This window comes from Nitrospiraceae bacterium, assembly GCA_020632595.1.
Classification (GTDB): Bacteria; Nitrospirota; Nitrospiria; order Nitrospirales; family UBA8639; genus Nitrospira_E.
Map to the genome: position 1 here is coordinate 980,144 of JACKFF010000001.1, position 115,343 is coordinate 1,095,486.

General features: G+C 51.2%; 107 protein-coding genes and 2 tRNA genes (2 of these 109 running past the window's edge). 65 read left to right on the plus strand and 44 right to left on the minus strand.

The features are described from left to right. Positions 1-2: a 2-nt sliver of a hypothetical protein gene (locus H6750_04500; protein ID MCB9773567.1), read on the plus strand. The gene continues 169 nt to the left of window position 1, outside the view; only 2 of the gene's 171 nt are visible here; the start codon falls outside the window, past its left edge; its stop codon straddles the left edge of the window (only 2 of its three bases are visible, at positions 1-2). 502 nt (positions 3-504) lie between these two features. Beyond that, complete coding sequence (locus tag H6750_04505) at positions 505-1,398, plus strand: IS110 family transposase (protein MCB9773568.1); 894 nt, start codon at positions 505-507, stop codon at positions 1,396-1,398. A 709-nt stretch (positions 1,399-2,107) separates the two neighbouring features. On the opposite strand, the gene H6750_04510 is transcribed toward H6750_04505, so the two are convergent. Next, positions 2,108-2,305 (minus strand): hypothetical protein, encoded by a 198-nt coding sequence (locus H6750_04510; protein ID MCB9773569.1) that lies wholly within the window; start codon positions 2,303-2,305, stop codon positions 2,108-2,110. Between the two features lie 212 nt (positions 2,306-2,517). On the opposite strand from H6750_04510, the gene H6750_04515 reads away from it, so the two are divergent. Next, a complete protein-coding gene (locus tag H6750_04515) occupies positions 2,518-3,147 on the plus strand; it encodes an acyloxyacyl hydrolase (GenBank protein ID MCB9773570.1) in 630 nt (209 codons plus the stop codon). A 363-nt stretch (positions 3,148-3,510) separates the two neighbouring features. Here H6750_04515 and H6750_04520 read toward each other — a convergent pair whose 3' ends face one another. Next, positions 3,511-4,950: a VCBS repeat-containing protein gene (locus H6750_04520; protein ID MCB9773571.1), complete on the minus strand. Its 1,440-nt coding sequence runs from the start codon at positions 4,948-4,950 to the stop codon at positions 3,511-3,513. Positions 4,951-5,995: 1,045 nt separating this feature from the next. Further along, positions 5,996-8,584: a VCBS repeat-containing protein gene (locus H6750_04525; GenBank protein MCB9773572.1), complete on the minus strand. Its 2,589-nt coding sequence runs from the start codon at positions 8,582-8,584 to the stop codon at positions 5,996-5,998. A gap of 1,105 nt (positions 8,585-9,689) precedes the next feature. Here H6750_04525 and H6750_04530 point away from each other — a divergent pair. Further along, on the plus strand, positions 9,690-11,255 hold the full coding sequence (locus H6750_04530) for a glucan biosynthesis protein (GenBank protein MCB9773573.1): 1,566 nt from the start codon (positions 9,690-9,692) through the stop codon (positions 11,253-11,255). A 569-nt stretch (positions 11,256-11,824) separates the two neighbouring features. Here the strand turns inward: H6750_04530 and H6750_04535 are convergent. The 8 genes from H6750_04535 to H6750_04570 form a co-directional block, all read right to left on the minus strand. Continuing rightward, complete coding sequence (locus tag H6750_04535; protein MCB9773574.1) at positions 11,825-12,700, minus strand: aldo/keto reductase; 876 nt, start codon at positions 12,698-12,700, stop codon at positions 11,825-11,827. 119 nt (positions 12,701-12,819) lie between these two features. Further along, positions 12,820-13,377, minus strand: a complete 558-nt coding sequence (locus H6750_04540) for a DUF427 domain-containing protein (GenBank protein MCB9773575.1) — start codon at positions 13,375-13,377, stop codon at positions 12,820-12,822. Positions 13,378-13,664: 287 nt separating this feature from the next. Then, positions 13,665-14,354: a hypothetical protein gene (locus tag H6750_04545; protein MCB9773576.1), complete on the minus strand. Its 690-nt coding sequence runs from the start codon at positions 14,352-14,354 to the stop codon at positions 13,665-13,667. A gap of 348 nt (positions 14,355-14,702) precedes the next feature. Continuing rightward, on the minus strand, positions 14,703-15,311 hold the full coding sequence (locus tag H6750_04550) for a glutathione peroxidase (GenBank protein ID MCB9773577.1): 609 nt from the start codon (positions 15,309-15,311) through the stop codon (positions 14,703-14,705). A gap of 728 nt (positions 15,312-16,039) precedes the next feature. After that, on the minus strand, positions 16,040-16,372 hold the full coding sequence (locus H6750_04555) for a P-II family nitrogen regulator (GenBank protein MCB9773578.1): 333 nt from the start codon (positions 16,370-16,372) through the stop codon (positions 16,040-16,042). A gap of 27 nt (positions 16,373-16,399) precedes the next feature. Then, positions 16,400-19,651, minus strand: coding sequence for a DUF2309 domain-containing protein (locus H6750_04560; protein ID MCB9773579.1), 3,252 nt, complete (start codon positions 19,649-19,651; stop codon positions 16,400-16,402). A 42-nt stretch (positions 19,652-19,693) separates the two neighbouring features. After that, positions 19,694-20,878: a hypothetical protein gene (locus tag H6750_04565; GenBank protein MCB9773580.1), complete on the minus strand. Its 1,185-nt coding sequence runs from the start codon at positions 20,876-20,878 to the stop codon at positions 19,694-19,696. A 70-nt stretch (positions 20,879-20,948) separates the two neighbouring features. After that, positions 20,949-22,643 (minus strand): NADH-quinone oxidoreductase subunit L, encoded by a 1,695-nt coding sequence (locus H6750_04570; GenBank protein ID MCB9773581.1) that lies wholly within the window; start codon positions 22,641-22,643, stop codon positions 20,949-20,951. A gap of 554 nt (positions 22,644-23,197) precedes the next feature. On the opposite strand from H6750_04570, the gene H6750_04575 reads away from it, so the two are divergent. After that, the gene (locus tag H6750_04575) at positions 23,198-24,130 is read left to right on the plus strand and encodes a hypothetical protein (protein ID MCB9773582.1); all 933 of its coding nucleotides are present in this window, start codon (positions 23,198-23,200) and stop codon (positions 24,128-24,130) included. A gap of 309 nt (positions 24,131-24,439) precedes the next feature. Here H6750_04575 and H6750_04580 read toward each other — a convergent pair whose 3' ends face one another. Both H6750_04580 and H6750_04585 read right to left on the minus strand, forming a co-directional pair. Continuing rightward, on the minus strand, positions 24,440-25,054 hold the full coding sequence (locus tag H6750_04580; GenBank protein ID MCB9773583.1) for a mobile mystery protein B: 615 nt from the start codon (positions 25,052-25,054) through the stop codon (positions 24,440-24,442). Continuing rightward, positions 25,051-25,515, minus strand: coding sequence for a mobile mystery protein A (locus H6750_04585; protein MCB9773584.1), 465 nt, complete (start codon positions 25,513-25,515; stop codon positions 25,051-25,053). Before H6750_04585 ends, H6750_04580 begins: the two co-directional genes overlap by 4 nt. A gap of 508 nt (positions 25,516-26,023) precedes the next feature. On the opposite strand from H6750_04585, the gene H6750_04590 reads away from it, so the two are divergent. From H6750_04590 to H6750_04635, 10 genes are all read left to right on the plus strand, one after another. Further along, complete coding sequence (locus tag H6750_04590; GenBank protein ID MCB9773585.1) at positions 26,024-27,124, plus strand: hypothetical protein; 1,101 nt, start codon at positions 26,024-26,026, stop codon at positions 27,122-27,124. A gap of 349 nt (positions 27,125-27,473) precedes the next feature. Then, positions 27,474-28,454: a hypothetical protein gene (locus H6750_04595; GenBank protein ID MCB9773586.1), complete on the plus strand. Its 981-nt coding sequence runs from the start codon at positions 27,474-27,476 to the stop codon at positions 28,452-28,454. A 124-nt stretch (positions 28,455-28,578) separates the two neighbouring features. Further along, positions 28,579-28,797 (plus strand): helix-turn-helix domain-containing protein, encoded by a 219-nt coding sequence (locus tag H6750_04600; protein MCB9773587.1) that lies wholly within the window; start codon positions 28,579-28,581, stop codon positions 28,795-28,797. Positions 28,798-28,848: 51 nt separating this feature from the next. After that, positions 28,849-29,526, plus strand: coding sequence for a hypothetical protein (locus H6750_04605; GenBank protein ID MCB9773588.1), 678 nt, complete (start codon positions 28,849-28,851; stop codon positions 29,524-29,526). A gap of 46 nt (positions 29,527-29,572) precedes the next feature. After that, complete coding sequence (locus H6750_04610; protein ID MCB9773589.1) at positions 29,573-30,133, plus strand: hypothetical protein; 561 nt, start codon at positions 29,573-29,575, stop codon at positions 30,131-30,133. A 49-nt stretch (positions 30,134-30,182) separates the two neighbouring features. Then, the gene (locus tag H6750_04615) at positions 30,183-30,431 is read left to right on the plus strand and encodes a hypothetical protein (GenBank protein MCB9773590.1); all 249 of its coding nucleotides are present in this window, start codon (positions 30,183-30,185) and stop codon (positions 30,429-30,431) included. A 155-nt stretch (positions 30,432-30,586) separates the two neighbouring features. Then, complete coding sequence (locus tag H6750_04620) at positions 30,587-31,066, plus strand: hypothetical protein (protein MCB9773591.1); 480 nt, start codon at positions 30,587-30,589, stop codon at positions 31,064-31,066. Positions 31,067-31,386: 320 nt separating this feature from the next. Then, positions 31,387-31,878 (plus strand): hypothetical protein, encoded by a 492-nt coding sequence (locus tag H6750_04625; protein ID MCB9773592.1) that lies wholly within the window; start codon positions 31,387-31,389, stop codon positions 31,876-31,878. 228 nt (positions 31,879-32,106) lie between these two features. Next, entirely contained in the window at positions 32,107-32,628 is a 522-nt protein-coding gene (locus H6750_04630; GenBank protein ID MCB9773593.1) for a hypothetical protein, read from the plus strand. After that, positions 32,621-33,034 (plus strand): C40 family peptidase, encoded by a 414-nt coding sequence (locus tag H6750_04635; GenBank protein MCB9773594.1) that lies wholly within the window; start codon positions 32,621-32,623, stop codon positions 33,032-33,034. Before H6750_04630 ends, H6750_04635 begins: the two co-directional genes overlap by 8 nt. A 16-nt stretch (positions 33,035-33,050) precedes the next feature. Here H6750_04635 and H6750_04640 read toward each other — a convergent pair whose 3' ends face one another. After that, positions 33,051-33,224 (minus strand): hypothetical protein, encoded by a 174-nt coding sequence (locus H6750_04640; GenBank protein ID MCB9773595.1) that lies wholly within the window; start codon positions 33,222-33,224, stop codon positions 33,051-33,053. A 107-nt stretch (positions 33,225-33,331) separates the two neighbouring features. Here H6750_04640 and H6750_04645 point away from each other — a divergent pair, with 107 nt between their 5' ends. The 6 genes from H6750_04645 to H6750_04670 all read left to right on the plus strand — a co-directional run bounded on the left by H6750_04645 (position 33,332) and on the right by H6750_04670 (position 36,005). Then, positions 33,332-33,484 carry a hypothetical protein gene (locus tag H6750_04645; GenBank protein ID MCB9773596.1) on the plus strand — a complete coding sequence of 51 codons (153 nt, stop codon included), beginning with the start codon at positions 33,332-33,334 and terminating at the stop codon, positions 33,482-33,484. A gap of 9 nt (positions 33,485-33,493) precedes the next feature. Then, complete coding sequence (locus H6750_04650) at positions 33,494-33,757, plus strand: hypothetical protein (GenBank protein ID MCB9773597.1); 264 nt, start codon at positions 33,494-33,496, stop codon at positions 33,755-33,757. 25 nt (positions 33,758-33,782) lie between these two features. Next, a complete protein-coding gene (locus tag H6750_04655; protein ID MCB9773598.1) occupies positions 33,783-34,004 on the plus strand; it encodes a hypothetical protein in 222 nt (73 codons plus the stop codon). 31 nt (positions 34,005-34,035) lie between these two features. Further along, a complete protein-coding gene (locus H6750_04660) occupies positions 34,036-34,287 on the plus strand; it encodes a hypothetical protein (GenBank protein MCB9773599.1) in 252 nt (83 codons plus the stop codon). 74 nt (positions 34,288-34,361) lie between these two features. Beyond that, positions 34,362-34,694 carry a hypothetical protein gene (locus H6750_04665; GenBank protein ID MCB9773600.1) on the plus strand — a complete coding sequence of 111 codons (333 nt, stop codon included), beginning with the start codon at positions 34,362-34,364 and terminating at the stop codon, positions 34,692-34,694. A 3-nt stretch (positions 34,695-34,697) separates the two neighbouring features. Further along, positions 34,698-36,005, plus strand: a complete 1,308-nt coding sequence (locus H6750_04670; protein ID MCB9773601.1) for a site-specific integrase — start codon at positions 34,698-34,700, stop codon at positions 36,003-36,005. Here H6750_04670 and H6750_04675 read toward each other — a convergent pair. Next, positions 35,994-36,070: transfer RNA gene (locus H6750_04675), tRNA-His, on the minus strand. The genes H6750_04670 and H6750_04675 overlap by 12 nt on opposite strands. Positions 36,071-36,306: 236 nt before the next feature. On the opposite strand from H6750_04675, the gene rpsT reads away from it, so the two are divergent. Further along, entirely contained in the window at positions 36,307-36,579 is a 273-nt protein-coding gene (rpsT, locus tag H6750_04680; protein MCB9773602.1) for a 30S ribosomal protein S20, read from the plus strand. 23 nt (positions 36,580-36,602) lie between these two features. On the opposite strand, the gene holA is transcribed toward rpsT, so the two are convergent. The 6 genes from holA to H6750_04710 form a co-directional block, all read right to left on the minus strand. Continuing rightward, positions 36,603-37,694, minus strand: coding sequence for a DNA polymerase III subunit delta (gene holA, locus H6750_04685; protein MCB9773603.1), 1,092 nt, complete (start codon positions 37,692-37,694; stop codon positions 36,603-36,605). A gap of 49 nt (positions 37,695-37,743) precedes the next feature. Further along, a complete protein-coding gene (locus H6750_04690) occupies positions 37,744-38,427 on the minus strand; it encodes a hypothetical protein (GenBank protein MCB9773604.1) in 684 nt (227 codons plus the stop codon). A 31-nt stretch (positions 38,428-38,458) separates the two neighbouring features. Then, entirely contained in the window at positions 38,459-41,089 is a 2,631-nt protein-coding gene (locus H6750_04695) for a leucine--tRNA ligase (protein MCB9773605.1), read from the minus strand. Between the two features lie 312 nt (positions 41,090-41,401). Further along, a complete protein-coding gene (locus H6750_04700) occupies positions 41,402-41,650 on the minus strand; it encodes a hypothetical protein (GenBank protein MCB9773606.1) in 249 nt (82 codons plus the stop codon). 559 nt (positions 41,651-42,209) lie between these two features. Next, positions 42,210-43,955: an excinuclease ABC subunit UvrC gene (uvrC, locus tag H6750_04705; protein ID MCB9773607.1), complete on the minus strand. Its 1,746-nt coding sequence runs from the start codon at positions 43,953-43,955 to the stop codon at positions 42,210-42,212. Positions 43,956-43,977: 22 nt separating this feature from the next. Next, on the minus strand, positions 43,978-44,376 hold the full coding sequence (locus tag H6750_04710) for a VOC family protein (GenBank protein ID MCB9773608.1): 399 nt from the start codon (positions 44,374-44,376) through the stop codon (positions 43,978-43,980). A 289-nt stretch (positions 44,377-44,665) separates the two neighbouring features. Here H6750_04710 and H6750_04715 point away from each other — a divergent pair, with 289 nt between their 5' ends. Both H6750_04715 and H6750_04720 read left to right on the plus strand, forming a co-directional pair. Further along, on the plus strand, positions 44,666-45,979 hold the full coding sequence (locus H6750_04715; protein ID MCB9773609.1) for an outer membrane protein transport protein: 1,314 nt from the start codon (positions 44,666-44,668) through the stop codon (positions 45,977-45,979). Positions 45,980-46,072: 93 nt separating this feature from the next. Then, a complete protein-coding gene (locus H6750_04720; GenBank protein ID MCB9773610.1) occupies positions 46,073-48,433 on the plus strand; it encodes a GAF domain-containing sensor histidine kinase in 2,361 nt (786 codons plus the stop codon). Here the strand turns inward: H6750_04720 and H6750_04725 are convergent. After that, complete coding sequence (locus H6750_04725; protein MCB9773611.1) at positions 48,430-48,642, minus strand: hypothetical protein; 213 nt, start codon at positions 48,640-48,642, stop codon at positions 48,430-48,432. The genes H6750_04720 and H6750_04725 overlap by 4 nt on opposite strands. A gap of 429 nt (positions 48,643-49,071) precedes the next feature. On the opposite strand from H6750_04725, the gene H6750_04730 reads away from it, so the two are divergent. The 14 genes from H6750_04730 to H6750_04795 all read left to right on the plus strand — a co-directional run bounded on the left by H6750_04730 (position 49,072) and on the right by H6750_04795 (position 61,422). Continuing rightward, complete coding sequence (locus H6750_04730; protein ID MCB9773612.1) at positions 49,072-49,926, plus strand: shikimate dehydrogenase; 855 nt, start codon at positions 49,072-49,074, stop codon at positions 49,924-49,926. Between the two features lie 242 nt (positions 49,927-50,168). Beyond that, on the plus strand, positions 50,169-50,675 hold the full coding sequence (locus H6750_04735; protein MCB9773613.1) for a shikimate kinase: 507 nt from the start codon (positions 50,169-50,171) through the stop codon (positions 50,673-50,675). A 520-nt stretch (positions 50,676-51,195) separates the two neighbouring features. Next, positions 51,196-51,393: a hypothetical protein gene (locus tag H6750_04740; protein MCB9773614.1), complete on the plus strand. Its 198-nt coding sequence runs from the start codon at positions 51,196-51,198 to the stop codon at positions 51,391-51,393. 272 nt (positions 51,394-51,665) lie between these two features. Beyond that, on the plus strand, positions 51,666-52,139 hold the full coding sequence (locus H6750_04745) for an MEKHLA domain-containing protein (protein ID MCB9773615.1): 474 nt from the start codon (positions 51,666-51,668) through the stop codon (positions 52,137-52,139). A 167-nt stretch (positions 52,140-52,306) separates the two neighbouring features. Beyond that, positions 52,307-53,368, plus strand: coding sequence for a glucokinase (gene glk / locus H6750_04750; GenBank protein ID MCB9773616.1), 1,062 nt, complete (start codon positions 52,307-52,309; stop codon positions 53,366-53,368). A gap of 253 nt (positions 53,369-53,621) precedes the next feature. Further along, complete coding sequence (gene rpiA / locus H6750_04755) at positions 53,622-54,302, plus strand: ribose-5-phosphate isomerase RpiA (protein ID MCB9773617.1); 681 nt, start codon at positions 53,622-53,624, stop codon at positions 54,300-54,302. A 162-nt stretch (positions 54,303-54,464) separates the two neighbouring features. Continuing rightward, on the plus strand, positions 54,465-56,021 hold the full coding sequence (locus H6750_04760) for a DegQ family serine endoprotease (protein MCB9773618.1): 1,557 nt from the start codon (positions 54,465-54,467) through the stop codon (positions 56,019-56,021). Positions 56,022-56,077: 56 nt separating this feature from the next. Continuing rightward, complete coding sequence (locus H6750_04765) at positions 56,078-56,482, plus strand: cupredoxin domain-containing protein (GenBank protein MCB9773619.1); 405 nt, start codon at positions 56,078-56,080, stop codon at positions 56,480-56,482. A 181-nt stretch (positions 56,483-56,663) separates the two neighbouring features. Next, a tRNA-Glu gene (locus H6750_04770) sits at positions 56,664-56,741 on the plus strand. Positions 56,742-56,859: 118 nt separating this feature from the next. Then, complete coding sequence (locus H6750_04775; protein MCB9773620.1) at positions 56,860-57,954, plus strand: deoxyhypusine synthase family protein; 1,095 nt, start codon at positions 56,860-56,862, stop codon at positions 57,952-57,954. A gap of 83 nt (positions 57,955-58,037) precedes the next feature. Next, positions 58,038-58,742, plus strand: coding sequence for a DsbA family protein (locus tag H6750_04780; GenBank protein MCB9773621.1), 705 nt, complete (start codon positions 58,038-58,040; stop codon positions 58,740-58,742). A gap of 117 nt (positions 58,743-58,859) precedes the next feature. Then, positions 58,860-59,120 carry a hypothetical protein gene (locus H6750_04785; protein ID MCB9773622.1) on the plus strand — a complete coding sequence of 87 codons (261 nt, stop codon included), beginning with the start codon at positions 58,860-58,862 and terminating at the stop codon, positions 59,118-59,120. Between the two features lie 38 nt (positions 59,121-59,158). Continuing rightward, positions 59,159-60,586 (plus strand): aldehyde dehydrogenase family protein, encoded by a 1,428-nt coding sequence (locus H6750_04790; GenBank protein MCB9773623.1) that lies wholly within the window; start codon positions 59,159-59,161, stop codon positions 60,584-60,586. A 245-nt stretch (positions 60,587-60,831) separates the two neighbouring features. Then, positions 60,832-61,422, plus strand: coding sequence for an arginine decarboxylase, pyruvoyl-dependent (locus H6750_04795; protein ID MCB9773624.1), 591 nt, complete (start codon positions 60,832-60,834; stop codon positions 61,420-61,422). 258 nt (positions 61,423-61,680) lie between these two features. Here H6750_04795 and xth read toward each other — a convergent pair whose 3' ends face one another. After that, a complete protein-coding gene (gene xth / locus H6750_04800) occupies positions 61,681-62,457 on the minus strand; it encodes an exodeoxyribonuclease III (protein ID MCB9773625.1) in 777 nt (258 codons plus the stop codon). A gap of 108 nt (positions 62,458-62,565) precedes the next feature. Between xth and H6750_04805 the strand changes: the two genes are divergently transcribed. Further along, positions 62,566-63,186 (plus strand): hypothetical protein, encoded by a 621-nt coding sequence (locus H6750_04805; GenBank protein ID MCB9773626.1) that lies wholly within the window; start codon positions 62,566-62,568, stop codon positions 63,184-63,186. A gap of 218 nt (positions 63,187-63,404) precedes the next feature. Here the strand turns inward: H6750_04805 and H6750_04810 are convergent, their stop codons facing one another. The 3 genes from H6750_04810 to H6750_04820 all read right to left on the minus strand — a co-directional run bounded on the left by H6750_04810 (position 63,405) and on the right by H6750_04820 (position 65,555). Beyond that, entirely contained in the window at positions 63,405-63,935 is a 531-nt protein-coding gene (locus H6750_04810) for a DUF2726 domain-containing protein (protein MCB9773627.1), read from the minus strand. Positions 63,936-63,989: 54 nt separating this feature from the next. Beyond that, positions 63,990-65,150, minus strand: coding sequence for an anhydro-N-acetylmuramic acid kinase (locus tag H6750_04815; protein MCB9773628.1), 1,161 nt, complete (start codon positions 65,148-65,150; stop codon positions 63,990-63,992). 78 nt (positions 65,151-65,228) lie between these two features. Then, entirely contained in the window at positions 65,229-65,555 is a 327-nt protein-coding gene (locus H6750_04820; GenBank protein MCB9773629.1) for a GNAT family N-acetyltransferase, read from the minus strand. Positions 65,556-65,579: 24 nt separating this feature from the next. On the opposite strand from H6750_04820, the gene H6750_04825 reads away from it, so the two are divergent. The 6 genes from H6750_04825 (at position 65,580) to H6750_04850 (ending at position 69,612) form a co-directional block, all read left to right on the plus strand. After that, a complete protein-coding gene (locus H6750_04825) occupies positions 65,580-65,915 on the plus strand; it encodes a hypothetical protein (GenBank protein MCB9773630.1) in 336 nt (111 codons plus the stop codon). A gap of 106 nt (positions 65,916-66,021) precedes the next feature. Beyond that, positions 66,022-66,747: a hypothetical protein gene (locus H6750_04830; protein ID MCB9773631.1), complete on the plus strand. Its 726-nt coding sequence runs from the start codon at positions 66,022-66,024 to the stop codon at positions 66,745-66,747. Positions 66,748-67,028: 281 nt separating this feature from the next. Further along, a complete protein-coding gene (locus H6750_04835) occupies positions 67,029-67,277 on the plus strand; it encodes a BolA family transcriptional regulator (protein ID MCB9773632.1) in 249 nt (82 codons plus the stop codon). A gap of 4 nt (positions 67,278-67,281) precedes the next feature. Then, positions 67,282-67,614, plus strand: a complete 333-nt coding sequence (locus H6750_04840; protein MCB9773633.1) for a glutaredoxin — start codon at positions 67,282-67,284, stop codon at positions 67,612-67,614. A gap of 506 nt (positions 67,615-68,120) precedes the next feature. Further along, the gene (locus H6750_04845) at positions 68,121-68,795 is read left to right on the plus strand and encodes a tetratricopeptide repeat protein (protein MCB9773634.1); all 675 of its coding nucleotides are present in this window, start codon (positions 68,121-68,123) and stop codon (positions 68,793-68,795) included. Between the two features lie 133 nt (positions 68,796-68,928). Continuing rightward, a complete protein-coding gene (locus H6750_04850; GenBank protein ID MCB9773635.1) occupies positions 68,929-69,612 on the plus strand; it encodes a prepilin-type N-terminal cleavage/methylation domain-containing protein in 684 nt (227 codons plus the stop codon). Between the two features lie 97 nt (positions 69,613-69,709). On the opposite strand, the gene H6750_04855 is transcribed toward H6750_04850, so the two are convergent. Continuing rightward, positions 69,710-69,913, minus strand: a complete 204-nt coding sequence (locus H6750_04855; GenBank protein ID MCB9773636.1) for a hypothetical protein — start codon at positions 69,911-69,913, stop codon at positions 69,710-69,712. Positions 69,914-69,937: 24 nt separating this feature from the next. Between H6750_04855 and tadA the strand changes: the two genes are divergently transcribed. From tadA to H6750_04920, 13 genes are all read left to right on the plus strand, one after another. Beyond that, positions 69,938-71,626 carry a Flp pilus assembly complex ATPase component TadA gene (gene tadA / locus H6750_04860; protein MCB9773637.1) on the plus strand — a complete coding sequence of 563 codons (1,689 nt, stop codon included), beginning with the start codon at positions 69,938-69,940 and terminating at the stop codon, positions 71,624-71,626. After that, entirely contained in the window at positions 71,619-72,830 is a 1,212-nt protein-coding gene (locus H6750_04865) for a type II secretion system F family protein (GenBank protein ID MCB9773638.1), read from the plus strand. The genes tadA and H6750_04865 overlap by 8 nt, the downstream gene beginning before the upstream one ends. 286 nt (positions 72,831-73,116) lie before the next feature. After that, positions 73,117-73,635: a hypothetical protein gene (locus tag H6750_04870; protein MCB9773639.1), complete on the plus strand. Its 519-nt coding sequence runs from the start codon at positions 73,117-73,119 to the stop codon at positions 73,633-73,635. A gap of 268 nt (positions 73,636-73,903) precedes the next feature. Next, on the plus strand, positions 73,904-74,824 hold the full coding sequence (locus H6750_04875; protein ID MCB9773640.1) for a type II secretion system protein: 921 nt from the start codon (positions 73,904-73,906) through the stop codon (positions 74,822-74,824). Positions 74,825-74,915: 91 nt separating this feature from the next. Then, positions 74,916-76,310: a hypothetical protein gene (locus H6750_04880; GenBank protein ID MCB9773641.1), complete on the plus strand. Its 1,395-nt coding sequence runs from the start codon at positions 74,916-74,918 to the stop codon at positions 76,308-76,310. Continuing rightward, a complete protein-coding gene (locus tag H6750_04885; protein MCB9773642.1) occupies positions 76,307-76,894 on the plus strand; it encodes a hypothetical protein in 588 nt (195 codons plus the stop codon). The genes H6750_04880 and H6750_04885 overlap by 4 nt, the downstream gene beginning before the upstream one ends. Further along, the gene (locus H6750_04890) at positions 76,861-77,379 is read left to right on the plus strand and encodes a hypothetical protein (protein MCB9773643.1); all 519 of its coding nucleotides are present in this window, start codon (positions 76,861-76,863) and stop codon (positions 77,377-77,379) included. The genes H6750_04885 and H6750_04890 overlap by 34 nt, the downstream gene beginning before the upstream one ends. A 28-nt stretch (positions 77,380-77,407) precedes the next feature. Then, positions 77,408-79,006, plus strand: a complete 1,599-nt coding sequence (locus H6750_04895) for a secretin N-terminal domain-containing protein (protein ID MCB9773644.1) — start codon at positions 77,408-77,410, stop codon at positions 79,004-79,006. A gap of 2 nt (positions 79,007-79,008) precedes the next feature. Next, complete coding sequence (locus tag H6750_04900; GenBank protein ID MCB9773645.1) at positions 79,009-79,833, plus strand: AAA family ATPase; 825 nt, start codon at positions 79,009-79,011, stop codon at positions 79,831-79,833. A gap of 28 nt (positions 79,834-79,861) precedes the next feature. Further along, positions 79,862-81,211, plus strand: a complete 1,350-nt coding sequence (locus H6750_04905) for a tetratricopeptide repeat protein (GenBank protein MCB9773646.1) — start codon at positions 79,862-79,864, stop codon at positions 81,209-81,211. Between the two features lie 262 nt (positions 81,212-81,473). Further along, positions 81,474-81,665, plus strand: coding sequence for an Hpt domain-containing protein (locus H6750_04910; protein MCB9773647.1), 192 nt, complete (start codon positions 81,474-81,476; stop codon positions 81,663-81,665). 393 nt (positions 81,666-82,058) lie between these two features. Next, positions 82,059-83,162: a response regulator gene (locus H6750_04915; protein ID MCB9773648.1), complete on the plus strand. Its 1,104-nt coding sequence runs from the start codon at positions 82,059-82,061 to the stop codon at positions 83,160-83,162. Positions 83,163-83,673: 511 nt separating this feature from the next. Continuing rightward, positions 83,674-85,053, plus strand: coding sequence for a DUF3391 domain-containing protein (locus H6750_04920; GenBank protein MCB9773649.1), 1,380 nt, complete (start codon positions 83,674-83,676; stop codon positions 85,051-85,053). 69 nt (positions 85,054-85,122) lie between these two features. On the opposite strand, the gene H6750_04925 is transcribed toward H6750_04920, so the two are convergent. Together H6750_04925 and H6750_04930 are read right to left on the minus strand one after the other, a co-directional pair. Beyond that, entirely contained in the window at positions 85,123-85,491 is a 369-nt protein-coding gene (locus H6750_04925; protein MCB9773650.1) for a hypothetical protein, read from the minus strand. Positions 85,492-85,567: 76 nt separating this feature from the next. Next, positions 85,568-85,780 carry a hypothetical protein gene (locus H6750_04930; protein ID MCB9773651.1) on the minus strand — a complete coding sequence of 71 codons (213 nt, stop codon included), beginning with the start codon at positions 85,778-85,780 and terminating at the stop codon, positions 85,568-85,570. 8 nt (positions 85,781-85,788) lie between these two features. Here H6750_04930 and H6750_04935 point away from each other — a divergent pair, with 8 nt between their 5' ends. From H6750_04935 to nhaB, 3 genes are all read left to right on the plus strand, one after another. Next, entirely contained in the window at positions 85,789-87,510 is a 1,722-nt protein-coding gene (locus tag H6750_04935) for a GAF domain-containing protein (protein MCB9773652.1), read from the plus strand. 123 nt (positions 87,511-87,633) lie between these two features. Further along, positions 87,634-89,343 (plus strand): SulP family inorganic anion transporter, encoded by a 1,710-nt coding sequence (locus H6750_04940; GenBank protein MCB9773653.1) that lies wholly within the window; start codon positions 87,634-87,636, stop codon positions 89,341-89,343. A 200-nt stretch (positions 89,344-89,543) separates the two neighbouring features. Continuing rightward, positions 89,544-91,136, plus strand: coding sequence for a sodium/proton antiporter NhaB (gene nhaB / locus H6750_04945; GenBank protein ID MCB9773654.1), 1,593 nt, complete (start codon positions 89,544-89,546; stop codon positions 91,134-91,136). Between the two features lie 138 nt (positions 91,137-91,274). Here nhaB and H6750_04950 read toward each other — a convergent pair whose 3' ends face one another. The 11 genes from H6750_04950 to H6750_05000 all read right to left on the minus strand — a co-directional run bounded on the left by H6750_04950 (position 91,275) and on the right by H6750_05000 (position 103,981). Then, the gene (locus H6750_04950; protein ID MCB9773655.1) at positions 91,275-92,354 is read right to left on the minus strand and encodes an OmpA family protein; all 1,080 of its coding nucleotides are present in this window, start codon (positions 92,352-92,354) and stop codon (positions 91,275-91,277) included. Positions 92,355-92,824: 470 nt separating this feature from the next. After that, positions 92,825-94,333: an NADH-quinone oxidoreductase subunit M gene (locus H6750_04955; GenBank protein MCB9773656.1), complete on the minus strand. Its 1,509-nt coding sequence runs from the start codon at positions 94,331-94,333 to the stop codon at positions 92,825-92,827. 135 nt (positions 94,334-94,468) lie between these two features. Beyond that, positions 94,469-96,646, minus strand: a complete 2,178-nt coding sequence (locus H6750_04960; protein ID MCB9773657.1) for an NADH-quinone oxidoreductase subunit L — start codon at positions 96,644-96,646, stop codon at positions 94,469-94,471. A gap of 30 nt (positions 96,647-96,676) precedes the next feature. Then, the gene (locus H6750_04965) at positions 96,677-98,146 is read right to left on the minus strand and encodes a hydrogenase 4 subunit B (GenBank protein ID MCB9773658.1); all 1,470 of its coding nucleotides are present in this window, start codon (positions 98,144-98,146) and stop codon (positions 96,677-96,679) included. Beyond that, on the minus strand, positions 98,143-98,520 hold the full coding sequence (locus H6750_04970; GenBank protein MCB9773659.1) for a cation:proton antiporter subunit C: 378 nt from the start codon (positions 98,518-98,520) through the stop codon (positions 98,143-98,145). The genes H6750_04965 and H6750_04970 overlap by 4 nt, the downstream gene beginning before the upstream one ends. Further along, the gene (locus H6750_04975; protein ID MCB9773660.1) at positions 98,513-98,962 is read right to left on the minus strand and encodes a cation:proton antiporter; all 450 of its coding nucleotides are present in this window, start codon (positions 98,960-98,962) and stop codon (positions 98,513-98,515) included. Before H6750_04975 ends, H6750_04970 begins: the two co-directional genes overlap by 8 nt. Next, on the minus strand, positions 98,959-99,492 hold the full coding sequence (locus H6750_04980; protein ID MCB9773661.1) for a DUF4040 domain-containing protein: 534 nt from the start codon (positions 99,490-99,492) through the stop codon (positions 98,959-98,961). The genes H6750_04975 and H6750_04980 overlap by 4 nt, the downstream gene beginning before the upstream one ends. After that, positions 99,489-99,788 carry a monovalent cation/H(+) antiporter subunit G gene (locus H6750_04985; GenBank protein MCB9773662.1) on the minus strand — a complete coding sequence of 100 codons (300 nt, stop codon included), beginning with the start codon at positions 99,786-99,788 and terminating at the stop codon, positions 99,489-99,491. Before H6750_04985 ends, H6750_04980 begins: the two co-directional genes overlap by 4 nt. Then, complete coding sequence (locus H6750_04990) at positions 99,789-100,055, minus strand: pH regulation protein F (protein ID MCB9773663.1); 267 nt, start codon at positions 100,053-100,055, stop codon at positions 99,789-99,791. Then, entirely contained in the window at positions 100,055-100,546 is a 492-nt protein-coding gene (locus tag H6750_04995; GenBank protein MCB9773664.1) for a Na+/H+ antiporter subunit E, read from the minus strand. Before H6750_04995 ends, H6750_04990 begins: the two co-directional genes overlap by 1 nt. A 408-nt stretch (positions 100,547-100,954) precedes the next feature. Next, positions 100,955-103,981 (minus strand): DUF2309 domain-containing protein, encoded by a 3,027-nt coding sequence (locus tag H6750_05000; protein ID MCB9773665.1) that lies wholly within the window; start codon positions 103,979-103,981, stop codon positions 100,955-100,957. A 563-nt stretch (positions 103,982-104,544) separates the two neighbouring features. Between H6750_05000 and H6750_05005 the strand changes: the two genes are divergently transcribed. Next, the gene (locus H6750_05005; protein ID MCB9773666.1) at positions 104,545-104,841 is read left to right on the plus strand and encodes a DUF2294 family protein; all 297 of its coding nucleotides are present in this window, start codon (positions 104,545-104,547) and stop codon (positions 104,839-104,841) included. Between the two features lie 215 nt (positions 104,842-105,056). Continuing rightward, positions 105,057-105,725, plus strand: a complete 669-nt coding sequence (locus H6750_05010; GenBank protein ID MCB9773667.1) for a hypothetical protein — start codon at positions 105,057-105,059, stop codon at positions 105,723-105,725. A gap of 338 nt (positions 105,726-106,063) precedes the next feature. Here the strand turns inward: H6750_05010 and H6750_05015 are convergent, their stop codons facing one another. Further along, on the minus strand, positions 106,064-107,605 hold the full coding sequence (locus tag H6750_05015) for a thiol oxidoreductase-like protein (GenBank protein MCB9773668.1): 1,542 nt from the start codon (positions 107,603-107,605) through the stop codon (positions 106,064-106,066). Positions 107,606-108,081: 476 nt separating this feature from the next. On the opposite strand from H6750_05015, the gene H6750_05020 reads away from it, so the two are divergent. Both H6750_05020 and H6750_05025 read left to right on the plus strand, forming a co-directional pair. Continuing rightward, entirely contained in the window at positions 108,082-108,888 is an 807-nt protein-coding gene (locus H6750_05020; GenBank protein ID MCB9773669.1) for a right-handed parallel beta-helix repeat-containing protein, read from the plus strand. A 111-nt stretch (positions 108,889-108,999) separates the two neighbouring features. Next, positions 109,000-109,440 (plus strand): hypothetical protein, encoded by a 441-nt coding sequence (locus tag H6750_05025; protein ID MCB9773670.1) that lies wholly within the window; start codon positions 109,000-109,002, stop codon positions 109,438-109,440. Between the two features lie 24 nt (positions 109,441-109,464). Here the strand turns inward: H6750_05025 and priA are convergent, their stop codons facing one another. The 3 genes from priA to H6750_05040 form a co-directional block, all read right to left on the minus strand. After that, positions 109,465-111,780 carry a primosomal protein N' gene (gene priA, locus H6750_05030; protein ID MCB9773671.1) on the minus strand — a complete coding sequence of 772 codons (2,316 nt, stop codon included), beginning with the start codon at positions 111,778-111,780 and terminating at the stop codon, positions 109,465-109,467. 637 nt (positions 111,781-112,417) lie between these two features. After that, positions 112,418-113,806 (minus strand): sigma-54-dependent Fis family transcriptional regulator, encoded by a 1,389-nt coding sequence (locus H6750_05035; GenBank protein MCB9773672.1) that lies wholly within the window; start codon positions 113,804-113,806, stop codon positions 112,418-112,420. Between the two features lie 3 nt (positions 113,807-113,809). Next, positions 113,810-115,343, minus strand: partial view of a CHASE3 domain-containing protein gene (locus H6750_05040; protein MCB9773673.1) — the 3' portion only. The gene runs 392 nt beyond the window's last position; only the last 1,534 of its 1,926 coding nucleotides appear in the window; its start codon lies beyond the right edge, outside the window; it ends in the stop codon at positions 113,810-113,812.

A 115,343-nucleotide genomic window follows, 5' to 3' on the forward strand; every position in this document is an offset into this window, starting at 1 on the left:
AGCCTCAAACTGAACGCTGGCCAAGGCAACCGGAATGGTAAGCCAGGGGACGGCATCGATCATTTCAACTCCCCTCATTAATCCCTCCATCCTTCTTGTCCGGTAATGCCGGGGAATCATTAGCAAGCATCGTTCAACTCTGTCATTCATCCCACCAAATTACAAAGGGGGAGTGTTGAAAAATGCCGCCAACGGCGTTCTCGCCCCTAGGCCGTGCTCAGGTGCTCCTCTGTACACTCCGCTCGTTCAAGCGGCTGCGCCTTTCCTTCGAGCAGCCTAGGACTGGACTGGACCGGCCTTTTGGACACTCCACCATTTTTCTCGGGTGAGCGTCAGTGATTCAGAAGCGGATGAAAAAGCATAATTCTTACAATATTCAGGTGGTATAAAGCAGAGGCTGAAGTAGACATGCTGATCAAAAAAAGGGACACCCTCCCTGAGTCCCGCAATCGTGATGATTATCCGAGGTCGTCACTCGACGCCTCCCACTCAAGGAGGACACCCATGAACTCCTGTGGCATTGATTTGGCAAGCGAAGCCAGTGCGGTGTGTATCGTGAACGAACAAGGCACCCGCGTCCGCGAACAGATGGTCGCGACCGAAGGCCGTGAGTTGGGCAAGGCGTTGACGGGGTTGGGCCGCTTACGATGTGTGGTGGAAGCGGCGCCCTTAGCGGCATGGGTCGCGCAGCAGTTGGAGACGCAGGGGCATGAGGTGATCCTCATTGATCCACGGCGAGCCAAGGCGGTGATTCAGACCAAGAACAAGACGGACAAGTTGGATGCGCGGAATCTGGCGAAACTGGCGCAGGTTGGGTGGTACACAGCGGTGCATCGGAAAACCCCTGCGGCCCGTCTGCAACGGGCCCACCTGCAAGCCCGCAATGGGCTCGTCGAGACAGCCCAAGCCGCTCGGATTCGGGGCTTGTTGCGGGCGCATGGGGTCAAAGTCGGCGCGGTGTCTGCGGGGCAGTTCGTCGCCACCGTGCAGGCCTTGGTGGCGGAGCCGGTTCCGGCTCTGACCACGGCCCTGGAGCCCTTACTTCTGGTTTATCACCAGGCGCAGGAGGGTGCCAAGACGTTGGCCCGTCATGTCACCAAGCAGGTGCAGCAGGATCCGATCTGTCAGCGCTTGAGGCCAGTGCCGGGCGTGGGGCCCTTGGTGGCGGGGACGTCTGTGGCCACGCTCGAGGATCCCACCCGGTTTCGCACCTCGACGCAAGTGGCTGCCTATCTGGGGTTGGTGCCTCGGGTCTATCAGTCCGGGGCCGCCAACTATCACGGACGGATCAGTAAAGAAGGGGGACAAGCTGCGGCGCTGGCTGTTCGTCGAAGCGGCCCATGTCTTGCTGACCCGGACGAAAGGGAGCTGTACGCTCAAACGGTGGGGGGGAAGTGAGCCAAGAAGCGGGGACAGGGCAAGGCGAATGTGGCCGTGGCCCGTAAATTGGCCATCCTGCTCCATCGCCTCTGGATGACCGAAGCGGCGTTTACGCCAGAACCAGGGTGAGCGGGGCTCACCGAATCGACGATCGCCCACGCTCGGGGCAAGCGTGCGTGGAGGCAGGGGTTCGGGGCGGGTGACCTCGTGGACTGTTTGAGGCTCTCGGGTCTCGCGTTTCAGCTTGAGGTCCCGACTCCGACACCATTGTGTGGCGCACAGCGACCACGGAGAGAAGCATGAACTCCGAATCCGACTCACGCAGAAGAAAAATGAACAGGGAGGAGTTGACTCTGCTTTAGAGAAACAGACCCAATGGCGATTCAGTTTCATAAAACGAGCCATCCACTTGAAGTGAAGCGGGAACGAATCCCTGTCTGCAGCCAGCCCAAGCATCTATTCGGCCGCCCGGCAAAATGCCCCTCTGAGTTTATCTGACTCAGGAACCTCAAGACTCACAAGCCATTGGAATCCATTTAAAGCCCGGCTCTCTCTTCGTCCCCGGGAACAATGGCCAGGTGTCTCGGAAAACCGTTTGAGTTGCATAGATTGTTGTTGGGAAATTTCACAGCGTGATCACTGTAAAAAATAAAAATTCTTTTTGGTAGAGGAAAGAAACAGATTTTAAGAGGCTTGAGGAAAATTGCTGTCACTAAATCGATCGGCGTCAGGGCTTCTGGGGTGGCACGGACGGCTCAGACTGGTTTGAGTTGTCCATAGGGAGGGCTTGCTCTGAGAGATGGGCCAGTTGATTGGCCCGGTTGATGAGTTGATCTAACTCGCGGACGGCCAAAGACAGCCTCGCAAGGGGATCTTTCACAACTTTCTTGGATGGCGTATTCAAAGATAAAGGTGAAGATTCCATTTTTTGACCTCAATAGTCCTAAGATTGTAACCCTTTAGAATAAAAAGTTCATTGAATTGTTTGTTCCAATTATGAGAAATTCCTGCTCATTATTTGAATTTCATGAAATGCCCGCAAGGGAGTTGTCGATACCGGAAGCCGAATGACGCTTAACTTGCAAATTTCCCAACTGATTCATCGGCATGATTTTTAGACAAACAAAAGGAATTTACATGTTCAAGGGATTCAAAAGGGAACAATTCATCATCGAAATGATCGCCGTGCTGTTGATGCTTCTTATGATTGGAACGACTTGGGGGGCAGATGTTGATGCGAGAAATCGTGTAACCAAGGGCACCCTCGAATTCGGATTTCTCACCGGGTATTGGCAAGGGAATAACGCCTTCGGGAATGAACCGTCAGCGAATCGCAGTGCTGTCTATTTCCTACCTCAATTGGGACTGGTGTTGACGGATGAGATTGGCTCAGGTTTGACCTCGGGTAATGTCGAAGTGTTAATTGAACCGTTGGCTGCCCACTATTACCAACCGTTTAGCGCCTCAGCGTTCGGAGGCTCATTAATGGTGAAATATAATTTCCTCGACTTTGGACGGTGGATGCCATTTTGGGATGGTGGAGCAGGCATGTTGTGGACGGACCTGGGGCCCCGGATTCCCGAACAAAGCACGCAATTTAATTTCGTGCTCCAAACGGGTCCGGGTGTCTCGTATTTTGTGACAGAGAACACGTCGGTGACCGTCGGTATTCGCTTCCATCATATTTCCAACGCAGGGATTGGTGATCGAAATATTGGATTGAATGGCTGTCTCTTCAACGTCGGCATATCCTTTTTTTCCCCTTGAGATATTGTCATCAAGATTCCGTAATTCTTGGGTACTCGCCTGCTGATGCCCACACTCTAAAACAGTCTGCCTTAACCCTTTCCGTGGTTGTCGCCTTTAGAGCAATACAGGACCTTTTTGAACACGTGAAATTGAGCGCAACCCGGTGAAAAGGGAAATCAATTTCTTGGAGGGGAAAAACGCCAGCATGATGAGTCTCTCACTCTAGCGGGGCTTTGGCTATCCAAAGCATGCAGAGCAGGATTCAAAGAATCGGATTTGCCCATTTTCAATGGGCGAATTGAGCGGGGGGACAAAGAAACGATCTTTCATAGAGGCGCTTATCGGACGAAAGTTCTGAAAACATCTTCTGTAACAGCATACTTAGGTGCTGCCGGGAAATTCTGTCGAGGACAAGGTCAGGCCATCCATGAGCCAGACCGCCACCTGTCCTGTACTGCGATTATGCCAGATCACATCGGCATTCCCATCTCCATTTGCGTCACCAACCTGCGCAATACGCCACCCCGAGTGCATACCCGGCAAAAAGCCGGATTCCTCAATCATTCCTCCGTTCATCAACCAGATCCCCACCTTCCCGGTACCGGTATGACGCCAGACCATGTCCGTCATCCCATCCCCGTTCAGATCACCAAAGCCTGCTTTCTCCCACTCTGGTGTGGTCCCTCCAAGGAATCCCACCGAGGTAATCGTTGCCTCATCCATCACCCACACGGCAGATACCCCTCCGCTATGGCGCCAAATGATGTCCGCCAGACCATCCGCATTCACATCACCGATCCCGACGATCTGCCACGCTAAAGGCACACCGGGCAGTGAACGGAATCTGCTAATTGAGGGCCCATCCATGAGCCAGACCGCAACAGCGCCGTTTTGCTTATTGTGCCAGATGAGATCGGCACTTCCATTGCCGTCCATATCGCCCACTCCCTTAATCACCCAATCCAACGAAGCGCTCCCGGGAAAACTAGCTGATGTGATCGTCAACCCGTTCAAATACCATACAGCCACGGCGCCACTAAGAGTGTTGCGCCAGACAATATCAGCCATTCCGTCATTACTTACATCACCCACTCCAACGATCTGCCAATCGGATGAGACCCCACCCAGGAGACCGGACGAACCAATCAAACCACCATTCATTAACCACACCGCCACTTCACCGGTTCTCACATTGCGCCAGACAATATCCGCCTTACCATCTCCATTGAGATCGGAACTGACAGGGGCACGGGGCGCCGGTTCCTCAAAAGGAGGTTGAAGGCCGAGAAACACCCCAGATTCTGAGGTAAAACTCACGCCCTTGGGAAGGATCAATCGGATAGTCGCACTTGGATCGCTGACATCAATGAGGTTATTCATCTCGACCCTGGCCGATAAAAACGCTTCAATCGGTAGCTCCTGCCCATCAACAACGGTGACCCTGACCTCCAACTCCTTTGGCTCAGGTAAAGGAAGGCCAAGAGCCTGATCACTCACCTCTCCCAAACGAATGATGGCATTGGTAAAGCAATTGGAAGACAAATCCCGACAAGAGGGAAACCCATCAACCCTCATTGAAAATCTGATGTTGGCACTGGCCACACCGGGATCCAGCGAAAACCTCAACCGGTCATTGATTTGAATGGAGGCCAATCCCATGCCCTCCTGCGAACTTTGATCGGGAGTCGTCGAGGTCACTTTAAGCGCGAGGGTTCCCGTGGCTAAATTAGCTGTGGCATAGGCAGAGCCGGCTTCACCGTCCGGGCCGATTACCGTACCCGTGTCTAATTGGATTTCCGTACGTCCATTTTCCTCGGTCACTGAATCCCCCCCAATCGGGCCTGAAACACCAATCTCGATTTTATACCCGAAGCTCCGTGACGGGACGGACAGACAAACCATTCCAACCAAAATGAGAGATATGATGGTCCGGGCCAGACCGGGTACGTGGGGTGTTGCGTGATTCGACATCAATTGATTTGACATAAAAGATTACATAAGCAAGGTTGACTAACCTTATCGGATAGACAATTCCATTCTTAAAAAACAGCCACCACATTCCGGATCTTTCCTCACTCGCCATTTCTTTATTTTCTTCCCGGACTCATCAAAAACGTTGGAAATTCTCACTCATGGAGAACACCCAAAGAGTCATTCCTTCCTTATATTTCAAGGGCCATTTCCCTTTGAAGTCATCAATTTCAAAAATCACCGATAGAACTCGATCATTCTCTAGTTTCAGACTTCTTTTAAAACTCAACCTGAAATTACGGAGAATCCTGATTGAAAAAAGAAAGGAGACGAATGGCGGTTCGTCTCTTCGATCGGAAGAAAAGCAACCAGGTTTGGGTGAAAATGTCGGGCGTCTTCCTACTGGGAAAAGTTCGATTTCGAAGCAGGGCGCATGAACCAGACGAACACGTTTTTATCAATCAGCCGGAGAGGACAAACCATTTACGCAGAAGAGAAAACGCAACCGCAATGAAACCAAGGGATTTGTCCTGAGAAGCAAAATCGGCGAGATGCGTTGACATGCCACAGAGGATCAATGAGAGCCCCTCCCTATAAGCTGGAAAACGTCTCTTACCGTATTCCCAAGAGAGCAAAATAAAACCTGAGGAAAAGTTTTCGATGAAAAAAGCCTCACACCCGAAGATGTGAGGCTTTCATAGAGAGCCAAAGTTTTGTTCTACCGTTTATACCGTAGGTTTCGCGTTCTGACGAAACTGCCGGACTGACAGGCCGGCTCACCTTGAGGTGAGAAAAACGAGCGGCTCCGGCAGCGCTACGATGAAATTACCATTCCCCAGTTTGCCTTTCCAGTTTGGCATTCAACATTAAGCCGGGCTCAATTATGAGACCATCCTTATTGAATCTCCCAGTCAGTAGAGGTGCCGCTCGGGAATTTGGTATCCATGACGTCTTTCCCGTTCATTAACCACAGCGCCACCGCTCCGCTAGCGCGGTTTTGCCAAATAACGTCATCCTGACCATCGGCGTTCACGTCACCCAACCCCGTGATCTGCCAGTCCAGGGGCACTCCACCAGGAAATCCGACAAAAGCCACCGTGGGCCCGTTCATAATCCAGATGGCCACCGAACCATTTAACTTATTGTGCCAGACGATATCGGCCGTTCCGTTGCCATCCACATCCCCGATTTCCTTAATGACATAACTGAGAGGGGCACTCCCTGGAAATCCTGTCGAGGTGTGGGTCAAGCCATTCATGAACCACACCGCCACCGCCCCGGTCGTCGTGTTCCGCCAAATCACATCGGCTTTTTCATCGGCATTCACATCACCGACACCGGCGACTTCCCATTGCACAGGCGCACTGCCAGGGAACCCAAATTTGGTAATGGTCGACCCGTTCATAAGCCAGACAGCCAAGCCCCCGCTGACGCTATTGTGCCAGATAAGATCCGCGGTTCCGTTGCCATCCACATCACCAATTCCTTTGATGGCATATTTGAGCGACGCGCTCCCCGGAAATCCCGTCGACGTGTGAGTCAAGCCGTTCATAAACCACACCGCTACAACCCCGGTCGTCGTATTTCGCCAAATCACGTCGGCCTGGCCGTCGGCATTCACATCGCCCGTACCCATGATCTGCCAATTCGATGGAACACCACCCAATACACCGGTATTGGTCACCGCAGCATCGTTCATGAGCCAGCCCACCACAAGCCCATTGAGGCTATTTCGCCAAAGAAGGTCTGCGGTTCCGTCAGCGTTCAAATCGTTTGATAATTTTCTTGCACCCAGATTGTTCGCAGTAATGGTCAAATCTGAACTACGTAAGAACTCACCATCTGTCGCAGACAACCGCAATACATAGGTGCCCGCTTGACTGAAACTAGCCGTGGTACTCAGGGCCGACGCATTACCAAAGGTAACCGTACCCGGCCCGCTCACTTTAGTCCAGGTACTAGAAACCGTCCCTGGTGTGGCCGGGAGGCCATCATCCGTCACCGTACCGTTCAGCGCAGCCGTATTCGGTAACGCAATGGTGATTGAGGGACCAGCAATTACCTTAGGCGGTTGATTACCTGGATTCTGAGTAAAGGTGGCCGTGACGGTGCGCGCGGCCGTCATGCTCACCGTGCAGGTGCCCGTGCCCGTGCCCTCACACCCGCTACCACTCCAACCTATGAACGTCGATCCCGCACTCGCCACGGCCGTGAGCGTCACCGACGTCCCATTGGCATATGCCTCGCTGCAGTCATTCCCACAGGAGATGCCCCCGGGATTACTGCTGACTGTCCCACTGCCCGTCCCGGCTTTCGTCACCGTCAGGGTCTGCTGCACGGTCGTAAACGTGGCGGTCACCGCGTGCGCCGCTGTCATGGTCACGATACAATGGCCCGTGCCCGAACAGCCGCTGCCGCTCCACCCCGCAAACGTCGAGCCGGCATTCGCCACCCCCGTCAGCGTCACCGACGTCCCATTGGCATAGCCCTCGGTACAGTCGTTCCCGCAAGAGATGCCGCCGGGCGCACTGGTCACCGTCCCACTACCCGTCCCGGTTTTCGTCACCGTCAGCGTCCGTTGCACCGTCGTAAACGTGGCGGTCACCGACCACGCAGCCGTCATACTCACCGTGCACGTGCCGGTGCCCGAACAGCCGCTGCCGCTCCACCCCGCAAACGTCGAACCGGCACTCGCCACGGCCGTCAGCGTCACCGAGGTTCCATTGGCATAGCTCTCGGTACAGTCGTTCCCACAGGAGATGCCGCCGGGCGCACTGGTCACCGTCCCACTGCCCGTCCCGGCTTTCGTTACCGTCAATGTCCGTTGCACAAGAGTAAATGTTGCAGTCACCGTCCGTGCCGCCGACATACTCACCGTACAGGTGCCCGTGCCTGAACACCCAGCGCCGCTCCAACCAGTAAAGGTTGATAGGGACGCCCCCAAACCAGTCGGAGTGGCTGTGAGAGTGACAGAAGATGGTGGCTGAACAAGATCATAGGGAATTGTTGCACTATTAAATACAGTGAAAGGTGCTGTTCCCGCCCCACTTCCAGCAACCTGTCCCGTTCCAGTTCCTGCAAAATTGAGAGTAAGATTGACTGGAGGGGTCACCGGGGGAGTGACCGTGGCGAGGTTAAAGGTCACGGTCACCGTCTTGACAGCATCCATAACCACGGTGCACTGATTTCCAGATGTGTTAGCACAACCAGCCCAGCTACTGAAGATTGACTCCGTTGCCCCAATCCCCGTCGGAGTCGCGGTAAGCGTGACAGAAGAATTTTGATCATAGTCTAGCGTGTTACTCGAAAAAATATTCAACGTGTCTGTCCCTGGCGAATTTGCTTCAACCCTTCCAGTGCCTGATCCGGAAAAGTTGATGGTGAGGCCAACGGCCTGAGCCATGGACGGAAACACTCCACCCAGCAATATCAGGACAAAAACGATAGCCCCTAAAGGCAAGACCTTCTCGTGAGCTTTCCGCATTGTGCGTCCTTTCTCATTCCGTTTCATCAATATTCTCTAGAGTGTCTATCGCCTCTACATAGTTTCAGGCTGGCTGGTAAAAAATGACAATGTTGTCCACCGTACATGGCATTTCTTTTAATTTTCAAGGCGTCGTGATCCGGATCAGAGAAGCCATGATCCGGAAGAGTATATAAAAATAGTTTGGGAATGGCCTTGATCAGGCAGGTAGGCATGTCAGGAAAGGACGTTGGGGGCATGACACTATCCTGGTCCACGATAACTCAGCTTAATTATAAAGGTTTCGTAGTTTATATCAATCTACATATTAATGGAACAGAAAAAGTGTGCCCTGAGAGATCTTCCGAATGATTCAACCATTCATGACATTCGAAGACCATATAGGAATTATTATGAAAAAATGCGCGTTCCTCTCTATTCACGCGCAAACTACGGGCCCAGGCAAGTCATACAGATAACCCAATCAAGAAGAGAACGAGGAAATGGGATGGCAATGAGAATGGCAACAATGAACATTTGAATACTTTATATTAGTTCTTCGTGTGACAGATCAGGGTAGTTCTTTCCAGTCCCCCTCAAAATTATCACTAAAATTCCCACGCACATGAGTTTTTTACGCGTATTTCCCTCCGATCCCCGGCCCTCGCCGATTGACCCTCCGATGGGTTCTTTGGTATTTATCTGATCCTCCCAAAATCCCGTTTTAATATTCTTATCACCAAACGTCGAACCGAGGATCAGAATCGGAATACCTCAACGGAGTCCAAAATATGACTGTGGGTGGTCGTTTTCTCAAGAGTCCCCCTACTTTGGGGTTACACTTCAATGCCCCGCAAAATTTGGGGGGAAAACCTATAGTACCGGCACTAGAATATCCTCCTTCGCAAAGGTCAAGCTCTCGGTCCTCACGCAAGGTAGCCATTGCAGGAGCCGGAGCCAAGAGACTTCGTCCAGCACATCCGGTTTTTCCGGCAATGCCTGAATTCCCTGGTGACCGGCTTATTATCACAGCAAGCCCATCCCCACAATGGCGTTCCACACAAAGGAACCAGCCACAAGAGACCACCTTTCAGTTGAATCTCCTCACCTATGTGGTGGCCAGGATATGTTGAATCGCCGACAGTTCCTCTTGGTGATGGGCGCTATCGGTGCCTTGGCTGGACTCCCAAAGTCGCGAAGTAGAGCCGGGACCTCCGGAATCCAGTTCGGTACGGCCAAACCATTCTCATTTGATGAGCTGAAGCGGCGCGCGAAGACGATGGCCACCAGGCCCTATGAGGAGCCGCTGGTCCGTCATGACGAGGTCTTGGAATCGATCGACTACGACGCCTTTCAGCAGATTGTCTTTAAACGCGAACGGGGCCTGGGCGAGGACGGTAGCGTGAATTTTCCGGCTCAATTCTTCCATCTCGGCCGTTATTTCAAAGTGCCGGTCAAGGTTCATGCGCTTGAGGATGGCCAGTCCAGAGAAATTCTCTACCGTTCCGAGTACTTCAACTTCGGCGGAACCAGTCTCGGCAAAATCTTTCCGGATGATCTTGGATTCTCCGGCTTTCGCCTCCAAGATGGACCAGGAGCGACCACCGATTGGATGGCGTTTCTTGGTGCCTCCTATTTCCGCAGCTCCGGGGAACTCAATCAATACGGCCTTTCGGCGAGAGGGGTGGCGATCGACCCGGCCCTCCCCACCCCGGAGGAATTCCCACGATTCACCGAATTCTGGTTGGAACCAGGAGCCCCGGACAGCAAGGAATATGTGATCTATGCCCTGCTGGACGGGCCGAGTGTGACTGGTGCTTTTCGCATGGTCTGCATTAAGAACCAGCAGATTGTCATGGATATCGACGCCAATCTCTATGCACGCCAGGACATCAAACGCCTGGGGGTCGCGCCGCTGACCAGCATGTTCTGGTATGCCGAGAACAATCGCCATCAGATCAGAGACTGGCGGCCAGAAATTCATGACAACGACGGTCTGGCGATGTGGACGGGCGCAGGCGAACGGATTTGGCGCCCCCTCAACAACCCGTCATCGGTCATGACCAACAGCTTCGTCGACACGAACCCCAGGGGTTTTGGGCTGCTGCAGAGGGATCGGGCCTTTTACCATTATGAGGATGACGGTGTATTCTATGACCGGAGACCCAGCGTCTGGGTCGAGCCGGTAGGTGAGTGGCACGAAGGCGCAATCCAATTGATCGAAATTCCGACTGACGACGAAATCCATGACAATATCGTCATCTACTGGCTGCCGAAGGAACCAGTTAAGGCCGGCTCCGAGTGGCACTACGCCTATCGGCTCCACTGGGTGGCGACCGAGCCCTATCTGTCCAAAGCCGTCGCCCGGGTCATCCATACCCGGCTCGGCAATGCCGGCATTCCCGGTCAGCCGCGTCCAAAAGGCGGCCGGAAGTTCGTGATCGACTTCGAGGGTGGGCCGCTCAACGAGGTCGAAAAGCTGGACAAGGTTCAACCGGTCATCAACACGTCCAAGGGACGAATCGACAACGAATATGCGCTGCAGATAGTCGGCACCAAGAACTGGCGAGCGTTTTTCGATCTCTATGTCGAAGGCAAGGAGCCGGTCAATCTCCGCCTTTTCCTCAAACTTGGAGATCGAACTCTGACCGAAACCTGGCTCTACCAATACCTGCCCTTTAGCTATGAGTAGGAGCCTGTCGGACTTCGGAAGAATCGGCTGAAAAAGTGTTTAAGCAGCCTAAATTTCCCCGATTCCTTGGCTCATAGCCCCACAGGCCGTCAAATTCTACCCTCGCTCAACCACATTCTCGCTATCGATTCCCAAAGTCCGACAGACTCACAGCAGGTAAAGTTTTTCTATTTAAACGTTTCCTGCAGAGATATTTCTCTATCCAAGATTACGTACAAACAGATACTAGATTTGAGGGTGTGGCATCAAAAACCTACCTACACAAACGGGTTCACCTGCTTGGTGAAAGTAAATGTGGTGTGTACCGGGGTTGAATTATAGAAAGAATCAAGCATCTCCACTGATTCGCAAAGGTGTGGTTTGACAGGAAAGGAGGCATGGGATCGGCTGGCTCCGCTACCCCGAAACCTCTGTCACCTTAAAAAATCTCTGCCTCGGTTTTTCCCCTGGAAGCATTTGACGGGGATTAAAGGCTAGGTTATCCAAAGGACGTGAGAAATTTTCAGATGAAACGATGGGAATCAGAATTCCTTGCATTCTTCTCAACCTCTAGCTAAAGAGATCGAGAATTACACCAACGCTCCAAAATGGGTTTCCCACTGAGAAGCGAGAACGCGGCCGGCCTTGAGAAGACTCTTCTCTTCCCGGTCATTCAGAGGTGTAAATGTGCGCGCGCGCCGAAGGTTGTCCTTCAATTCCTCTGGTGTGGCCATTCCGATGACGGCACATGTAACCTTGGGCACGCTCAAAGCATAGCGGAAAGCCATATCTAAATGGGAGAAGGGCATCAAGCAATGGCTTACGCTGTTTCCCCCTGGCTTTTGCCCCCCTCCAAACACTTTCATGGCAATCAGTCCCAGGCTCAAGCGGTTAGCAACCGTCCACACTCGCTCCTCAAAATTGTAGGTATGTCGGTCGGCAAAATTGACGACATTGAGCAGAACATCGACCTCGACGCGTTGAATGGCATCAGCAAACCTTCCAGGACGATTGTGGCCGGACAAGCCGATGAATTTGGTCAATCCAAATGATTTGGCTTTGACCAACCCGCGGTAAGCTCCCTTGCGACCAAACACCACGGCGGGATCCATTTTGTCAGCTCCAAGACTGTGCACAAAGACCAAATCTGCGTAATCGGTTTGGAGTTCCTTAAGATTGCGCTCTAAGAGCTTCAGTGCGCCATCATAGGTGGGGTCAAAACATTTGGTGACTAGAAAAATTTCTTGTCGCCGCCTCTTCAGCAGGTAGCCCAATCGTTCCTGAGCTTTCCCGTATCCGGCAAATTCAGGTGCCGTATCGAAATATTTTACGCCCGCATTGAGGGCGGCTTCAAATAAATGCACTGCCTCGCGGCGAGTCAGTCGCTTCCCTGCATGCGCAGTCCCAAATCCAAGAATGGGTAAGGATATTCCGGTTTTTCCCAATACTCGTGTCGGCAGAGTCATAATCAGGCTTTCTTTTCCATTTACTCTAAACTAATGACCGACTCTCCTCTAAATACTCAAACTCATTTGCCTGTTCGGTCAACTCCGGCGAGAAAATTTCTTGTGGAAACGTGCCGCCCCTACCATCCTCCCGTACCCATTGGGCCTTTAAACGGACCAACAATTTCCCTGGTCACCCAGCCGCCATAAAACCCGCCCGGTTGGGGCAGCACACGCTCATCATTGACGTAGCATTCCACATGGCCGGGATAAAAGGAAAAATATCCGGCAATGGATTCAAATCCCGGATAAGGATGAGGATATGTCCAGGCGACGGGCTCCGCCTCTTTCTGCCCTTCAGCCAGTATCCAATACTGAGCGGTTCCTTTCCATTCACAGAGAGATGACGCGCACGTGAGCACCAGAGCGGACACATCCACATCTGCGGGAGGAAGATAAAAAGTCGGGGGACTCGCCGTCTCCAAAAATCGAAACGCGGAGCAGGAATCGGCCAGAACCTTCTCCCGAATACGGACCACTACCCGGCGATGATCAGACATCAAACGAGGAGGCCTCGGATAATCCCAAACAGATTCCTGGCCAGGAGACGGCTTTTCCGCAAATGGCGGTCTTTCCTGTCCCCGATATTGCCATTTGGAACGAGCCGTACGTAGCCATTCAGGCACATGTTGGGTCATACGATTCCCAAGGTTTTCCGGAAAAGTGATGGGGGCATCATCGTCCTCATTCGGTTATTCAAATGTCAGGATGGCCCAGGATGCCCATAGGATAATTAACAATTCACCGAGGAGAAAACAGCCCAAAGCTGCGAGAAGCATTTTGTACAACATGGGTGCCATGCGTTGTTCGAAAGGCTCTTTGTGATTGGAATGTCTCAACGCCATTGGCTCCCTCAATTTCGAAACAATCATTCTTGATTTGCAGGCGGGGCTGGTCAATCAAACTCCAGAGTGTTTGATGTTGCCTACCCGATCAATCCATGTATATCGTGGATCAACCCTTGCAGCTTTCTTGAAAAATGTGCCCGCTGATTCCGAGTCAGAATCCGGTCAATGTCCAGGACGGCCCGTTGAACTCCTTCACGCCATTTCCTGAAGACCACGAGATATTCCTCCGTGGCACCGGCCTTGGAATCGGCCAGCCACTGAAAGAGACCCTGTTCCAAGCTAAAAGAATCATGGGAAAAACAAAGAAGCTCAAGCAATTGTTCCTGGCGGCTCTTTCGATGGGCCAGCCACGCATCCGTGGTATCGGGGATGCTCCTTATTCTTTCACGAATATATGCCTCTTGGTCCACCGACAACTCTCCCACCCAGGTTGTCAGGGTTTCCGATGTTGTTTCCACGCGTTTATCCAAACGCACTTCCGGATCCTCTCCGATTTCGGACACAAGCCGTCGATAGTCTTGATCCAACATTTCTTCGAAATGATGAATTTGGGCAGGCGTGAGAGTGGCTAAAAATGCCGCACCCGGTGGAGAGGCTCGCCTGGCAAGATGAATACGAAAGTCTTCAACCGATGCAAAGATGTACTCCAGCTCTGCCTGACTCAGTTCATTTTTCGAAAATTCATCTATTTGACCGAGAAATTGGGCATACTGGGGAAGTTGTCGGTCACGATGCCAGCCATGAAATGCCTTGACCTGAATATCCAAATAATTTTCCTGAGAGGCAGACAGAGCAAAATACCTATCCAGTTTCCATAGGAGGATCCAGTCCGCCGTCGAATATGTGATGTGGAGAGTGTTACAAGAAACCAGCAAGGGGCATAAAAGCAGAATTCTGAACAACCCCAGCCAGTATGACCCAAGGAAGCAACCAAAACCTTTCATCGTGGTCCTTGAAAAAGTTCCGGCCGATGACCACCCCTTCCTTCTATTTTACCCTGACCGGTCACCTCTAATCAGCCATGAGGTGGGTTTCAAGTGAATTTCATATGCTGGCAGAAGGAAATTAAAGGGGGCAAAGTGCGCCAGGGCGATACTGGTCTCACTCAGGCCACTTTAAGCCGAAAAGGCCAAAGCCCGTTCGATATCCGTACGGATTTTTTCGGAAAGGGGGACAACATCGGAAGAATACCGGGCAATGACCTTGCCCGTCCGGTCTACAAGGAACTTTTCGAAATTATACCGGACTTGTTTATCGGCAGGGCCCTGGGACGTTAAATAGGCAAAGAGAGGATGCCGATCACTCCCTCGCACACGGGTCTTGGCAAACAGAGGAAAGTCGACCCCGAATTGTGTGGTGGCAAAGAGGGCAATCTCCTCATTGGTCTCGAGTTCCTGCCCCCCAAAATCGTTGGAAGGGAAAGCCAAGACTTCCAAGCCCTGAGACTGATACTGACGGTAGAGTATCTGTAATTCCCTCAACTGTGCTGTATATCCGCAACGACTGGCCGTATTCACAATGAGAAGCACCTTGCCCTGAAACCGTTCAAGGGACACCGGCTGGGCCGAGATATCAAAAAGAGTGAAGTCATAGACGCTCTGCGCCCTATTCTGTCGATTAGTAGTCGTTGACACCGTCGCCGAAGAGGAAACTGGTTGTTCTTTACCTAAAACGTTCAGGGTGTAAGGATCCTCAAAATTACACCCGTAGATGAAAATAAACATCCAACTCACACAGAGAAAAAGTATGGTTTTCATTTTTGGCACCTTTCTGGCTTTTTCATATGCACAGAAGTGGTTTTCAATTCACCACGTGAACCGCTCCCAATTCTTTTGATTCCTTATTCCTTTACTCTACTTCCGCTCATGAGCATGAAACCAACACATTCAGTCCAATCCTTAGACAAGCTCATTGTGCCCCCGGATCCGCTTCAGACAACCAGCGTTTTGCTTGACCGAATTACCCGAGGACCGGAAATCTATCTAAGTCTCAGTTCAGCCGTGAGAACATTTAGCTGAGAGAAAAGGTCCAATAGAACAACATAATTTTGTCAAAGAGGAAAATGGAAAAACGATACCTGGAGAGAAATGAGCATTTGTCCAGGTTTCTGGCCGAGAGGAAGGATCCCAGAACCCTTTAATTTAAGTTTTGGTACTGCAAAAGCGGTATAACCGAATATCGATTATTGGAGTGGGTGGGTGAATGAACGATTATGAAATTTTTTCGAGAAAAATTCCTGACATGAATGACATGAATTTCATCTCTTTGAAATTGTCAAATTCTCCCATGACTTACTCTGTGCCCTGCCGATAAGGAATGGCACGACAAAAGCGGGACAATCGCTCTATGCTCAATCCTTTCAGGCCAACAACATTCATTGTCGTCTTTGATTTTGTCACCCCGAGAAGGTGACGCACCCAAGCTGAATTTCCAATACGTTTTCACTAGGGGATCAGGAATCGGTAGATAAAAAATGATCGGGCCTCAAAACACTGGCATCCAGGACAAACACGCTTCCCGAATGCCGCTCGAGGAAGGGCTTGAGCGCCGAGAGGATGGCCTCCAGCTTATCCTCGGGAACCACGGTCAGGACCATTTGCAAACTGCTCGTATCGTTAAACATGAGGTGGCCCTCATGATATCCGCTATGCCCTTTTCCCGAAATATTACTAAAGACCGTATACCCGCTGGCCTTGATTCGATCCAGGACATCTGTGACAAAACGGATATGCTCTCCTTCAAGAACGATTTTTATCTCTTTCATGGGGTACAGCCTGATGCTCATGACGTCGCATGCCTCCTCGAAATTTAATTAATGAATGATCCGCCAGTCGTCGGATGAATGGTACAAAAAGAATTCCATGGTGACCGGGTCCAGGGCCACCAGATTGATCCACTGTTTTCCGATTAATTTTTGTAAGAGATCCTGCCTCGCAATGATGCCGGAGATGTGCTCCAGGGGGGCCTCAATGATGGCAAAGAGTCGCATCGGTTCATGGTAGGGCTTAGAGCCATCATAAACGGTTTGCAAGGGCAGCCCGATGCGCAAGTCACTTTGTGACCCATACATCACCCCGAACCGCCCGACGACGTTATGGTACACCTTGCTCCCGGATCCGTATACCTCAGGATCCACCGTTGAAAAATAATGTTCCATATTGATCCAATTGCCGACAATCAGGGGCGCCGTCATGATAATTTCCAAATATCTTCCCGTGGGGTCCTGCAGGTAATCATAGGAATGCAAAAAGGTTCGCCCTTCCAGGTTTAGACCCCTCGTCAATATCCGCCGGCCGATGATGAACGCCGAGTGTCTCGACAAACCCCATTCGGGCCTTACCTGCGACCAGTCAAAACTTCGTCGTTTGGCGAGGCTGGAACTTCTCGACAACGACGGAGTGCCATATGCGTCCGGAAGGCGACTCAATCGCTCCTGACTGTTCCGGCGTCCCGCTTCCTCCAGATCGTGTTGAAGGCGTAGGAGGTCTTTCCGGTGAGTGGCGGGCACATCCTCCAAATCGTACAATTCCACCTCGTCGGTGGTGGTATTGTGCTGCCCCGGGAGAAAATGCGTGTCCGGCGGAATATGGATGTCCTTCTGGGCGAGAAGCTGCCGGACACGAGGTTTATTGGCCATGGCCACAAAAGCCCGTGCATTGGCGATGCCCTCATTGCCACCGCAAGCCCCGCAGTCCAGAGCCGACTCATAGGGATTGTTTTCCGATTCGCTCCCATGAGCGCAAATCAACACCAGCCTGGCAAAGCCTTTGGTAAACCCGATAATCCGCAAGGCGGTTTCCACAAAATAAGCCTGTTCATTGGTGGTAAAACCTCCCTGGGTGATCCGATTCATGCGTCGGCTAACAGCCCGGTGATGAATCCCATAGTCTTTTCGTAAGTCTGCGAGAAACTCCTCATGGCTGACGGCATTCCACCCTAACAACCGGTACAGGGCATCTTCCTCCGTGCTATCCATTTCAAGCTGATACAAGGCCTGTTTCCGAAGTCGATCCACCTGATCATGCGAAATAACCAAACCCAGACGTCCGTATCGTTCGATCATGAGACGATAAATAGCCGATCGATGTTCGGAGGCCACCATCTCTTCCGCTTCTTCCTGAGACAACTTGTCAACGGTCAACGTGGTCCCAATCGGAATCGCAAACCATTCCTTCAACCAGGCGGTTAAAGTCCGGTACCAGGCAGGCGCCACGGTCTGGCCAAAGAGTCTCAGGCCGAAAAACCAACCGATCGCCTCGACCATGACATACGGCGTAATCACATTTTCTTTCAAATCGTGAAGCAGGGCATGTCCGGTCTTAGCCAGATTCTGACGTGCGAGAAATCGTTCAGCCGCTTTACCCTGATAGGCCCTGGGAATCTCCCTGACCCGGTGTTTAGGTTTGAGCAGGACCGGACATTGATCCGTTTCCTGTTCACTAGCGAACCCCTGATAGCAGATGGGAATACCGAAAAATCCTGCAAATCCGAACGTTTCATTTCCCCCCACTTCTTCAAGATGCCGCCGGAACCCCTCGGAGCGCACATCAATGCAAAACATGGCCTGGGCCGGAGGTCTGGCCGCTCCGGTTGTTTCCTGCTGGGCGTCACTTTCGTACACGATGGCCAAATTGGGTGATAGGGTCTTGACGAAGCCTTTCAAATAACTCGTCTCGAACGCCTGCAGCCAGATGGGACCATGCTTGGATTCGGGAAAATTGGAGATCCAATCCAATAACATATCAAGGGTCTCAGGCGCGCAATCCGCCACATCCTTCAGATCAAGCTCCAGCGAGCCAGCCAGATGGCGAAGCATCAACGCGTGGCCCTTGGCCGTGACATCCTGTTGAAGCGTTCCCCATTTGGCGTCCGCTTCCCGTCCCAAGGCATCAAGTGCCGGCAAAGAAAGAGGGGTTGTGGTGAACAAAGACTCGTCCAAGGCGGGAAGCATATCCGGATTGAGCCTTCCGGTACGAAACGCCTGGTAGAGCCCGAACCCGCATGAAAAATCTTCAAGGGAAGACACGATGGCCGGATAGGTGCCGGGAATCCCGAGTCGATGTTGACAAACCCTATGCACAAACTCACGCTCGTAAAAGAGGCGAACCGCCAGATATTGAACCAGATCGATGGGAAAAGCATTCTGCCATTCATGGTCAACCTGGTCGGCACGCCACTTCAGAAATCCGGTCCATCCCGGCAACTGGGCCAAATGCAAAGTAAACACGTTGCTCCAGACACTCTGGGGAAGACCCAAGGCTTGGAGGCAAGCCAACACGGCATCTTCCGACCGGTCCGGGAGCTGTTGAAGCTTGCGTTTCCAATCCGGGATGCCCTGCAAGAATCCGGCGCCGTCCTGCTGAGCCAAGACCTTCCAACCGCCATAAAAAGTTTTTTCACGCATGGGCATGGGCCAGGGGGCGTGCCCCTGATCCAGAAACCCCGCACACCATTTGATGAGTTCCTGATTGATTTCCTCCTGAATGGAGGTTTCACACATGTGATCGCACCATGCAGCCAGCGTCTGTTGGGTCGCCAGATTCTGCCGTGCTTGATCTGCCTGTTGACGCAATGAAACGTGAGCGTCCCGATGGGTGCCACGGGACTGAAGGGCGGTGAATAACACCGTCACATGCGGGTCTTCGCACGCCTTGCCATACACCGCATCCCTGACATCGGGAGGCACCATGCCGGTGCCATGAATCAGGAGCGTCCGCAAAATTTCGAGGTGGGAAACGTTCCGTGTGCCGATCGTGACAAAATGATTCCCGGCGAATGGCCCGACCGCATCGGTGATCGCGTTTTCCAAGATCCGGCCCTGCCGGTACAGGTCACGGAATTCCCGATTGGATAAATAGCCTCGCCCCCCCAGAAAGGTTTCGGCCTGGGCAATCGCCTCGTGGATATGCAAATGTTCCAGGCCATGCAGGGGATTGTGGTGAATGAAGGTCTGCATGGGCCAGAACTGAGAAATCGATTCCCCCGCCAAATGAATCAGCGATCTAACCTCAATACGCTCGATATCCTTAAATGACTGAAGTTCCTGCGCCGTGGCAACCGTCATCTTCTGCGTCCTCTGGTGTGTGGCATCATCCGTTCAACACAGTTAGGCCAGCATGGCAAGCAATCCTGCCATGCCCATCAACAACAATAGTGTCCACAGTTCATAAAACGATAAATCATAATCGGGAACATCGGATCGGGGTTTTCCGAATGCGGTCCGATGCAGTAGCGTGGTAAAGACCCAACTGATTGAGAGCCACACCGTAAACACCAACAACCAAACCGGAAGCAGGGCGTGTGACCCGGAAACGTCGAACGGGAGAGTCCTAAACCCGCCAACCATCGGCAGCACCGGCAACAGCATGATAAGAGAGATCAGGAACGTAAAGACCCCCCGAAAACGTGGCAGCCCCGAACCCAACCCTTGCAGCGTGACCAGATTATGTGTCCCGTATCGTTCATATAAAAAGGCATACGAACACAACATCGCACTCATCAACAACGCGACCGCGATCCCGAACGGAATTCCCCAGACGGCAATGTGTGGCAACTCACCGATCAACCCCCATAGTAATGCGAGGAGGGTAATGGTGGCATTGGCGATGCTTTCACGAGGAAGAAGGTGCCCCATGGCTTTCAGTGAGGTATAGATGGCGCTTGCCAGCGCAAGCACCGGAATAAGCTCCATCCCATCCAAAGGGAGAAGGCCTTCCAGGTCCTTGAGGCGGGACAGCCCCGAAGCCAGCCAGACCACAACCCAGACACCGGCAAGCGATTCCCGGGAAGATCTGACGATTCCCAAAAATGGCAGATGAAAAGGAACCAGCGGCAAAAAGGTGATCAACAGAAACAGCACTCCGACAATGTGAACGCCTTCCTCCATGAAGACCGCCAGAACTTCGAGTATCATGGCGAAGAAAACATGCACCAGGGCCAGGCTCTTTTGAAGCGAGGCGACCATATGCCGGGCCAGAATAAACCCGGCATAACCGAGAAGGCCGATCAGGCATAGCCCCTTGATCGGTTCCACATTGAACACGCCCCCCAGGCCGAGTCCCCCAAGCAAAATGATGGGCGCCACGTCACCGGAGCCTTCTGTTGAGTCTTTTTGACCAAAGATGCCGCAGAAACAGGCAAGCAGAATCGCGGCGGCCAGGAAAATTGAAGAGGAATCGGATGTGGTGTTCCATCCGAGCAAGCCCAGGACTCCGCTGGCCACCAAAATGGCAGAGATCCCGATCCCCCACAAAGCCGAAGGCACGTTTCGCCCGGTTGTGTTTTCTGCCATTAGAAGACCCGGATCGGCAGAGAGAAGCACAGAGTGGTTATTTTTAAAAGACATGCTCATCTGACCAGGGTTAATACCGGTAAGCCACTTTCTCCGCCAAGCGGAGCAGGGCAGCACCCAGTTTTTTATACAGTCCATCTACATAACACCGGTTGATAAGCAAAACCCAACCGGTCTGCCGTATCGAAAGTACCCAATGGGGGTTGAGAATTTTCTGTCCACGGGCCGTGGTGTACATAACCAGCCAACCGAACAGCACCACCAGCGTGGATATTATGATCAGCGCATCGAATACCTGGGGCTGAAAGGCCGCGGCCTCGAAAAACCCATCGGCGACGCCCGGCTCCGGATAGAGAAAATGCGTGAAGGATTCACCCGCCCATAAATAGATGAATCCGATAAAAAACAACGTCGCGATCATTGCACCGGCAACCTTCCAGGAAGCCACGGCCTGCAAACGATAAAGGCTGAAAATCGCCTGAGAAGCCGTCACCCATCCGAAAAAGAGAAAGATTACCGCCCCGTGATCATCTCGAAGAGGCACGTCCAACACACCATGGGCCACCAAAAGAATAAACAGCGGCATCAGCAGCGTCACGCTCAACCCGGTTGTCCAGGTCAACGTGGTCGGCAGCTTGGTCGGTCGGTGACCGGAGGTTGGTGGAAATTTCGGCTCATGTCGCGCGGCTTGAATGATACTTCCCGAAGCCAGAAAGAGGGTGGCCTTAAAGAATCCATGCGCGATGAGGTGGAAGATGGCGAGGGCAAAGGCCCCCAGGCCACACTCCATAATCATGTACCCCATCTGTCCCATGGTGGAAAAACCCAGGGTTTTCTTAATGTCATTCTGAACCAACATCATCGAGGCTCCAAGCAGAACAGTGCAGAATCCCACGATGAACACGAGATGAAGGGTCGACGGAGACAGGGCGTACAACGGGGCCAACCGGTTCAGCAGAAACCCGCCGGCGTTGATGATCCCGGCATGCATGAGGGCGGAGACCGGCGTCGGGGAATCCATCGTGTCCGGAAGCCAGACGTGCAATGGAAATTGCGCGGATTTGGCCATCGCGCCGACGAAAATCAGCAGTCCGATGACCGGTACGATACTGATTTCAAAGGGGAACCCGGACCACAACCGGATCATCGGAGGATCCGAAGCCGCCAGTTGAAACACGACCGCAAATTCAAACGTGCCGAAATACTGATAAATAAGCAGAAGGCCAGAGAGAAAGGTGATATCCCCGATTCGATGAACCAATAACGTTTTTCGCGCATACTCACATGCCGCGGGATAAGAAAAATTGAAAGCCAGCAGTAGATACAACACCCAGCTTAATAATTGCCAGAACAAAAACAACATCAGGAAATTGGCGCTGGCGACCAAGGAGAGGATGGTGAAGGTCATCAACCCGAGTAACCCGAAAAACCGCTGGTACCCCGCATCACCCTGTAAATACCGGCGGGAATACAGATGAATGATTACACTGACACTGGAGATAAGCACCATCATTACCGCTGTCAGCCGGTCGACCAACATCCCGAACGTCAGTGCGGAAGAAGCCCCCTGCCCCCACGACCAGAAGGTGAGTTGAAACGGGCCTTCGGTACTGACGTGGTACAGGGTCAGAAACGAGAAAAAACTGGACCCGGCGGTGGCGACGATCCCGATCAACGCCACGCGGGATGCCAGACGTTTCCCCTGCCAACCAATCAGCATGGCGGCCAGCAGCGGGAGGAGAGGAATGAAAACGGCTGTGGTCATATGGAGTCACCAACAGTCTCAAGGGCGAAGCGGCATCGGGAACATTCCGATAGCACAATCGCCGAGACGGAAATTCCTGTAATTAATATCGTGTCTCGTTCCGATCAAACATGATCCTTTTACTTAACGATTGATGGTGCGATAAGCAATAATGTGTTAGACCCAACTCATGGGCCTTTCGGGTTCTCACATCTTGGTGCCTTTGGGGAGAGAAAATCATGCCCGTTGAAACACGCCGGCCACATGTCCCATCAGTAGGATAGGGATTCCCGGCCCGATTCATTTAACAGAAAGGAGAAGGACCTCTCATGCTAATAATGCTGAAAATCTTTCATGAAACCGTTTTCCTGCTGAGCGAAAGGCAAGGGGGCTTCTTACTCTCAAAATGAGAAGGAGTAGTATGCCCTGAAATTCTCTTGAAGAATCACGCCTGCGGAGTACATAGCCCCTTCCGAGGTTTTAATATATATATATATTGAGCGAACATACGGGGGGGGAAGCATCTAAATATCCGCACACCCCCTTATTTCATGGGCAGAACAGGGAGGTTGATCATGATTTCCTTCAATCGGGTAACGGGTGTATACGCCTGTGTGTTGGTGACGGCAGCAGTGGGTACCCTAGGTTTTGTTTCATTGGTGTTTGGAGAGACAGCAATTCGCTCTGACTATGATAGAGACGACTACATTCTCTATATGGCTACCGTCATCCAAAATGATGGCAGCAAGCCGGGGTTAACAGATGACACGGCAACAGGCGCCACCAGTGAAATTGTCAGACAGGGAGTGGGGGAGCCCAGCGGGCTATCCGGTTCTCGGGGAGATGCATCGGTAGAGGTAAACGTTGGAAAGAACAAAAAACTGCCGAACCCGCCGAGCTACTATGCCATCACGGGGCTAGGCCTAGAGGAACGCAAAAACAACCCCTGCCTCCTGAAGCTGTATGGGACATTGGTGGATCCCCGTTACCAGGGAGGGATAAGAGTGGTTGCGGAACAGGAACTTGAGCGGTGCAAGCACCTGTTAGGGGGGATTGACTACAAAGACGTTAACTTTCCGGAGAGCGAAAAGAATTTTGACTTTACCAAAGATGGCAAACATTTTATCCGTAAAGTGAAGGTGTGTGGCGGGCATGCCGGGCTGCTTCCTCAACAGGCGCATAGTCACCAAATGTGGGAAATCAAGGGAGTCAAAATCATGGCCTCAGAAGTCAAACTCGAAGACTCGCCAGCATTAAATCCTGCCGTCATCGAGCTTCAGAACATAGAGGAATTTACCCGGGCCAACTGCCTCAACAAAGTTGAACAGGCAGCAGAAAATAAACCTGGTTGGAGCGAGTGGTCAGCATGTCCCACCGGACAGGTTGCCACGGGTGTTCGGGCGTATTACGGAAATGACAAATACTTTACGGGTCTAAAACTTCAGTGTAAAACCGTCGCTTCCAAGCGGATAGAGGCTTTTCCAATCAAGGACAACATTGGCTATTAGAGCCGAAGTGCCCGGCAAAACCGGCGCCGTTGAAAAATGACCAACCGGGCAATCTGCCACACCACCGGTCCTCCGAAGTGGATCGCTTTCAGGAAAATCCTGGATAGAAATTAGGTCTAGCCTGAAAGGGAAAAAGTCGAAATTTTTCATCAAGATATAACGTAGGGGAAAACCCGGGTTGGAAATCAGAAAAAGATATAGAAATGGAAAAAGGGGTGGGTGGATGGACGATCATCGAACCTTTTGGAATGAAAATACGATCCTCAATTGGCCCAACCAATTCTCTGGATTTTTACACTCCGCTGTGAATTAATTTTGTGACCTCTCAGTTTTCACCCCTCCAAACTCCAAAAGGGAATCATAATCCCCCTGATCAGCCATTTGAAGCGCTAGAATATATTCGCTTCGGCGTTTCCCCATTTCCTGTAAATTCTTCCCTCCGGTCCAGTCAATAGGTGGTTTTTTAAAAATCTTTAACATCAGGGCATCAGCCATCACACGTGCATGTCGCCCATTGCCATTTGGGAAAGGGTGGATTGCAACCAGACCATAATGAAACCGAATCGCGATTTCTTCAGGTGCGTAGGCTTTATGCTCAATCCAATAGCGAACATCATCCAATAGATTTCGAAGTTGTACCGGAATTTTACGGGGATCGACTCCGATATTTTTTTCTGTGGCACGAAATGTTCCAGCCCAGCTCCAAACTTCTCCAAACAATTGGCGATGAAGCTCACGCACATAGCTTTCCTGAATAATGTCTGATTGACGGCTTCTTTTCATCCATTGCAAACCTTTTTGAATATTCGCCTGCTCTAAATAATCCAGCTCTTCCCGTGTTGTGACATGTTTGTGTCGGAGTCCATCCATTTCATCTGGATCAAGCGGCGTTGCCCCTTCTGGATATTTCATCGAATTCCTCATTCATTATTCCAAAAGTCGGGAGGAGGATCTTTAAGGATTTCATTGGTTAGACGATTGATTTCAAACTTTATTTGTTTTTCTGATAAGGCCTGATCTTCTAACGCCATATGGGTCTGCGCTTCTTTGATACGTAAAATAGCCTTTTCCCTGGCTCTGGCTTTCAGAATATTCTCCACATTTCGTTTGGGCACTATGGCATAGACAAGGTGACACTCCATCCCTTCAGCCATACCTTTCAAGGTTTTGAGTGTGACGCTTCCGTTCAATTCATTTCTTTCGGTATTGGAGATATGACTCCTGGTGACCCCAAGTCGCCTGGCCAACTGTGCAGCAGAAATCCCGAGCGCCTTTCTTGTTGTACAAATCCACCCTTCTGGAGGAACAACAATATCACCAGCCTTTATAGAAGCTTTATTAATTTTATCCCGATATTGTTTGCTGACGACTGATTTAACATTCATTTGTTCACCTATAAGTATACAATTACATAATAAATGTACCCTAATAAATAAACGCTTAATATATTTTTGTCATTCTATAATTATACAATATATATTAAACGTACACTTAAAAGTAAACATATTATCAAAATAAACCCTCAAATACGAAAAATATAAGACATTGATTAACCAAAAATTAAAAGATTATATTAAGTATTTTACTTTAGTGCATACGACAGGCAAAACCAAGTTATTGGTATAGACCACAATCAATTAAAAAATGAAATCTGGCAAAAGATGGGAATATGACCAAAACCCCCTACAGGAACCTAACGGGTAGCCAGAGGCATTTCCGAGATGTCCGAAAAATCAGGAAGACCAAGGCACGCTCCCAAATACAAAAGCACCTCGCTGAATTCTCATTCCAAAAGATCATTTTTATTTAAGAAAATGGGTTGCACCAAATCTTCTAAAATAAGAAAAGGCTTTAAAAGGAGGGAACAAACATGGAGAAGCACCCCATTGTGTTATGGAGCGGAATGACCTCTACCACCAGGTTTGGACCAGTCCCATGAATAAATTAGCCAAAAAATTTGGGGTCTCCGATGTCGCCCTAACTAAAACCTGTCGGAAGGCCAATATCCCCATGCTAGCCCGGGGGTATTGGGCAAAAATTGCAGCTGGGAGGAGAATGAAACCAGCACCACTCCCTGAGTTACCGGGTTCATCATCAAACAAAATCTCGATTGGCGTGCAAAAATTCCGCTATCTAAAGGCCCCACTCCCTGAAGAGAAAAGGCAAAGCCCTGAAATTGAGAATGCTTTAAAAAACCCCATTCATGTTCCCTCTCGAATAGGAAAACTTCACCCCCTCCTAGAGCAAATGCGACCGAGTTTTGAAAAAGCCAAACCTGATAAATATCAGGCGTTATGGTGTCCTGAACTGCGAACCCATAATCTCCGAGTGAGCAAAAAAAGCCTGCCTCGGGCCATTCGTATCCTTAATACCCTCTACTATGCCCTTGAGGAGCGGGCCTACCCCATTGCCTTTCAACACAAAGAAAAACCCAAGGTGACTGTGCGTATACTTGGGGAATCTCTGGAGTTTGGGATCGAAGAGCGCTTCCGACGCATCGAAATTAAATCAAAAGAGCCCGAACCTCTGTCCTGGTGGGACCGAGACCGATTTCAATATCAAACCACAGGAATATTAACTGTAAAAATTCTGGACTTTACGTGGGGAACACCTCTCCAAAAATTATGGAGTGATGGCAAGCGACAAAAGGTGGAAGACCTCTTACATCCGTTCATTCTTGGACTCATTCAAGTGGCTCAATGGGAAAAGGCCGAACGTCTCAAGCGGGAACGGGAACATCAGGAACGATTGGAGGCAGAGGAACGGGGAAAGGCCCTTGAGCAGAAGCGCTTGGAGGAGGAAGCGCAAATAGCGGAGCTTGACCAGGAGGTTACCAACTGGCAGAAGGCTCAACAAATCCGAGCCTATCTAGCCGCACTCAAGGAAGCCGTGGATCAAAGGATGAAATCGAGTGAACCCAACCCAAAAGTCGATGAATGGTTCGCTTGGGCCAATCGTTATGCAGACAAAATAGATCCTCTAATATGGCCTTAATCTCTGCAATCGAGCCGCAATCTATACATCCACTGGAAGGCATGCTTCCACCTAAGTCTTTCAAATCTTAGCGTTTTCACAAAGAGGAAGATGGGGTGAGTGACGGGTTTCGAAGTGTCCTTAGGTGTTTTCACCGGTCTAAGCCAAGCAAGGCCACTCAACAAGAACAACACAATATCCAACTAGCCTTTTGACTACCTTTGATCTATTTTAGCTAGCAACCCGGCACTTTTCCCGGCACTTTCAATAAAGGCCCCTAATTGGAAGCTGATCCCTTCCATGACGCCGTCTTCTCCTGCAAGGCGGCGGGGCCTCCCTCATAATTAGCAGGAACCCAGCGGGAGGGGGCATGGCACAAAAAAAACGGCCCACCAACAAACCCCGAACGCCCGACACGGCAGCGGGGCATCGTCGGGCCAGATTGCCTCCTTTGCTTCCATTGACACCCGTTTCCGGCGCTGAGAGGCAAGCATTAGGGCTACCTGAGTGGGCCATGCGTTCAGAGTGGCCCCACACCTATGGCAAAAAAGAAGAGCATGATTTTGAGAAAAATCGCAACCTCCTTTTTTCTGATAAAGCCTTCCGGGATGACATTCTTTTATACAAACAAAAATATCCTCAAGCCTATTGGGAGAAAGTTCCCTCCCTCAAACAGCACGCCGACTCCTTTTTTGAAGGGCTTTTGACGGCCTGGGTTGTCCTTTGTGAAAGGTATGAGAAAGAACTTGGTCCCAACGTCTTAACGGCGGCGGTCTCCCCGGTAACGCTTTGGGCTGACCTCGATGCCTATCATCTGTGCCAAAAGTGGGGGTTGGATCCTTGGGACTTTCGCTGGATTAAATGGCTTGGGATCAACTGGGATATCGAGCGCGAACCTGTTCCCCTGTCTGAGCCGCCGGTTCCGCTCCGTCCCGATTTTAGCCCATGCCGTATTTTCACAGAAGAAGGGCTTTACGTTGATAGCAGGGTGCCACGAAAGATGATTCTTGAACTCAAGCCGGGTGTGACGCGCAAGGGCGCACAACGAGCCCTTGACGCGGTCTTTGATCGTTTTGAAGTAGAGGTAGAACCTGATTGGTTAAAAGAAAGGAAAAAGCCTGTCCGGCCCGGCCTCACACAGAGAGAACAAATGGGCCTAAATAAAATATTTTCAGCAATCCCCATCCCCACCAGACAGCGCGGCCAACAAGCAAAGGCCATCCGCCAAGCCATTGAGCAAGCCCGAGATTCGAATCTGGACATTGGTGATTCCACTATTGCCCGTGAGTATAGGTTATGGCTTGCGGGTCAGGGACGCCCCCCAGCCAAGTATAAAAAGCTTCCCAACTAGTCCCGCACTTTTTCATCCCTAGTCGAATATAAAGGGGGTCCCCTTTATATTTTATGACAGCCAACCAAACCTAATCTAAATTGCGCCTCAGGGGTTTAAGTTTAAAGAACTGAAGGAGGCGGTCATGGGTAATTTGGTTAACGCAAGCGCAGCGGCAGAGGCTACTGGCCTCAATCCCTTTACTGTGCGCCGATTGGGTGCCAGTGGCCGCATTAAAATTTACCGACACGGTGCGGCGGTTCGGTTCGATCCCGATGAGATCCGTAATTACATGGGCAAAGAAGGGGAGGAACGGCCAACCATCACGCGACCCAGGGCAAAGGGGCCAGGGTTGCAGAAGTGAGCGAAGGCCAATGGAGTTGGTGATGGAGCAATTCAAAAAGGCCGAGTGTTAATGGGGAAGCAAACTAAAAAAGGGTTGCAGCCTTCACGGTTTTTTCGTGTCAAGAACTTTGAGAGATTCCAACACTATAAAAAACGCTGCCCACCATGGATCAAATTATATTATGAAATTCTTGACGATGACGCATTTATCAGTCTCCCACTTGAAGCACAACTCTACTACCTCCTCCTCCTTTTGATTGCCGGGCGGCGCGATAACGTCATTCCACTCGATTCGAAATATTTAAAAAAAGTCATGCGTTTAGAACACGAACCAGACCTAAAGCCGCTATTTGAATCAGGTTTCTTGCTAGCGCTGAGCAAGCAGCAAGCTAGCAAAATGCTAGCTGACCGCAAGCAAAATGCTCTTTCAGAGACAGAGTCAGAGGCAGAGAGAGAGAAAAGAAGAAAAGAGTCAGAGGAAAAGGGAGAGAAAGAGGGTTTGGGGGAAGGAGAGGGGCGACAAGAAAACCAAAATGCGGAAGAGCGGTTAAGGGGTAAAAGTCAGGGGATAAATGGGGAAAGAGCGAATCAGGCAGAAAATGGAAAAACCTCCGAAGGGGGAGATCGAAGAGCAGCGGATGGGGAAGCTTTCCAGGCATTGGAAAAATTGCGCGAGGCGGTTGGTATTCCCAAAAAGGACGGGTTTCAACCTATCGGCAACCCACTCAAGGCATTTCAACGCGATTGATATTTTTATTCACGGGCGAATCACAATCAACGAAAGGGGAATTTTTATGGAAAGTGCGACAGTGCAGACATCAAGCGTTCTCAGTGAATGGCGTGAGCAGGTTCGGGCCGCACAAGCTACCCGAGACAATCTCATAAAACAGGTTGAAACCCGGACCTTCCAGAAAGCTGAAGCCGAGCGACTAGCCAATGGTCTAGAAGCTTCACGAGCTGAAGTGATTACCAATATCGGAAGAGGATCTGCGAGCGAGGCTGATTTGGCAAAAGTGAAACGGGAGTTGGGAAAGGCTAGGGATGGCTTGCGGGATTCGACTGAAATTCTCACGTCCACGGAAGCGTCGTTAAAGGAGGCCGAGTTGCACCTTGCGCAGGCTGTCAAATCTCTGAAGACCGAAGAAGACCGGGCTTGGCGGCAGGCCTCTGTCCTGCTCATTGAAAAACACCGGGCGGAAATTCAAGAGAGGTATGATGAAATTTATTGCTCCATTTGCCTCTATCAGCCAGGAACGCTTTATTTGCCTCTGATTAATGCACTGGGGCTCAAAGTTCCTCAGGGAGAAGGCTTTGTGCGAATTAAGGACCGGCTGGCCGAGCAATTTAATCTCTGAAGGGCTATCACGCGGGCGAATATTCACAATTTTTCAAATGGAGTGAAACATGATCACATCGAACGCAAACAGTCAACCTAGCAGGGTTTCTGACGCGGATATCCTAAAGCTTGCGGATGACGCCGAATCATTGCGGCGAGCCTATGAACGAACGCCCGCACTGCAAGAGGAATTTCTCGATTTTGGATGTTTTCAGGCCTACCTAACCGGGTTGAAAAATGGACGGTCGAGCGTATGCGACGGCCGCGGCGTTGTTCGCTCAAGCATAGCTGAGTCGAAAACCTTTCTAGCGAACTAAGGGAATGCGCTGGTGCTGGGAGCGCGTGTTGTTCGTCCGATGCCTGGCAGGGGCCGGTTACCCTGGAGCCCATCGGATCTTGTGGGTAAAAGCGGTGAGCCCCTCACTGCCTACTTGGAGTGGGGGGTGATCCGTTCTCTTGATGGGGGTGTTGAATGGATATGCAGATAATTGATCGGGAACGGGTGAGAGGTCTCATGTTGGAATTAAATGCCAGTGGGTTTCCGAATCCGGAAATTTCCCGGCAGGTTGGCCGCTCACTGTCCTTCGTTGAGAAAGCCTTGAATGGGAAGAAACAGTTTGTTTGGAAACTCCCACCAGTTCCACCGCTGACGAAGGTTTGGCGAGGTGGGTCTGAGCAGACATCGATGGGGATTAAGCGGATGCAAGAGGCCATCGGAGCAAACTTGCATTGGTTGTGGGGCGTCAAGGAAAAGAAGCCGGAGCCAGGCAGGCCTCCGAGTAAATGGCGGACTGTCCGGACACACCGGGCACTAGTTGAGCAGGCCGTTGATACTCTTAGTTTGGTGTGTGGTGTTCGACCGGCGGAGGTGTGGCGGTGGATCTATCCCGGCCGGGAGCGGCACATCTACCGGCACGTTGACCACCATCATGGTGTACGCACTTCGGGATGAGCGGGTCCTTTCTGGTAACCCATTACTGCGGAGGTCGAGCGGCGCAGTATTTTGCTAGTTTGTGGTTTTTTTATTTGGTTGACATGCAACATTAGTTGACATATTTATCATTAACATATTGAAAATACTCGTGTTTTATGTAAATAAAAGCCATGATAATGCAACATATAACTGTAAACCGTGTTGTCAGTCGCAACACAGAAAGGCCGGGACAGGAAAGGCCGTGGGGTGTCCGGTTTTAGGAAATTTTGTGGGAAAAATTTCCGGTTTGGTCAACAGGCAATATCTTCTACTATTCGACAAAGAAAGGGGGGGGCGCTATGGCCTTCAATGATTCCATTACGTTCGAGATTACGAATATCAAGGGCTTAGAAGAGGCCAGTAAGCTGGCTCCCAAACGCATTCTCTCCACTCTGAAACGGGAATATGCGCGGGAGGGAGCGAAGTTCAAAACGGAATTTCGCAAGAATAACCTGTTTGGGCCTCCTGGGATCAATCTGCCAAGACGAGCCGTGGGGTTCACGCTCAAGTCCAAGAAAAAGACCTTCACGAAAATTAAAGACAAAGAGGGCAAGGGGGCGCAATTGTCCCATGTCCTGACCAAGGTGGTGGTGGGCAAAAATGGGATTGTGTTGGTTGGCTATCTGAGCCGGTTCCTTGGGTTTCATGCGGCCAAGCTGGAACAGCCATTTAAAGACACCTTCCGGAAGATTGAGCCACGCCTGCGAGCCAGGATCGGCAAAGAAGCCGCACGGATTACCCAACAAGTGCTCGATAAGGGGTTGCGTGATTTTCAGAGGGGAAAGCGATGAAGGAATCAATGGTCAGTTGTGGGGTTCGGTGCTCGGTATGCCTTCGGCCGCTGTGCGTTGGGCAAGTGAATGAGCAAGTGCGCGGTACGTGTGAGCCTGTGATTCGCACGGGGTTAATGTGCCCCCAGTGTTTATCTATCGTCTCCCTGGCGGGTCCTGGAATTTCCATGTCGCAAATACGGTGACCGGGATCCACAATGTTCGGGGAATTTTAAAAGGAGGGAACTTGTGAGCGAGGAAGTCCTTCATAGCCTTATGCGGCAGAATTTGGCGGCACAGACAAGCGATGAGCGGGTGAGCCAATGGTATGCGGCCATGCAAGCGGCGTTGGTTGCCCTTGAATCCTCCCATGGTGTGTACGTCGATGAGATCCTGACAGCCGCGGCGTTGGTCATTCACGCTCGAAAGCGGGGACACGCGGACCCTACCTTCCGGGTGCCGATGGCCCATGAACTTCAAACCGTCTTCGATGAGTTGGACGCGGACACCAAAATTGAGCCGCTGTTGTCCTGGACGGCGAAGAATATCAATCGTCTTTCTCCATTGGTTACGGCAGCTCCCTGGACGCACGAAACCTTGACCAACCTCATGCAGGCCAAACTATTTGCGGTTCGCGACCGGAACCCCCTGATCCTTCGTGCCGTCATTCAGTTTGCCCTAGCTGAATATCTCTTGTGCGGGTATGACCTGACAGCCCTGTACGCGGTCTTTGAGAAACTTCACCCACCACTAACAGGGCCAGATGAATAGCCCGCCGTTTTCCGCAGATTCGTTTAATTGGCGTCGTTGGGTGGGACTACCCTTTGCTCCACGCGGGCGCGGTCCGTCTTATGATTGTTGGGGGTTGATCTGGGCCGTGCTCCGAGAAGTGGGGCACGACCTCCCTTCACTCCTGGATGATGGGGTTGCAACAGGCAAACAGAAAGCCCGCCTGGATCAATGGAAGCCCATTCCTCCCGGCGATCCGAAACTATTTGACATTGCCGCGTTTTGCTATACCAAGGACACCCTTCACCTCGGTTTGGTGTGCGGGCCTGGTGTCTTTCTGCATACGGCGGGCGGGGAGGGTAGTGGCGTGGATAATTTTCTCCAACAGCCATGGCGAAGCTGTCTGAAGGGGTTTTATCGGTTTCAAGCGGCGCGGGCTGGGTTGTGAGGTAGCCTGGTTCCGCTCATCGGCCTGGACTCTTCTTTTTATATTTTTGGAGCAAGAGGCGCATTCCCTCTTCGAGCATTTCATTGACGTTTCGATCTTCATCGACAGCTAAATGCTTGACCTCTTTCATGAGTTCCTGGTCCAAGCTCAACCCGTACGTTTTGCGTTTTCCTTCCGCTTTTTCGGCCATGGCGGCGGTAGCCTAGCCCGAGGGTTTCAATATAGTCAAATATATATTGACTTTATGAAATATATAAATCTATATTTATATAAATTTAAACGAGAGGAGGTGAGGATATGGCCACAATGACGAAGGTGTTGATCCAACTGCCTGTATCCATGAAACGCAAGTTAGACAGGCTGAAAACCAAGGGCTACACGGCTTCAGGTTTTATCCGGGCTTTGTTGGAACGTGAATTTCAAACCAAACCACAAAAGAAAGGAGCGTGAGTGAACCCCATGGGCAAACCTGCACAGGTCAAGGCCACAACCACGGAAGCCGCCTTTGTGTACGAGATTGAAACCGACAAACATGGATCTGGCCGGTTTACCAGCGCGGACCCACGGGGAAGCCAAGAATTTGAACGCCAATTTTCGAAGGCGCTGTTCGATCTGACTGGGTGCCACAATCATATATGGGGGCACTATGGGACGCTCAACGATCATGGCGGTCTCAATGTCGATGGTCAGTTTTCCGTGAAGGAAACTCCTGGTGGTCAGTAACCAAAAAAAGAAAGGAACCTGAGTCATGAAGATTCCCACAAAGGGTGTTTTCTATTCCCCATGCCATCTCAAAGGACCAAATGGTGAACCGTTTTCAATTGAGGGCACGCAATGCCGAACCTACCGGGCCGCCGAAAAAGAGGCCGAGCAGCTTCAGCGCTGTTACCCCACCGAAGTTTTTGTCGCAGAAGTCACCGTTAAACGGGCGAAGAGCCCGGCCGCGAAACGATCCAACCGAAAAGCGTAATAACCTTGCCCATACGAAAGGACTCTGAATCATGACTTCAAAAATGACAGCTCTCAAATTACAAGAAGAGACCAACCCTGAGCCTCGGGGGGACCACATGGACGAAGCGTTAAGCAATCTGAGGAGGTTGACTTCCACGCTAGCGATCTTGTCGACCATCAATCCCAAAAGTGATTTTTGTATTACTCAACATGACCTGTCTGAAGTATTCGGGGCGCTGTTCCAGTGGTCGAGGGATGCCCTGCAAGAAGTGGAATCGCATGTGGAGATCGAGGAGGGCTAATCCCTGGCGCGATGGACGAATGGACTCTCTAAACGTGGGCCGGTGTGGTGGATGACTTGTAAGGACCAGTAATAATGGACTTTATTTTGATTAAAAAAACCCTTGGTGAAAACATCTTCGATCAACAGGGGTTTGATACGGTGGCCGGTGCGGGCCGCTTTGTGGAATTGCTCAAGGCGCGGTGGCGTGGACGGGCCAAGCGTGAATGGGGCGAGGGAGTCATGGTGTGCGCGAAAATCACTGTTGAACCCGCAACGGGGTATTGCCCGGATCTGGAAATTATCGGAGAAAACGCGGCAAAGGAAGAGGAAGATTTGTCCTGGCAGCGACAGGGATACGAAGACGATCTTCTTGAATTGCTCGGCGAGTTTGACCAATGGGCTGTGCCCATGACCGAGGAGGGCTAATCCATGGCGGGAACACGCCGAACGTTGATTCGAAAGGAAGAGGGGATTTTTGCCTACCGGGTTGCCGGGGGGGAGCGGTTTGCCGTTCGCATGGAATACCGGGGGCAGGATGTACGGAAGTTTGGCTTTGGCACGATATCCAAGGCGCGGCACTGGCGAGATACCCGCAAGGGGCGAGCCTTAGAAGGCAGACTATTCCCCGAACAGGAAGCCCGGCGACAAGAAGAGGCCCTGAAGCAACGGGACGCCGAAACGGAACAACAACGCCGGGACGCTGAAGCGGCCGCAGTGGTGACGCTCAAGGCTTACGGCGAAACGTTTATGAAAGCCAAACGAGCCGCAGGGCTGAAACATACGACAATAAAACGATACGACAGCATTTTGAGGATTCACTTAACCCCGGCCTTTGGAGCACTGCCCCTAGCTGAAGTGACCAGGGGCAAGGTGCGGGAACTGGTGTCCTCCTTGAGTGAGGATGGGCGTAAGCCCAAGACCATTAAAAACGTTTTGCTTTGTTTGTCGGCGCTGTTTACCGAAGCCCTTGAGGATGGGCATGTTCAGCACAACCCGGCGTTAAAAACATCCAAGCTTATTAAGACCGGCAAATGTGGAGAAGAGGTGGACACGTTTAGCCACGAGGAAGAATGCCGGGTGCTCCAGACCACCAAGGAGAAATACCCCCACTATTACCCGTTTATTTTGCTGCTGTTTCGCACAGGTATGCGAGAGGGGGAAGCCGTGGCATTGCGGCCGGAAGATCTGGACTTGCGGAAGCGGTATGTGTGGGTCCAACGCAACTTCACGGCAGGGCAACTCTCAAACACCCCGAAGAGCCGCCAGAAACGCAAGGTCGACTTAGCACACGATCTGGTCGCGGTTTTGAGGGATTACCTGGTAGTCCGTGAAGCCGAGGCCATGTTGAATGAGCGGACAGCCGAGGAATGGTTATTTACTACGCCGGGCGGAGATATGATCCGGTCGAATAACTTTCGAGATCGTGTGTGGAAACCGCTTTTAAGGGCGGCGGGGATCCCATATCGGTGGATCCATGCTACCCGGCATGCCTTCGCTAGTCGAATGATTCTAAGCGGAGCGAATGTGGTCTATGTTCAACGGCAGCTCGGTCACGCCAGTATTCAACTGACAGTGGATACATACACCCACTGGTTGAAAGAATCTGAACGGGGGCAGAACCTTGAAGTTGACCGCTTGAGTACCCCTTTCGGGGATGGAGTCGGCACTTTACCCGGCACTCTCAACGGGGTCAAAACACATGACATTGAAAGAAATGAAGAAAAATGGGGTGAGTGACGGGTTTCGAACCCGCGACCTCCGGATCCACAATCCGGCGCTCTAACCAACTGAGCTACACCCACCATCACATGGAAGTTTCGGGCGGAAGAAGAGGGCAATCTTATCAGAGGACCATAGGCGTCGCAAGCCACATACCGATCGCGACCATCGGGAATGACTGACCTAATTTTTCGAGAGAACCTGATATTTCAAGCGCCATAAAGCCTGTTAAACACCACAACAATTTACCCCGCGTTCAATTGACCACTTTCATGAAATTGTGTTAGAAAGCACACTTCGATTTTTTCTGGAGGAAATTATGGCTAATCGACATCAATCAGCAATCAAAGCAGCTCGGCAAACTCTGAAGCGCCAGGAACGCAACCGGTCTATCATGCGACGCGTCAGAACCTTTATCAAGAAAGTTCATGGAGCGGTCAAAGAGAACAAGGGCGACGAGGCCAAGGCTTCTTTGCGAGAAGCGACCTCTGAGCTGCATAAAGCCGTAACCAAAGGCACGCTTCATCGGAACACCGCCTCTCGTTGGGTTTCCCGTCTCGCATCCCGCGTCAACGCACTCTCACCCAAATAATACGGTCAAATGGTAACCAGTTCTCACGCCTTGTGAGATTTCATGCGTCCACCTGCGACCTTGCTGCCTTGACCGGCTTTGGTGGCCCGGCAAAGCTGGATAACCAGGTCATCCAAAATGAGCTTCGGACGTGATGCCCGCCCTCCTTTAAGAGCCGAATCAGCTTGAGCGAATAATTCCCATGCTCGACGGAGGTGGGATTGCTTCCACCGCTGAACCTGCTGGATAAATTCCCGCGTCCGAAACGGAGGAATCCCTGCTTGGCGTGTAGCCTGTCCCGCATCATACCCTTCTTGCATCAGCTCATGCGTTTTCCAGATCTTCCGCATCTGCCACAGAAAGGCACCTAACATACGTAAGGGGGCTTCGCCGGTTTCTAAGTTTTTGGCCACAATATCCAATGCCCGCCCCTGATCCCCTCGGGCAACGGCTTCCGACCAATCAAACACCGAAATACCCGGCGGTTTTCCTCTGACCGTTTCCACGTCTTGTGCCCGAACCCGATGGCCTTCCGGCATGAACGCCACCAATTTCTCTAATTCACCGGCCGTCCCATACAACCCTTCGGCAACCTGATCCTTCAATATCTCAAGGGCACTGTCTTCCAACTGCAAGCCTAACTCTCGCGCTCGCTGCGTGACCCACCCTGCTCTTTGCCCCTCAAATAGGGGAGCGCATTCCACCACCGTCCCCCGCTTTTTAAGCTCTTGCACCCACTTCGTCCGCCCGTCTAATTTTGCTGCAGTCATAACCATCGTGGTCGTTTCATTGGGATTCTGAAAATAGGGTATGAGAGCTTCCCCATCACGAGCAGAGAGCTTATCTGCCCATTTTATGATGAGGAGTCGTCTCGATGAAAAAAACGAGGCCTCTTCCGAAATGGCTAATATTTCGGAGGCATCGGTCTCATCGCCATAAACGACATCGACATGAAACATCTGGGAGGAATCATGGGCCGCTGAAGGGTCCGATAACTTTGAAGCATTCTTTTCCTGACCTGCCACACGAAGCATGCTCAAAGCCTGATCGCGGAAATAGGGCTCTTCCCCAATCACCAAATACAGGGGAGATAATCCATGCCGGTTGATCTGACTTTGAAGGTCATGAATTTTCACGGTGAATGCGCCTCACGAAGCAGAGAATGCTGCCAAACCATTGAGGTAATCAAGGCATTTGAGAATCTGAAGGTACGAGATCTCCGGAAGGCGCTGAGATTTCGGGGGATTCGTCACCATGGGATTCCGCATCCGGGATGGTCGCCTTTCCATTCCTCTCAAAAACCCCCTGCTCCCTGGCCCCCAAAAATTGATCGGCTAAATTGGCAGCCACCTGTTGCCCGGCTTGTTCAACCGCCCGGTCCTGCAAAACCCGGTTGAATTGCAATCCCCTCTCGGAATCCGACGTGGATGACGCATTCACAAAAAATTCAGCTGTACTGGTTCCGATTTGAGACCATCGGACTTTCCCCGTTTTCCGATCCTTCACCTTCAACAACACTTTCACCATAACCCGGCTTTCTTGTGTCTGCGTGCGAGTAAAGGCTAACGAGGAAAGCGTGACCGATAGAATCGCGCCTTCCATCACAAAATCGGCGGAGGCATCATCCACAAATTCGGCGCTTCCGACCGATTGCAACGCCTGACGAAGATAACTGGTGTATTTGAATTCCAGGTTTGGTTCAAAGCTATTATTTTTAAGCACAGGAAAGGCCAGACGAAGCGGTGGTCCCTGCAACTCGTGGTCGGCACTCCCCCCGATGACCGGGCCCGGCCCCTCAACCGTGAATTGATACCCACATCCTGCACTCAGGCAGAGCAAGATTCCCCATCCGCTTATCAGATATCTCATCCTCTGAAGGTGCCAACCTGGTCGGCCGGAGTTAGATGACAAAATTCACCAGCTTCTGTTCCACATAGATAATTTTGCGAGCAGCCTTGCCTTGCAACCATTCCACCAATTTAGGATCCGCCTGAGCGACTGCAATGATCTGCTCTTGTGTCGAACCGGCAGGAACCACAATCTTACTCCGAAGTTTTCCATTCACCTGTAGAGGAATCGTCCATTCGGCACGAGCCACCAGAACGGGATCAAAGTCGGGCCACGCCTGCCGGCTCATCCCTGGACGCTTCCCTAAGAGTTCCCACAACTCCTCAGTCAGATGCGGAGCGAAGGGTGCCAGCAGCACCACTAACGTTTCCAGCGTTGTTCGCCACTCCGCCCGCTCGCGAGCAGTTAAGGACTCTCCTGGAAATTCTTTCCAAAACTTATACAACTCATTCACAAATTCCATAAGAGCCGCAATGGCGGTGTTAAATTGAAAGCCCCGCTCAAAATCTTCTGTGACCTTTTTAATCGTCTGATGCGTCGCTCTCTGCAATTGGGGAAGCAGCTCCGACTCCCCTGACCCCGGATTGGAAGCCACCCCATTCACGACCGGAAGGAGATCCTGCACCAACCGCCAGACCCGGTTGAGAAACCGGTAGCACCCTTCCACTCCGGTATCGCTCCATTCCAAATCCTTTTCCGGTGGTGCGGCAAATAACGAAAACATTCTGGCCGTGTCCGCCCCATAGCGCTCACACAAGTCCTCAGGGGAAGCAATATTCTTTTTAGACTTGGACATCTTCTCGGTACGGCCTGTCACAATATTCCGCCCACAGTGCATACAGACCCGCCGCTCGCCCTCTTTTTTGATTTCGGTGGGAAGCATCCATCGATGTGCTTCGCACCAGTAGGTTTCCTTGGTCACCATACCTTGGGTGAGCAAATGGATGAAGGGCTCATCGGCCGTCGTGAGACCCAGGTCCCGCAAGACTTTGGTGAAGAAGCGCGCATACAAGAGATGCAACACGGCATGCTCGATTCCGCCGACATATTGATCCACCGCCATCCAATGTTGTGCGGCTTGGGGGTTCACGGCTTGTGTGGTGTCCTTGGGCGAGCAATAGCGGAGGAAGTACCAGGACGAATCCACAAAGGTATCCATGGTATCGGTTTCGCGGCGTGCCGGACCACCACACGTGGGACAGGTGGCTTGTGAAAACGAGGGGGATTCCTTAAGGGGGGATCCACCTTTCCCGGTGAACGGCACATCATCAGGCAGCAGCACCGGCAGGTCACCTTCGGGAACCGGGACGATGCCACAACAATCACAATACAACATCGGAATGGGCGTCCCCCAATAGCGTTGCCGCGAGATACCCCAATCTCTTAACCGGAAATTGATGGTTCGCTTTCCCCATCCCTGCGTTTCCACATATTCGCCGATGGCCTGTTTGGCTTGCGACACGGACATGCCGGAAAAATTCCCCGAGTTCACCAAGAGTCCGGCGTTATCCTGTTCTTCATACGCCGATTCCAGGGCTTCGGAGCCCAGTCGGCCTTCCGGATCTTGAATCACCAGCCGAACCGGGATCTGATAGGTTTTCGCGAATTCAAAATCTCGTTGGTCATGAGCGGGAACGGCCATAATCGCGCCCGTCCCATATTCATACAACACAAAATTCGCCACCCAAATCGGGATACGCTCCTTGGTAAACGGATTGATAGCGTAGGCGCCGGTAAACACGCCTTCTTTGTCCCGATCAGCGGCCGTACGCGTCGCTTTATCCACACGAGACACACGAGTCACAAACTCCCGAACCCCGGCGGCCTCAGGTCTCCCCTCTATCAATTGTTCGACCAGGGGCGATTCCGGAGCAAGGCTCATGAAGGTGGCACCATGAATAGTATCCGGTCTGGTGGTAAACACCCGGATTGCCTGCAGCCCGTCTACGGTCTCCGCTAAGGGAAAATCCAGCTCCACCCCTTCGCTCCGCCCAATCCAATGCCGCTGCATAGCCAGCACACGAGCCGGCCAGGTCGCCAACCGCTCACAGCCGTCCAATAATTCCTGAGCATAGGACGTAATCCGGAAAAACCACTGCTCCAATTCTTTTTGAATGACGACCGACTCGCATCGCCAGCAGACGCCTCCGTCTTTGCCTTCTTGGGCCAACACCTGCTCATTCGCCAAGACCGTTTCACAAGAAAGACACCAGTTCACTGCCGAGCGTTTTCGATACGCCAGTCCACGCTCAACCATTTTCACAAAGATCCATTGATTCCAGCGGTAATATTCAGGCTGAGAGGTATTCACCTCCCGATCCCAATCATAGGACAGCCCCATCCGCTGAAGTTGTCCTTTCATATAGGCCACATTTTCCTGAGTCCAGGCGTTGGGGTGCACCCCTTTTTCAATCGCAGCATTCTCTGCCGGCAATCCGAAAGCATCCCATCCCATCGGGTGCAACACGTTATACCCGCGCATGGTTTTATAGCGGGCCACGACATCCCCGATGGCATACACGCGAACATGGCCCATGTGTATCCGGCCCGAGGGATAGGGAAACATCTCCAAACAATAATATTTGGGCTTGTCCGAATCTTCCTGAACCTGGAAAGTTCCGGATTGATCCCAATATGCCTGCCACTTTGCTTCAACAGCCTGATGATCGTAGGTATGCGCCATGCTTATGCCTTATGAAAAAAATATGATGATCGCTTCGGTAAATACGCCACAAATACCTCCCTACTTCCTCGTCACCTGTGCAGGGAAATGTCGGTATGGGTAAACACTTTTTCCGCGTCAAATTGGATAAAGACATTCGGAGACTGTGCGGGTACTTGCCTCCGCAATTTGACGTTGGGAAACGCTGCATTTTCAACAGCATCCTGAGGAATCTAGCATAGAGAAACCCACCCCACAAGCAAATCGCAAGGAGGCCGTTTAGACCACCGGATCGCGAATAAATGCACTGGGAAAAGGGGAAAAACAGAACGGCTAGAAGGACCGCTTGTTCGCCTTGCGCGACTTCACGGAAATGGGTGAGGGAGGACGAGCGGTCGATCCGGAAATGGCACCAACCACTTCCCGATGTTCACGCTGCAGATGACGATGACGCTCAATTAACGGATCAAGGACTTCGCCACACATCAGACACCGCCAACCCGGCATCCAAATCTCGCCACTCGTGGCCATATCCACAAAGTGATCGACTATCATGGTCCCCTGACATCGAGGGCATTGCATGCGTTAGACCTCCTCTTTATAAGTGATGTATGTATCCATCGGTGAGGCCCTCACAGACCTTAAATCGTTCAAAGGGGAGAAGTGGAAGCCTCCTGTTCGTCGAATAATGGACAACAGGACAATACAACCGCACGAAAACACACACACTCTCTCTATCTCATCACAGCCATCCGAATTTTTCCAAGGAAACGAAAAACCCAGCTGCTCCCAACAAAATTTCCACGCAGCAGTTCAGAAATCCGCCCGCACTTGTTTTCAAAGAGGGTCTGTTGAAAAAGCCACCAGCGGCGTTCTCGCCATTTTCCCGTGCTTACGTACTCAGCGTACGCTCCGCGCGTAAAAACGGCTGCGGCCTTGCTGGACGGACCCTTCGGGAAGACTCAGGGCATGCTTTTTTGAACCGACCCGGAGCCGTTGATGAGTAACCTAATCCTGGGCCAACTTGCCCTTGAACATCCTTATTATTCAACACTCCCAAAGAAGGCCCAGATCACATTTTGTGAGAATTGGTGGGCCTCAACAACCATAGCCGACACCAAACCAATAATCTGGCGAAGGACTAGGAACTCCCCTTCGAAGATTTTGGGGAACGCAGTGGTGAAGGAAGAGGAATCATCGCGTCACCCCGCAGTTTGCGATGAAAGGTGATAGCAAAGCGATGGGCTTCATCTCGAATGGTTTGGACCAGCCGTGTTGCCGGTGATTTCAGGGGCAGGATGATAGGGGTCTTCCGACCCGGCAGAAAAATCCGTTCGTCTTTGTCACCCTTCGCTTTAGCTAAACCACAAATCGCGACCTGTGAGAGACCAACGGCTGCCATCGCTTCCATGGCCGCGCCTAATTGTCCGGCTCCACCATCAATCACCACCAGATCCGGCTTCGGTAGGGTTTTTCCTGGTTTGTTGGCCAACGATCCGCCATATCGGCGTTTCATCACTTCATGCATACTGGCAAAGTCGTTGGCGCCTTCTACCGTTTTAATCCGAAATCGCCGATAGTCCGACTTCTTCATTCTGCCCTGTTCCCAAACCACCATGGACGCCACTGAATAGGTCCCCATGGTATTGGAGATATCAAAACATTCAATGCGGGTCGGAATCTGCGGCAACATTAAGAGCGACCGAAGCTCTTCCACCGACTCACTGGATTCGGTTTGCACCCGAAGATGTTCATTGAGAGCCACCGCCGCATTTTCCTGTGCGAGCTGGAGCAATTCATATTTACCCCCTCGCTCAGGAACCAGCACACGCACGGCTTCTTCTTTTTTCTCGGACAACCACCGCTGGACCAGCGATTGATCGTCAAACCCCACAGGAAGCAACACCTCTTTGGGAGGCACGACGGTTTTGGCATAAAACTGTTCGAGCGTCGACCTCACCAGCTCCTCATCGGTGACGTCGTGAGCGTCGGACCAGAAAAAATCACGACGGCCAATTAACAGGCCCCCTCGCACAAACAACATCTGGACATCAACTGCCCCTCCGATTCTGGCCAATCCCACGATATCCTGTTCACGGGCGCTGATTTGTGCCACCCGTTGTTTGGCCAACATCCGCTCAATGTTTCCAATCTGATCACGCAGCCGAGCGGCTTCTTCGAACGCTTCCCGCTCCGCCGCGTCCTGCATGGCTGATCGTAAGGACTCGAGCAATTCCGTGTCCCGTCCTTCTAAAAACCAACGAACCTGCTTCACAATCTGATGGTAGTCTTCCTTTGTCTGATTTCCCGTGCAAGGTGCCATGCAACGCTTGATTTCAAATTCCAGGCATGCCCGCTCAGCGCTTCCATTAATATCGATCGTGCAAGTGGCCAGGGGGAACACCTTGCGAATAACTTTCAGGGTGTCGCGCATAGCTCCCGTAGGGACATACGGACCAAAATATAACGCCTTATCCTGTTTGACCCGGCGGACGATCGACAGCCTCGGGAAATCATCGTGAATCGGCAACCGGAGATAGGGATATTGTTTATCATCCCGGAGGACCACATTAAACCGTGGGCGATGCCGCTTGATCAGATTACTTTCCAAAATGAGAGCTTCGAATTCCGAGTGGGTGACGATCGTTTCCATCTCCGCAATCTGCGAATACAGCACCCGGTTTTTAGGAGTGAGATCAGCCGCATGTTGAAAATACGATCGCACTCGGTCCGATAACACGGCGGCTTTTCCAATATAGATAATGTCGCCTCGTCGATCCTTAAAAAGATAGACTCCTGGTTGCCTGGGAAGGTTATTCAATATTCCGCTCAAGCGACCTGGTTGGTCCGAGAGGACCTGAGAAGTGCCCGTGGGTTTTTCCATCATCTCGTGTTTTGCACCTTGATCATCAGACGATGGCAACTCCCGCTGGTCGTTGTATTAACTCAATTTCATAGCCATCCGGCGCATCGATAAAAATAAACCGGCTGCCGGATGAAGATCGGGTGGGGCCATCCGTGATCGGCACACCTTTGGCTTGGAGTTCCTGAATCGTCTGTTCCAAATCCTCCACTTCAAAGGCCAAATGCACAAGATCCTCTTGGACCTTAACCGTCCCGCTACTCGGGAAACTGCACAACTCAATCAATTCCTCACTATTGGGGACAGCCAAAAATGCCAGATGGGAGCCTCGTGGCGACACCTTTTGCTCCACGACTTCCAACCCAAGGACCTCACGATAAAAACCCAGCGTCTGCTCCATGTCACTCACCCGCATTCGCGTATGCAACAGTTTTTTCACCCGCATGCCATTCTCCTTTTCAACATTCGCCTGTCCGACTTAAGGAACGGAATCCCTCTGCATGAATCAAACTTTTTCGAAAAACAGAGAGGAAGTCCGCGATTCCCGCTGGGGAAACCTGACTTTCTCTATTGTCACTCGTTGCTCCTCCCTGATCAAGATTGCTATCTTCTCTGGTTTTTCATAGACTTCCCCGGAATTTCCGATCCGTTCCCGTTCTCAAGGAGGAGACGTGACGACATTGATCATCTGCCGCCTGATCGTTTTTTGCCTCATCCTTGGGCTCTTCAAAACCATCATCATTCCTCAAACAGTTCGCGCGGAAGGATTTCGTATTCTCGATCATGGCGCTTCGGCTACCGGCCAAGGCGCTGCGTTTACCGCCCAAGCCGATGATGCCTCAGCCCTGCACTACAATCCAGCAGGGATGACCCAGTTACAAGGCATTCAATTTTATGCAGGGACTCTCTTGATCGGAGGCACCGTCCGATTCAACAGCGACCTCGGACCAACCGTGAAGGGTGGTGTTGGCGGGACAATCTCCACTCCCCCACCCAGTTCATTATTTCTCACTGCTCACCTTCCTGCCTTAGGCCTGGACAATCTCCCGAATTGGACCGTAGGCATTGGTGTCACCACCCCGTATGCCCTGAATATCGAATACCCCGATGATAGCCTGATTTCTCCCATACTCACGAGAGCGTCCCTTCCCCTTATCGATATCAAGCCCACTCTCGCCTACAAGGTAAATGACTATATCTCTGTAGGAGGCGGTCTGGATATTTATACCTTTGCCAGCTTTTTGGGAGAAGGTCAGGCAGAGCTCCAACAGAATGCGGCACCAGGCAATCCGTTTGGTATACCCGCTGGGACAGGCCTGGAAGCGAACGGGACCGACACCGCCCTGGGATTTAATGCCAGTGTCCTCTGGACACCCTTCCGCAATCCAGACGGTCATCCACTCCTCAATCTTGCATTTGTCTATCGGAACGGACCCAATTTGGACCTCAAAGGAGATTTTTTAGCCGGTGGAACCCGCCTTGCCGGTGCATCCACGAACATTGAACTTCCCGATATCTACACGTGGGCCATCGCCGGATGGCCTCTTCGAAATGCGCAACATGAATGGAAAGTCGAAGTGGATCTCGATTATGCGGATTGGTCCGGATTCAAAGACCTCAACCTGCAACTTTCTAATGGAGCGGTCATCCAAAATCCCCGCAACTATGGAGATGCCTGGGTACTCATGGTGGGAACGGAATTCAAAGCCCTCTCTCCTTCTGCGCTCCCTCATTGGAATGTGGCCTTTCGAACGGGATACGTCAGATCAGAAAGTCCCATTCCCGACCGGACATTCGAACCGGCGGTTCCAGATTCCGATTTTAATGCTTTTTCAGCCGGGCTGGGCTTTCTCTGCCATGCTCCAGGAAAATTTTTGGGGATCCTCCCTTGTGACATTTTTGGGGCAAAAGCCATCGGGATGGATTTAGCCTATCAAGCCTTGCTGTATGATGAGCGGAATGTTCAGAATAACCAACAACCTCTCTTAAACGGCAAATGGGATACTACTTTACACGTCGGAGCCTTATCCGTGCGAATGAATTTCTAATGCGTCTTCCCTGATTTTTTGTCCCCCCCTTCACCCTTTTCGCCGATTCCATTACAGTCCCTTTACCGGATTACCTTCTTCATAGGGACATTCATGTCGCTCTTACCAAAATCTCATCGCATTCTGGAGCGTCCATTCATGGAGTTTCGTCCATTCGGGAAGGATACCCAGGGTGCAACGATTCAGGATGTAAGCGGAATCGCCATCCGCGCCAATCTTGAATATCTGGAGGAGGCCATACAGCGACACCAGGGACCGGAGGCCGCAGAGGAGGCCTTGCGCACTCTTGTCGCCTTACTGAACGAACGGATTCCCGACCGCACCTACCATGTGACGGTCGATTTCCTCAAGAACCACTGGAATAGCTATTCCTATGAATTTGCCATGTTTTTGGCCGAATTTTCTGTTCAGCTCTCGCACGAGGAGAATTTTCATTTCAATCTGGGGCGGGAAAAATTTCTCTCGCCCATTATTCAAATCCTCGGGCGGCCCTTTTCGATAGCCCAGATATACCGCCTGTTCCCGCACTTTGTCGAAAAATTCACCAAAGGCTCGCTCAAGCCGGAGGTCATATCGGTCACCAATGGCCATGCCGTGATGCGGCTCCAATTGTCCGAATCCACAATCAGACAGTTCGGGCCGTACCTCCAGGGCTGTGCCGAACGGATATGCCACACCACAAAGGCGACGGTTGCAGAAGTCCCGGCCCGCATGTTTGGAAAACGGGCGGCCTCGATCCAGGACAGGAGCTGCATCGCCGAGGGCGCCCCCTATTGCGAATGGGCCTTTACCTGGGAACCCGAGCGGCGGACCATGCGGGGATGGATTTTGGGCGGCCTTGCATTGGGGGTGGCCATCATTGCAACCGTGAGAGTTTTGGCTCCCGATCAACCCTGGTGGGTCAGTGCGGGAATCTTTCTCCTCCCCTTGCTCATCCTTCCCTTGGCAAAACGGCTTTGGGATGATCGGCTGGAGATTCAAGAGCGCGGGAAAATCATTCAAGAACAATTGGAGGCGGCTGAACAACGGCACGAAGAATTGCGGGAGGCCTATTTAGCACAAGAGCATACATTGATCGAGATCCGGCGACGAGTCGATGAATTGACCATGCTGCATCAGCTCACCCTCCACATCGGATCAACCCTCGACCGCGAAACCATTATCGAATCAGGGCTCAAAGCCATTGTGGGCTCACTCTCCTTTGACCATGCCTGGGCAACCCTCTGGGACGCACCGCATCAACTCTTTCACAAAATTCAATCAGAAGGTATGTCGGAACGATGGAGGACATTGGTTCAAGACACCCATATTCCCTCAGCCCCGCAGGACCTCCTTCACAGAACCCTCCATACGCAAGAACCCATCGTCATAGAGGACATCACGGATATACTGAGTCAGTGCCATCCCACCACTCGACTGCTCTTGGGGGAGGCCGGAACGAAAAGCGGATTCTCCCTTCCCCTGATTAGTCAGAGTCAACTCCTTGGTGTGTTGATCGTTGGGAGTACGTACCAGAAAGCCATGCCCATCGCCGAACAAAACTTATTATCCACGGTCGCCCACGAAATGGCGATTGCTCTTGATACGGCGATGGCCTATGACGAGATCGAAGCCTTGAACATCGGGTTGGAGAACAAAGTGCAGGAGCGAACACTGGCATTACAACAGGCCAACACAGACCTGGAAGCCGCCAATCACCGACTCAAAGAACTTGACCGGATGAAATCTCAATTTCTCTCACATTGCTCTCATGAATTGCGCACCCCCTTAACCTCGATTAAAGGATTCACGGAAAATCTGCTTCATGGAATGGTGGGCCCCCTTGCGGAACGCCAACACCTTTACCTCACCAGAATCAGTGCTAACGCCAATCGACTCACCCGCATGATTGCCGACCTTCTCGACTTATCGCGCATTGAGGCAGGGACCGTCCGGTTAGCCCATGGATCTGTGTCATTGTCCGAACTTCTTGAGGATGTCACGCAGGAATTGCTGCCACTCATCCAGACCAAGGCCCAACACCTGACGCTCGAACTCACAGAAGACCATTTGACCGCCTGGGGAGACCAGGACCGCCTGCATCAAATCCTCACCAATCTCGTTCACAATGCCCATAAATTTTCGCCACAAGAAGGACGCATCCTGGTTAGAGCTTCTCCCGCTCCTCCGGGTCACATCCTCCTCACAATCTCCGATACCGGTCCGGGGATCCCCCGGGAAGCTCAAGCCAGCCTTTTTCAGCCCTTCTTCCAGGCTCACCGGATCCCGGAAATCGGCACGCAGGGGCTGGGGTTGGGACTCTCCATTGTGCGACAACTGGTGGAACTGCACGGTGGGACGATCTCTGTGCAAAGTCCGCCTGGAGAAGGTGCCACGTTTCACCTTCGTCTTCCGTCCGTCTGCCCTTCAACGCTCTCACCCTCCGCTCAAGCCTTCCATGAACCTCCAATCTAAGAAGGGATCGTTGAAAAAAGCCGCCAGCGGCGTTCTCGCCATTGTTCCGTGCTCACGTACTGGAAATACGCTCTGCGCGCAAAAATGGCTGCGGCCTTCCCTTCGACATGACTCAGGGCAGGACTGGACGAACTTTTTTGCACCGCCCCGAGGCCTGTGATATGCAACATTCCCAAGAATGCTCCACAGACTACATACGTCAATCCCATACCCTCAGAATCCATTTCTCTAAACGGCTTGTCACGGATTGGCGGAAAATTCCATGTAATCCCTCAGGATTTTCATCGTCCTACCGATAAACGTGGATAGTATTGCCTACGACATTATTGGAAGGGAGGTGGAACCATGAAAAAAGTCGCGAAAAAGAAACCGGCCAAAAAAGCCGCCGTGCGAATGAAAAAGTCTCCGGGGAAAAAAAAGGCGTCACGATAACGCCCCTCGGACATCACACTGTGTAGGTCCGGGGGGTCGAATCTACTCCCCGGATTGCACTTTTCCTTCTTCAGGCCCACACTCACTCGTTCCCTCCTGCATCTTGACCTCACAACGGATGTTCGCATCCGCACAAGTTGAGTTTGCAGTCAGGTTATGTAATAACTTCCGATCACTATTCCCCATGTATAGCGAAAACACCCGTTATGGACATTAATGCACAAACTCAACTCTGCGGGCTGTTAGGCAACCCGGTCGAGCATTCGCTTTCCCCCGCTATTCACAATGCGGCCTTTCGTCAATTAGGGTTAAATTTTGTCTATCTGGCGTTTCCCGTCCAGGATCTCGAAGGGGCAGTTCGGGGCCTCCGGGCCTTGGGCCATATTCGGGGACTCAGCGTGACCATCCCACATAAAGTAAACATTCTCCCTTTGTTAGATTCCGCCGAAACGACCGCCAAACACATTGGCTCGGTGAATACGATCGTCAAAGACCGGGGCCTGTTAGTGGGCTCCAACACGGATGCATCCGGCGCGCTCCAAGCCTTGCAACAAGGCGGAGTAGAAACCACCGGACAACGGGTCGTCATTCTAGGGTCCGGAGGAGCCGCTCGTGCCATTGCCTTTGCACTCGGCGTGGAAGGCAAAATTGAACATTTGACTCTCCTCGGCGTCGATGAACAGGAACGAACAGCCTTGGCGAACGACCTCAAAGCCAAAACATCCATCCTCTTGCACGACCGCGCTTTGACTCCTGAAACACTGCAATCGGCACTGGCACAGGCCCAATTGCTTATTCATTGCACACCTATTGGCATGCACCCGAAAGTTGACGAAAGCTGTGTCCCCAAACATCTGTTGCACCGCGATCTGACAGTGATGGATATTGTCTATAACCCACTCAATACGCGTTTATTGCAGGACGCACAGGCGGCGGGATGCCGCACCATCCAAGGGATCAACATGTTTCTTTATCAGGCTGTGGGACAGTTTGAACTCTGGACCGGCAAGCCCGCACCAATCGAGGTGATGCGTAAGGTTCTCACCTCCCACTTCTCTTGAATGAAGGAAATCGGGTTCGGATATAGCCCAAACCCTGAGTTCCTGGGATGGAGAATTCAAACGGAGAAAGAATTGGCCCTGGTAACTTTCCTCCACAAACGTCACATGCCCGCTGGCCTGAACAAAATTCTCCCTTGGTCCCCTCCGGCATTTTCAACTGTTTTCAGAAGAAATTTCACTCCGGTTCTGTTCCAACCTGTCCGAAAATGGGCTTCTAACCAACACTTCAAAACGGGAGATTTATGAATATCGTCTTAATAGGATACAGAGGAACGGGAAAAAGTACTGTGGCAGCAATGCTGGGCCAACGTCTCGGACAAAAGGTCATCTCCACTGATGAAGAAATCGTCAAGGAGGCGAAGCAATCCATTCCTCAGCTTATCGAAAAATTCGGGTGGGATCATTTCCGCACGCTTGAAACTGAGGTGTGTCAAAAGCTTAACGGTCAGGAAAATCTGGTCATCGACACAGGCGGGGGTCTCATCCTTAAAGAAGAAAACGTCAGAATGCTTAAAAATAATGGAAAGATTTTCTGGCTGACTGCCGAAGTTCCAACGATCGCCAGCCGGATTTCCAGCGATACGCAGCGGCCCTCTCTGTCAGGCACCAAATCCTTCGTCGAAGAAATCGAAGAAATTCTTGAAATTCGCAAACCTCATTACCAAGCCGCCGCGGATGATATCATTCCAACCGACCAAATTTCCCCGGAACAAATTGCTGAGACCATTCTTTCCCGAATTTCAACCTAAACCATATACTCAGGGGACTGGATAGCAGGGATCAGTCATTGCCAAAGAAAAGAAAAAGCATAGTAAACCCCGCTGGGTTAAAATCTTTCCGCCTTTTCTCCCATGTCAGCCCTCGCCCCATTGGGGGAGAGGAGACACCAAAACAGTATAGGAGTGGGGATTAAAGCAGTCTAATGCAGTTAACCAACTATGGGATCCATGTCGTTTTTGGAGATGCCGGGGTTTCGTCCCGGCAGCCGAGCCACTTTTGTTTCGGCAAAAGTGGCCAAAACCAGTGACGCCCAGACAGGCTTCATTGGATGGGACAGACGCGAGCCTTCAGAGAGCAGACCAACTCGCTGCGCTCAGACAAGGTCTGCTGAATGCCCGGAACGTCTGTCCCTTGAGCCTGTCAGCAGGCGTCGAATAAAACAAAAAGGGAAAGGGAAGGTGGGTTTTACATACTAGGTTCCAAAGCAGCACAAGCGGTTTATGTGATGCCGAGATCTGTAACAAAAGATCAGAGCATTAGTGGAATCCCGTGGCCTTATGGCGAGGCCAAGTCGTGTTGCCGACTTCGGAGGAAGGCGCGCATTGTTTGAGCATAGCGAGTTTGCGCGCCGCCGGAGTCGGCAACACGGCGCAAGGCACCCGAAGGGCCACGCCACGGCCACCATGGTTTTGGGTCCTTTTGCCGAAACAAAAGGACCTCGTCCGCCGGACGAAAGTCGGCAATTGATATCAAGAAGGCGCCGACTCCTTTTACGGATAATATCAACCTTGCCCAGGGAAACAGACATGGGATCCACCACGGCCGGACCAGCTCAGATGATCTCGACCTGAAAGATGCATTTTTGTAAGGCCTGACCCCGAATGTGACGAATGCCTTTTCCGCTGTTTTGGAAAATTAGTAACGCTTGGTCCTTTTCAACGAATCCAAAAGAGCATTACACTGCTTTTGATTTGACGCTCTACATCATCACCTGTATGAATCCTTCCACTGACAAACAGATGAACCCGTCAGCCGATCCTTGGCGAAGACCCTGGGTTATCGAATGGTCCCAGGATTTATTGGACAGTTATGCCTATTGGTTGAACAATGAACTGATTTCCCGTCAGGGTACTTCACTGGTACAGGCGGAACACTTGTTTACCTGCCCATTTGTGGTCGTCTCTCACGGATTGGAGGATGACCCTATCCTCAATTATGGAAACCGGACCGCGTTAACTCTGTGGGAAATGGATTGGGACCAACTGACTCACACGCCCTCCCGGCAAACGGCCGAGCCTGTGAACCGTGAGGAACGAGCCCGCATGCTGCATCAGGCTAAAACCAAGGGGTTCATTGCCGATTATCGCGGAGTCCGGATCTCCCGATCCGGAAAACGTTTTTTAGTTGAACACGCCACCGTCTGGAATATTCGCAAACCGGACGGGACTCCGCTCGGACAGGCCGCCACCTTTTCAACCTGGACGTTCGTATAGATCGTCAAACGTCTCCTCTCACCGACTCTCCGACCTTTTCCCTTTTTATATGGATTGGCTAAGAAAGGCTCTCTTCAGGCCCTTGCTTGCCCTGAGGATTTTACCTGGGCTATGGTGCCGTGAGGTTGAGAATTGGGGCTTCAACCATTTTTCATGGGGAACGTAACATGATTTTAGCGGCTGACATCGGTGGAACAAAAATCAATCTGGCCTTGTTTGATTGGAACAAGGAACGGGTAGCCCCTATTCGAGAGGATACGGTTTGGACCGCTGATTATGAATCTTTCGAAGAAGTGTTGACGGAATTTCTTGAAGAACCGACTTCTGCCGATTCCGAATCGGAAGATGCCACGGGCACCAGCGACGCCCTTTCGTCCGAATCCACTCCATCTTCTTCACTGGGACCTCTGACCGCCGCCTGCTTTGGCGTGCCGGGACCAGTCTTGAATAATACCTGCCGGGCCACAAATATTTCGTGGATCATCGAGGGAGACAAACTCGCGGAGTTTCTGAATATTCCCCATGTCCGCTTATTAAACGATTTGGAGGCCACTGCCTATGGGCTACGGTTCCTTCAACCGGATGAACTCGAGGATCTCAACCCCAACGCCCCGTCTCCCCCACCCGATGGCACGCGGGTCTTAATGGCTGCGGGAACAGGCCTGGGAGAATCGCTGCTCCTCTGGACAGGAGAGGACTACCACATCTGTCCCTCCGAGGGGGGACACGCCGATTTCGCACCCAACAACGATTTGGAAATCGATCTACTGCGATATTTGCGAACCAGCTATTTGCATGTCAGTTACGAACGGGTTCTTTCCGGGCCCGGTCTCCACAGCATTTATCAATTTCTCCGGGACACCAAAAAGAACGAGCCCACCTGGTTTGCCGAAAAGCTCCCAACCGGTGATCCGTCCGCATTGATTGCAGAAGCCGGGCTAACGGGGAAACCCGAAATTTGTAAAGAAGCCCTGCAGCTCTTCGTCTCTATTTACGGGGCCGAAGCCGGCAATATGGCCCTTAAGACCCTGGCCATGGGTGGCGTTTATCTCGGTGGGGGCATCGCCCCAAAAATCATATCCGCCTTACGGGAAGACACATTCATGAAAGCCTTTCTGGCAAAGGGCCGGTACAAACGGTTATTGGCCAAGATTCCCGTTCGGGTAATTTTAAATCCTCACACCGCCTTGCTCGGGGCGGCCTCGGTCGCTGCAGGCATGGCCGGCTAACACCATGAAATCAAAGCATAACCTGGGTGTTCTTCATGATTCAGACCCAACATCCTCCCTTCGAGATCATGCTGAAAGATCTTCGCCTCCGTTTTTTTTGCCCTCGTCCCTGCCGTTTTGCCCGATAACACTCGCAGAGCATCGGGCTTTGAGAAAAAATGTCTGCAAGTTTCGATGACACGAACGCATCCGGCCGTTTGCCAAGGTATAATGCCCACGGGTAAGACCCTCTATGCCCTTTCCATCGACGCCAATGACACCTGATCAGCAAAAAGCTCAGGCCGCCCGCAAAGCCCTTGAATTTATACAAGATGGCCAGATCCTGGGACTCGGCACTGGTTCCACGGTCCATTATTTCTTGACGGCTTTAGGCCAGCGCGTACAACAGGGATTACGGGTCCGTGGCGTGCCGACCTCACAAGCTACAGCGGTCTATGCCAGACAATTGGGCATTCCGTTACTGAACAATGATGACCCCTGGGACATTGATGTGGCAGTGGATGGCGCCGATCAGGTCGACCCCCAACTGAATCTGATTAAAGGAGGGGGGGGAGCGTTAATGAGGGAAAAAATTGTCGCGAAAGCCGCTCAGCAATTCATTGTCATTGTGGATCAGGCCAAACAGGTGGACCGTCTTGGACTTCCTTTCCCCTTACCCGTTGAAATCGTGCCATTCGGTTGGCGAACGACGCAACGACATCTTGAGAATCTGGGATGGCCTTCCCCGTTGCGCCACAGAGCCGGCCAGCCTTTTCTCACAGACAATGGAAATTATGTGGCCGATCTCCATATTCCTGAAATTACCGACCCCTCCGCGCTCGAATTGTCCCTGCATCAAATTCCGGGCGTGGTTGCATGCGGACTTTTCCTGGTAATGACATCCTTATTAATTACCGGTACAAATGATGGTCCCGTGCTCACCCGCGCATCTTGAGTCCTGCGTTCTCTCTGGTAGAATTAAGTGAGAATTGTTTGCTGTTGCCTGCTACCCCCCTTACATTCAAAGTTGATAAAATGGGGAACATTGAAAAGGTTCAATAAAGCAGGGGTCTGACCACAGGACTCCCCTAACCGATAGAGGAAGAAGGTATCCAGTATGAGGAGACGATTTCCCTTGCGAACATCCTCTTTTAGAAACAGACACCATTTTTGGAGGGTCGTCCTCGCGGTGGGCCTCCTGGGATTCAGCCTTATTCAATGCTCTCAGGCACCGTCCTCACCTCCTCCGGAGACTGCATCTGCCGTCACCGCAACCCCCGTAGAAACCGAGCTGCCCGTACCGGTCGTTCATGCAGCTAATTCGCCAACCGCGGTCAACGTCTCGACGCCTCTTCTGGCTTCTAACGAAACCTTTGTCAAAATCGCCAAGGAGGCCATGGCCTCCGTCGTGAATATTTCCGCTACCAAACGCACAGTCCAAGCTCCCGGTACAAATCCCCTGCTTGAAGATCCATTTTTTCGGAGGTTTTTTGGAGAGGAATTTGAACGGCGGTTTAAACAACCCCGCGAGCGGCAGGAGCAAGGCTTAGGTTCCGGAGTGATTGTCAGCGATGACGGATACATCGTCACCAATAACCACGTGGTAGAACAGGCCGATGACTTGATGGTCCTTCTGGGGGATAAACGGAAACTTCCGGCAACGCTTATTGGCACGGATCCCAAAACCGATTTAGCGGTGATCAAGATTGAAGCCACAGGATTATCCACCCTACCCTGGGGAAATTCTACGACACTGGAAGTTGGAGAATTGGTACTGGCGGTGGGCAACCCCTTTGGTTTGAATCAAACGGTCACAATGGGGATTATCAGCGCCGTGGGCCGTGCCAATGTCGGCATTGTCGATTATGAGAATTTCATTCAAACCGATGCCGCCATTAATCCAGGCAATTCCGGAGGCGCACTCGTTAATCTACAAGGTCAACTCATCGGCATTAATACCGCCATTTTTTCCAGAACAGGCGGCTACATGGGCATTGGCTTTGCCATCCCCAGCCAAATGGTCAAAAGCGTGATGCAAAGCCTGATCGGACACGGGAAAGTTATTCGTGGGTGGCTGGGCGTGTCGATTCAGGAATTGTCCCCCGACCTCGCGACCCAATTTGAGGTGCCTGATACCCAGGGCGCACTGGTGGGAGATGTCTTCAGCGAAAGCCCGGCGGGGCAGGCCGGTTTGAAACGTGGCGATATTATCCGCACCTACAATGGTGTCACTGTGAAGGATCCCAACCATTTGCGGACGCTTGTGGCCGAAACGACACCGAAGACCTCAATTCCTCTTGCGGTGTGGCGAAACGGCAAAATTGTCAATCTTTCCGTTTCCATCACTGAAATGCCTAAAGATACGGCTGCATTGACGGAAATGGCTCCCAGTTCAATCTCAGGGAACCACGCTCTCTCAGGGCTTTCGGTAGAACCCGTCCAACCAGGACAAACACGCGATGGCCAGGGGGTGGTCGTAACCCAAATCGCACCAAACTCTCCGGCCGAACGGGCAGGCGTGCAACCGGGTGATGTAATACTTGAACTGAATCGATCCCCCATTGGATCGGTGAGGGATTTCGAACAGCTTGTGAAGCGACTGGAAGACGGAGCCTCCGCCTTAGTGCTCTTGCAGCGGGGAAAGGGCGCCATTTTCCTGACCATCAAACCATAATGATTAGACCAGAACATTTCCTTCGCCACATCCGACACCCTGAGAGCCGAATAACCATGACAGCACTGTGTTCATTCAGAACATTCCGCCAAATAAGCCAACGTCTCTGCTTTGCGGTTTTTCTCCTATCCCCTGTTTCCACGGAACCAATTCTGTGGGCATCCTCTCCGCAGATAGCCATCCAAGCCGAACCGCCATTTTTTTCTCCGAACCACCTAATGATCCGCCTGGACTCGGCCCTCACGTGGAAAAATCAAACTCGAGAAGCCCATTCCATCGTGGCAGACGACTGTCAGTTCCGCTCCCACTGTTCATTTGACTCAGGCGTCATTCGTCCCGATCATCAGTTCGTCCTAACCCGATTAGCCCCCGGGCAATACCCCTACCATTGTGGACTCCATCCCTTCATGCGGGGCCTGTTAACTATCCATACCGCGCACTCCCCGTCCTCTGATATCTGATTCAAAAGCCATATTTTTGTTGTTGCCACTGTCCTCCCTTGTCAACACAGGTGATTGTCCTTCTGTGACCCCTGTCAGCTGCCCTTTTTTCGTTGCATGCCATAAGTCCCTAATGGTACATTTCTGACATGCCTGGTAAGGGCAGAGAGTACGAAATTCAATTAATAAACAGACAAAGACTGGTCCCATCGTCTAGGCTGGTCTAGGACGGCACCCTCTCAAGGTGCAGACACGGGTTCAAATCCCGTTGGGATCACCAATCGCTATTAGGAGCTGATGTTCGCCCCTTCCTGATTGTTTGCACCCGCTCCCGTTAGAATCAGACTCCCCGTACTCCCGTCTGGTTATTTCTTTCATCTATGCCGTAAGGATCTGTGATGACTACGAGAACTTTTCACGATGGCGAAAGCGACGGCCTGGAAGCCCTGGAGGCTCTGGATCCGGAAACGATTGAATCTTTTTCCGACCTTCTTTCGGCCATGAAAAAAACCGCCTTTGGCGGGCGACGTCTGGGCGATGCTTTTGAGATTTTAAACAAAATGGTCCAGGATCCCGATTGTACGGTGATCTTAACCTTGTCTGGGGCTATGACCATCGCGAAAATGGGAAAGATTATCTGCAGCATGATCGACCGAAACATGGTGCAGGCCGTGGTTTCCACGGGGGCTTTGATTGCCCATGGCTTGAGTGAAGCCGTAGGCAAAACACACTATAAATATCACCCATCCATGACGGATACCGAGCTGTATGAAAAGGGCTATAACCGTGTGTACGATACGCTGGAAATGGAATCCAATCTCAACCACGTCGAACGGGTCGTCAGTCAAACCTTAAAGCGTATGACCCCTGACACACCCATCTCTTCGGAAATTCTGACTCGCGAAATCGGGAAAACTCTCCATGACCATTACGAAGGACCAGGGATATTGAAAAGCGCCTATGAGCAGGGCGTCCCGGTCTATATACCTGCATTTACCGATTCGGAAATGGGGCTGGATGTCTCCATTTGGGCCATGAAGGAGAGGCGACAATCTCAAGGCACACCTCAATCCACTGATCTCTCCGATCAGGAAACCTGGCAGGTCTTGCAGCAATCTCGGCCGGCATTTAATCCGTTCTTAGATCTCAATAGTTATACGGAAAAACTACTGTCTGCCAAACGGTTGGGGATTTTCACTATCGGAGGCGGAGTTCCTCGTAATTGGGCCCAACAAACACCACCCTATATCGATATTCTCAACCTCCGGATGGGTACACAATTAACCCCTCCGCGGTATCAGTACGGTGTCCGCATCTGCCCGGAGCCTGACTACTGGGGTGGTCTCAGCGGATGCACGTATGAGGAGGGTGTTTCATGGGGAAAATTTGTGCCTCGAAAAGAGGGAGGAATGTTTGCTGAAGTCTTGAGCGATGCCACAGTCGTTTGGCCTCTTCTCATGATGGGGCTCCTGGAAAAAGCCCGTCGCCGGTAAATTCACCCCCTGGGCAAGACCAGCCTCTTCTCTCGACACGGTCCGCCGGGAATGCAACAATAGTATCCAATAGCCATGGAGTGATGATGAACATTACCCAATCAAACAAATCGACCATATTCCTCGCCATCCTTCTTGGCACCCTACTCATGAGTACCACGATTCATGGGAAAACTCCTGACTTTTTGATCCAGGATGATGATGTGGTGAGAGGGGATCCCAAGGCGCCCATCACCCTGTTGGAATACTCGGATTTCACCTGTGGCTTTTGCGAAAAGTTTTTTCATGAGACATTTCCTAAATTGCTTTCGGAGTACATTGAGACCGGAAAAGTGCGTTTTGTCTATCGGGATTTTCCAAGGGGCATGGGCAGTCCACTTCGAGCAGCCGATGCCGCTCGATGTGCAGGAGAGCAAAAGGCCTACTGGCCGATGCATGATCGCCTCTTTAACAGTCAAGGCCAGTTGGCTCCGGATAATCTCAAACAATATGCCAAGGAACTCAACCTCCAAGTAGAACAGTTTTCAGAATGTTTGGCTTCCCATCGTTATATGAAAGATATTGAGAAAGATTTACAGGATGCGGGGTCCCTGGGCATTCGGGGCACGCCGGCATTCGTGCTCTTTCCTACAACCCTGCCGGAAGATCCTCATCTTATTTTAATTCCCGGCGCCTTTCCCTATGAAACCTTCAAGGAAGAAATTGATAAATTGCTCAAGCTTCATGGAGGCTCGATCTCTTCACTGTCTTTGCCATTACTGTCCTCTACTCACATTGAAGGAGCATAAATGCTCCATGCATTCGCTCTCCACGCAATTCCTCATTGATCTGACAGCGTGATTAGGTGTACATTTGCAGAGGCAAGGCTGAAATTCATGTTTTTACCCACAGAATGGTTTTGAGTCATGACTGAATCCCAATCCTTCTGGCCTGTTGAATGCGCACAAGGTGAACCTGATCTGTTTGTCTGTTTAACCTGTTTTGATGAAGTATTCAAAGCCAAGATGCCGGTCGACGGGTGTCCGAGTTGTGGAGCCATCGCCGCATTCGAACCGTTTAGTTTGGATGCGATCAGGGAATGGGGAACGGAGAATCTCATTCAGAAAGCTGAACGGTTGCCTTCTTCATCCCATCCCGGTTCTGACCAGCCAGCTTCATCAATCTAACCACCTCCATTTCACGAGGTTTTCACCTTTTCATGACTGTGGCCACGGCAAAGCCAATCCTTATAGGCGGCCAATGGGTCCAGACCTCCTCCGCGGAGCCGGTACGCAACCCCTATTCCAATGACGTAGTGGCCATGGTCTGCCAGGCAGAGCCTGAGCATATCCACCAGGTCACCAACTCTTCCAAACGAGTCTCGGCCGCATGTGCCGGGATACCGGCACATGCCAGAGCCAAGGCGCTCCTGCATATCGCCGCCGGCTTATCCACCAGACGGGAAATGTTTGCGGCCACTATTTGTCAGGAGGCTGGGAAACCGATTACCGATGCACGCCGTGAAGTCGATCGTGCCATTCAGACCTTTCGCTTGGCCGCGGAGGAAAGCACCCGCATCCCTGGAGAAATCATTCCGATGGATCTCGCCCCAGGAGGGGAGGCGTACTCGGGATCTGTCCAACGCTTTCCGATCGGGACGGTTCTTGGCATTACCCCATTTAATTTTCCCCTAAACTTGGTGGCCCACAAAGTGGCCCCTTGCCTGGCAGCGGGAAATCCGATGGTATTGAAACCAGCCCCGCAAACCCCGTTAACTTCGCTCATGTTGGGTGAAGTCTTTTTGACGACAGAACTCCCTCCGGAAATGCTGACGATCATCCCCTGTTCCAATAACCTTGCAGAACAAATGGTGGTTCATCCCAATTTCCAAGCTTTGAGCTTCACCGGCTCTATGACGATCGGGTGGATGCTGAAAGGAAAAGCCGGATACAAACGGGTTCTGCTCGAACTCGGAGGGAATGCCGGGGTCATCATAGAACCGGATGCCAATCTTGACGTGGCCATAGACCGTTGCGTAGCGGGAGGGTACGGATATGCCGGACAAACCTGCATCTCTGTGCAACGAATCTTCGTCCATGAATCGCGGTACGACGACTTCCTCAAGACCTTTGTCGAGCGAGTTCGATCACTGCCCATGGGCGATCCCTCCCTCGAGAAGACCGTTGTCGGTCCCCTTATAAACGAACAAGCCGCCCGCCGAGTCGAGACATGGATCCAAGAAGCGGTTTCGCATGGGGCAACAGTCATGACCGGCGGGACGCGAAAGGATTCGTTCATCGAGCCTGCAGTTCTGACTCACGTCAACAACAGCATGAAGGTCTGTTGTGAAGAAATTTTCGGACCGGTAGTGACCGTCACACCCTATGCAGACCTTGAAGAGGCGTTTGCCCTTCACAATGATTCTGATTTCGGACTCCAAACAGGAATTTTCACCAGCAACATCGACACCATGTATCAGGCATACTCACGGTTAGAAGTCGGCGCACTCCTGGTGAATGAAATTCCGACTTTTCGGGCCGATCACATGCCGTATGGCGGAATTAAACAGTCAGGATTAGGTCGAGAAGGGGTGCGGTATGCTATTCAGGAACTGACCGAACCTAAATTGTTGCTGGTCAAAAGGCCTTCTTGAGGCCTCCGTATTTTTTCTTGAATGTTCAGTCCTCACGATCTTGCACCTTGCCAACCACTCTTGGTAAAAATACCCGCGTACGTGGCAAGGTTGTTCTTTCCCGTGGCGTTCGAATCGTCCAGGCTTTCCCATATAGAGTTTTCGCCAACAGACTGGAGAGCGAGGTTGTGAATCAGATTCGACGATCACCTGGTCATCTCCTGCCTATCCCAATCCACCACTAACTGATCGACGAAGGAGTCGCGATGGTCCCAACGCAAATGTTTCTCACCAGAGGTGTGGGCGTCCACAAGGAAAAACTGGCATCTTTCGAAGAAGCCCTCCGGAGCGCGGGAATTGCTTATTGCAACCTGGTGACCGTCTCCTCCATTCTTCCTCCGGATTGTAAAATTATCTCGCGAAAACGTGGCGAGCAGTTACTTAATCCGGGCGAAATTACCTTTTGCGTCATGGCCAGATCCGAAACCAACGAGCGGAATCGCTTGATTTCGGCTTCAATCGGCGTGGCCATTCCCTCCGGCAGGAAGGTTAATTATGGCTACTTGTCGGAACATCATGCCTATGGAGAAACGGACGAAGAGGCGGGAGAATATACCGAAGACCTCGCGGCCCAAATGCTCGCAACCACCCTTGGCATCAAATTCGATCCAAATGTTGCATGGAAGGAACGTGAGCAGGTATTCAAAATGGGAACGGATATTGTTCGAACCCAGAACATTACGCAATCTGCGATCGGAAAACCAAATCTCTGGACGACCGTGGTCGCGTGTGCAGTCTTTATTCCACTTGAAAACATCACTGACGAACCAAAGCCCCGTCAAAAAAAATCAAAATAGGGGCGTGGATTGGGCAAGCCATTCTGGTGAATAAATGCTTTTCTTTTTCGACTCTTTTGCAACCTGACAAAACCACATTCAAACATCTGTTATGCAGTAGGATTCCCCCTCACTTAGCAGAGTCGGTTCTGCAAGAACCGCCCTTTTCCCTCACAGTGGGACTGTTGAAAAAAGCCGGCAGCGGCGTTCTCGCCATTTTTCCCTGCTCCCATACTGGAAGCACGCTCTGCGCGCAATAATTATTAGTATTCAACACTCTTACAGTGAGAATTCCGCGCATAAGACGGTATGGTCCGAAGGGCTTTCCGCACGACGAGGCTGAACGTCCACCTTCACCGTTTGAGAATAGGGGAGAAGCGGCGGGGTAACCAGAATGTGATCTATGCGCCACCCGCGGTTCGCTTCTAAAGCACCTGGACGTCGATAATCCCAAAACGTAAATTGTTGACGACGCGGAAAATGATGCCGAAACACATCCACGAATCCCCAGGACACCGTCTCATGATAGGCTCGACGCACTTCTTCATGGAAACACACATGCTTGAGGTGTTTTTCCGGGCTATGCACATCAACCGGTTCAGGGGCCACATTCATATCTCCACACCAAATCACGGATTGTCCTGGTGAGATCACACGCGAAAAATACCGCCTCAATCGCTGGAACCACTGTAATTTATACGCATACTTCGGCGAATCAATGGCAAATCCCTGTGGAACATAGGTATTAATAATCATGATGCCATTGACCACCACTCGAACCAGCCGAGTGGAATCCTCTGGCAGTTCCCCGTCTTCAAAACCAAATGCCACGGTTTCCGGCAATGCCCGGCTGAATACGGCGACGCCGTTGTAGGATTTCTCCCCACAAAAGTTGATGACATAGGGTAAGTCGGAAAATGCTTGAAGGGGAAACGCATGATCCTGTACTTTAGTCTCTTGAAGGCACATCACATCAGGGTTGTGTTGCCGTAACCACTTGTGAAGAATACCGATCCGCTTTCGAACTGAATTGACATTGTAGGTCGCAATTTTCATTCTTCTTGAAACTCCTATTCACCACTCACGCTATAGGCATTCCTCAAACAGAACAAAGGCAGATACTCCTCCACAACCAATCCTCAGGTATGTGAGGTGCATGAACTTATGGCTACCAGTCCTTTCTTCACTCCTGATGAACTGGCCCTCTTAAGCGATCAGGATTTTTTTCGGAAAAAAGCCGAAATTTCCGTCAAAATCAAACAGGTCCTGGAACACCTCCATGACCGGCTCGAGGCAGAAATCGGCTACCATCACCTTTTGGCTCCTGAAGGGTTCGACCCTCAAGCCAGTCAATTTGTCAAAGGCGAACATCTGGAAAATTTCCCCTACCAATATGTCGATTTCCCAAGATTTTATACGCGTGAGAATAAATTCGCGTTCCGCTCCCTCATCTGGTGGGGACACCACATGGTCTTCGCACTGATCGTTGAGGGCCCGCTTGTGAAGCAGTATCGACGCAATCTATTTAATCGATACCCGGAGGTGGCAGACCATCATCTCTGCCTGTGTCTCAGCCCATCTCTCTGGGAGTGGAAAATGGGACCTGGCCTGACACTTCCGATTACACACGGTCGACGATCAGAAATCGCTGCAACACTCGACCATCGGACATTCTTTAAAATTGCCAGGTTTCTTCCAATGCATGATCCGGCAGTCAAAACAGGCACCATCGTTGATGAAGGTCTGAAAACCTTTCAGGCCATTCTACCGGTCATTACGGCCTAAGAGCCTGTCGGACTTCAGATGCGGCAAAAGTTCCTAAACGGTCCATATTTCCTGGCATTTTTGGTCTATAGTCCCACTGGGGGGCGGCAAAATTGTCAATATCCGCCCTTGCTCAGCTACATTTTCACTATCGATTCCCAAAGTCCGACAGGCTCCTAAATACACGACATTCCTCGCGCACAGGGACCTTGCCCGAAAATGTCCATCGATTCCCGGTCCTATTCTTCCTCAGCCAGGCCAAGTAATCTGGTAAGCTGATCCACCGAATACGTCTGTGTGGTCTGAAGAATGATCGATTGAATTCCCGCCGCCTTCAACAGGGTCTCCACAAATCGATCTCGGTCTTCACGTCCTGCCGTAGGAGAAACCTCCTTGTTCAAGGTAATCACTGTCGTGACTTTAAGTGTCCCAGGATGGGCAAGAACGACATAACAACGAACAGGCTGAATCATTCGCATGGCGGCCTTTCGAGCTTCTTCATCTTTATCGACAACGGACAGGACACTGAGAAGGGGAATTTTGGCCAAAACCAGCATATGATCACGAGCCGCTAAGGTAATCAGATTATAGAGAGTCGCTTCTTCCGGCGACATGATGGGTCGAGCGGTTACCACACTTTCACCAGATTCAGGATTCAAAGCCGGAAGCACACCTGCTGGAAGGGGACGACGCCAGATCCATCGCAACAAAAACACGACTCCGAGCATGAACCCAGCCAGGAGAATCAGTGAGAGTCCGTTCTGAGACATGAATCTGTCCGTCATTGCACCAGTGGGAAAAATCCCGTAACCATAAGAAACATTCTAGGGAAGTCCGTGAATACCGGGAGTGACCGTCCCCAAAATAACCGAATGGCGAGCACCCGTGACCTTAGGCAGATTGGCACAGACACCCTTCAGGGTTTGATACGCCAGCACCGCAAAGGCCTGCGCCTCAAAGGCCTGGCTGGATGCCCCACATTCATCCATGCGCATCACGGGAAAGGGATCGAACACACTGGACAGTTCTGACCAGAGCCGGGCATTTCGCACCCCTCCACCGCCAAACACCAACTCATCAGGGACTTCCCTCGTCCACTTTTGCGCCTGGTGAATCACCTGAGCAATAAACCGGCAACTTGTCGCCAAGAGGTCAGAAATAGCCAAATGGCGACGCTTCGCCTGAGCCCACACACGCTGGATATACTCCTCTCCAAACATCTCACGCCCAGTGGATTTGGGAGGCCTTCGAGAGACATAGGGATGTGCCAGCAGCCAACGAAGCAAGCCCTTATCCACCTGACCCTTCATGGCAAGACGACCACCCCGGTCAAATCCGGCCATCCCCTTTGTCTCCATAGCCACCAATCCATCCAACAACATATTGCAGGGGCCTGTATCAAACGCCCGAACCGCTGCCAGGTTCCCCCCCCGGGGCAATAGGGTCACATTCGCAATCCCTCCCAGATTGACCACCATTCGTGTGAGATGTTTCTGCGCAAAAAGAAGGGCATGGACATAAGGAGTCAATGGAGCTCCCTCTCCACCGACCGCCAGATCTCTGGCTCGAAAATCCGAAACAGTCGTGATGCCGGTACGTTCCGCAATCACATGGGGATCTCCAATTTGGAGTGTCGACCGGATCTGCCCAATACCAGGCTCATAGATCGCGGCCGGCCGATGATGAATCGTTTGACCATGCGAGCCGATCAACGCCACTCGTTGAGGAGAAATGCCGGAATGCTTGATGGCTAACAACGCGGTTTTAGCAAATACTTCACCCAGGACCACATTGAGGTGACAGATCTGCTCAACGGTTCCCTGCTCACACACCTGTAAAATTCGTTGTCGGAGCCTGGGAGCATACGGACGACCAACATGTTTGAGCAGCACACTCTTGAGACGATGTCCAGTTCCGCGAATATCCACAACTGCAGCATCCACCCCATCCGCCGATGTCCCTGACATCATCCCCACAACGATCATCGATTTCCTCGATTCATTGGCCTGCGCGTTTCATTGGAATGACAATTGAATTGTTGCAACCCTCGCCATCGCCCATCTCTACCCATTCAATAATTTCGTGGGAGGAGCTATATGTTTGCCGCGGTCCCAGACCATACCAGTCTGTTCTTTATCAGAAAATCCCAAAGACGCGTAAAACCCCTGATAGCGCCTGGTGCAAAGCCAAAACAACTCCACCCGCTCCAACTTGGGATGCGTTAAAATTCGCTGGATAATCCCTTTACCAATATCCCGATCCTGATAGGCCCGATCCACGATCACATCCCAAATCGAAGCCCGATAGATAAAATCCGTCAACACCCTCCCAAACCCGACAAGTCTTGAGCCATCCCAGGCGGAAATGGCCACATCCGTATGAGCAAGCATGCGTTCAGTGTCCTCCAGTGAACGATGGCAAGCCCAGTCCGTTTGGCAGAACAATGCCAAAAGCTGTTGCGCCTTGACGTCATGGGAATCCAAAAAATTGATCATGCGTTGGCAGATTGTGGCAAGATGTATTACACTAAGTCTACTAGAAATACGAGACAAAAAACCGGAGTCGTGCCGATGTCGATGCTGGTCAGAAAATGTCCAAAATGCGGGAAGTTATTTTGGAAAAAAGAAGAAGAGATCCAATATGCCGACGAGAATACCCTGAAAGTCGTCTGTAATCACTGCCATCAGACCTTGCGAATTCCGCTCATCACAGAAGGCGCCAATGCCGGCGCCCCGAAAATGGGACATTAGGATTTTTCACCGTTCCCCTTCCAGCATCAGGGTCGCGTGTTTATCAAAACCATAGCCAATTGAAAATATTCCCCTGCTTTGTTCTCATTATTAGGTTTTTGACTGTATGCGACACGAACATTGGGCCGGCTTAGATGTCTGCATTACCGGTGGTGTGGATCGCCAAGGGAGCGGCGAGGGACCACTTGTGGTACTTTTGCATGGATTCGGAGCACCAGGGGATGATTTAGTTGCCTTATGGCGGTACCTCAATGTCCCGGATGACGTCCGTTTTCTCTTTCCTGCCGCCCCACTCCAATTAAGCATGGGCTTTGGCGACGCTCGAGCTTGGTGGATGCTGGACATGGAACGCCTCACACAAGCCAGGGCCCAAGGGCAGTGGGACGCGTTATCACAAGAAATCCCCCGCGGCCTGTCTCCCGCCCGCACCCAAATGCAGGATGTCCTCTCTCTTGCCATAGAAACCCTGTCCGTACCATCACCATCGCTGATCCTTGGAGGGTTTTCCCAGGGGGCCATGCTGGCGACCGATCTGGTCCTTCATACCGAAATTCCCTTCGCAGGATTGGTGCTACTATCGGGCACCCTCATTGCCAAGCAAGAGTGGCTCGCTCGCCTACCCAATCGCCAGGGTCTCCCGGTATTTCAAAGCCATGGCACCGACGATCCTATTTTATCGTTTTCCATGGCGCAGCAACTTCGTGAGCATATCCAAAAGGCTGGATTACAGGTCAGTTGGGTAGAATTCCGCGGGGGCCATGAAATTCCCATTCAAGTATTGCAGGGCCTCGGAGCCTTTCTGCAATCACATCTCTATCCTTCTCCGATCTAAAAAAATAATGCGGTAAAAAATTTAGGAGTCAAGAGGCAAAAGAGGGATCCCCTCCTCACCTACTTTTCCCTATCCACATTTTTCTTCCCGTCGCCTCACTCCTCCTTATTCCCTTCGGATTACGGGCTTTCTCCATACCGCACAGACAGGACTCCACACATTCTTCCCTCCCTCAGGAACCATTCTGAGAAGATTCCATGCCTGCATTGCGCAGAAAATTCTCTCTCCGGTATAGTAGCCGAAGACTATTTCATCATTTTTCAACAGGATTAAATTTTTCTATGATGACATTTGAAGAGCTGAGCACTCAACTTCAGCAAGCCCTGGGCGATGCCGAAGTTTCAGTCCTTGATCGAACCGGTACCATGGACCATTTTACCGTCAAAGTCATTTCCAATGCCTTTGAAGGAAAGAATTTATTGGACCGCCATCGAATGATTTACCAAGCCCTAGACGCGCCCATGAAGGACGGACGCATTCATGCACTAGAAATTCAGGCCAAGACCCGCAATGAAGCCCAAGGAGGATAATCTTATGAGTACGCCCATTGAAGATGAAATTAAGAGAGAAATCGCCCAACACAAAATTCTCATTTACGGGAAGGGCACCAAGACTGCCCCACAGTGCGGATTTACCGTGGAAACCATGGAGTTTTTTAACAAATTCGGCTATCCCTATGAATTAATCAACGCCTTGCCAAATCCTGAAAAACGGGAGGCTCTTTCTAAAATGACCAACTGGCCGACATTGCCAAAAGTTTTTATTAATGGCCAGTTTTATGGGGATACGGATGTCTTGGGTCCGATGGAAGAAAAAGGGGAATTGCAGCCACTTCTAAAAGCAGCATTTTCCGATCAAGCCACCTGATCAATCCAAACGTTTCCTGGCTCAACAAGGCCCACCTCCCCAACAGGTGGGCTTTGTTGTCTGTCTCAGGCCTTTCCCCAGTCGGAACACGCCTCCAGCAAGACCCGACCTTTTCTTTTGTTAATCACGGAAACTCCCTACACACCTCAGACGCTTCCTTTATTCCTACCTCTAAGAACCGGTGGCCGCACGTTGACCCAGGGTTTGAAACATGGGGGAATATCAGGCACCTCTAAGCCCCCCCTTATTATCTCTCCAGCATATGTATTCTTTTGTTGGCCGTTCCTAGCTTATTAAATTGGGTCTTTGGAAATTTGGTCAACCCTTCACGCGTAATCCCTTAAGCGTGTTGTCTCTTGTCCGATAGGTTCAACCTGGAACCATTGAGGCACTGGGCCATCATGAGATATCCCATCTTCGTACTAAGGGCAAAAAACAAAGGAACATCTAAACCCCTAGGGTCATCTTCAGTCACGTTCATCATCAGTATCATCATTGGTCTAGGAATGATGACCTGGTCTTCCGCCCAGGGAAGTCATTTAACCCTCCCTGGGTCCCAAGACCTGAGTCACGGAGATGAATCGGACTCTCAGCCATTCATCCGGCAACTAGAAAAAATCAACAACTATATCCCTCCCCAGGCTCAGCCTGAACGCCAAAACGTCACCTCATCAAAGGTTGAGGACTCCGCTCTGCCTACCAATCCCCTTCGCCCTTCGCCCATCGGACTCAAGCCTATAGAATCTCAGCAATCCCATTCCCCTCCATCTAAGAACCCCATACACATCGCAGTCCTGCTTCACAACAATGACAATCAAGATCAGGCGAATGCAGGTTGGCGGTCGTTGCTGAATGGTCGGCCGGAAGACGCGATAGCGGCTTATCAAAAATCCCTCAGGACCGATCCCGAATCAGCCGAGGCGTACCTCGGCATGGGCATGGCGCTGAAAAGTCTGGGCTTTATTAACCATGCCAAAGATGCCATTCAACAGGCGCTTGAACTCAACCCTCGTCTCTCTTCAGCACTCGTACATCTGGGATACCTCTATGCAGATGGCCACATCGTCCCTTCAGATCCCAAAGCCGCTCACCGGCTTTTCAGGCAAGCATCTCAACTCGGAGATCCATTTGCCGGCATCGCACTCCTAGACCTGCAAGCCCGCTCACGGCCGCAATCCTGATTTCCGGACAACGGGTGGACTTAAGAATGCCATCCCATGTGCCGATGGATTTTTATGGGCGTGCTATACCATTTGCCATATTGAGTCTGAAATACGGCCAGACGACGCGCCCCTCGTAAAGGAGAACTGACAGATGCCAAAAAATCTATTCCGGCCGCTTCATCGTTCCCAGGGATTTACCTTGGTGGAAATGATCGGGGTATTGGCTATCATCGCCATACTGATTGCCTTGTTACTGCCAAAGATTTTCACTCTGATTGCGTCCTCCAAAGCCAGTTCCCTGGCTGCCGCTGTAAGAACGTATGAAACTGCCGTCGCAAAGTATTATGGAGATATCGGAACCATCTGGCCTCTCAATGCCGCTGGAACTCCGGCACAAGAGAACGGAGGGAATAGCGCCACCGTAACCTCTCTTGGAGCTCGTTTAACACTCGACGCCTCCGATCCGTTAAATACCGGAGCGAATCAATGGAGCCGATTCCGAGGACCCTATCTGGAAAAATTTAATACCAATACGCCTCCGGGATTGGGCACCACCATGTACATGCCGGCGCAAACGGCAGTTGCACTCGGGACAGCGACGACAGGAACGAATGTAGGTTGGGATCTGAAGGGTGATGATGGCAACAGCGATCTCCCCACTGGAGCTCGAGTGGCCTATCTCAGAGTCGACGGAGTGTCCGATACGGAATTCAATGAAATTGATGGAGTCATCGATGCCGGTATCGGTACAAGCTTAACCGAACGCCAATTACGCGGACGCGTGAAATACAACCCGGGTAATGATCGCCTGTACATTTATCTTACACATCAATAATTCACATCCTCGTTCATTGAGGGGAGTGTTGAATAATAAAGATTTTCAAGGGAAAATGTGCCCAGGATGAGATTACTCATCAAGGCTCCGGGTCGGTTCAAAAAAGTCCGTCCAGCAAGGCCGCAGCCGTTTTTACGCGCGGAGCGTACGCGTCGTACGTGAGCACGGGAAAATGGCGAGAACGCCGCTGGCGGCTTTTTTCAACAGACCCTTGAGGAATGATTGAGAAAATTCCAACAATGGCTGTGCTCCCTCCTCCTACGCGGTTCTCACAGGCGAGCGCCCATTTGCTGTGGCCCATAAGCTTCTCCTAGCAATCTGCCCCATGCCAACCACACCCACACCTCCCACAGCCGCACGGCCTCTTCTCGGAACGTCTCTCCTCCAAGACGGCTGGATCACTCAAGAACAATTGGACTTGGCGGTCCGCGAGACGAAGAGAAAAGGGGTCATGCTCGGCCAAACCCTCATTGGCCTGGGATTCATTACCGAAAAAGTCCTGGCCCATTATCTCGCTGAGGGCACCCAAACCGGCTTAGTCGACCTCTCCACGATCTTCATCCCACCGGACATTGTCAATCTCATTCCCTATGACATCGCCACCCAGTTTCAAGTCCTCCCTCTTAGCAAACAGGGAAATGTGTTGAACCTGGCTATGGCAGATCCATTGAATATCGTCGCGGTGGATACCATTGAAAGTCGGATCGGGCTCAACGTCCATACCCACACGGCCCCTGCCCAGGAATTAATTGAAGCCATCGAGCGGCACTATGCGCACCGGGAATCCATCAAGCAACTGCTTGATGAATTAATGGTCAAAGGGATCTCTGATCTCGGGGAAGACGGAAGCCGGGTGGCGCCGATGATTCGCTTGTGCAATCAACTCATTACCGCCGCCATTCAATCACGGGTAACAGATATCCATGTCGAGCCGGATGAGTACTATTTACGGATCCGAATGCGCATTGACGGCATTCTCACCCAAGAAATTCTCATTCCAAAACCCCTTCAAGCGCCTATTACCGCTCGGTTTAAACTCATGGCCAATCTTGATCTCACAGAAAAACGAACTCCCCAGGACGGCCGGATCCCCTTTACCTTAGGCACTCGCCGGATTGATCTTCGTGTGTCGACCCTCCCAACCAATTTTGGAGAAAGCATTGTCCTCCGAATTCTGGATAAAGGGGCGTTGAAGTTAGAATTCCTGGCGCTGGGGTTTACACCCAGCGACCAATCGCGCATCCAATCCCTGATCCAACGTCCCCATGGCATTATTCTGGTGACGGGTCCCACAGGAAGTGGAAAGACCACGACGTTATATACGGCGCTCCGTCATGTGGATGCGAAAGAAAAAAGTGTATTTACACTGGAAGATCCGATCGAATACCAAATGCCTCTCATTCGCCAAACACAAGTCAATCCAGACATCGGCATGACCTTTGCGGCCGGACTTCGTGCCCTCCTTCGACAAGATCCTGACGTCATTCTTGTTGGTGAAATCCGCGACCAAGAAACGGCCGATCTGGCCATGCGCGCGGCCTTAACCGGACATTTGGTTTTTTCCACACTTCACACCAACGATGCACTAGGGGCCATTCCCCGTTTAATCGACATGGGTGTGGAAGCCTTCCTCCTCGCCTCCGCCCTGACCGCGATTATCGGACAACGCCTCGTTCGGTGTATTTGTCCCGAATGCAAGGTTGAACGGACAGATGCCTCCACTGTCCTTGCGGACCTTCGAGTGGAATTGCCAGGACACATTCCCCCGACGCTCTGGACCGGAACAGGATGCCACGCATGCGGCCAGAGCGGCTATAAAGGCCGAGCAGGCATTTACGAAATCATCCAGATTTCGGAGGAACTACATGGGCCTATCGTGCACGGCCCGGATATGGCAGGCATTCGGGCAATCATCCGGCGGGATCGGATGCCAACGATGTTTGATGACGGACTCATGAAAGCCCTTCAGGGAATCACCACTCTCGAAGAAGTGTTAAGGGTGACCGGTGGCTAATTTTCAGTACCGCGCCATCGACGCCCATGGGAAGCCCGTTGAGGGAGAGATGGCGGCGCCGGATCTTTTCCACCTGGAACGCCAACTTCAGGACATGGGACTCTGGCTCGTGCGCACACTGGAATCCAAACCGAAGTCCCTTGCCCGAACCACTCAAAAAAGAGGGAGAGTCAAACCCCGCGATCTCATGGAATTCTCCACACACATGTTTACACTCCTCGAGGCCGGCATTCCCCTGACCCAGGCTTTAAAAAGTTTGTCGATCGAAACACCCAACCTTCATTTGCGTACGACCTTGCAGGCAATCTTTCAACAAGTCGAGGCCGGAAACACCTTGCATGATGCCATGAAGCAACACCCCAGGATTTTTCCTCCTCAAATTACCAATCTGGTGCATGCCGGAGAAGACAGTGGCACCTTGACCGAGACCTTCAAAGAATTAGAACGATATCTGGATTGGGTCGATCAGATCCGTGGAGATGTGCGTCAAGCCACGATTTATCCAAGCATCGTCATGGCAGCGGTAATCGGATTACTGGTCTTGCTCTTTACGTTCGTTATTCCACGATTTGTCCCCATCCTGGAAGGTCTACATGTGCCGCTTCCGACTATCACCATTTTTATCATCACCCTCAGTGAACTCTTCGTCGGGAGCTGGTGGCTCTGGAGTTCGCTCCTCCTGCTCGGCCCAATAGTGTGGATCGTGGGGCGAAAATCCCTTCCGGGCTTTGCTCACTGGCGGGACCGCATGATCTTACAACTCCCCGTCCTGGGAGAACTTATCCGGATGCTCACGATATCCAAATTTGTTCAAAATTTTGCCGTCTTGTATCGAGCCGGCATCCCTGTTCTGCAAAGCCTGCAATTGTGCCAGGGCCTGGTGGGCAATTCTGTCATGGAACGGGCACTACAGGACACGCAACGCGCCGTGGCAGAGGGCTCTACCATCAATGAATCATTAAGCCGTCACCCGGTCTTTCCCCCAATGGTGATTCAAATGATCTCGGTCGGGGAAGCCACCGGGACATTACCCCATACACTCATGAATGTGGCGAATTATTATAATCGGGAAATTCCCCGCAGAATCAAAAAGGTTTTTGGCATTCTCGAGCCCCTGATTACTCTGGGATTAATTGCAATCGTGGGAATCGTCGCATTATCACTCTTTATGCCCATGATGAGTTTAATGGGTGGAATCCATTGACAGACTGCCTGGGCCACCCTGACGTCGCCTTACCTTGCCCTCCCCCTCAACAACATGTCTCTGACCCGGAAGCCGGAACGACCCTCATTATCTTTATCGGCTTGTTGGCGATTCTGTTTATAGGGCTCGCTGTTGTGTCGCCCTCCATGATCAGAGTCTGGGATCGAACGAGTGAAGACCGTGAAACCCGTGACCTTCAGCTCATCGCCAACGGTGTCATCTCGTATCTACGACAAAACAGAACCACGCGTTCCCCTCTTCGTTACCCATCCTTTCTCCCGACTTTGTGCCATTGCCTCCAGCCCAACTGACGCGAAACGCACGGGGCTTTCCCCGCTATTATGCGCTGCATCCCTCCATAGCCGGATTCCAAAATTCGACCGGACTGCCTGTCGGGGAACTCCTCAATGCCCGTTTTCTTCTCATATCCAATCTCGCACAAGATGCGGCCCCCAGCATCACCACACCCGCCTCCTTTGAAACCTGGTGGAACATGGATGCCAGCACGACTCCTCCACTCATTATTCATCGTGGAACGTTCGGCCATCTTTTTTATATGGTCAACCTTACCCCCAAGGGAAACGGGGGAAGCTTTTCGATTGACCACCAACCAACTCATTCCAACGGCGCGCTTCTTCCAACGCATGGCCGCCTTCATTTTCTGGGCACTGAAATCGGTTTGGACGAGGACAATAGCTACAACACCCCTGATATTGCATTCTCTCTCACCACCAATACCGGCTATTGGTTCGATCCCTTATGCATCGCCACCAAACGATGGAATCCTCTGTCTCCGCCCTGTTAGGCGGAAACATTCTCGCTCCCTGACCCGGCAAAAAATGCCCGGTTTCCGCCTCCATGACCTGACTGCCGGCTGATCTTCCCGCCCCCAGTGGTCCTCACAAACCCGCCATGATCATTTGAAAATATTAAGAAAATTAAGATTGGCTTTTCAAACACCGAAAGAAGGGTTGGTGGACTATTAGGCGGGATATACCCGATGGAGAGAAGACTACTCTCCCGCACCCCGAGATGGAAACCTCGCAGGGCAGGAGCAAGACGGGATCAAACTCATGGCAAGACCCAATGACTTTCCTATTCAGGCTATAGGGCTTCAGACGGCCTCGATCCCATTCGAGACAACCTGGCGTCCCGGCACAAGCCTCCGGTTCATTCAGTTCGATAACCGGAACACCATTGGAAAAATTGGTCAGAAATTTTCCGCATTATTTGAGACCTCACGATGTCTTTCTCCAAATGGATTTACGCTTGTGGAAATGATCGGCGTCCTGGCAATTATCGCCATTCTTGCCAGCCTCATTGCGCCAAACGTGATTCATCAACTGGCCGCCGTGAAGCGGGAGGCGGAGGATGAACAATTGGCGACAATTGCTCGGGGAATTGAACTCTACGTCCGGCAGACCCGTTCATTTCCGCCAACACTTACTGCGCTGAGTCCGGATTTCGTCGCGGCCGCTCTAGGACAACTCACCACCAACCCTAATGGATTTCTTCGCTATTACTTCGTGCAACCCAATATCAGTGGATTCACCAACTCCACAGGTCTCTCCACGACGGCCTTGGGGGACGCACGATTTATGGTCATTACCCATCTGTCCCAAAATGTGAATCCCGCCATTACCAACGATGCCGAATTTGATACCTGGTGGAGTACCGATGAAACAGGAACACCGGATCTAAAAATTCGTCGCGGGCACGTCGGCCATTTATTTCATCTCCTCAGCCTCTCTGCCAATGGGGCCGGAGGCAGTTACGCGGTGGATGGGAGCCCGACTGATTCCGGTGGCAGCATGCTTGTGCCGCATACTCGCTATCACTTCTTGGGAACCACGATTAGTTTGGACGAAGCCAATACATTTAGTGTTCCAGAAATACAATTCACCTTGACCACCGAGGCCGGATTTCAATTCGACCCCGACTGCGCGACAGGATCCAAATGGCGAATCAACAATAGCGGTTGCTATAGCCCCTAATACTATGATCGACACCCCGCAATCACCCACATCATTTGCCGACGCTCAGACACCTGCGCCGGAGATCCCGCTGAACCTCCAGAAGACCCTGGTGAAGAAAAAACAGACGATTTTAAGCGTCAGCCTTTCAAATGGTCGATTGAAAGCCTTATCCATTGTGAAAAATACTATTGGACGGAGTTGGGAACGTCCAGGCCGGCACGTGTCCCTAGACACACTTCGCGAAGCATTGGAAGAAGCGATTGACCACACCCAATTTCCCGGCACGCACCTCGCCATGCTCGTTGACCATCCGCGACTTGCCTCGCGGACCATTCAAATCCCTCCGATGCTCCTCACCGACCTCCTTCCCTTTCTTGAACGAAAGGTCCAACAGGAAAAACCGTGGGAGGGCCCAGCAGCTTGGCGATATCAGATTGGCCTGGAAGCACGAGGAAAATTACATATTCACCTTCATATATGGCCACAAGACTATATCGATAAGATCGTGCGCATCTGCCATGAGTTGGGCTTATCTCTTCGTCAGTTGGCTCCTCTGTCGACTCTGGCTGAGAGTCAACTCAGCACGTTGCCCGTCGAACCGGGAAAAGGTTCGATCCTGCTAACCATGCTCGAAGGGAAAATCATGATTGTCGCAGGGAATGATGATGGAACCCCGATCTGGACTCGACACCTGTTCCCCGCTCAAGACTGGGTTCCCCTTGGAGAGCGGGTCGGAACCGAGGCTAATCGGACGATCATGTTTCTCACACAACAAACAAATTTTAAGTTTCCCTGCATCTGGCTTTGGGACGATGAAGAACGATTAACGGCGAGTGAAATACAGCCACACGTGAACACTCCCCTTGTACCATACCCCATCAAGCCGGACTGGAATTACTGGCTGTGGGTCGGTGCGATGCTTCCGGTCAATCTGCACAGTAACTTCACGCCCACGCAGGTTCTTCAGGCCCCGCTACGAAATACTCTCACCAAGGCTTTCGTCGCCATGCTTGCGATTTTTATCATTTTTGGAGTCGCAACAACCAGCGTCATCGAAGGTTACTTGGCCAGACATCGCACGGCGATGCAAACCATGACCGAACAAGTCACCGCCCTTCAGCAGGATCACGCACAATGGGAAAGTCGGCTCATGTCGTTAGACACAAAACGGCAATGGACTCAATCCGTCAGCGAAACCACCACGCCGGAATTAGAAGGCCCGTTTCTCAGCTATATGGGATCCATCATCCCCACCCAGGTCATCTTGCTCAAAGCCTTTGTGGAGCGAACCCAGGACGGATGGAACGTGGAGCTGGAGGGCAGCACTTCTACCAATCTTGCCGCCACATTGCTTGTGTTGGATCAGTTCGTGCAACAGCTGGCGGATGGTCCATATCATGTATCCCTGCATGAGGATTGGCGAGATCAACTCTTGACCCAAACCGACACCCCGACCAATGAACGCCCGCTCTATCGTTTCACCCTGAAGGGAACCATGTCATGAAGTGGTTTCGCCGCTTTGAGTGGCCCAATCCCCAACAGATTAAAAGCACGGTACTCCTGGGCCTCCTGATTGGAACCTTATCCATTGTCGGCTGGGTGAGTCTGGATAAACTTTTCACCATCCAGAAGCGCCAGTCGTTGACTCAAGATGCCATCGGCTTGGAACAACAGGTGTCGGAGCTTCGCTCTCAATACCTTCAGGCTCGTCCGGATGCGCTTGACACTCATTTCCAGCTGGCTGAGCAACGCCTACTCCACAACTTCACCCATTTGGCGCAATGGGCACAAACGCTTCAGACCGACGGGAAACGGTGGAGTCTCCTCATCCAGTACCGGATTCTGAGCACAGACCGCGCCACCTCTCCCATCCAGGGAGTAACATTGGTCCCGCTGGAAATTCAGGTCACCTCGCAGGGAAACCCCCATGCGTATGGTTCCTATCTTCAGTTCCTAAAAGCCCTCACCCGATCAGGACCAAGAGTCGATATTCAGAAAGTGACGGTTCTGGGTGATGGTCAACAAGCCACTCATTTCACCATTGGATTGTCGGTATGGATGAAAACCAACGATTCCGTCGAGCTTTAAAAAATCCCTTTGTCGCGATGGGTCTGTGCCTTCTGGCAGGCTTCGCGATTTATACCAATATCGTGGATACGGCATCCGATGCACCCGGCATCATCTCGGTGGGACTGAATCGCCTGCTTTCTGCTCCGACACTCCCTCCCCCGACTCCTACAGGGCGACCCCATGACGATGAGGCTGGCCAATGGATCGAACAATCCAGTCGGGATCCTTTTGCCCCCATCGCGGCCGCATCTCACTCTCATTCGGATTTACCTTCGTTGCGAGTCGACCATACAGGGGAACTCCCGCAGACGAAGAATGCGTTGACCCTTAAAGCCATTGCCATCGAAGCTGAGCAACGGAGTGCGGTGATCAACCGGACCGTCGTGTATGAAGGAGAAATAATTCACGGGCATCAGGTCCTGTCCATTCAGCCCAAAGGCGTGTGGCTCAAACATCAGGGCAAGACCCAATGGTTAACATTTTCTAAGGAAGCCACGTCATAACGACCCTCATCACTCTATGAAAGACGACATGCGCCACAATACCACCGTGATTCCTCAGACCTCCGTGATCTCCAGTCGACCGTCTAACGAGGCATTGATCAGATGTGGGGCGCGATTTTTTCAAAGCCTAGCTCTTTTGGGCATGTTCAGCCTATGGGGATGCACCGTCGCTAATCCAGATGCAGATCGGGCATTCTCAGATGCCAACACCACTCAGACTGCACAGAGACTTTCCCTAAGCTCAGATTTGGCGGCGCCATCCGTGAACAACCCTCAGGCAACATTTTCCCTGGAGGATCGCATGTTGCTCACCAGCGATCTCCCCAAGCCTCCGACACCGCCGCCTGCCCCTTCCTTGGGACCCTTATATTCATTTCGTGCACAAGATCTGCCGATCATAGATGCCTTGGCATTGTTTGCACGAAGTAACCATTTAAATATTGTGGCCGGACCGGACATCACCGGCGCCGTTACGGTGGATTTTCATCATCTGCCTCTGGAACAGGCGATGTCGGCCATTTTGGAGGCCCATGGTTATTACTGGGAACACCACCAGAACCTGATCCAGGTGAGGCAATTCAAATCCAAAACCATGAATATCGATTACATCCGGCTCGTCCGGGGAGGAGCCGGACAGAATCGCGCCCAACTCAATTCCGGATCATCCGGCTCCGGTTCAGGAGGAACCCAGGATGCGGGACAAATTACTGTCAACCAGCAGGATGAAATCAAATTCTGGGAGGAACTCGAAAAGCAGATTCAAACCTTGATGTCGAAGGATGGACGTCTGGTCCTTAATCGTCTTTCCGGAACGATTCAAATTACTGACTGGTACAAGCGTGTTGATGAAATCGAATACTTCCTTAAGAAGGTGCATCAAGCTCTTTATCGGCAAGTCGAAATTGAGGTCAGAATTTACGAAGTCAATCTTAACGACAATTACAGTTTGGGCATTGATTGGTCCAAAATCAATTTTTTGGGGTCTTCTGGAAATATCGCCATCGCGAACATTATTGCCCCACCCTTCGTCCCCTTTGGAGGGTTTGCCTTTAAGGCGGCAACCACCACGATTTCCTTTGCTGACGGAAGCTTCGACGGCGTCCTCAAAGCTCTCCAGGAACAAGGTGACCTGCGCGTGGTGTCCCAGCCCCGGGTCGTCACCCTCAATAATCAACCAGCATTAATTAAGGTCGCCACGGATCAGCCATTTTTCACCCAAACCATTGCCCAAGGGACCTCAGGCACCGGCAATATTGTGACCGAGCAAGCTCGATCGGTGACGGTGGGATTGGTCCTTTCCGTCACACCTCAAATTTCCGAAGATGGATGGATCATGATGGATATCACTCCGATTATCTCCCGGCTTCGTGACATTGCCACCTCCCCTAACGAAACCTCTACTGCTCCGGTTTTAGATGTCAAACAATCCTCCGGGCTGGTTCGTCTCAAAAATGGAGAAATGGTGATCATTGGTGGTCTCATTCAAGAAGAATCGTCGGAAACTGAACGCAAGGTTCCGATACTGGGAGATATTCCTTATCTCGGCCGCCTGTTTAAGGGGACGTACACCGTCAAAACCAAAAGTGAATTGGTCATCTTTTTAACTCCAAAGATTGTGCAGTCTTGAACATGACGACACTCGATCTTAGCCTCTGTTATCAAGAGTTGGGGTTTTCTGAACCCCCATTTCGCCTGACGCCGGATACCGATTTCTTTTTTCCCGGCAGCCATCATTTGGAAGCATTGAACCATCTCCGATTTGGCATTGCCAGTGGTGGGCTCACCATGCTGACAGGAGAAGTGGGTCTTGGCAAAACCCTGTTGTGCCGGCACCTGCTTCGCCATCCGCCGACCGGGGTCCGGTTCGCTTACCTCATGAACCCGGATCAGTCCTATTCTGATTTACTTGTATCCATTTATGAAGATTTGACCGGAACACTGCCTGAGGATCAGTCCCTCGGGGCCTTACAACGGGAACTGCCTAAGCTGTTGCTCCGTCTGGCCTTGGAAGGAGAACGGGTCGTCGTATTGGTGGACGAAGCCCACCGGCTCAGTGGAAAAGTCCTGGAAGGACTTCGGCTTCTGTCCAATCTGGATACCGAAAAGGATAAGTTGATGTGTCTCCTGCTGGTTGGACAACCGGAGTTGGAGCAAAAGTTGGCGACTCGGGCCTTTCGACCATTGCGACAACGCATTAGTGTTCGTTATCGCCTTAAATCATTTACCTGGCAGGAGACGCGGGCGTATATCCAACATCGACTGCATATCGCCGATGCCAGACACCGTTTTCATGTTAGTGCAGGAGTCCTCTGGCTCATTTATGCTTGGAGTCGAGGAGTCCCGCGCCGCATCAATCAACTGTGCGACCGGGCTCTGTTAGCCGCTTATGCTCAAGGCCGACATACGGTGACTCCCATGATGATCTGGCGAGCAACCAAAGAATTTCTTCCGTAGTGAGAGGATCACGGAAAACGAACAGACCATGAGCATCATCGCAGATACCCTCCAGCGACTTCAGACGCAGACCAAAAGTGAAGGGACTGAGACGACCCAGCAGGCACCCCTCGTCCTTCCGGCTAAAGTAAGAAGAGAACCGGGCTGGCACCGCAGGCCTTCTCCTTTAAAGTTTTGGTTGATCGGGATCAGCATGGCAATCGGATTGAGCAGTCTAGGCATAGGTGCCTACTGGATCGGCTTACATCTGGACTTCGGAATGCCAACGCAAGCCTCTTCTTTGTCCAGCCAGCGTGTGGCTCTTTTAGGCCCCCCTCCACATGCAAAGACTCCACCTGCTGATTCGGTTTCTTTTGAAAACACGCAGATACCAAGTGGAGATCCCGTTGAAAACCTTCCAGTATCTGCTGCCCGGGAATCCAATGAGGAACCGCCCCCACCCCACGTAGGGGCATCAATGGAGCCATCCTCTCCATTGAAGGTCGAACCTGCCCCCCCCACACAACCCGCAGGAGAAATTCCCGCCTCCCCCATACCGGCAACACCATTAATAACCCCTGCACCCGACCACCCTCAACAGAAAACGCTGGGCAGATCCATGGCAACGTCACCCACAACAACAGACGTCGCACCGATCCATCCGAGCCCTGATCCGAAGAAAATCGGAACCAGTCCTCCAGTCGCAGTCCTTGCCCAAACAGTACAGCCTGGTTCGGATTTTGTAAAAGTCGCCTCCGCCAATGAGACAGGCACTCTCATCCCGTTAGAAGCCGATGTAGAAGAAGAAAAAAGCAATCTGGCTGAACTCACAACCTCCAGAGGTCTTAGGATTGAAGAGCCTTCTGTCCCTGCCAACACGGCAGCCCTGACGCTGCAAAACGAGGGGGGTCAGGTGACCTCCCAAAACATCGGTCCACCTCAGCAATCCCCACCCAATTGGCTCCATCACGCCAGAGAACTTATCCAAAACGGTGAATACAAAGAGGCGCAGGCCATGCTTTCCCCCCTCTTCCATGATCCTCCCGTCACTTGGGAACCATGGTTTTGGATGGGAACGGCATATTTGGGGGCAGGCCAGCTTGAGCAGGCTGATCAGTATTTTTTGAGCGGCCTCGCACGTAACGACAAAGTTCCGCAATTGTGGATCCAACGCGCTTTGGTGGCCCAGCAGCAAGGAAGCTTCCAACTTGCCGTGCATGAACTTCGGCAAGCCGAGGCGTTGCAACCGGATTTACCCCATATCCATTTGAATATGGGCTATGCCTATGAGCGAATGGGAAATAATCGGCTAGCGAATCAATATTTCGGTAGATTTTTACAATTAACAGAAGGCCAGCCGGAGTTCTTTGCTACCAGAAAAAAACTGTTTGCCCGCTAAACGTCCATGCCCAGGACGCAGGTCTCCACAACAACAGACACCCCTCAACGCCTTTGGGGAGAACGATAATGACCGCCATCGGACAGGGTCTTCATGATTGAGAGCGGGTGTCGGAACCGGGTCCCCTGAATGGGCACTCTGCGCCTATACTCGTTTCGAACCATCATCAGTCGAATTCCATGTGAAACGAGGCGACTACCTCATCACGATGTTCTTCCAATGTTTACAATATTCAACAGTTACTTAAGGGAACTCGAAGAAATTGGAGGCCGGGCGTTTATATTCAGAAATTGTCGAGGATGGCCTTCAATGCCTCACTCAAATCGAGCAGGCGATAGACACCCACAACCTGACCCAAGTTCATAAGGCCGCCCACGGTCTCAAGGCAATATCCCGCAACATGGGCACCGAACCATTCGCACAATTGGCGGTCAGAATCGCGGCCATCGGCTAGGCCCGAGAGGGACCCGTTCCGGCTGATTGGAAAACCCAACTTCAAGACGCCTTTAAACAAACCCGGACCGAACTCGAGAATGTGGTTAACAAAGCGAAATAGGAGAACGCGTTGGTAGAGTAAAATCCCTGCCTTGGCGCTCCTCACGACTGTTACCGCAAGGCTTTTCTCCAAACCATTCATCCCTGCGCCCGGCTTCTTGCCAAATCAAAGAACACGTTGCTTCAAGTTCCAGCTGTTTTGACCGACATACACAATGATAAAACACCCTCCCCAGGCGGGAAGAATCGCACAGGAATGGATGCAACGACGACCCAATCTTATGGTTGGCAGCCGTCAACCCGACCTCATGCTCGATGAATACGTTGATCCTTTGATGTCAGAAGGACTGCAATGATTTCCCAGCAGCAATGTCAAAACGCCTGCATATTGATCGTTGATGATCAAATGACCAATATCATGCTCCTGGAGAGCATTTTACAAAACGCCGGGTACAACCAAATCCATTCCACCCAAGATCCCACTCAGGTATTGCCTCTGTTTAAAGAGCTGGATCCAGATCTGATTTGCCTTGATATCCGCATGCCTGAACTCAACGGCTTTCAAGTGATGGGACAACTCAAAATCATTCACCAACACGCGTTTCTCCCGATTTTGGTACTTACCTCCGAAGACGACCGAGAGACCCGCCTCCGCGCATTGGAATCGGGCGGCAAAGACTTCCTGCATAAACCATTCGACAAGGTGGAAGTCTTAATGCGAATCCGCAATTTATTGGAAGCCAGCCTACTGAACAAGACCGTGTCACAGCAAAAAGCTTCCCTGGAGGAAACCGTCCGGATCCGGACAAAGGAGCTCAGAGAAACCCAACTCGACGTTGTCCACCGCCTTGCCCGAGCAGCCGAACATCGCGACAATGAAACCGGGGCACATATCATCCGTATGGCTCACTTTGCGGTGGTCTTAGGACGCGCCGCCGGCATGACGGATGAAGAGTGCGATGTGCTCTTTCACGCCACCCCTATGCATGACGTCGGGAAATTAGGGATTCCGGACCGGATCCTCTTGAAACCCGGAAAATTAGATCCCGAAGAATTTGAAATCATGAAACAGCATACGGTCATGGGCGCCCAACTTCTCTCCAACAGCCACTCTCCCGTCCTACAAATGGGAGAACTGATCGCCCTTACTCACCACGAAAAATGGGATGGCTCAGGCTATCCCAATCGCCTGGCCGGAATGGATATTCCGTTAGTCGGCCGAATTTGCGCCATCGCCGATGTCTTTGATGCGCTCTCATCCAGACGGTGCTATAAAGACCCCTGGCCCCTGGATAAAACTCTCATGGAAATGCACTCCCTGTCAGGGAAACAGTTCGATCCCGCTCTGATAGACTTGTTTCATGAACTTCTGCCTGTAATGACCGACATCCAGCAAACCCACACGGATATAGAGATTCCCAAATTCGACCTCCTGGAAACCAAGTACCAGGCCTAGGCAACTCTCTCCCACCAATTGCGCTTCGTAGACCCGGTTCCTCCCCCTCTCATTCGCCCACTTGCTCCTTTTAGATTGGTACGCGTGATTTTCTCCCCGGCATTTGACGTTCAGAGAATGTTTCATTCATTCCGGATCCGAATAAAACAGGATGCTCAAAAGGATCTGATCCTCTTTCGAAAATCCTTTGGCTCCAGGCGACTTCCCCACGAGTCTAATGGGTATGCGGATGTCATAACTCCTCGGGATAACGCGGGATCAACGGCCTGCCCCAACGTTCCTCATGGCTCCTGGCACTCCATTCTCATTTCTTTGTGATTTTTTTCCCGGACTTCCCCTTAATTTTACATTCCTCCCTTCCGACAAAATCAGTGGGCAACACTGTGATAGAAAAACAGCCCACAACGGAGCAGATAATCTGCATATTCTTTGCCCTATGAGCACTCATAACCATGGGACACCATTGTCAGTAAAACCCGATCATGCCTCATAACTGAAATCGAGAGTTAACATGCCCTTCGTTCCACTTCATCCAACGGCTCTGCGACTGGGATTGTACATCAAGATTGAGGGATCCTGGTTCAGTCATCCGTTCCCAACCAATTCATTCAAAATCGAATCGGTGAAAGACCTCGAAACGCTTCGTGGACTGACCAAAGTCAAGTTGTACTTCGATCCAGACCGTTCAGAACCAGAAGGGATTCATTCCGATCACACCAAGGCGCCTGACCGGAAGGGGATTCAAAACACGGGAGAACCGGACAAAGAACCTTCGAACGAATCTGAGCCCATCACCCCAGAGGATTCCTCAGAGGAGGAAGCCACTCAGGAAGATCCAATTCAACGAAAAGTCGCCCAACATCAAGCCTTCCATGTCTACCAGGAACATTTGCAAGCAGTTGGTGGTCAATTCCAGGAAGTGGTTCAAGAGGCCAAACTAGTCATGCAGGACGTGATCACCGGTCGGCCTCGAGGCCTCCGGACGGCCCAGAAAATTGTCAGCGAGCTTTATGAGATTCTCGATATCGCTGACAACTCGAGAGCACTGCTGAACCTCATCGGCTCCAACGAATCAAATGAGGAATTTTTTCTGCATGCACTCAATGTCTGTTCATTATCTCTCATGGTCGGACAGGATTTAGGATTATCGCGGGAAGAAGCTGAAAAACTGGCTCTCGGAGCTCTGTTTCATGACATCGGGGAACTCAAGTTTCCGGCAGAACATTTATTACGAAAAGGATCAATGTCTGCTTCCGAACGGAAAAACTTTTTAAGTACGCATCCGAAATACGGAGTGGAGTTGGCTGAGAAATTGCCTAATTTCCCTTATGAAGCGATTGACGTCATTCGCCAGCACCATGAACGCCTCAACGGGTCAGGATTCCCAACCGGGAAAAAAGACGATCAAATCAGCAAGTTCGCCAAAATAGTCATGGTGGTGGATGAGTACGATGAATTGTGCCATCACCCGGATCCAGACAAATCTCTCATTCCATCAGAGGCCCTTTCTTATTTATACGTCAAATGCCGGCATACACTCTGGCATGAAGCGGTCGTCTCATTAATCAGTCAGCTGGGTGTCTATCCTCCAGGATCACTGGTCAACTTGAGTAATCAGAAGATTGGAATCGTCACCAGCGTGAATCTCGCGAACCGGCTGAGGCCGGTCATCCTCGTTTATGACGAACACAGCTCTTCGGATGAACCGATTATTCTGAACCTGTCTGAAGAGGATGAGTCGCTCTCCATTGTCAGTGCCATTCGACCCGTTGACCTTTCTGCCAAAATCAGGGAATGCCTCAACCCTCGTCGAATCATCAGCTACTTTCCCTCCGCCTCTTCCACAGAATCCGGCGTCGGCGGTCTGCGCACTCTGGCCGTATCCACATAGTCCATTCACAGGAACGCTTCGCTAGACCATCCTCACAAACTCACCTTATGTCATGTTCTTCGTGGAGACCTATGAGCGAAAGGACTGCCCAACGATCTGACGGATCCAGGCCATCCACGTTTTCCTCGTTTCAAGAGGAGCCTCGGGATCAGGATACTCGACCCACAACTCCTGATTCCCAAGATACTGCTCACCAATAAAGATGCGTTGGGTTCGTAATTGCCGATAGCCCCTCTCATGCAACATATGAATGAGACCTTGCAGGACCTGGTCTTCCGTAGGAACGGGATCGACATCGATCTGAAGCGATTCATAGCGGAGCCTGGCCTGGAATCCTTCTTTATGGGGAATGACATGGATTTGGCGATTAAACCCACGGTCGCGGTCATCCAGGCCAGCAACGTGAAAGATATGGACGTGAGGAGATGTGGAACTCATACGCGTAAGGGTTTATCATACCTCCGCCTGTCATCTTCGCATAAGAGGAAAAATTCCGTCGAGCCCTCGGAGGCACTTACAGCCCTTGCCCGTCCCCGTGCAGGCTCTCTTCGGCCCACAGCCTGTCTTCGTCCAAAAGTCTGCGCTCCCGACTGACGGCACAGGCCATCAATTTTGGCTGATTCCACTTGCACTCACCGGCATGCATTTCGTATCGTGGTACCCGAAGATTGTGACTAAATCCTGGGGAAATATTTGTGTCATATTCCCCAGTTTCATGTACCCCCATATGACCCCATGCCAAGTCCGCTGTCCCTTCAAAACTCGGTTGTACCCCCTCAAAAAAATCGAGGGCAAATCTTAGCTCTAGCCCTCCTTGTGGCCACAGTGGTTTTTGTCGTGGACCTCTTTCTCCCAATGGGAGTGGCCGAAGCGGTCCCCTATGTCGCTAGCGTGCTGATTGCCCTCCGGTCTCCGGATAAAAATGATCCGTTGCGTCTGGCAGGACTCTGTACCCTATTAACAATCATCGGGTTTTATTTTTCGCCTTCGGGGGCAGAGCCCTGGATTGGCATGACCAATCGATCGATTGCCTTATTTGCGATTTGGTCGACCGCCCTGTTGGCCATGCAGGTGAGAGAGTCTGACGAGGCGACTCGTGATCAGAGTTCGATGCTGACCGGGATATTATCAAATATGCCCGCCGTGGCATTTCGAATCGATCAGGAAGGAGTCATGCATGATTCCTTCGGTCGCGGGCTGGCCCGTTTCGGATTAAAGGAATTGACCGCCATTGGCCGTATTCCCTTGGAACCACCCGATCAGATAAAAAATCAGGTCAAGGAAGGCATTCTTGCCAATTCGGTGTTTTACGAGAGCAATGGAATTCTGCAGGGGAAGCCCTGGTGGTTTTTAAATTGTCTATGCAAATTGGAAGGCGACCAACCGGGACTCATTGGGTTTGGCATTGACATTACTGATCGGAAGCGTGCGGAGCGACGCCTGGCCTTGCACGATGTCATCGCGGACATCCTGACCACCGCGTCTAGTATTTCAGAGACATATCCTCAAATTCTCAAAGCCATTTGCCACACGCTGGAATGGAAGGTGGGTATCCTCTGGCGAATGGACTATCAACGACAGGCCCTGGGAGCCTCCCTCATTTGGCCATCGGACTCTCCTCAAGCTCAAGCCATGTCCTCAGCACACTCCGGTTGGGCGCTCACGCCTGCTGAAGGACTGGCCGGGCAGGTGTGGGCCACTCGAAATCCTCTTTGGATCAAGGACCTTGCCGACTACCCCAAAGATCCTAGAAGCCAGACGGCTTTGGAAGTTGGGCTTCATGCCGGATTCGCAATTCCCATTTGCCTGGCTGAGAATACGAGAGCGGTACTCGAATTTTTCTCCCCGTACCCTGAGGAAGCGGATGATATGTTGCTTCAACGGCTTTCGAATATCGGTTTTCAAATTGGCCAGTATATCGAACGGGAGCATAAGGAACGTCGACTGGCCACGCATCACAGCTTAACTAATGTGCTCGCGGAATCTGCTGGAATGACTCAGGCGGCTTCCCTTATCCTGGAAGCCATTGGTGACAATTTAGGATGGGATCTCGGAGCTATTTGGACACTAGATCCCTCGCACCAGGTCTTGCGTTGCCTCAATGTCTGGCATTCCCCTCACTTAAACCTGGATGCCTTTCGGCAGGAATCCCAATCGATCACGTTTGCACGGGGAGTGGGATTACCCGGTCGGGTTTGGAAAAGCGGTAAACCGTCATGGATCACTGATGTGGTTTCCGACCCGAATTTTCCGCGCGCGGCTGCTGCCGCACGAGAAGGCCTCCATTCCGGATTCGCCTTCCCTGTAAAATCGGGGACCGAAATTGTTGGTGTCATTGAATTTTTCCACAGGGATATTCAAAAACCCGACAAAGAACTGTTGGCCATGTTTGCCTCCATTGGTCTTCAAATTGGCCAATTCATCCAGCGGACCGCCAAGCAAAACCTCAATGAATAACCGATGGTCTCGTAAATTAATCTTCGGGCTGATTGATTGGTAACCAACGACATGCACGTGGGGTATCTTTTCCTTGCAGCATTGGTAACCTATCATACGAATCTACCGCCTCCCTCCTAAAATATGGCTGCTACCATTCCAGTGCTTTCATGGGTTCATGGCCTTCATTTCAATAACATACGGGGAGACCTGTATGGTGGATTAGTGGCCGCGGTCGTGGCCTTACCGTTAGCCTTGGCCTTCGGAGTGACATCTGGACTCGGGGCCATTGCCGGGCTGTATGGAGCTATTTTTGTGGGATTTTTCGCAGCCCTCTTCGGCGGGACTCCTGCACAGGCCTCAGGACCGACCGGTCCGATGACCGTGGTGATGGCCGGCATCATCTTGAACTTTGCCGATGAACCGGCATTGGCATTTACCGCTGTCATCCTGGGCGGGGTCTTCCAAGTCTTATTTGGACTGATGGGGTTTGGTCGGTATATCACCTTGGTCCCCTATCCGGTCATTTCGGGATTCATGAGCGGCATCGGAGGAATTATTCTCATTCTTCAAGTTGCCCCCTTTCTCGGCTTGGAAGCGAAGTCCAAAGTCGTGGCCAACCTCATGGCGATGCCTGAATACCTTGCATCGTTTTCTCTCCCTGCCATGTTAGTGGGTTCGCTCACACTGGCCATTGTATATTTCACTCCTCCCTCTATCGGCAAACGCCTTCCCCCGGTATTGTTGGCTCTCATCGTTGGCACAATAGTCGCTGAAATGTTCTTTCCAACCCTTCCGGTTATCGGAGACATTCCGACAGGATTTCCCACGCCGATTTGGCCAACCATGCATACGCACACCCTCGTCATGATGGTTGAAGAAGCCCTCGTCCTGGCCTTATTGGGAACGATTGATAGCCTGCTGACTTCTCTCGTGTGTGACAACATGACACGGACCCAACATGACTCCAACCGGGAATTGATCGGCCAGGGCATTGGCAATATGGCTTCGGGTTTTTTCGGAGGCCTTCCCGGAGCCGGGGCCACCATGCGATCCGTGGCCAACATTCGAACGGGAGGCCGCACACCTCTCTCTGGCATGTTTATGGCGGTCGTCCTTCTAGGCACCCTGCTTGGCTTAGGCCCACTGGCCGAAAAGATTCCACTTGCAGTCCTCGCCGGTCTGCTTATTAAGGTCGGATTCGATATTATCGATTGGCGCTTTCTAAAACATATGGTACAAGCTCCACGTACCGAGGTCCTGGTGATGATCGTAGTCTTGTTGGTCACGGTGTTGGTCGACCTCATCACGGCCGTGGGCATTGGCGTAGTACTGGCCAGCGTGATGTTCGTGAAGCGAATGGCCGATCTGGAACTTGAAAATCTCAGCGTCATCACGGGTGACTCGAAAGAAACACCCCTGTCGAAAGAGGAACAACGCATCCTGGACCGAAACCGTGAGCGCATTATCATGATTCATGTGAATGGGCCGATGAGCTTCGGATCAGCTAAAGACATGGTGCGTCGGTTAGAATCGGTGAAAAGTTTCAATACTTTTTCCAGCGTGGTCCTCGATCTCACATCGGTACCTTCCATCGACGGAACCGCTGCGTTAGCCATCGAAGACATGCTGGTGATGGTGAAAACTCATCAACAGGATGTCTTTTTCGTGGGTATGCGTCCTGGAGTCGCTCGAGTTCTCAAAGGACTCGGGGTGCTCGATCAGGTCCCACCTGAGCATCGATACCCTCTTCGGTTGGATGCCTTACGCCACGCCGCCCATAGAGGCGGATCCACCCATCCGTACGATGTCGCACCCACAGAAGTTCACTCTGCACGCCCAGAACCTTCATGAGGCATGTTTTTTGAGAAAGTAGGCTTCTCTGTTTCTAAAAAAGCATTCATAGTGTAAGCTGATGAACTCCGCCCTGCCCCCACCCCTTTAAAGGCCTGGATGCGAGAGAGATCACCAATCAGTGTATTGACCCTGGTGATATTGGTTTAAACAGTCAGACTTTATCTGGGACCACCGGTCCGAAAGGTTATCCAACTGAAATGAAGACAACAGTCCCTCAAGCGCTCATACAGAATTTCCTGAACCATACTCCAACCTGGTACAAGCTGACCATTCTGGGGTTCTTAATCCTCAATCCCATCTTGTTGATGAGCATCGGGTCGTTTTACACCGGCTGGCTCCTCATCCTGGAATTTATTTTTACGCTGGCCCTGGCTCTCAAAAGTTATCCGCTACAACCCGGTGGCTTACTCGCACTTGAAGCCGTCCTATTGGGAATGACGACACCCGCTACGGTCTATCATGAAGCGCTCAATAATTTCCAAGTGATCCTGTTATTGATTTTCATGGTGGCCGGGATCTACTTCATGAAAGATTTGCTTCTGTTTCTGTTTACGAAAATTTTATTGGGCGTCCGTTCAAAAATCTTGTTGGGTCTCTTGTTTTCCATCATGGGTGCCTTTCTGTCGGCATTTCTCGATGCGTTGACGGTCACGGCGGTCATCATTGCCGTCGCCTTGGGTTTTTATAACATTTACCACCGGGTGGCCTCTGGCAAATCGTCTCAAACCTCTCATGATTCGACAAGTGATCATGAGATCGGCTCGCTTCACCGCGAAAATTTGGACAACTTCCGAGGCTTCCTTCGAAATTTATTAATGCATGGAGCGGTGGGCACAGCATTGGGTGGAGTCTGTACTCTCGTGGGGGAACCCCAAAATTTATTGATCGCAGACAAGGCAGGCTGGGAATTTATGGAGTTCTTATTGCGTATGGCCCCTGTGACGCTTCCGGTCTTAGCCACGGGATTGTTCACCTGTATGATCGTTGAAAAAATGCGCTGGTTTGATTATGGCTTTCAACTCCCGAATCCCGTTCGCCTCATTTTGTTGGAATTCGAAACAGAGCAACAGAAACGGCGGGATTCAGGGGACACAGCCAAGCTTATTATTCAAGCGATTGCCGGCATTTGGCTGATTGTTGCCTTAGCCTTTCACCTGGCGGAGGTGGGCATCATCGGGCTCACGGTGATCGTATTTATTACCGCCTTTAACGGGATCATCGAAGAGCATCAATTGGGGGAGGCGTTTAAGGAAGCGCTTCCTTTCACGGCTCTCCTCGTCGTCTTTTTCGCTATTGTGGCGGTCATCCAGGATCAGAATCTGTTTTCCGGCATCATCGGGTATGGATTAAGTTTGCAAGGATCTCATCAAATCGGGATGTTTTATCTGGCCAATGGTGTTCTTTCGGCTATCAGCGACAATGTCTTTGTTGCGACGGTTTACATTCAGGAAGTGCTCCGTGCCTTCCAGGCGGGCACCATTACCCGCGACCAATTTGACCTTTTGGCCGTTGCCATTAATACCGGCACAAATATCCCCAGTGTGGCAACTCCCAACGGACAAGCCGCATTTTTATTTTTGTTAACCTCTTCACTGGCTCCGGTTATTCGCCTATCCTATGGGAAAATGGTATGGATGGCACTTCCCTATACGTTGACCATGGCAAGCATCGGCCTGTTTTCCGTGTATTTTTTGTTGGATCCGGCGACAGCATATTTATACGAGACCGGACTCATCCAACACCATAGCGTAAGTAGCCCGGGCACTCCCACAGAACCGCTGGCGCATTAATGATTGGAGAAGTCAGAAACTGGGAGGAGGAAAATATACGGCTTCTCTGCAGCACGGTTGCCCCATGGCCCGATGCAAGAGCGAAAAAGAAACGCACCCTTCTGAAGCCGGATTGTTTGTTGTGGCCCTTGCCTCTTATTACGGGGAAAGTGTCACAACGGTTTCATTGCCCTGAATGACTCGTTCCGGATAAAGGACAATTTCCACACGACGATTTTGGGCTCTTCCCTCCTCGGTCTCATTTGTCATCACCGGCCGCATGTCAGCATAACCCGTCGCTGAAAATTGTTTTGGATCCATTCCGGTTTGCTCAATCAGATACCGTAATACTGTCGTGGCACGTGCGGTTGAAAGTTCCCAATTGGTGGGATACTGTTTTTGTAGTTGTCCATATATGCGGTGGTTGTCCGTGTGGCCTTCCACTTGAATATTTTTCCCCGGCACGGTCGCTAACACCTGGCCCACCTGCTTCATGATCTTCAGACCCAGAGGAGTCAATTCTGCTTCACCGGATTCAAACAGGACTTGTCCCAGCATGGTCAGGACTAACCGGTCCTGGTGTTGGGTCACCACGAGACTGTTGCCAAACTTGTCCTCAAGCGCCTTGGTAATTCGATCAATCTCCTCTCCGACCGTGAGCACTTCATATTTGACCTTTTCCAGTTGGGCTTCCTGAGCCTCCCGAGCTTTTTTGACCAATTCCAACTCATGCTTCAAACGCTCCACCTCTTTGAGCCTGGTCTCCAGCGCCGAAAGCTCTTTTTCCAAATGACCATTCTGTTCACGAAGGTGGGACATCTGGCTGATTTGCCCGTCTAATCCGGACCTGACCTTTGTGAGTGCAGCTGTCAAATCATGAAAATCCACCGGCTCTCCTCCAAAAAGAGGATCGGACAGCGACACGGTTCCTTCCGAGTTGACCAGTTTCCGGATTTGCGTATACAGCGCTTCAACTTCTTGTTGGACCGCGGCTAATTGTTCTTCCTTCATTTGATCTTGCACGTCAACGGTATGCTCAAGGGCAATGTTTGTTTCTTGAAGCTGCAGGACTTCAGCTTGCTTCGCTTCGACCGCCTGCTGTAAACGTTCAAGTTCCGCTATCGTAGACTCTTGGTTTTTTTCGTATTCTTGGAGAGCACGTTCATGTGATTGTTGACTCACACAACCGACCACAATCGTACATGCCACTGCCGAAAGTAAAGTGTTCCCCAGTTTCATAGTGCCTGCTCCTTCGCGTTGACCGCCTCTCCTCACCTCAGGCTCTCTACCATCAATATTACCTGGGGATTCAAGACTGGTTGGTGCCTTTCGGCCAAAATGGCTTCAATCTTCTCTTCTGGGTGCCATGGTGAACCTTAGTAACCGGAGGGTTCTTTCATCCCCAGAGAGAGCAGAGAAGATTATTCTCGGCATTCTGGACAGGACACTTGAGAAAACCTATAGGAACAAGGAGGAAGGTGTTCCAAGAGGTCAGAATGACCTGTCAATACTTCCCAATGATCACAGGCGACACTGTTGCAATTCACCGGGGATCAATGCGGAAAGATAAAGAGAGAAAATGTTGGCGCGGAATGGTATTGGGAATGGGAGAAGTTTGATCGTTATCTCTCGTGCTCACCAGCCGAGAAATGCCCAAGCCATGATTCATCGGAAACTATCGTCTGGGTCCCGATTGCCGGATTCGCCCTTCATCGAAGGGCCACCTCGTGGATCATCCCCACCTGGTACTGTGCCATATGCTGAGCCAGGTACGTGACGCTCGAATCCATCATCTCCATAAGTGGTGACGGGTACAAGCCGATTCCCAAGATTAAAACCGCAAGAGGAATCACCGTAACCAGCTCTCGCATATTCAGATCCGGTAGTTGTGCAATGGTCGAGTTTTTTGGTTGTCCCAACACTACCCGTTGAAGCATCCAGAGCATATACGCCGCCGCGAGGACAATGCCCCCCATGGACAACAATACCATGACATAGCTCTCAAAGGATGTTCCGACCAGGACCAAAAATTCTCCAATAAAATTGCACGTGCCAGGCAGTCCGAAGGATGCCACTGAAAACAGACAAAAAAGTGCCACAAACCGCGGCATCGATTTCTGTAACCCTCCGTAATCCTGAATCGACCGGCTATGGGTCCGATCATACAATTGACCGACAGCCAAAAAGAGGGCTCCTGTGGTTATTCCATGGTTCACCATCTGCAGGATGGCTCCTTGAATGCCATGGTTATTAAACACGAAAATTCCCAATGTCACGAATCCCATATGCGAAATGGACGAATACGCCACCAGCTTTTTCAGGTCAGACTGGGCCAGGGCCATATACCCCCCATACACAATGGCTGCCACAGATAGCCACAAGATGTACGGGGCAAAGGTGACTGAGGCTTCAGGAAACATGGGGAGACAAAATCGTAAAAATCCATATCCGCCCATTTTCAGGAGCACCCCCGCCAGCAGGACACTTCCGGCGGTGGGAGCTTCGGAATGGGCATCCGGTAGCCATGTGTGAAACGGCAGCATGGGTAATTTAATGGCAAAGGCTAGGAAAAACGCCAGAAATATCCAAAACTGCGCGTCGGGGGAATAGGTGTTCTCTGCCAACGCTAACATATCAAATGTCCGTCCCCCTTCCACGTACAACCCAAGGATCGCCAGGAGTAAGATCAGGCTACCTGACAAACTGTACAGAACGAATTTGATGCCGGCCGCTATGCGTTGGGGGCCACCCCACAAAATGATCATAAAATACATAGGAATCATCGTGACTTCCCACAACATGAAAAACAAAAACAGGTCCAGAGCGGTAAACACTACAATCATGGCCCCTTCGACCAACAGAATCATGGCCATAAAGGAGCGCACACGAGTGGTAATTGACTTCCAGGAACACAGGACGCAAAAGGGACAGAGCAGAGTTGTGAGTATAACCAGGAGTAGACTAATCCCATCCACTCCGACAGCATATTGAATATTAAAGGTCGGCATCCATGCCATCCGCTCCACGAATTGCATGCCTTGAATAGAAAAATCAAATTCTCTCAGCAGCACGAGACTAAGAACAGCGTCACCCAGCGTACACCCCAGAGCCACGCGCCGAATCCATTCCTGATCCTGAATACAGGCGATGATCGCAATGCCCACAAACGGCATCGCAATCATGATACTCAAAAGATGTTCAGTGAAGATTGTGTTCATAGCCTCCCCTTCATGACATGCCGGTCATGGCACATCCAGGACACGAAAGACGCCATCTCGTTTTTCACGCACCGCGAGTTTGAATTGCCGTGCCGTGCTCGTGCCCGTTGAATCACTGACAAGCTATCTACGGAATCACACGACAAACCAAAACAACAACCCGATCCCCACAATCAGCCAGAAAATCATGACCAGTAAGTGATGCTGTAACGTGCGGGGTTCTAGTTCCTGCATCATATTCCCTGTGCTCGCGGCTTGATTCCCGGCACGAACCACATTCTTGTCGAGAACCTTGATCTCGATTCTTTTCCATAGCCAGTTGGCGATACCAATGCTGCGTTGGCCGATACCCACGACGACCCGATCGACACCGCGAAGGTCCACCACCCGCCAGAGCCAACCGGCTATTCCTACGCTATTCCGCCCCAAACCTACGACCAGCCCGTCAATCCCCCGAAGGTCAACCACCCGCCACATCCACTTCGCCGCCAACACCGACACATTGGCGATTCCCAGGATCAGGGCATCAAACACATTGCGATCGACAACCCGCCAGAGCCATCGGGCCACCCGGAGAGTGGGCACCACAACATACGCCTCATATATTTCGTCAAAATACAATTTATTCAGAAAGTGGACATACCATCGTTTACTCATTTCCGATTGTTGAAACCAGGAATCCGAAAATTTTGTCAAGGAAAAGTACCCAATCGCCATACCGCCTACAGCCACAGCAAAAGCAAAAATCAGTTGCAAGCGTGACTCACTTGAAGCTTCCCTTGGGATCTGAGCCATCCGATGTCCCACGACAGGGGACAGAAATTCCGCAAACCAACTCCACAAGACCAGCAACAGGCTTCCAAACATTCCCATGACAACCAAAATGCCCAGAAGGTGGATAGGGGAAAAGAATCGAGGCTGGATGACCTCCCCCCCTATTCCACTTCCAGGACTTATCGAATGCGATTGACCAAACAAGCCCAGGACACCCCGCATGATATACATGGCAGAGAAAAATACGGTCAGAAATCCCAAAATCCAAAATGTCCATTGGGCGGAGGATCCCGGTTGAATCATCCACAATTGCTCATACGGCCCGAAAAAAATGAGGAACGGGGGAAGACAGGCCAACAGTAAAGCCCCGAACACTAAGGGCACCATAGAAGGCATTGATGACCCATGAGGAGCATGCGACAAAGACACATGTTGATGGGCCCCAACGGAACGAAGGGCATTTCCAGTCGACAAAAATAAAAATCCTTTCAAACATCCATGGGCCAGCATATGAAAAATAGAGATCACAAAGGCTCCGACTCCACAGGTCATGACCATGAAGCCAATTTGACCAATGGTGGAAAACGCCAGCATGCGTTTAATATCCACCTGAGTCAGGGAGACAAGGGTTGCAAAAAGTGCGGTCACACCTCCGACCAATGCAATGACCGTCATGGCTTCGGGCGAAAGAATCATGAGAGGACTCATGCGAACCAGCAAGAAGGGTCCGGCATTCACCATGGTCGCGGCATGAATCAACGCAGAAACAGGTGTGGGCGCTTCCATGGCAAAGGGAAGCCAGACATGGAACGGCACTTGTGCGGACTTCCCCATGGCTCCCAGGAAAAGAAAAAGCGTAATGAGCGTAAGGATATGAATGGGTACGTCCAGCCCGAGCCAGCCGAACAGGTTGATGCTGTTTTCCTGTATGGATGGGGCCTCCCTTAAAATCGTCTGAATGTCCAGTGTTCCAAAAGTAGAATAGGTCAGAATGACCCCAAAACCTAAGCCCACATCCGCGACCGAATTCACGAGAAAGGCCTTAGTCGCAGCCTGAGCAGATGATTGCCGCTCCCCCCAATGAGAAATTAACAAATAAGAACAGATCCCCATGATCTCCCAGAACACAAACAGCATGAGCAGATTATTGCTCATAACCAGCATGATCATCGAAAACGTAAACAGCCCGATAACCGCAAAGAAACGGTTATACCGGGGATCGCCGATCATATACCGTGACGCATATACATGCACCACGCCGCTCACACCGGTCACCAAGAGCAGAAGCAACACCGTAAGCTGGTCGACATAGAGACCCAAATCTACAACCAGGTCTCCCGATGTGAACAGTCGGTAGAGTGGAATAGCAAAAGCCCCGTCTGATGTGACTCGAGCAAACGCGATGGCGGAAAACGCGAAGGAGAGAGCCATCGCAGGAATGCCGATCTTATGGCCTTGCTCTCCAAGCCAGGGTTTCCCCAGCACGAGAATCAGAACGGCCATCAGAGGAAGAAGGGGAATAAGGATAAGGAATGTCATAATCAGGAGGTCACCCTATGCCCAATCCTGCTAAAGCCCTGGTGGAACCGCGTTCTTGATGAGAAAGCTGACAATGTGATCGCTCATGAGTCCCAACACAATGACCGCCACTGACGTGGCGCCCAGACCAATTTTCACCGCCAATGGAATTTCCCGCATAAGAGGAGGTTGCTGGGCTGACCGGTCCCGAAATACCCGTTCAAATAATTTCACGAAGTAGGCCAGAGTTAACAGAGTCGCAATCAGCACCGCGACAATGGCAAGGTAATTTTGCGCTTCCACCGCGCCAAGAATGATATACCATTTTCCAAAAAATCCCCCGGTTGGAGGAATCCCGATCATCGACAGGGCTATGACGACCAGAGCCACCGACATCCACCCCGCTCCTCCCTGCAGACGCCCAAGATCCTCAACAGTGCGAACCCCATACAGATGAATAATCGCCCCCGCCCAAAAAAACAATCCCGCTTGCATCACGGCATCATTCAAGAGGTAAAACACGCCTCCGACAAAACCGGTTTGATTTCCGAGACTAATCCCCACCAGAATCAATCCGATATGCGAAAGTCCTCCATATGCAAACATGCGTTTGATTTCTACTTGGGACAGAGCCAGGAATGCGCCAACCAGTGCTGCAAGAGCCCCAAGAATCCCCACTAACACCAAAAGGCGGATCTGGTAGACTACCGCCTGCGCTCCTAGGACCCAAAACATAATACGAATCCATCCATACAGCGCGACCTTCGTCACTAAAGAGGCCAGCATCGGTGACACTCTATCTGGCGCATAGGTATACGCATCCGGCAACCACCCGTGGAGCGGTACCAAGGCCATCTTGATGCCCAGCCCAATGAACATGAATAACACACCAACCGCAAAGGCCTTGGAGGCCACCAAAGAGGGCACCCGCTGAGCCAGATCCGCCATGTTGAGCGTACCCGTCTCGGCATACAAATATCCCACTCCCAGGAGATATAAGGAGGCTCCGAAGGTGCCTAAGATTAAGTAGCGGAATCCGGCGACAAGCGCCTTCCCACCCGCCAACCCGACCAAGGCATAGGCACACAGGGCAGATACTTCTAAGAAAACGAAAAGATTGAACAAATCCCCGGCAAACACCATGCCGGTCAGACTGGCTATCAATAATAAGACCAGGGTATAAAACGGGACAATCCGGCTACCAAGGTAAGGAAACAAAACTGAACTGAGGAAGGTGATACACACCAATCCAACGAGACTCAACGCCACGGTCATGACGCTGGCCAAGCCGTCCGCCACCCACTCAATTCCGACCGGAGCAGCCCATCCCCCAAAGTCATACTGAATGGTCCCGTTTTGAAGAACTCCTACAAGATTAGCAAAGGAAACCGGGACCATCGCAGCCTGCAAACCAATTGATAATGGCCGGCACCACTCCCGATGCTTGATCCCGATTAATGGTAAACAAATCGCCAAACCGAGAGGTAAGAGGAAAAGAATTGCGGGAAGGTGTCGCGTCATTCCAGCCTTTTGAGAATTTCTTCTTCGTCCAGGCTGCCGTATTTTTTATAAATGGCATCGGCCAGCGCCAACGATACTCCCAGGGTGGCAACACCCACCACAATCGCCGTCAATGTCAGCACATGAGGGAGAGGATTCGCATAGACTTCCGGTTGAATGATCTCGGTTGTGGAGAGCAAAATGGGCACCGTGGCGCCTTGCTTGGCACTTGTGGTGACGAGGAAAAAGATCACACTCGTTTGCATGAGATACATCCCGATAAGTTTTTTCACCAGATTGTACCTGGTCACCATAATATAGATGCCCCACAGAAACAGCAGGACAAAGGCAATATAGTTGGGGCGCTGCAGCCACCCCCCGATCATCTCAAACATCATATTCCTGCTCGGTATCGTGATAGGCCAAACTGAGAACGATAGAAATCCCGGTCACCGCAACATCCACGGCCACGCCGATCTGGGCCAGCAAAATCCCCGTATACCGACGGGCAGGAGCATCCAAACCCGGAATCTCCAAATTGGCATAGTTCAGAAATTCCCCACCTCCAATGAGGCATAAGCCACCGACTCCCACAAAAATAATCAATCCGATCCCATCGCCATGCAGGACTTTTTCCACCAAACGTCCCTGTGGTGACTTCAGCCCGAATACCAAAAAAGTCAGGATCATACTGGTTGTCCAAATAACGCCGGCCACAAATCCTCCACCGGGACCGTACTGGCCGAAGAACAAGACGTACAACGCAAACAACTGGGCCAGAGGAATGAGCAAGCGACTCATGGCCTGAACAATGATGCTATCGTGGATCTGTTTCATGAACCTGGCTCCCGTAATAACAAGGCACAGGCAATCCCAGCCGTAAATATCACCACGGTTTCTATCAACGTATCAAATGCCCGATAGTCCATCAGCACCGAGGTGACCACATTCGGCGTAAGCGTGTCCGCATAGCTATTCTGTAGGTACACTGGAGAAATGTGCACGTTGGGCTGAGAAGTTGGGTCGCCAAACGGAGGAAGATCATTCGCCGCCAATAACAACAGCAGGCCCAGCAAGGGCAGTCCGAGAACTCCCGCTAGAGGAGGAGGGGGGCGACGAAGGCGGCTATCCTTGGGAGCGGTATCAAACAACGTGACCAGGAACAACACGGTACCCAACCCGGCGCCAATGACGGCTTCTACAAAGGCCACATCCACCGCGCCCAACCAAGCCCAAACCAGGGAAAGAAAGAAACTATACGACCCGAGGATAAACACTGAACTCATCAATTCTTTCACCAAAAATGTGGCACTGGCTGCCGTCAGGACCAGAAGTAACAGCAAGGCAATATTCACCGAATACATCATTGGTCTTCCTCCGTCTGAGGTTTGAGGCCAGACCGATAGGCCGCTCGAATCGTGGCATGAGCAATGACCGGATTTAACAGGATGAGCAAAACCAGGACGACCAGAATCTTCAGCATATTGATCCCGAAACCCTGGTACAACGCAAGGCCCGAGAGAACACAAATCGCGCCTAGGGAATCGGTCAGGGAGACCGCATGGGATCGCGAAAACACATCAGGGAGGCGTAGTGTGCCAATTGCAGCCACCACCAGGAAAAAGACTCCCACCAGAATTAACCCGATGGCTATAACAACCATTTAGGGTGCCCCTCGTTGCTCAAGAAATTTGGCAATGGCAAACGCTCCCACCAGATTCAGAAGCGCATACCCCGTGGAGATGTCCACAAACATCTCCACACGGTCATAGACTGTTCCCATGACGACGCCCAGAATGATGGCTTTGGTCGATATTCCCGCCAATCCAAGTACCCGATCAAACACCGTGGGACCCTGGATCACCCGGTATAAATACACGAGGATCAGAAATGACAACGTAATTAGCAAAAACAGAAAAAATTCAATCATCACACATTCGTATCTTCCTGAAAGACCCAGGCAAGTTTGCGCTCCATCCGGCCGGTGGTGAGATCATTCCCTGCTGCCTCATCTATGGCATGCACGAGGAAAGTATTGCCGTTAATTTCAACGGTAATAGTGCCCGGCGTTAGGGTCACAGAATTCCCGAGCACAACGATCGCGCCCCGATGTTTTAATTGAGACCGATAGGTGATAAGTCTGGGCTTAATAGGTAACGAAGGATTTAGAATGAGTTTCGTCAAATGCAGACTACTCTCCACAATCCGTAAAAAGAGCCAGGGGCTGTACAACAGCATACGGCCCCATGGGAATTGCTGAAAGGGAGAATGAGGGAATCCGGTGTTTAACCATGCGACTCCACAAGAGGCCGTGAATCCGAGCACGAGGTGCAAATTGTCGTACTTCCCTGATAACACAAGCCAGCCGCAAAATAAGGCCAAGGTGTTCGCAATAAACTGTTTGGGGAAAGAAGATTCCATCTTATATTATCTTCAGATCAAACCCTGAACGGCTCGACTTAACGGACCCGATAAAGTATAAAAAAAGCCAACCAAATGTTTTTCGAATGAGGTGTTCAAAAAACCTGGTTGGCTTGTACTGTCTCCAGCCAATCGGAACTAACCAAATGCCGGGAACCCTACTGCCATGATGAATGATATTTAGGCAAACCGGATGCTCCCATTCTCTCGACTCAGCCTGCGCCAAATAAAAAAAAAGGCCTCATCCTTTTGAACGATCTGCAAGCCTTCGACCTTATACCAGGCACCCTCTTCCATCCACAACTTCGAATCACAAGGAATAATACCCCACGTTTGAGATGATAGGGGATTCGATCATGAATGCAAAGCCCGGCAGAAGTCAAAAAGTCGTTCATTCTTATCGTGAAATCATATGTTCATCCTGACCGGTTCCCAGGTTACGTCAGAGAGATACCGTGAAAAGCTTTTGGAGTCCGGATCAAACGCGATGACATGCATCCATTGGTTATGGAAAACATGCTGAAGCAAAGCGTGCTTCAGAATGATCGACCGTATTCGATCCGTAGGCGCTTCAATGATAGCCAGTAAGCGCATGGGCTCATGGTAGTGCCGCGCCCCATCGTTTACCGATTGGAGGGGAAGGCCTTTTTGCAGGTCACTTTGGCTCCCTAACATCACACCAACTCCGGCAACGATATTGTGAATGACCTTGCTACCACCCCCATAGGCCCAAGGATCCACCGACGAAAAGTAATACGTTAAGTTAATCAATTCGCCCACGATGAGTGGTGCGGTCATGATTTTTTCAAGAAGACTCCCATCAGGATCAGGGAGAGGGTCGTATGAATGCAAAAAGACTCTCCCCTCCAAATCCAGACCTTTGGTAAGTGCCCGCCTTCCAATCAAAAATGCGGCATTCCCTGACAACCCCCATTCAGGACGCGAATTTGCCCAATCCATGCTCCGCTGCCTGACATGTTTGAACGCGTCACGGGGAGATATGGCAGTGGGAGCGCCTGGAATGCGCTGGCATCGTTCCAATGCCTGATGTGTGCCAGCCTGCTCCAAGTCCCTCACCAACAGTGCTAAATCCTCTACATGGGTAGCAGGAAGATCGACCAGGTCATACATCGTCACTCGATCTGTGGTCGTGTTGTGTTTGGCGGGAAGAAACCAGGTGTCCTCTGGGATGACCAGGCCATGATCGCTCAGAATTTTCCGAACCTCTGGATTATTGGCCATGGCTGCAAAGACACGAGCATTCGGGTCACCATGACTACCTCCACATGCACCACAATCCAGCGCCGCATAATAAGGATTGTTTTCGGACTGGCTTCCATGACCGCAGATCATTACAAACCGGCCAAAGTTTTTCGTGAGGCCGATCACTCGCAATCCCCCCTCCACAAAGGCCGCTTGCTCCAATGGGGTAAAACCGAGTGCCAGTGGGCCCAACCGTGGATTTCCCTGCTCGTTTTCATGTGGAGTTTCAACGGGAATTTGCGTAGCTACAGTGCCCCCCAACCACTGCTGCAACGACTGCTTGACGGCACCAAAGGATGTTCGAAATAGCGTTTTTCCTACCAACCCGACGCTGAAAAACATCCCTAGCACATCAATCATCACAAAAGAAGCCAATGGATTGTGCTTCAGATCATGGAAGAGATGATGACTGAGTTGATGCCACCTGGTTCCCGAGAGATAGTCCTTCACCCGATCATTCTGCCCGACTCGCGGCACTTCGGTCACTTCCGCATGTGGTGTCAACAAAATCGGACACAAAGCCAAGTGGTCGTGACTATCAAATGCCACATGACTCATGGGCACGCCAAAAAATCCCGCATACCCGAATGTTTCATACAACCCCTGAGCTTCAAGATGACGCCGAAACGACTCCGAGCGAGCATCGATACAAAAAATCCCTTGTGCCCGAGGCCGCTCATTCCTAACGGGTGTCACCCCTTGATGTCCGCTGATGTTTCGCAGCAAACACTCCCGATAGACGTCCTCATAGGCTTCAAGCCATACCGGTCCATGTGCAGATTGGGGAAAGAGATCCAGCCACTCCAGTAAGGTTGACATGTCGGCGTAAGACAAGTCATGGACCTCAATTGGAGTCAATTCAAAAAACTGAGCCAGGTGAAAAAGTCGCCAGGCTTGGTGACATACCGCATGATTATTAGGGCCGGTGGCATGAGAAAAAGGAGAGTTCAACACCTGTTCACGCTCACGTTGTTCGTTCCAATAAGCGAGGAGTGCAGGCAAGGTCCCCTTGATGCCCCATTCCCGTTGGCAAAGGCCCTCTACCATTCCAGATTCATAAAAAAGGCGAACGGCCAGATATTGCAGTGGATCAATGGGATAGTGTTGTTGAGCAGGATACCCGGTGTGGTCACTACGCCATCGGATAAATCCTGCCCAACCTGGCAATTGAGCCAGATGCCGTGAGAGATAGTTTTGCCAGCGTTCCTTTGGGATTTTGAGTTCTTCCAGATGTTTGCTCAACATTTGCTCCGGTGAATCGGACAATTCGCCGAATTTTTGTCGAAGATCTGGAATCCCGAGGAATCTGCTTGAGAGATCCCCTTCGGCTAATTCTCGCCACGCAGCATAGAACCCTTTGTCTCTGGAAGGCATACTCCATCCCGCAACACCTTCGTCGACATATGCCCCCGTCCATTTGATCATGTGCGTATTGATAGTCTCAATCAGCACGCTACCAGTCTCACGGTCCAACCAATCACCCAGCGTTCTGTCTCTAGGTAAATCAACCGGGACGAATGCATCCTTTTGTCCTGATGCATTTGCGCTCCCACTGGGATCGGGTGCATGGAAAGAAGTCAGACCTGACAAAGGGTCAGACAAGTGGCACACGGCCAACGAACTTTTCCAGAGATTATGCAGATAGGCGGATTCCGGATCATGGCGGCACTTCTCGCACTCCCGAATCGTTCGATCAATAATGGAGGATCGAGAAGCCTCCGGGAGATCGGATCGAAATCGTGTGGTCAGACCCTCCATTTCCAGGGTCCACGTCATCAGCATAGCAGGCAAGATTTCAATCCCGTATGCGGCATGAATGCGCCAGACATCCTGGACATGTAGTGTGCGTGCTCCAACTTGAATGATAGCCTTTGCAGGTAATGGGGGCCCCACCCGCCGAATTGCCCGTTCAAGAGCCGACAGAGTAATCCGACCTTGGAAAAAGAATTGGCGATACTCTTCAACAGGCAGAAATCCCTGGGCGCCCAGCAACCCATTCGCTTCTTCAATCGCACGGGCAAAGGGTAAATGCTCGAGGTCCCGAATGGGATTGTAATAGGCAAAGGTTTTCATCGGCCAATATGGCCCGATGGGCTGACACGCCTCATCAACGATTTCCCGCAACCATTTCCAACTCGTCACCTTTGAACAATCTTGCTCAAGCCTGTTCATTGCCTCTTTTTTCTTTTTTTTGAGCACTCATAGCGTCCAATCAATGTTTAAAGAAATCCGTTATACTCTAACTGGGTAAAATAACGGGAACCAGGGTGAAATGACAGAGGGGAAAGCCTGACAAGGTTATGTACCCATCTCATTAGATTGAAGTCCATTTAGCAGCGTGCCAATACACGTTATATAAATAAAAAAGCCAACCGATGGGCGTCTCCTCTTTTTAGTTTGAGGAGATCCCTCGGTTGGCTTATTCTATCGCGTACTTCAATCCCACGCTGGACACGCTGAATGATGCTTGCGATCCGACAAACCCGTTCTACGGTCAAGGGCAAAACCAGCACGGACGCCACCCTTTTCAGGCATCCGAGGAGAAGTCTATTCTCTTCTTGCCCTCACATGAATAATACGCTTATATCAGGGGGATAGGTTGCTCCTCAAGTTCCTGAGATTCTTCCCTACGGGATGGTGATTGATAGATTGGGAAGAGGCAAGACCCGTCTTGCCGGAAAGCATGACCCTATGCCCCCTTTTCACACGAGGTGCAATGGTATCGGCGATCCCGAATGCCATCAATAAATTTGAACAGGAATCCATGGGCCGCGGCCCAACCGGTGTACGAGCCAGCATTTCTACGTCCCACCATCCTCATTCGGCTCAAAGGTGTTCTTACGCGAGCCGAGCGCCAACTGACTAAGTGTGAAGAAGGCATTGGAATGATCAAGCAAAGCGTCAAAATCTCATCTCCCAAGGAGGAGAACAACCGTGGCGTGAATTCCTGGGACTCCCCGGTACGGAAACGACTGCCCTGTTTACGGATATCGATACCCGGATCGAAGAACGCATCATCGTCCTGGCTTTAGATCCTAATTTGGAACCGACATTCCTGTAAACAGCCTCTCTCTATTTGAGACTTCAACCACCTCAAAGATACCCTGCAAATAATGGGTCTGTTAGACAGTCTGAGAATTCTCATGTAGTGGCTTTCTATGTTATTTATTCTCCATTTCCTGGCTTTTTGGATGGACAACAAAATTTGACTCTTGACTTCCATGGGATTTGCCTTATCTTTGAATGTATGAAAGCACAACGTGTTTTAACCCATGATGAGAAAAAAGCTTCTGAGGCGGCCTTTCGGGGATTGCCCATGAATGATTCGTGGACGGATTCTGCCAAAGCTATCTATGAAGGACTGATTCAAGCATTAGGGAAAACACCTTTGAACAATCTGTCTTCTTCAGAAAAAGAAGACATCCAGCCTCCGGAAAAGTCCGATCTTCTGCCTTCAGGTTTTTCTGAACCGTCCCAATCAGGTCTTTCAATCAGTTCCGGTGATATTCCTGCTGAATTTGAGTCACTCCCGATCCGATCCCGAAAAGAAGCCATTGAATCCGGAATACTCAAAGATGTCACACCAATCGCACAAAGCGTGGGGCTGGATTTCTGCGTGGGCATGACCAACCCGCTCTGGGATCAATACATCACTCCTTCTCAGGATTATACCGAAGAACTTATACAAGCCCGTCTACGCGATACACTGGTGGCTGTTCGCCTCAGGTTAGCCATCCTGAAAACACCAACTCCGCTGGTGGATGTTCCTCTCTTATTACAATTTCCTCCCGAACCCACCCCTCAGCTCTGCCTCACCTTCGCGCTATTTCACAAGGATCCAGTTGATGGCGATTGCCTGCTCCTGATCCATCCAGGCGAGGTCTTCGCAACGCGTCAAGCATTTGAGAACAATTAACTCACTCACCTGCCATACCTCACAACATTCTTGTTGACAAGCAAAGTCACCTCCCGATTCCCTATGCCACTTGCGATTGTTGCCGGGCGATAGAGCTCAAAAGAGTCCCTCAACATCGTTTTGGAACGCGTAACAATGAGTGATGAGGCAAAAACCAAAGGGAGTGAGAAGCAAGGAAATTGAAAACCATGTGGTTTGTTCCTCCTCCTGCATGTTTCACGGCACAAAAGCGAGAAAGGCAATGGGGAACATCTCCCATTGCAAGAGAAGGTTCACGCCCGTGAGCTAATGGCCCACGGGCATGATTCCATGAGACAGATAAGAGCGAAAAACCCCTTTTATTCCAAATCTCCGGGATTATTAAATAACGCAGGCAACTTAATATTGCCATGGCCGTATTGGGGGAAATTCGGGGCCTGGGGATCACCCGGATTCAAATTGGAAGCTGTATCGTCCGGCGGAAACAAAACCAGGGTCTGTAGAAAATCAATAACCTGCCCTTGCTTTACATCCGGTAACCGGGCAAACCGATCTCGCGCCTCCTTCGCTTCACCGCCGTGCCGCATGATGACCGACCATAGATCGATACTCCGCCCATCATGCCCGTAAGGAGCAGTTGTGCCCACTCCCCATAGTGGTTCGGTCATAAACTCCTTGGTCAACGTGCCATCAAAGTTGCGTTCCCAATAGGTTGAGCCCAAGTCATGTCGTTTGAAATCCGCATAGATATTCTTGACGACAAAGCGCTGTCCATTTGGCTTTTTCACCGAAGGCGAACCCGATGCCGGGACTTCTTGGAACAGGGGAGTCGCTACGGCGAACAGGTCATTAAATATCCCTTTCTGTTCGTTAAACGAAGTTTCCACATCAGCCACCCGCCGATCTTTCTCAATGACCAAATTTTGGATATGACAGCCGGTGCATTGAATGTCCTTGAAGATCTTTTCACCTTTTTCGGAATCATGCGTCTGGCGCCCAATGGCAGGTTTAAAATAATTCAACAAATAGAACTCGAGGTGGTCCACCAGACTCACGGGAATTTCATTGGCAACCCCATCTCGATCAGGATCATCACTTACGCTGGAAGCCGGTGGCGCTTCGATTTTATCAATCTTTCCATTTAACACCATTCCCGCTGGCGTCACCACCTCCTCACCGCCAACAGCTTTCGCAAGATCAGGATCAAAGGCTTCAAGGCCCATTTCTGCATTCAACGCACCTACCACAAATTCCCTGATGGATATGGTTCCGCCATGGTGAAAAAACGGTCGTACCCGGAGATCCGAATCGACGCCTTCTAATCGTGATGGATCCATCGAACCGTCAGGATTCACTCTAATGGTTCCATAGGAAATGTCTTTGCTCTTTAACGACACCTCTACGGATCGCCCTCTTTGCTTGGCTTGGACAATGGCCCGGTCCCGGGCTTGCCGTAGATCCTGAGTAATTTCATCGGCAAGCATCTCAATAATCCCTAATCCGAACAAATGCGGGGCATCCCGGCTATCTGGTCGGGTAAACACGTCTCCACCAAACCCCGCAGCTCCACGTGGTCGTCCATGGCAACCCGCACAACTATCGACAAGCCCGGCACCGATCGACCCCTCAGCCGCAATATCCCCATGGCCATCCCCCGTCCGCGGACCAAAACCCTGTTCGACTGTAAACTTTCGCTGGAAAATGCTTCGACCACGCCGGATAGAACGAAACGGATCCCGATTAATAATATAGAGCGAGGAATCGGGAGTGTTGATATCTCCCCTGCCCGCCCCAATTTGCTGCTCTAACGTTTTCTGAATTCCTGCTTGTTCATTATTCGGGCTTTGCGTAATATCCGTTTCCTGTGCCTGCGCTCCAGGTAGACCCGTTATAAACGACATCGTGCTCAGCACTAGAAACAAAAAGAACAGTGGCAAACCTCTTCGCTCATACTCTTGCATGACAGACCTCCCTTACCTGAGGGTGAAACGGTTGAAATGAATGAGGGGGAGTCAGACTTCTCGGAAAAAACCAGCTGAAATTAATGGGGGGAAGGACGGATCTCTCTCTTAATGTGAAAAATTTTTTCGATCATTAAAAAATAAATTTAGACAAAAAAGACTTTTGTATTTATTTTATGTACAAAGAGAAGAGCCTTAGGCAAGTTCAATACCAGGATATGGAATGGCAAAAATACAGGCCTTTTTTTCCTCCAGGATGTATTAAACTTAGGATTGTGAAATGTCATTCCAAGAGATTCTGTATGGTTCACCCTTCGGTTTGTATTCGTCTGTTTGATGAACGTTCCTTACATTTGGGGTCACAGTAGATTTCAGGCACCCCGTTTGCCAGAACCATTTTGAGAGAGGAGATGGCCTTGCCCGCTGAACACTCACCCCTTCACGAACCGCCACACAATCCTTTCGGGGGAAAAACGTTAATTGTGGACGCGGAGCACCCAGGTTGCTTCACCCTACCCAGCGAAGCTCTCGCTCACGCGCAACAAGATGATCAAATATTCATTCGACCGGGGGTTTATGAAGATCGGTTGGTACTGACTGAGCGAACCATCCATTTGGTCGGCGCCGGACGGGACCAGGTCACAATATTCAATCGGCGGAGCGGTCCTTGCTATCTTCAGCGAGTTTCCGGCGGACACATCAGTGGTATCACGTTTCGTTATGTGGGCAGCGACCAACATTCCGCCCTGAATATTTTAGATTCGGTGTGCACCATATCTCACTGCAGGGCCACGGAAGGGATTTTATCCGGAGTCGTTATTTATGGACCGGATTGCCGCCCGACCTTGCTCGACAACGAGATTTCTCATAATCGGGAGTCCGGTATTTTTTCGTTTGCCGGAGCTCAACCGTACCTGCGTGAAAATACGTGTTTTGGGAATCATCATTTTGGAATGGCTGCACGGGACGAGGGCACTCGACCCGACATGATTAAAAACATCTGTCGGGAAAATATGCTAAGCGGCATTCTCCTCTTTCACCTCGCCAAGGCGCTTATCCTCGAAAATACTTGTGAAGAAAATTCGCATTGGGGAATTGTGCTCACTCCGGATTGTGAAACCACCCCAAAATCTGAAGACCTCCCCCAGTCAAATCATTTGGCACATAACCCTCGCGGAGCCTATACCCTCACCACAGAACCTTTGGCTGATATTGGTCGCTAGAGATCAAATCGCCGCGCGGCTGATCATTCACCAAGACCATACAGGATGCCGGGGAACGAGGGTCTATGATAAGGTGGGCAACGTTGACAGGACTGTCCAGGACGATTCGAGATGAATGATTATTTGTGGCATCAACTGAACGCTGTGCTGGGTAGCCTCACCGTGACGGTGGGACTCTGGTTATTAGTGGGAGCCTTACCGGTACCTATGGGAATGGCTCTGGCCCTCGGGCTGGCCATCCTGTTGGCCTGGAAAAGTCCGTCTATTGGATCGATCTGGGCGACTTCCACATTCCTCTTAGGAGTGGAAAGTTTCGCGTGGCCCATCATGCAAATGGCCGACATTCAAAAGCTGGGACCAGAACCTCCATTAGAAGAATTGGAACGGATTTTCACCGCCGTGTTGTTTGGGCTGTTTTCCGGCGTGTTCTGGATGACCTTTGCTTATGGAATTTTCAAACGCACTCGAGAGAAGAGCACGCCGACCTCCCCTTCAACCACCCTTCCCAAAACAAAAAACCAGAAGAAACAGGCAAGAAGGCGATCAGGCTAATCCCGTGATAAGGCCAAACCCCTGCTATTGAATGTCCATGGGGTCCACATGAAATTCAACGACGACAGGATCTTTCCGAAATTCTGCTTCATATTCCCGCTGAAGGCTTCGAAGGCCTCGTTGTGCTTCTGATAACTCAGACGTTTTCATCAAAAAAATTACACGATTTTTCTTGGTCCGCCCTGGTTTTTGGGATGCCATCGGACCCAGGACCATTGGGGTTCCCATGCCCCCTTTTCCAGCTAGACCGGGAGGTCTTCTCCCTTCAAACTTTTTCAATCGTTGATGGAGAAAGTCTACGACTTTTTGCACGCGTGGCGCCTGCTCCCCCGTCACAACCAACAATATTACGTGGGTAGTCGGGGGGTATCCTAAGAGGTCACGCAACTCCAGTTCCTGGTCATAAAACATTCGGGGACACTGGTGCCCAATGGCTGTGAGTACATGATGATCAGGAATTCGCGTTTGGAGAATCACTTCCCCGGGCTCTTGCCCATTACGGGCCAATCTGAAAGCCCTCGACAACATCTGAAACGTTCGTTCGGCTGATCGGAATTCAGGAATATGGAGCCCAAGATCAGCCTGAGGAAACCCAATGACCGGAGCCGTAGGTGGATCTGATTGATGGACTAAAAATTCCGTCCCAATCATTACCCCAATGTCTTTGTGCCGGAATTGGCGTAACATCGTATCAGCCGCTTCGGGGGTTTTCACATTCTCCCGATCGAACCGAGCCACCGTGACCGCCGGAAAAAGACGGCTCACCTCTTCTTCCAGTCGCTGAGTTCCCGTGCCGGAGAATCGAAACACCCTGCCTTGACACGTGGGACAAGTTTCAGGGGTTGGTTGAATTCCCTCACAGTAGGTGCACACCAGACGGGAAGGTTGCTGATAGAGTTTCAATGGAACTCCACAGTTGGGACAGCTCGGAGCCTTTCCACAATCCCGGCACACCAGGGCACCGGAAAACCCTTTACGATTGAGAAGTAAAATTACTTGATCCCCCTCTTCCAATGACCGCATGATTCTGGCGATTAAGGCCGGCGACAGGATGGTCTCATACGGTAAGGTTCGTAAATCGACAGTACTCACATGAAGAATCCGCTGTGACGGGTGTTCCAATGCCTGACGAATCTGCTCTGTAAAACGTCCATAGAGTTCCAAGGAAGGCGATGTCGAACCATATACTACGAGAGCCTGGTCACATTCTCCCCGCATTCGCGCGACTTCCCGAGCGTGAAAATACGGAAGGTGTTCATCTTTGTAGGACGGATCCTCCTCCTGATTGATCCAAACGAGCCCCAAATTGGGAACCGGCAGAAATAGTGCTGATCGAGTTCCCACCACGACTTGCACGTCGCCCTTTCGAATTCGTTCCCATCGAGCAGCACGAACCATTGTCGAAAGATGGCCATGATAGACCTCAACCTGAATATTGCCGAGAAGTCGCACCTTTTTACCAAGGATTTCTGCTTGCTGCACTTCTGGAGCAAGGATGACGACGCGGCGGCCTTTTTCTAGAATGGTCTCAATCATCTTGAATAACAGATCCATTTGAACCGATTCCGGTCCCACAACAGGCAACTCCTGAAAACCGCCGGCTTGGACTGCAGTGAAAAAAAGTTTCCATGTCTCGTTGCCTCTAAAGTTGAAAGCCGCTCGTTGAACAGACTCCGGGAGTTCTCTTGATTCTTCTGGAGAATCAAATAACCCTCGGGGAACTGAATGCACCGAATTTCGTCCAACTCTGATTCCACGGACCGGACTTTGATCCTTGGATCCTGTAGGAAGGGTCGTCTGCTCAATAATCCATCCCTTCTTCTTCGCACGAGTCAAAATATCTGAAACATTGTTCATCGTTCGCATAAGAGAGGACCGGAGCAATCCCCTGGGTGCCTGTTCTAACTTGCGAAGCACCAACTGCACGTCAGATGCCAGCGAGCGGTCCGATAAGGCCTGGCGACCGTCGTCCGTTAAGGATATTCGCCTAATTACGGGTATCGAATGTGGAGGAACAATCAATCGCAAGCATGCGGAGAAAGGAGCCAGATAATAATCTGAAATTTTTTCAACCAGTCGAAGCAGGTTGTGGTCCAAAGGACGGTTCCCGGCATCGGCCTCCAACGAAAGAATGGCACGCAAGGGTTTTTGACGGAACTGGTTTTGCAGGGAAGCAGAGTTTTGCATTTCAAAGAGCGTCACGACCACTCCAGAGACGACAGTAGAGCCTAAAGGCACCACCACGGGACTTCCTATATGCAACAGGGGAAGTAGATGGGGAGGGACCTGATAGGTAAAGATCTGGAACCGCCTGGCTGGCAGGACAACGTCAGCAAGCATGAGTGATTAGGATTTTCATGAGCACACAATTCTACCAGCGAGTGGTTCTGCCTACAACGCTATTCAACCTCAGCCCTCAGATCAACACATATATTGGGAGCCACGAGCAAGTAAGCACTGAGTCTATAAAAATTCCCCCCCTTGCCTGCCCATCCTCATAGTCAATGCGTAGCATGCGAGTTAGAAGAAAAACAGGCTGCCCTGTTCCATCACTGAAGTTCCAAACATTCCTGTTTGTTTCGGCACCTTGACGATTTCGATAAAAACAGGAAGGATAGAAACGACCGGTTGAAATCCTATCCAGCCGGTTAGGCAAGAATCGGTCGGCTCACAGTCTTTTACCCGTAAAAAACACATCTAGAGAGATCAACTCCGATTCCACATAATCGGAGGAGGAGAATAGGAAAATGGGAGGCTTGGAAATACTTGGAGTCTTGGCTCTGTTGATTGGAATCATTGGCATCGTTGTTCTACTAAAAAGTCGAAAAAAATCCCAATAAAGACCCGACAATTCCCTCTGTGAACACGATGGCCTATAGTAGTTTTGAAGGACCACCCCAAGGCATCAACATGCTCTGAGAAGACGAACATACAAACACCTTCATTGGGCGCTTATTGCAGGCACCAACCCATAGGATCAAGACTCTGGGATTTTTTTGAGACGGCGGTCCAAAGCAAAACGAGTAATGCCAAGATATTTAGCAGCGAGACTTTTATTATAATCGGATAACCGCATGACTTCTTCAATCAAATCGCTTTCAATGCCCGCAAGGGATTGCTCTCCGAGAACCATTTCCATGCGCACCACCTTTTGATCCCCTCGAGTGACCGCATTTACTGAGGAACGAGCCTCTTCATGTACTTCACGAGGCAGATCTCCTTCCGTCAAGCTTTTCCCACGACAAAAAATAGCCGCACGCTCCATAATATTTTCCAGTTCACGAATATTTCCCGGATATGGATAGCGCTCCAACAGCCGTTGGGCCTCCGGCTCAATAGCCGCAACCTCTTTGCCAAGGTCGCTGCTTTGTCGAATCAACGTCGCAAGAGCCAAAGGGATAATATCCTCTGTTCGATTCCGTAATGGTGGGAGATTCAATGACACCACATTCAGCCGAAAAAACAAGTCCTCCCGGAATCTGCCTTGCGCCACATCTTTGCGCAGATCACGATTGGTGGCCGCAATCAGACGAAAATCCACATCAATATCCTCTTGCCCACCCAACCGTTTAAACGAACGCTCCTGCAACACTCGAAGCAATTTCGCCTGCATGGAAGGATTGAGGTCTCCAATCTCATCTAAAAAGAGCGTCCCGCCCTCTGCCTGTTCACAAAGACCGGGTTTGCGCTGGTTTGCTCCCGTGAAAGCCCCGCGCTCATAGCCGAATAATTCACTTTCAAATAATTCCTGAGGAATGGCGGTACAATTCACCCCCACAAACGGACCTTTGTCCCTAGGGCCGTTATGATGAAGTACTCGAGCGACAAATTCTTTCCCTGTTCCCGTTTCTCCAAACAGGAGAACTGTCGTTTTCAAATTTTTTGCCATTTCCTGAATTTGCCCTACCAACTCTTTCATACTGGGACTATTGGCAATCAAACTGTTGAAGGCATATCGACCTGGCCTATCCTGCGTTTCAAAATCGATACGGCGCCGAAGGGTTAGATAGTCAAGCGCGCGATCGATCACAGGTTCCACAGTGGAGAAATCGACGCTTTTAATCAGAAAATCATAGGCCCCGAGTTTAATGGCTTCCACCGCATCTTCCACCGTGCCATAGGCGGTGAGGAGAATGACCAGGGACTGTTGAGATTTCGCACGAATATGCTTAAGAGTTTCCAGTCCGCTTAACCCGGCCATTTTCAAATCTAACAGGATGAGGTCTGGCACATCGTGATCAAGAGCTTCCAATAAGGCCTCCCCTGAAGCAAAGCTTCGAACATGATGGTGTCGTTTTGCAATTCGTCGGCTGATGGCTTGGCGAACCACATCATCATCATCCGTAATAAAAATGTTCGCGCGCATGGGTTACACCGTTGGAAGTTGGGGTTGGCAAACGCAAGGCAGCCACCATGTCATGGTGGTCCCAATACCTGACTGACTTTCCGCATGAATCTCTCCACCATGGGCTTCAATAATATTTCGACAAATAGGCAATCCCAGTCCTGTGCCACGATGTTTGCCTGTGGTAAAAAACGGTTCAAAAATCCGAGGGAGAGCACTTGGACTGATTCCCTTTCCATTATCTTTGACTTTAATACGCAGTCCCGGTATTCGTTCAATAGTTTCCTCCTCAACAGACAGACGCAGACACCCTCCCTCCGACATCGCCTCAACGGCATTTTGAATCACATTTAGCAACACTTGCTTCAGTTGATCCCGATCGGCTTGGATGGAATTGAGATTGGCAGGCGGATGAAATTCGATCTGAATGGCCTTTTGTTTTATGGGTTCATTGAGGACCTGCAAAGACTCCAGTACCAGATCTTGCAATTGAAAGGTCACCGGAAGCAAGTCTCGTGGTCGCGCAAAGTCTACAATTTGGTTCACAATGCGATCCAGTCGCCGGGTTTCCTTGAGAATGGTCACAAGGTCCTCATGGCGGGAATCCCCATCAGGAAAATCTTCCATCAACAACGTCGTGGTTGACCCAATGCCCACAAGTGGATTTCGAATCTCATGCGCAATACCTGCGGCCATTTGCCCCAATGTGGCCAATCGGTCAGATCGGTTCAATTGTGCACGCATATGCTCTAAAGCCGTGATATCCACATTAAATCCCTGGTACACCATGGTCTGCCCACCGTGGTCTTGAATGGGAACCGCGCGACATAAGACCTTCCGAACGGCTCCGTCAGGATGTAGAAAGCGAAGGACCCGCTCAAAGGGCTCACTCTGGTGGCAGGCATCTTGAAATGTTTCGCGCACCCCCTCTCGATCATCCGGATGAATCGCTTCCCACATATGTTCAGGATCTAATACCTCATCGGGATTCCTCCCCGCCAGAACCCAATTCTGCCGGTTGCTAAAAATCAGATGATCTTTTTTTGCCGTGAATATTCCTATGGGCGCATAATCCACAATCCCTCGATATTTGGCCTCGGAAGAGGTTAAGTCCTGATTCAGCGTCCGGAGTTCCTGTTCGGATTGTTCAATACGCCGGATATGATTCCGGATTTGAGTGCCCATTGTCTGCATGACCTTGGTCAATTCCCCAATTTCATCGTCACGCTGAAAAACGGGAATATTCGGAATGTTTCCCCCGGAAACATTTTCCACAGCCTTGACCAAGGTCGTTAATGGTCCTGTAATGGACCGCGCAATGAGATGAAGAGGCACCAGCAACAAAATCAACGCCAAGGACCCTCCCCACACGACCACCCCCATCAGAGCCGCCCGGTCTGCGGCGCTACTCCCAAGGGCGTGTTGCAATTGCGTGACTTCTCGCCGATCAAACCGAGCCATTTCTTCACGAATGGCAAGCATGAGAATACGCCCTTTTTCACTTTCGACATAGTCCGTGGCCTCCTGCGGAAAACCCGCTTTGACCCGTTCAATCAGC

Excerpts from the sequence above, each read along its gene's own strand:
- H6750_04995 (MCB9773664.1), bottom strand. The coding sequence starts at position 100,546 with ATGGAATCTTCTTTCCCCAAACAGTTTATTGCGAACACCTTGGCCTTA.
- rpiA (MCB9773617.1), top strand. The coding sequence starts at position 53,622 with ATGACACCTGATCAGCAAAAAGCTCAGGCCGCCCGCAAAGCCCTTGAA.
- H6750_04890 (MCB9773643.1), top strand. The coding sequence starts at position 76,861 with ATGGATGAAAACCAACGATTCCGTCGAGCTTTAAAAAATCCCTTTGTC.
- H6750_04670 (MCB9773601.1), top strand. The coding sequence starts at position 34,698 with ATGGCGGGAACACGCCGAACGTTGATTCGAAAGGAAGAGGGGATTTTT.
- H6750_04825 (MCB9773630.1), top strand. The coding sequence starts at position 65,580 with ATGGCAAGCCCAGTCCGTTTGGCAGAACAATGCCAAAAGCTGTTGCGC.
- H6750_04605 (MCB9773588.1), top strand. The coding sequence starts at position 28,849 with ATGGGGAAGCAAACTAAAAAAGGGTTGCAGCCTTCACGGTTTTTTCGT.
- tadA (MCB9773637.1), top strand. The coding sequence starts at position 69,938 with ATGCCAACCACACCCACACCTCCCACAGCCGCACGGCCTCTTCTCGGA.
- H6750_04525 (MCB9773572.1), bottom strand. The coding sequence starts at position 8,584 with ATGCGGAAAGCTCACGAGAAGGTCTTGCCTTTAGGGGCTATCGTTTTT.
- nhaB (MCB9773654.1), top strand. The coding sequence starts at position 89,544 with ATGAAGACAACAGTCCCTCAAGCGCTCATACAGAATTTCCTGAACCAT.
- H6750_04540 (MCB9773575.1), bottom strand. The coding sequence starts at position 13,377 with ATGACCCAACATGTGCCTGAATGGCTACGTACGGCTCGTTCCAAATGG.
- H6750_04810 (MCB9773627.1), bottom strand. The coding sequence starts at position 63,935 with ATGTCTCAGAACGGACTCTCACTGATTCTCCTGGCTGGGTTCATGCTC.
- H6750_04640 (MCB9773595.1), bottom strand. The coding sequence starts at position 33,224 with ATGGCCGAAAAAGCGGAAGGAAAACGCAAAACGTACGGGTTGAGCTTG.
- H6750_04990 (MCB9773663.1), bottom strand. The coding sequence starts at position 100,055 with ATGATTGAATTTTTTCTGTTTTTGCTAATTACGTTGTCATTTCTGATC.
- H6750_04915 (MCB9773648.1), top strand. The coding sequence starts at position 82,059 with ATGATTTCCCAGCAGCAATGTCAAAACGCCTGCATATTGATCGTTGAT.
- H6750_04980 (MCB9773661.1), bottom strand. The coding sequence starts at position 99,492 with ATGATGTATTCGGTGAATATTGCCTTGCTGTTACTTCTGGTCCTGACG.
- H6750_04885 (MCB9773642.1), top strand. The coding sequence starts at position 76,307 with ATGAAGTGGTTTCGCCGCTTTGAGTGGCCCAATCCCCAACAGATTAAA.
- H6750_04530 (MCB9773573.1), top strand. The coding sequence starts at position 9,690 with ATGTTGAATCGCCGACAGTTCCTCTTGGTGATGGGCGCTATCGGTGCC.
- H6750_04650 (MCB9773597.1), top strand. The coding sequence starts at position 33,494 with ATGGGCAAACCTGCACAGGTCAAGGCCACAACCACGGAAGCCGCCTTT.
- H6750_04585 (MCB9773584.1), bottom strand. The coding sequence starts at position 25,515 with ATGAATGTTAAATCAGTCGTCAGCAAACAATATCGGGATAAAATTAAT.
- H6750_05005 (MCB9773666.1), top strand. The coding sequence starts at position 104,545 with ATGCCATCAATAAATTTGAACAGGAATCCATGGGCCGCGGCCCAACCG.
- H6750_04735 (MCB9773613.1), top strand. The coding sequence starts at position 50,169 with ATGAATATCGTCTTAATAGGATACAGAGGAACGGGAAAAAGTACTGTG.
- H6750_04985 (MCB9773662.1), bottom strand. The coding sequence starts at position 99,788 with ATGGTTGTTATAGCCATCGGGTTAATTCTGGTGGGAGTCTTTTTCCTG.
- H6750_04720 (MCB9773610.1), top strand. The coding sequence starts at position 46,073 with ATGTCGCTCTTACCAAAATCTCATCGCATTCTGGAGCGTCCATTCATG.
- H6750_04925 (MCB9773650.1), bottom strand. The coding sequence starts at position 85,491 with ATGAGTTCCACATCTCCTCACGTCCATATCTTTCACGTTGCTGGCCTG.
- uvrC (MCB9773607.1), bottom strand. The coding sequence starts at position 43,955 with ATGATGGAAAAACCCACGGGCACTTCTCAGGTCCTCTCGGACCAACCA.
- H6750_04845 (MCB9773634.1), top strand. The coding sequence starts at position 68,121 with ATGATGACCTGGTCTTCCGCCCAGGGAAGTCATTTAACCCTCCCTGGG.
- H6750_04835 (MCB9773632.1), top strand. The coding sequence starts at position 67,029 with ATGATGACATTTGAAGAGCTGAGCACTCAACTTCAGCAAGCCCTGGGC.
- H6750_04575 (MCB9773582.1), top strand. The coding sequence starts at position 23,198 with ATGATTTCCTTCAATCGGGTAACGGGTGTATACGCCTGTGTGTTGGTG.
- H6750_04565 (MCB9773580.1), bottom strand. The coding sequence starts at position 20,878 with ATGGCAGAAAACACAACCGGGCGAAACGTGCCTTCGGCTTTGTGGGGG.
- H6750_04820 (MCB9773629.1), bottom strand. The coding sequence starts at position 65,555 with ATGCTTGCTCATACGGATGTGGCCATTTCCGCCTGGGATGGCTCAAGA.
- H6750_04595 (MCB9773586.1), top strand. The coding sequence starts at position 27,474 with ATGGCACAAAAAAAACGGCCCACCAACAAACCCCGAACGCCCGACACG.
- H6750_04830 (MCB9773631.1), top strand. The coding sequence starts at position 66,022 with ATGCGACACGAACATTGGGCCGGCTTAGATGTCTGCATTACCGGTGGT.
- H6750_04515 (MCB9773570.1), top strand. The coding sequence starts at position 2,518 with ATGTTCAAGGGATTCAAAAGGGAACAATTCATCATCGAAATGATCGCC.
- H6750_04730 (MCB9773612.1), top strand. The coding sequence starts at position 49,072 with ATGGACATTAATGCACAAACTCAACTCTGCGGGCTGTTAGGCAACCCG.
- H6750_04665 (MCB9773600.1), top strand. The coding sequence starts at position 34,362 with ATGGACTTTATTTTGATTAAAAAAACCCTTGGTGAAAACATCTTCGAT.
- H6750_05035 (MCB9773672.1), bottom strand. The coding sequence starts at position 113,806 with ATGCGCGCGAACATTTTTATTACGGATGATGATGATGTGGTTCGCCAA.
- H6750_04590 (MCB9773585.1), top strand. The coding sequence starts at position 26,024 with ATGGAGCGGAATGACCTCTACCACCAGGTTTGGACCAGTCCCATGAAT.
- H6750_04920 (MCB9773649.1), top strand. The coding sequence starts at position 83,674 with ATGCCCTTCGTTCCACTTCATCCAACGGCTCTGCGACTGGGATTGTAC.
- H6750_04645 (MCB9773596.1), top strand. The coding sequence starts at position 33,332 with ATGGCCACAATGACGAAGGTGTTGATCCAACTGCCTGTATCCATGAAA.
- xth (MCB9773625.1), bottom strand. The coding sequence starts at position 62,457 with ATGAAAATTGCGACCTACAATGTCAATTCAGTTCGAAAGCGGATCGGT.
- H6750_04875 (MCB9773640.1), top strand. The coding sequence starts at position 73,904 with ATGGCAAGACCCAATGACTTTCCTATTCAGGCTATAGGGCTTCAGACG.
- H6750_04570 (MCB9773581.1), bottom strand. The coding sequence starts at position 22,643 with ATGACCACAGCCGTTTTCATTCCTCTCCTCCCGCTGCTGGCCGCCATG.
- H6750_04895 (MCB9773644.1), top strand. The coding sequence starts at position 77,408 with ATGCGCCACAATACCACCGTGATTCCTCAGACCTCCGTGATCTCCAGT.
- H6750_04940 (MCB9773653.1), top strand. The coding sequence starts at position 87,634 with ATGGCTGCTACCATTCCAGTGCTTTCATGGGTTCATGGCCTTCATTTC.
- glk (MCB9773616.1), top strand. The coding sequence starts at position 52,307 with ATGATTTTAGCGGCTGACATCGGTGGAACAAAAATCAATCTGGCCTTG.
- H6750_04745 (MCB9773615.1), top strand. The coding sequence starts at position 51,666 with ATGAACCCGTCAGCCGATCCTTGGCGAAGACCCTGGGTTATCGAATGG.
- H6750_04905 (MCB9773646.1), top strand. The coding sequence starts at position 79,862 with ATGAGCATCATCGCAGATACCCTCCAGCGACTTCAGACGCAGACCAAA.
- H6750_04760 (MCB9773618.1), top strand. The coding sequence starts at position 54,465 with ATGAGGAGACGATTTCCCTTGCGAACATCCTCTTTTAGAAACAGACAC.
- H6750_04900 (MCB9773645.1), top strand. The coding sequence starts at position 79,009 with ATGACGACACTCGATCTTAGCCTCTGTTATCAAGAGTTGGGGTTTTCT.
- H6750_04955 (MCB9773656.1), bottom strand. The coding sequence starts at position 94,333 with ATGAACACAATCTTCACTGAACATCTTTTGAGTATCATGATTGCGATG.
- H6750_05010 (MCB9773667.1), top strand. The coding sequence starts at position 105,057 with ATGAAAGCACAACGTGTTTTAACCCATGATGAGAAAAAAGCTTCTGAG.
- H6750_04660 (MCB9773599.1), top strand. The coding sequence starts at position 34,036 with ATGACTTCAAAAATGACAGCTCTCAAATTACAAGAAGAGACCAACCCT.
- H6750_04965 (MCB9773658.1), bottom strand. The coding sequence starts at position 98,146 with ATGACGCGACACCTTCCCGCAATTCTTTTCCTCTTACCTCTCGGTTTG.
- H6750_04765 (MCB9773619.1), top strand. The coding sequence starts at position 56,078 with ATGACAGCACTGTGTTCATTCAGAACATTCCGCCAAATAAGCCAACGT.
- H6750_04655 (MCB9773598.1), top strand. The coding sequence starts at position 33,783 with ATGAAGATTCCCACAAAGGGTGTTTTCTATTCCCCATGCCATCTCAAA.
- H6750_05015 (MCB9773668.1), bottom strand. The coding sequence starts at position 107,605 with ATGTCGTTTATAACGGGTCTACCTGGAGCGCAGGCACAGGAAACGGAT.
- H6750_04970 (MCB9773659.1), bottom strand. The coding sequence starts at position 98,520 with ATGTTTGAGATGATCGGGGGGTGGCTGCAGCGCCCCAACTATATTGCC.
- H6750_04615 (MCB9773590.1), top strand. The coding sequence starts at position 30,183 with ATGATCACATCGAACGCAAACAGTCAACCTAGCAGGGTTTCTGACGCG.
- H6750_04695 (MCB9773605.1), bottom strand. The coding sequence starts at position 41,089 with ATGGCGCATACCTACGATCATCAGGCTGTTGAAGCAAAGTGGCAGGCA.
- H6750_04550 (MCB9773577.1), bottom strand. The coding sequence starts at position 15,311 with ATGTTTATTTTCATCTACGGGTGTAATTTTGAGGATCCTTACACCCTG.
- H6750_04840 (MCB9773633.1), top strand. The coding sequence starts at position 67,282 with ATGAGTACGCCCATTGAAGATGAAATTAAGAGAGAAATCGCCCAACAC.
- H6750_04780 (MCB9773621.1), top strand. The coding sequence starts at position 58,038 with ATGATGAACATTACCCAATCAAACAAATCGACCATATTCCTCGCCATC.
- H6750_04600 (MCB9773587.1), top strand. The coding sequence starts at position 28,579 with ATGGGTAATTTGGTTAACGCAAGCGCAGCGGCAGAGGCTACTGGCCTC.
- H6750_04560 (MCB9773579.1), bottom strand. The coding sequence starts at position 19,651 with ATGACGGTTGCCACGGCGCAGGAACTTCAGTCATTTAAGGATATCGAG.
- H6750_05025 (MCB9773670.1), top strand. The coding sequence starts at position 109,000 with ATGAATGATTATTTGTGGCATCAACTGAACGCTGTGCTGGGTAGCCTC.
- rpsT (MCB9773602.1), top strand. The coding sequence starts at position 36,307 with ATGGCTAATCGACATCAATCAGCAATCAAAGCAGCTCGGCAAACTCTG.
- H6750_04960 (MCB9773657.1), bottom strand. The coding sequence starts at position 96,646 with ATGACATTCCTTATCCTTATTCCCCTTCTTCCTCTGATGGCCGTTCTG.
- H6750_04795 (MCB9773624.1), top strand. The coding sequence starts at position 60,832 with ATGGTCCCAACGCAAATGTTTCTCACCAGAGGTGTGGGCGTCCACAAG.
- priA (MCB9773671.1), bottom strand. The coding sequence starts at position 111,780 with ATGCTTGCTGACGTTGTCCTGCCAGCCAGGCGGTTCCAGATCTTTACC.
- H6750_04510 (MCB9773569.1), bottom strand. The coding sequence starts at position 2,305 with ATGGAATCTTCACCTTTATCTTTGAATACGCCATCCAAGAAAGTTGTG.
- H6750_04710 (MCB9773608.1), bottom strand. The coding sequence starts at position 44,376 with ATGCGGGTGAAAAAACTGTTGCATACGCGAATGCGGGTGAGTGACATG.
- H6750_04935 (MCB9773652.1), top strand. The coding sequence starts at position 85,789 with ATGCCAAGTCCGCTGTCCCTTCAAAACTCGGTTGTACCCCCTCAAAAA.
- H6750_04930 (MCB9773651.1), bottom strand. The coding sequence starts at position 85,780 with ATGGGGGTACATGAAACTGGGGAATATGACACAAATATTTCCCCAGGA.
- H6750_04535 (MCB9773574.1), bottom strand. The coding sequence starts at position 12,700 with ATGACTCTGCCGACACGAGTATTGGGAAAAACCGGAATATCCTTACCC.
- H6750_04785 (MCB9773622.1), top strand. The coding sequence starts at position 58,860 with ATGACTGAATCCCAATCCTTCTGGCCTGTTGAATGCGCACAAGGTGAA.
- H6750_04855 (MCB9773636.1), bottom strand. The coding sequence starts at position 69,913 with ATGGGCCACAGCAAATGGGCGCTCGCCTGTGAGAACCGCGTAGGAGGA.
- H6750_04815 (MCB9773628.1), bottom strand. The coding sequence starts at position 65,150 with ATGATCGTTGTGGGGATGATGTCAGGGACATCGGCGGATGGGGTGGAT.
- H6750_04700 (MCB9773606.1), bottom strand. The coding sequence starts at position 41,650 with ATGCAATGCCCTCGATGTCAGGGGACCATGATAGTCGATCACTTTGTG.
- H6750_04610 (MCB9773589.1), top strand. The coding sequence starts at position 29,573 with ATGGAAAGTGCGACAGTGCAGACATCAAGCGTTCTCAGTGAATGGCGT.
- H6750_05000 (MCB9773665.1), bottom strand. The coding sequence starts at position 103,981 with ATGAACAGGCTTGAGCAAGATTGTTCAAAGGTGACGAGTTGGAAATGG.
- H6750_04690 (MCB9773604.1), bottom strand. The coding sequence starts at position 38,427 with ATGAGATATCTGATAAGCGGATGGGGAATCTTGCTCTGCCTGAGTGCA.
- H6750_04625 (MCB9773592.1), top strand. The coding sequence starts at position 31,387 with ATGGCCTTCAATGATTCCATTACGTTCGAGATTACGAATATCAAGGGC.
- H6750_04725 (MCB9773611.1), bottom strand. The coding sequence starts at position 48,642 with ATGGGATTGACGTATGTAGTCTGTGGAGCATTCTTGGGAATGTTGCAT.
- H6750_04775 (MCB9773620.1), top strand. The coding sequence starts at position 56,860 with ATGACTACGAGAACTTTTCACGATGGCGAAAGCGACGGCCTGGAAGCC.
- H6750_04620 (MCB9773591.1), top strand. The coding sequence starts at position 30,587 with ATGGATATGCAGATAATTGATCGGGAACGGGTGAGAGGTCTCATGTTG.
- H6750_04635 (MCB9773594.1), top strand. The coding sequence starts at position 32,621 with ATGAATAGCCCGCCGTTTTCCGCAGATTCGTTTAATTGGCGTCGTTGG.
- H6750_04555 (MCB9773578.1), bottom strand. The coding sequence starts at position 16,372 with ATGAGCATCAGGCTGTACCCCATGAAAGAGATAAAAATCGTTCTTGAA.
- H6750_04850 (MCB9773635.1), top strand. The coding sequence starts at position 68,929 with ATGCCAAAAAATCTATTCCGGCCGCTTCATCGTTCCCAGGGATTTACC.
- H6750_04975 (MCB9773660.1), bottom strand. The coding sequence starts at position 98,962 with ATGAAACAGATCCACGATAGCATCATTGTTCAGGCCATGAGTCGCTTG.
- H6750_04805 (MCB9773626.1), top strand. The coding sequence starts at position 62,566 with ATGGCTACCAGTCCTTTCTTCACTCCTGATGAACTGGCCCTCTTAAGC.
- H6750_04580 (MCB9773583.1), bottom strand. The coding sequence starts at position 25,054 with ATGAGGAATTCGATGAAATATCCAGAAGGGGCAACGCCGCTTGATCCA.
- H6750_04950 (MCB9773655.1), bottom strand. The coding sequence starts at position 92,354 with ATGAAACTGGGGAACACTTTACTTTCGGCAGTGGCATGTACGATTGTG.
- H6750_04505 (MCB9773568.1), top strand. The coding sequence starts at position 505 with ATGAACTCCTGTGGCATTGATTTGGCAAGCGAAGCCAGTGCGGTGTGT.